This window comes from Pseudomonas fluorescens, from assembly GCF_000730425.1.
GTDB lineage: Bacteria > Pseudomonadota > Gammaproteobacteria > Pseudomonadales > Pseudomonadaceae > Aquipseudomonas > Aquipseudomonas fluorescens_X.
In genome coordinates, this window is the sequence record NZ_CP008896.1 from 3,321,709 (window position 1) to 3,436,574 (window position 114,866).

The window sequence follows — 114,866 nt, forward strand, 5'->3', positions numbered from 1 at the left end:
ACAGAATTTCAACGGGAGATAAATGTAGGAGTCAGCGATCGCAGTGTGTAAGGCACATCGCAATCGCCGGCAAGCCGGCGCTTACAGGAGAGCGGGGGGGTCAGGCGTAGGTGTCGATCAGCGTGCCGAGCACTTCATCGGAAGCCTTGGCAACTTTCGCCCCCAGCTCCACCTGAAATTTGCCTTCGGCCAGTTCCACCATGTTGCTGGCAGAGTTGGTCGGCTGGCCGCGATTGACCGCCTGCAAGCGATCACTCTGCGCATCCGAGGGCTGGCTGGTGCCCGCACTGGCGATCTTGCCGGCGGCCTGGTCGACACGGTTCTGCCCGGCCTGAATAGTGCTCAGGCCTGAATAAAACGCACTGCTTCCAGAAATTTCCATGGCGTGAACCTGCCTTGCAATAAATCGTGAATTTTCATTGAAGCAGACAATCTGGAAAAAGGCCCGTCAATAACACTAATAGCATAATGCCTTATCACTAGGAAAAACTAATCAAGCAAGTCCAGTTGCAGATACTCGGCCACCGCCTCAGCCGTGGGCTGCTTGAGCCTCGGCACCCGGCCCAGGCACGGTGCCGGCAGGCGTTCGGCCAATGTGGAGAGGTTTTCTTCCAGACGGGAGGTCTTCGGGTCGATGATATTGGCCACCCACCCCGCCAACGGCAAACCGTCCCGGGCGATCGCCTCGGCGCTCAACAGCGCATGACTGATACACCCCAGGCGCACACCCACCACCAGAATCACTGGTAGCTGCAAGGCCTTGGCCAAATCCGACAGGTTGTCCTCGCCAGCCAACGGCACGCGCCAGCCACCGGCACCTTCGATCAAGGTGAAATCCGCCTGTTTGTCGAGGATGCGCTGCATCGGTTTGAGCAGGGCCTGCACAGTCAACGCCACACCCGCTTCACGGGCCGCCAGATGCGGTGCAATGGCGGGCTCAAAGGCCAGTGGATTGACGTCGGCATAGGCAAGGGGCAATGAACACTCGGCCAGCAAGGCCAGGGCATCGGCGTTGCGCAAGCCCTTGCTTGTCACCTCACAACCCGAGGCCACCGGTTTGCCAGCGGCGGTACTCCTGCCTGCTTGCCGGGCGGCATGCAGCAGGCCTGCGGCGACGGTGGTCTTGCCGACATCGGTGTCGGTGCCGGTGATGAAATAGGCGGCGCTCATCGTGGCTTCTCCAATACGGCGTACACGACTTGATAGGTTGCCGGCAGGCCCCTGGCCTGGCGGAACTGCTCGTAAGCCTGCACCAGTGCAACAATCCGCGCCCGACCCGTCAACCCCCCCGGACGCCCAGGGTTCAGATTGTGTGCCCCCAATGCTTTCAATTCGTGGGTCAGGCTGCGTACATCCGGGTAATGCAGTACATGGGGACGCTGTTCCAGGCTCAACACACGCAGGCCACTGGCCGCACACAGCTGTTGATAAGTACTGAACGGGCGAAAGCGATTGACGTGCACCATGCCGTCCGCTGCCCGCCAACTTTCGCGCAACTCATCCAATGTACCGACGCACAGGCTGGAAAACGCCAACACCCCACCGGGCTGCAACACACGCCAGGCTTCGTTGAGCACCGCCGTGAAGTCGGCACACCACTGCACCGCCAGGCTGGAAAAGATCAACCCACAACTGCTGTCCTGCAGGGGCAAACGCTCGGCATCCCCGGCGATAAAATGCGCCGCGCCGCCCAAGGGCCGCGCGTGATGAAGCATACCTTCGGCGATATCCAGCGCCAGGCCTTGGCCCTGGGGATACGCCTCGTTCAAGGCACGGCTGAAGAACCCGGTGCCGCAGCCCAGATCAAGCCAGCGCCGTGGCTGCAACGCCGACGGCAAGCGCCTGAGCAACTCGCTGCCCACGTCTCGCTGCAACGCGGCAACACTGTCGTAACTGGCCGCCGCCCTGGAAAACGACGCCGCGACCTGGCGCTTGTCAGGCAAGGCGCCCGGTAGCGGAGGATGGGACAAATCAGTCATCACCGCACTCATGCAAAAAAGCCTGGATCGCCCCCGCCACGCCGTGGGGGTTATCCAGTAGGAAAGCGTGGCCGGCCTGTTCAATCAAACCGATCTCGACATCAGGTAATAGCTTCAATAACTCGGTTGCTGCCTCACAAGGCACCAACTCATCCAGACCGGCAAACAAATGCAACTGCGGGCCACGGAAAGCCTGCAAGGCCTCGCGGGTGTCCAGTTGCGCGAGCAGCTCAAGGCCGCTCATCAGCACACTGGAGGGGGTCGTCGGCGCACTGCTGACCAGCAAGCGCGCCAGGCCTCGCGGGTCTTGCGTGCCCTTGGCACACAGCAGGCCGAAGCGTTTGAGGGTGACTTGCGAGTCGGCATGACACCCGGCCAGGAACGCATCGAACGCCTCAGCCGGCATCGCACTGGGCCAGCCCTCATGCGCCACAAAACACGGATTGCTGGCCAGGGTCAGCAGGCCACAGCAGCGCTCGCCCCGTCGCGCCGCCAACTCGGACGCGAGCATCCCGCCCAGGGACCAACCGCCCAGCCAGACGTTGTCTGGCAAGGTGGCGTCGAGTTCGTCGAGCCATTCGTCGAGGTCGCTGCCCGCCAGCGCGGGCAACGGTTCGATATCCACCCGCAGGCGCCCGTCCAGACCGCACAAGGCGGCGGCCAAGGGCTCCAGTGGCGACACCCCCAGGCCCCAGCCGGGAAGCAATATCAGTCGATCACGCATGGTCGGACTCCCGGCCTGACAAGCGCAAACACTCGTCCAACGCCTCTAGCAATAGTCCCACCTGCGCCTCGCTGTGGGCGGCCGTCAATGTCACACGCAAGCGCGCACTGCCGGCCGGCACGGTGGGCGGGCGGATGGCCGTGACCATGATCCCGCGCTCACGCAGCATCTGTGACAGGCGCATTGCCCGGCCACTGTCGCCAATCATGATCGGCTGGATCGGTGTGAAGCTGTCCATCAACACCAGGCCGATCTGCTCGGCACCCTGGCGGAATTGACGGATCAGCGTGTGCACATGCTCACGTCGCCAGTGCTCGCTGCGCAGCAGTTCCAGGCTTTTGAGGGTGGCACAGGCCAGCGCCGGCGGTTGGCTGGTGGTGTAGATATACGGGCGGGCGAACTGGATCAGGCTTTCTATCAGTTCCTCGCTGCCGGCGACAAACGCCCCGGCGGTACCAAAAGCCTTGCCCAGGGTGCCGACCAATACCGGAACATCCTCCTGGCTCAGGCCGAAATGTTCGACGATCCCACCGCCGTTGGCGCCCAACGGCCCGAAGCCATGGGCGTCATCCACCATTAGCCAGGCTCCCCTGGCCCGGGTTTCGCGGGCTAGGGCTGGCAGGTTCGCAAGGTCACCGTCCATGCTGAACACACCGTCGGTGACCACCAGGGTATTGCCGCAGGCTTTTTCCAGGCGCTTGGCCAGGCTGACCGCATCGTTGTGCAGGTAACGGTTGAAACGTGCGCCGCAGAGCAGGCCCGCATCCAGCAGGGAGGCGTGGTTGAGCCGGTCTTCGAGCACCGTATCGCCCTGCCCCACCAGCGCGGTGACGGTGCCGAGGTTGGCCATGTAGCCGGTGCTGAACAGCAGCGCACGCGGGCGCCCGGTGAACTCGGCCAGCGCCTCCTCCAACGCATGGTGCGGGGTACTGTGGCCGACCACCAGGTGCGAAGCGCCCCCACCCACGCCCCAGCGGGCAGCACCGGCCTGCCAGGCTTCGATGACTTGCGGGTGATTGGCCAGGCCCAGGTAGTCGTTGTTGCAAAAGGCCAATAGCGGCTTGCCGTCCACCACCACCTGCGGGCCCTGGGGGCTTTGCAGCAGCGGGCGCTGGCGATAGAGATGTTCGTTACGGCGGGCAGCGAGGCGCGCGGCGAGATCGAAAGACATGCTGGCCTCGGTAGATCAGATTGAACTCGACCCACTGTAGGAGCAGGCTTGCCAGCGATCGCGGCGACACATCCAACATCAATGTGCCTGACAGACCGCTATCGCCGGCAAGCCGGCTCCTACAGGTGGACTGTGGGGGATCAGACGGCAGCGTTGTAGAACTGCTCGCTGGTCGATTGCTCGACCAGTGCCTGCTCAATCGCCGCCTGGTGCACTTCATCGGCATGCTCCTGGCCGGCTTGCGGCAGGATGCCCAGGCGCGCGAACAGCTGCATGTCCTTGTCCGCCTGCGGGTTGGCGGTGGTCAGCAATTTATCGCCATAGAAAATCGAGTTGGCACCGGCAAAGAATGCCAGGGCCTGCATCTGCTCGTTCATCGCTTCGCGCCCGGCGGACAGGCGCACGTGGGATTGCGGCATCATGATGCGCGCTACGGCGAGCATGCGGATAAAGTCGAACGGGTCGATGTCCTCGGCGTTTTCCAAAGGCGTACCCGCTACCTTGACCAGCATGTTGATCGGCACCGACTCCGGATGCTCCGGCAGGTTGGCCAGCTGGATCAGCAGGTTGGCGCGATCGTCCAGGGATTCGCCCATGCCCAGGATGCCGCCCGAGCAGATCTTCATCCCCGAGTCGCGCACATACGCCAGGGTTTGCAGGCGCTCGCTATAGGTGCGGGTGGTGATGATCGAGCCGTAGAACTCCGGCGAGGTATCCAGGTTGTGGTTGTAGTAGTCCAGGCCAGCCTGGGCCAGGGCCTCGGTCTGCTCCTGGTCGAGACGGCCGAGGGTCATGCAGGTTTCCAGGCCCATGGCCTTCACCCCTTTGACCATCTGCAACACGTAGGGCATGTCTTTGGCCGACGGGTGCTTCCAGGCGGCACCCATGCAGAAACGGGTCGATCCGATGGCCTTGGCGCGGGCTGCCTCTTCAAGGACCTTCTGCACTTCCATCAGCTTTTCTTTTTCCAGGCCGGTGTTGTAGTGGCCCGACTGCGGACAATATTTGCAATCTTCCGGGCAAGCGCCGGTCTTGATCGACAACAAGGTGGACACCTGCACCCGATTGGCATCGAAATGCGCGCGATGCACGGTCTGCGCCTGGAACAACAGGTCATTGAACGGCTGGACGAACAGGGCTTTGACTTCGGCCAAAGACCAGTCGTGACGCAAGGTGGCAGTGAGGCTGGCGCTCATGGGCGATTCCTTGTTTATGCTTGGGCAAGCGCTGTGGGAAGGGCAATACCCACAGGCACGACACGGATGCTCGGCATATTTAAGGAAGATTCATGCACTGTCAACCTGAGCGCAAACGCAACGTTTACATCTGGTTAAAAAGCAATCAAATCTGTTTGCTTTGTGATGAAGCCACTGATTCCCCCGCTACCATCTGCAACGCCTGCGAACTAGACCTGCCCTGGCTGACGGACTGCTGCCAGGTGTGCGCCCTGCCCTTGCCGGCCAGCGGTCTGATCTGCGGCCAATGCCAGCGCTCACCCCCGGCATTCCAGCACGTGGTGGCACCCTGGACCTATGGCTTTCCGCTGGACAGCCTGATCAGCCGCTTCAAGCACCAGGGCAAATGGCCCCTGGGACAGATGCTGGCAAGCCTGCTGGGGCAATGCCTGCAAGACCGCTTCGACAATGCCGAACTGGCACGCCCCGACCGCCTGCTTCCCGTGCCGATGGCCACCAAGCGCTTGCGCCAGCGCGGTTACAACCAGGCAGCCATGCTCGCCCGCTGGCTGAGCCGGGGCCTCGACCTGCCCCTGGAGGAACGCCTGCTGCTGCGCCCCCATGACACCATCGCCCAGCAGCAACTGGACGCCAGGCAACGCCAGCGCAACCTGCTCAAGGCCTTTGCCCTGGCACCCGGTGTGCAGGTCCGGGGCCAGCACCTGGCATTGGTGGACGATGTGCTGACCACCGGCGCCACCGCCCACAGCCTGGCGCGCTTACTGATGGACGCCGGCGCGCGGCAGGTCGACGTGTATTGCCTGGCGCGCACGCCCAAGCCCGGTACATGACTTGACTCTGGCGGCGCCTGCCCGCAACGTCCTGTGCATTCCAAGCCAGTGTGCAGCCGTCCGCCATGCCTTTACCGTCTCTGTTGAGCCAACATATTGTCCGTCGCCCCCAGCGCATCGCATTGCTGCAACATATCGCCGAGCAGGGCTCCATCACCCGCGCCGCGAAAAGCGCCGGCTTGAGCTACAAGGCGGCGTGGGATGCCATCGATGAGTTGAACAATCTGGCGCAAAAGCCCCTGGTCGAACGCAGCGTCGGCGGCAAAGGCGGCGGTGGCGCACGGTTATCGGCAGAGGGCGAGCGGGTGTTGCGCCTGTATCAGCGCCTGCAGACCCTGCAGGCCCAGGTGCTGGAGGCGGCCGAAGACGCCAGCGACTTCAACCTGCTGGGCCGTCTGATGCTGCGCACCAGCGCGCGCAACCAGTTGCACGGCCAGGTGATTGCCATCGATAGCCATGGCCGCAATGATCGGGTACGCCTGGAACTGGCCGGTGGCTTGCCCCTTGATGCACAGATCACCCATGACAGCACCCTGCGCCTGGAACTGGAAGCCGGAACGCAAGTCGTGGCATTGATCAAGGCTGGCTGGCTGGAACTGATCGCGGCTGACCAGGTGCCGGCGCCTGGATTCAACTGCATGGGCGGTGTGGTCGAGGCCATTCTTGATGCCGATGATGGCCCCAGTGAGGTGCGCATCACCTTGCCCAATGGCCTGGTGCTGTGTGCACTGGCGGCACCCGAGCAGCTCAAGGCGCTGGCGGCGAGTGAAGGCACGCGGGTGCAGGTGCAGTTTGCGCCGAGCAATGTACTGTTGGGCACGCCGGTTTAGGTGATCTTTAGGGCCTCATCGCGGGCCAGCCCGCTCCCACATTTGAGCGGTGTACACAGAAACACTGTGGGAGCGGGCTGGCCCGCGAGGGCGATCGTACACACACCACCTATCTCTGGCCCGGTGCGCTACCATACCCGGCCGGACGCAGCGACCTGCTGCGCGCAGGAGTTCGCATGGCCCACCCGTTTGAAACATTGACCCCCGACCTGGTTCTCGATGCTGTCGAAAGCATCGGCTTTCTCAGCGACGCCCGCGTATTGGCGCTCAACAGCTACGAAAACCGCGTGTATCAGGTTGGCATCGAAGACGGCGAGCCACTGATCGCCAAGTTCTACCGGCCCCAACGCTGGACCCAGGAAGCGATTCTCGAAGAACACCGTTTCACCTTCGAACTGGCCGAGTGCGAAGTCCCGGTCGTGGCGCCGATGATCCATAACGGCGAAAGCCTGTTCGAACACGCGGGCTTCCGTTTCGCCCTGTTTCCCCGTCGGGGCGGCCGGGCGCCGGAGCCGGGCAATCTCGATCAGTTGTACCGCCTCGGGCAGTTGCTCGGCCGTTTGCATGCGGTCGGTGCCACCCGCCCCTTCGAACATCGCGAAGCCCTGGGGGTGAAGAACTTCGGCCATGACTCCCTGAACACGTTGCTTGAAGGCAACTTCATTCCCAAAAGCCTGTTGCCCGCCTACGAGTCCGTGGCCCGCGACCTGCTCAAGCGCGTGGAAGATGTGTACAACGCCACGCCGCATAAAAACATCCGCATGCATGGCGACTGCCACCCCGGCAACATGATGTGCCGCGATGAGATGTTCCATATCGTCGACCTCGACGACTGTCGCATGGGCCCGGCCGTGCAGGATGTGTGGATGATGCTTGCCGGTGATCGCCAGGAGTGCCTGGGGCAGTTGTCGGAGTTGATGGATGGCTACCAGGAATTCCACGACTTCGATCCTCGTGAGCTGGCGTTGATCGAACCCCTGCGCGCCCTGCGCCTGATGCACTACAGCGCCTGGCTGGCGCGACGCTGGGATGACCCGGCGTTCCCCCACAGCTTCCCGTGGTTCGGTAGCGAGCGGTATTGGGGCGACCAGGTGCTGGCGCTACGCGAGCAATTGGCGGCACTCAACGAAGAGCCCCTGAAACTCTTCTGACCCTGTAGGAGCCTGCTTGCCGGCAATGACGTCCTCAACGGCCCCACCCAACCCGAGGGGCCCCGCCGCCGGCAAGCCGGCGCCTACAAGTTTTGCGCTGATTGCGTTTTCAGCACACATTTCCTGACAAACATCCTTACAATTGCAGCATTGTTAGCTGCCTAAGCAAGGATTTTGCATGCAAGCCGCCAACCCGCGTCGCGGGTACATCCTGGGCCTGAGCGCCTACATCATCTGGGGCCTGTTCCCCCTCTACTTCAAAGCCATCGCCAGCGTGCCGGCCGCCGAAATCATCGTCCACCGCGTACTGTGGTCGGCGCTGTTCGGCGGTTTGCTGTTGCTGGTGTGGAAACACCCTGGCTGGTGGCGCGAACTGCGGGACAACCCCAAGCGCCTGGCGATCCTGGCCTTGAGCGGCTCGCTGATCGCGGGCAACTGGCTGACCTATGTGTGGTCGGTCAACAGTGGGCGCATGCTGGAAGCCAGCCTGGGTTACTACATCAACCCACTGGTCAACGTCCTGCTGGGCATGCTGATCCTCGGCGAACGCCTGCGGCGCCTGCAATGGGTGGCCGTGGCACTGGCTGCCGTGGGTGTGGCGCAACAGGTGTGGCAGGTAGGGAGTCTGCCGTGGGTATCCCTGGTGCTGGCGCTGACCTTTGGTTTCTATGGCTTGATCCGCAAGCAGGCGCCGGTGAAGGCGCTGCCCGGCCTGGTGGTGGAAACCTGGATGCTGGTGCCGATTGCCCTGGCGTGGCTGTTGCTCAACCCCACCGCCCATAGCGCCAATATGGCGTTCTGGAGCACATCCGAGGCCTGGTGGCTGGTGGCGGCGGGCCCGGTGACCTTGATCCCGCTGGTGTGTTTCAACGCGGCGGCGCGGCACTTGCCGTATACCACGCTCGGCTTCCTCCAGTACCTGGCGCCGACCCTGGTGCTGCTGCAGGCAGTGCTGCTGTTCGACGAACACATGACCCCCGCCAGCCTGGTGGCGTTCGTGTTTATCTGGGCTGGGCTGGCGGTCTATAGCATCGATGCGTGGCTCAGCCTGCGCAAGCGCTGATCAAATAACGAACAAACCTCTGCAAGCCACGGCGTGCGTGGCTTGCAGGGTTTCACCCCAAGGTTATCCACAACCTGATCCCCGGCGTTTGTGCACAAGCCGTTGAAATTGCTCGTTTTTTGCTCAGTTCACGGCAAAGCCCGGCCGGCGTGGCCTGGCGTCAGGTCTCTACAGGTTATCCACAGGCCCATGCAAGATTTCCATGAACAACCCTGTGGGCAGTCACTCCTCACTGCGCAGTTGCAATTCCACCATTAGATCGTCGGCCAGGGTCTCCAAGGCGGCTTGCAGCGTGTCCAGCGCCAGGCTGGCCGGAACTGCCAGCGCAGCTTCGGCGTGAAACAACGGGTCGCTGCTCATGGGTGCCGGGCGCACGTCGGTACTCAGGCGCTCCAGGTTGACCCCTTGCTTGCTCAACAGCGCGGTGATCTCGCGCACGATCCCCGGCCGGTCATTGCCCACCAGGGTCATCAGGATCGGCTTGCTTGCCGATGCCTGCGCGCCACCGCTTTCACCCACCAGTACACGGATACCCTGGGTGGACAGGTCCTCCAGGGCGCTGACCAGTTCACTGCGGTTTTCCATCGGCACGCTGACCCGCAGGATCCCGGCAAACTGTCCGGCCATATGGGCCATGCGACTTTCCAGCCAGTTACCACCGCGCTCGGCAATGCAGTGGGCAACACGTTCAACCACGCCGGGCTTGTCGGCAGCGATGACGGTGAGTACGAGATGGTCCATGGCAACAGCCCTCTTGTTGTGGATTAGCCAGTATAGGCAGACGAGCTCATGTAGGCGCCGGCTTGCCGGCGATGGGGCCCTCGGGTTCGGTGGCGTCGTTGAGGATGCCATCGCCGGCAAGCCGGCGCCTACATGGGCCGTGTGGCGGCGAAGAAAAACAAATCGTGTACCATTTTTATATTTATCTGGAACAATCTATTGGTTTTTTGAGAACATCCCATACCCCGCTGTGACCGTACAACCAAAGTGGGTCGCTAAACGACGTATTTAGTCTAATTTTCACAACCGCAACTCATCATGTAGTATGCCTCGACGCGCACTACATAACGTTAGGTCGATGTCTGCCCAGGCGCCGTCATAACCCCGAACACCCCGTCAGCAAGCCTTGCGCCGTTGATTGGAACCACCCAGCCGCCGTTGATGGCATGTACTGGTGCCTTGGGTTTGTGGTTTAAATGGCCAAAGGCTTCATTGGTAAATTGAAAAGCTGAAAAGCGAATTAGCTCCGCAGAGTGAGGCAAGCAATGACTGAACACGTTCAAGTCGGTGGCCTGCAGGTCGCCAAAGTCCTGTTCGACTTCGTGAACAACGAAGCCATTCCCGGTACCGGCCTGACCGCCGACCAGTTCTGGGCCGGCGCCGACAAGGTCATCCACGACCTGGCACCGAAGAACAAAGCCCTACTCGCCAAACGCGACGATTTCCAAGCGCGGATCGATGCCTGGCACCAGACCCACGCCGGCCAGGCCCACGACGCGGTGGCCTACAAAGCCTTCCTGCAAGACATTGGCTACCTGCTGCCAGAAACGGCTGATTTCCAGGCAACCACACAAAACGTCGATGACGAAATCGCCCGCATGGCCGGCCCTCAGCTGGTGGTGCCGGTGATGAATGCGCGGTTCGCCCTCAACGCCTCCAACGCCCGCTGGGGCTCGCTGTACGACGCGCTGTATGGCACCGACGCCATCAGCGAGGCCGACGGCGCCGAGAAAGGCCAGGGCTACAACAAAGTACGGGGTGACAAGGTGATCGCCTTCGCCCGCGCCTTCCTCGACGAAGCCGCACCGCTCACCGCCGGCAGCCATGTCGACGCCACCGGCTACAAGATCGTCGATGGCAAGTTGGTGGTCAGCCTCAAGGGCGGCAGCAACAGCGGCCTGCGCAGCGACGCCCAACTGATCGGCTACCAGGGTGATGCCACCCAGCCAATCGCCATCTTGTTGAAGCACAACGGCCTGCACTTCGAAATCCAGGTCGACGCCAGCACCCCGGTCGGCCAGACCGACGCGGCCGGCGTCAAAGACATCCTGATGGAAGCCGCACTGACCACCATCATGGACTGCGAAGACTCCGTCGCGGCCGTCGATGCCGATGACAAGGTGGTGATCTACCGCAACTGGCTCGGCCTGATGAAGGGCGACCTGGCCGAAGAAGTGGCCAAGGGCGGCAAGACCTTTACCCGTACCATGAACGCCGACCGTACCTACACCGGTGTCGACGGCAATGCGGTGACCCTGCATGGCCGCTCGCTGCTGTTCGTGCGTAACGTGGGCCACCTGATGACCATCGACGCCATCCTCGATGCCCAGGGCAATGAAGTACCCGAAGGCATCCTCGACGGCCTGATCACCAGCCTGGCGGCGATCCATAGCCTCAACGGCAACAACAGCCGCAAGAACAGCCGCACCGGCTCCGTGTACATCGTCAAGCCGAAGATGCACGGCCCGGAAGAGGCTGCCTTCACCAACGAACTGTTCGGCCGTATCGAAGACGTGCTGGCCCTGCCGCGCAATACCCTCAAGGTCGGGATCATGGACGAGGAGCGCCGCACCACGGTCAACCTCAAGGCCTGTATCAAGGCCGCCAGCGAGCGCGTGGTGTTTATCAACACCGGTTTCCTCGACCGTACCGGCGACGAAATCCACACCTCCATGGAAGCGGGCGCGATGGTGCGCAAAGCCGCCATGAAGGCCGAAAAATGGATCGGTGCCTACGAGAACTGGAACGTCGATATCGGCCTGAGTACCGGCTTGCAAGGCCGCGCACAGATCGGTAAAGGCATGTGGGCGATGCCCGACCTGATGGCCGCCATGCTGGAGCAGAAGATCGCTCACCCGCTGGCCGGGGCCAACACCGCATGGGTACCGTCGCCGACAGCGGCAGCGTTGCATGCGCTGCACTATCACAAGGTTGACGTGTTTGCCCGCCAGGCCGAACTGGCCAAGCGCGAGCGCGCTTCGGTGGACGATATCCTGACCATTCCCCTGGCGCAGAATACCGATTGGGCCGAGGAAGAAATCCGCAACGAACTGGACAACAACGCCCAGGGCATCCTCGGTTATGTCGTGCGCTGGATCGACCAGGGCGTGGGTTGTTCGAAAGTGCCGGATATCAACGATGTGGGCCTGATGGAAGACCGCGCCACCCTGCGTATCTCCAGCCAGCACATCGCCAACTGGCTGCGCCATGGCGTGGTCAGCGAAGCCCAGGTCATGGAAAGCCTCAAGCGCATGGCGCCGGTGGTGGATCGGCAGAATGCCGGGGACGCGCTGTACCGTCCTTTGGCCCCGGACTTCGACAGCAATATCGCGTTCCAGGCAGCGGTGGAGTTGGTGATTGAAGGAACCAAGCAACCTAACGGGTACACCGAGCCGGTGTTGCATCGTCGGCGTCGGGAGTTCAAGGCCAAGAATGGTCTGTGACTGAACCCTGAAACATAAAAAAGCCCCGGTCGTGAGACCGGGGCTTTTTCTTGGGGGGTTGCAACTGGACCGTGCTGGAGGCACCGCAGGCAAGCCAGCACCTGCATTTGACCGAGTTGCCGGCTGGGGCTGCAATCGAATGTGGGAGCTGGCTTGCCTGCGATAACGCCAGCCCAATCACCACAGGATTAAGAAGCCATCCCCAACTCGCGCTTGACCATCCTCGCCAACTTCACGCTATCAATGGGCTTGAGCAGAAAGTCCACCACGCTCAAATGCATGGCGTCGATCACATCCGGCGCTTCGGCATCCCCGGACATGACGATGATCGGCAAGGCCGCGCGGGTGGACTCACGCACCTGGCGAATCAATTCCAGGCCATTGCTGGGGGCCATGCGCAGGTCGGTGATCAACAGCCCGATGGAAGTGCTCGATTGCAATAACTCCCACGCTGCCTCACCACTGTCTGCCGTCATGCACCGAATGCCGTCCAGCCCGAGAATTTCTGCCAGCAGTTCCCGGGCGTCTTTATCATCATCGACGATCAGTACCCGCTGCGGCGGTAAGTCCGGCTCCAGCATCACGGCGCTCAGCGCCTCGCGCTCGGCATCACTCAAAATATCTTGGTCGGGCATAGGTTTCTCGGCAGTTCTTCGCTCAATCTCCCAGCACAGTAGTCAGACATCGCCGGAAGGGCGAACAATGTGCACTTCGTCGGATAGTTTTCCTAGTGGGCGTTCTACGGGTCTGGACGATATTCATGTAAGGTTTTTCCTTAGTCATCGACGGCCTTATAGCTACCTAGACTTACGTCCAATGGGCACCCGTCGCGTGGGGGTCGACCATGAGGGACGATAACGACAAAAACTGCGGTCATGGTTATGAGTAAAGCTGATGCTTTCACCCAGGCAGGAAAAACTGCGGTGTTGCAGAACATTCACGGCACCCTGCAATTTCTGCAACGGTTCCCTCCCTTCAACCAGATGGAAAACGCCCACCTGGCGTTTCTGGTGGAGCAGTGCCAATTACGCTTCTACGGCCCCGGCGAGAGTATTCTCAAGCCGTCGGCAGGCCCGGTGGAGCACTTCTATATCGTCAAGCAGGGGCGCGTGGTCGGCCAGCGCCCTGACTCGACCGAAACCACCTTCGAAATCGCCACCGGAGAATGCTTTCCCCTGGCCGCCTTGCTGGGGGAGCGGGCGACCCGTACCGAGCACAAGGCCGCCGAAGACACCTTCTGCCTGCAATTGAACAAACCGGCGTTTATCAAACTGTTTGCCCTGTCCGGGCCGTTCCGCGATTTTGCCTTGCGCGGGGTCAGCAGCCTGTTGGATCAGGTCAACCAGCAAGTCCAGCAGAAAGCCGTGGAGAACCTTGGCACCCAGTATTCGCTCAATACTCGCCTGGGCGAGTTGGCCATGCGGCACCCGGTGACGTGCAGCCCACTGACGCCACTGCGTGAGGCGGTCACGCTGATGCATGAACAGCAGGTTGGCAGCATCGTAGTGGTCAATGAACACAAGGCGCCCCTGGGGATTTTCACCTTGCGTGACCTGCGCCATGTCGTGGCCGACGGCATCAGCGACTTCACCCAGGCCATCGAACGCCATATGACCCAGGCGCCATTTTTTCTCAGCCCGGATCACAGCGCCTTTGACGCGGCGATTGCCATGACCGAACGGCACATCGCCCATGTGTGCCTGGTCAAGGATCGGCGCCTGTGTGGCGTGGTGTCCGAGCGTGATCTGTTTTCCCTGCAACGGGTGGACCTGGTGCACCTGGCCCGCACCATTCGCAATGCGCCGCGGGTGGAAAACCTGGTGGCGATCCGTGGCGAGATCGGCCAACTGGTGGAGCGCATGCTGGCCCACGGCGCATCCTCGACCCAGATCACCCATATCATCACCCTGCTTAACGATCACACGGTGTGCCGGGTCATCGAACTGAGCATCGCCGACAAGGGCGACCCCGGCGTGCCCTTCAGTTGGCTGTGTTTCGGCAGCGAAGGCCGCCGCGAGCAGACGCTGCATACCGACCAGGACAACGGCATCCTGTTCGACGCCCGGGACGCCGCCCAGGCCGCCGAAATTCGCGGCCTGCTGCTGCCGCTGGCACAGCAGATCAACCAGAGCCTGGCGCTGTGCGGCTTTACCCTGTGCAAGGGCAATATCATGGCCGGCAACCCCGAGCTGTGCCTGTCCCGCGCCGAATGGGCCCGGCGCTTTGCCGCGTTTATCCGCGAGGCTACGCCGCAGAACCTGCTCAAATCCAGCATCTACTTCGATCTGCGAGTGGTGTGGGGCGATGAACAGGGCTGCGAGCAACTGCGCCAGGGCATGCTTGCACAGGTCGAGGACAATCGCCTGTTCCAACGGATGATGGCCGAGAACGCCTTGCGCCAGCGCCCACCCGTGGGGCGTTTCCGTGACTTCGTGCTCACACGCAACGGCTCGGACAAGGCCACCCTGGACCTCAAGGTACAGGGCCTGACGCCGTTCGTAGACGGTGCACGCCTGCTGGCCCTGGCCAATGGGATCGCTGCCAACAACACCCTGGAGCGCCTGCGCCAACTGGTGGACAAAGAGGTGATCGAGCGCCTGGACGGCGCGGCCTATGAAGAGGCCTACCACTTTATCCAGCAAACCCGTATGCAGCAGCATCAGTTACAGACCCGCGAGAACCAGCCGTACTCCAACCGGGTCGACCCCGACAGCCTCAACCACCTGGACCGGCGCATCCTGCGCGAATCCCTGCGCCAGGCGCAGCGCCTGCAAAGCAGCCTGGCCCTGAGGTATCAACTGTGAGCCTGTTCAGTTGGCTGCGCCCTCCCCGGCCGGGGCTGGATGAGCATCAACAAGCGCGGCGGCAACAACTGCCAGCGCCCGGCGTGCTCGGCGACACTACCCTGCGCGACCAGCGCTGGGTGGTCCTGGACCTGGAAACCAGCGGCCTGAACCTCAATCGCGACCAGGTGCTGTCGATTGGCGCGGTGGTGATCGAAGACGGTGCCATCGACTTCTCCCAGCAATTTGAACGCACCCTGCTGCGGGCGCAAACCAAACTCAGCCCCAGCGTATTGATCCACGGCCTCGGCCCCAGCGCGATCGCCGCCGGTTGCGATCCAGCCGAGGCGTTGCTGGACTTCATGGACTTTGTCGGCGACAGCCCGCTGCTCGCGTTCCATGCGCCGTTCGACCAGCACATGCTCGGCCGGGCGCTCAAGGACAGCCTGGGTTACCGCCTGGCCCATCCGTTCCTTGATGTGGCGGACCTGGCGCCGCTGCTGTGCCCTCAAGCGCATATTCGCGAAGCGGGACTGGATGACTGGATCGCCCACTTCAACCTGCAAGTCGGTGAACGCCATCACGCCAGCGCCGATGCCCTGGCCACCGCTGAGTTGATGTTGATTCTGTTCAGCCGCGCCCGCCAGCAAGGGCTCGACAGCCCCGCAGCGTTGCAACAGCGCCTGAGCCAGTGGAAACGTCGCCAGCAAGCCCCGTCCTTCTAACCCCCCCTTGTAGGAGCCAGCTTGCCGGCGATGAGGCCCTTGAGTCTTACTCTGACATAAACCGGTGCCATCGCCGGCAGGGTTGTGGTGCCATCATCCGACCAACGCCAATTGCGCAGCCTCATCGCCTCTGCCACAATCGCGAATAATTCTCGTTATTTTAAACTTGCCGATTGGTGATGCCTTGTCGTCAGCCCAAAGTCCCCACCGTGAGCTTGTTGGCACGTTGTACCGTGACCATCGCGGCTGGCTGCTGGCATGGCTGCGACGCAACGTGGCCTGCCCAAGCCGGGCCGAGGACCTGAGCCAGGACACCTTCATGCGCCTGCTGGGCCGTGAAGAACTGCGCGAACCCCGCGAGCCCCGGGCGTTTCTGGTAGCCATCGCCAAGGGCCTGCTGTTCGACTATTTTCGCCGCGCCGCCCTGGAACAGGCCTACCTCACCGAATTGATGCTGATCCCGGAAAGCGAACACCCTTCCCCGCAAGAACAACACCTGATCCTCGAAGACCTCAAGGCCATCGACCGCCTGCTGGGCAAACTCTCCAGCAAGGCCCGCGCCGCCTTCCTCTACAACCGTCTCGATGGCCTGGGCCACGCCGAAATCGCCCAGCGCCTGGGGGTTTCCGTGCCCCGCGTGCGGCAGTACCTGGCCCAGGGCATTCGCCAGTGCTACATCGCACTGTATGGCGAGCCCCTGTGACTCAGGCCAGTTCCAAACCGGTTTCGGCACGAGTGCTGGATGCTGCGATTGCCTGGCAACTGTCCCTGGATTCCGGGGATCGCAGCGCCGTGGAGCAGGAAGAATTCAATAAATGGCTGGCCAGCAGCGATGAGCACGCCCGCGCCTGGCGCCAACTGGGCATGCTCGACCAGCGCTTCAGCGTGGCCAGCGGCCCGGCACGGGCAGCGCTCCTGCAATCGCGGGAAAGTATCCGCCGGCGGGTGCGCAAGCTCGGCAGCGGGCTGGCCAGTGTGGTGCTGGTCTGCGGCCTGGCGCTGTTCGCCGGCCAGCGCTACGTGCCCATCAACTATTGGCTGGCCGACCAACGCACCGCCACCGGCGAACAGCGCACGCTGAAACTGGCGGATGGCACGCTGATCAACCTCAATACCCACAGTGCCATTGACGTGCGCTTTGACGAAAAACGCCGGGTGATTGTGTTGCAGGACGGCGAGATCCTCGTAGAGACCGGCCATAACGATGCCCGCCCCTTTATCGTCGAGACCCGCGACGGCAGCCTGCGCGCCCTGGGCACACGGTTTATCGTCAAGCGCGAGGACGACGGTACGCGGCTCAGCGTATTGCAGTCGGCCGTTGCAGCGCAGCCCGAGGCGTTGCATCAGGAGCAGGTGTTCAAGGAAGGCCAGCAGGTGTTGATGCGCCATGACGGCCTCGGCCCATTGCTGGCCGTTGCCCCCGGCACCGACGCCTGGACCCGCGGCATGCTGGTGGTGGACAACGCGCGGCTGGGGGACGTGGTCGAAGAACTCGGTCGCTACCGCACCGGCTACCTGGGTGTGGATAAAAACGTGGCAGACCTGCGGATTACCGGCAGTTTTCCGTTGCAGGACACCGACCTGGCCTTGAATGCCCTGCTGCCAACGTTGCCCGTCCAGATCCAGCAACGTACACCGTGGTGGGTGACGGTGGTACCAAAGGTCGCGGGTAACCCTTAGGGCCCTATCGCCGGCAATGAGGCCCTTAAAGCCCCCTATTTCCCCAGACAAAAAATATTTTCACCTCGCCCTATCACTTTTTGATTCTCGCTCGGCACACAGGCAATTGAGAAATATTTCCATTCAGGAGCCGCCCTATGTCCCGCACGCTAGACACCTTGTTGCGCCCCAGCCTGTTGGCCGTGGCCATCGCCCTCACTGCCCCGCTGGCCAGCACTGCGCTGATCGCCGCCGAGCAGGCGTCCAGCGTACGGGCCTACAACCTGCCTGCCGCGCCCCTGGCCAGCACCCTGAACCAGATCGCCAGCCAGGCCGGCCTGGCACTGACCCTCAACCCAGCACTGGCAGCCGGCAAGACCTCGGCCCCGGTCAAGGGCCAGTTCGATGCCCAGGGTGCATTGCGCGAAGCCTTGCGCGGCAGTGGCTTGCAGCTGGAGCAAAGCAGCGCCGGGACCTTCACCCTGGTGGCCATTCCGGAGGGGGTTGTAGCGCTGCCGGAGACCAACATCACCGGGCAGGGCGATTTTGAAAGTGCATGGGGCCCGGTGGAAGGTTATGTCGCTACGCGCACGGCGGCTGGCACCAAGACCGATACAGCCCTGGTAGAAGCACCGCGCTCGATTTCCGTTGCCACCCGCCAGCAAATGCAGGACCGCAACGTCCAGAACCTGGATGACGCGGTCAAATACATGCCCGGCATTGTTTCCGCCAGCTACGGTAGCGACACCCGCTATGACTGGATGCGTGTACGTGGCTTTGAACCCACGCACTTCCTCGACGGCCTGCCATTGCCGCGCGGCGTGTACGCCAACCCGAAAGCCGAAACCTGGAACCTTGACCGCCTCGCCCTGCTGCGCGGCCCGGCCTCATCGGTCTACGGCCAGACCCCGCCGGGCGGCCTGCTGGATATGGTCAGCCGGCGTCCCAGCGCAGAGTCGAGCAATGCCATCCAGGTGCAGTACGGCAGCGACAACTACCGCCAGATCAACTTCGCCAGCACCGGCAAGATCGATGATGACGGTCAGTTTCTTTACGGCCTCAGCGGCGTGGTGCGCGACGCCGGCACCCAGGTCGATCACATCGACAACAAACGCTACAACATCGCGCCGAGCCTGACCTGGAACATCGATACCGACACCAAGCTGACCCTGCTCTCGCAATTCACCCGTGACGATACCGGCGCTACCAGCCAGTTCCTGCCGATCGTGGGCACCAAGATCAGATCGCCTCTGGGCAAGGTGTCGCACCACAAGAACCTGGGCGACCCGGACTACGAGTTCTACGACCGCACTTACTATGCAATGGGCTACGCCTTCGAGCACCGTTTCAACGATACCTGGCAGTTCAAGCAAAACCTGCGCTACACCAAGTCGGAGCTGTCGTTCCAACAACTGACCGTGGGTGCCTATGCCTGGTCCCCGGTAGATGCGGCTGGCAACATCAGCCGCTCCTCAACCAATGTGGACGAGGACATCGCTCAGTTTGCAGTGGACAACAATTTCCAGGCTGACTTCGCTACCGGCAACATCAACCACACGGTGCTGATCGGCCTGGATCACCAGCGTACCGACTCCTCCTATCTGTCTATTTTCGGCACTGCGGGGACCGTTAACATTTACAAACCGGTTTATGGGCAGCCCATTGAGCGTCCGGCGCGCAAGGACGCGTTCTATGACTACGACCAGAAAACCGTACAGACCGGCCTCTATGTGCAGGACCAGATGGCCCTGGACAAGTGGCGCCTGACCCTCGGTGGCCGTGAAGACTGGGTGCACCAAGGCACCACGTACCTCAACAAGAGCGACGCGACCAACACCGACCGCAGCAAGAACTTCAGTGGCAACGCGGCGCTGAGCTATGTGTTCGACTCAGGTTTTGTACCGTACCTTTCCTATGCCGAGTCATTCCAGCCAGCGAGTAACGCCAGCGTCGACCCGGTCAAGTCGTACAAACCTACCGAAGGCAAGCAATGGGAACTGGGGATCAAGTACCAGCCACCCGGCAGCAACACTCTCCTTAGCGCAGCGGTTTACGACCTGACCCAGAAAAACGTACTGGTTACCCGGTTCGGCTCGGCTGGCGAGTCGATCACCGACCAGGCCGGCGAAGTGAAGGTCAAGGGTCTGGAGCTGGAAGCGGTGTCTGACGTGACCGAGAACCTCAAGGTCATCGCCGCCTACACCCTGGCCAAATCCGAGGTGCAGACCGGTATCTACAAAGGCAACCGCCTGCAACTGATGCCTAACCAACAAGCCTCCCTGTGGACCGACTACACCTGGCACGACGGTGTGCTCGACGGTTTCGGCATTGGCGCGGGTGCCCGCTATACCGGCAATACCTATGGTGACCAAGGCAACACCTGGCTGGGCAAGGCCGATGCCTACACCGTGTTCGATGCCTCCGTGCATTACGACCTTGGCCGCCTCGACAACAGCCTCAAGGGCGCTTCGGTGAAGTTGAACGCCACCAACCTGTTCGACAAGCAGTACATCTCCACCTGCGATGCCTCTTATTGCTACTACGGCGATCAGCGCAGTGTCGTCGCCAGTGCCACCTATCAGTGGTAATGCACTGAGTTAACCTGCTCCACAGCCAGGCCGCCCCGATGGGCGGCTTTGGCTTGCCTGAAGGCTATGAAATGAAAAGCACAACCATCCGCCGCTGGTCCTTCATCCATACCTGGACCAGCCTGATCTGCACCGTGTTCCTGCTAATGCTGGCGCTGACCGGCCTGCCGTTGATCTTTCACCACGAGATCGATCACCTGCTGGGCAACGAGCCCGAGCTCAAGCAGATGCCGGCCGATACGCCGCAGCTCAACCTTGAGCAACTGGTGGCCAAGGCCCAGGCCCATCGCCCTGGCGAAGCCATGCAGTACCTGGCCTGGGATGAAGACGACAAGAACGGCGTGATTGCAATCATGGCCGCCACCGCCGGCACCGAGCCGAACGCGTCCCATACCTTCATGCTCGACGCGCGCACCGGCGAAAGTGTGGAGATGCCCTCGGCCAATGGTGGCTTGACGATGTTCCTGCTGCGCCTGCACGTGGATATGTTCGCCGGCCTGCCGGGCAAGTGGCTGCTGGCGTTCATGGGGGTGCTGTTTGTACTGGCGATTGTTTCCGGCACGGTGTTGTACCTGCCATTCATGCGCCGTTTGAAGTTCGCCACGGTGCGCCAGGACAAGTCCACGCGCCTGCGCTGGCTGGACCTGCATAACCTGATTGGCGTCGTGACCCTGACCTGGGCGCTGGTGGTTGGCGTCACGGGGGTGATTAGCGCCTGTGCCGACCTGATCATCGCCGCCTGGCGCAATGACAGCCTCACCGCGATGATCGAGCCCTACAAAAACGCGCCGCCGCTGACCTTGCGTGCGCCGGCCACCGACCTGCTGAAAATCGCCGAACAGGTCGCGCCGGGCATGACACCCGATTTTATTGCGTTCCCCGGTACGCGCTTTTCCAGCGAGCACCATTACGCGGTGTTCATGAAAGGCAGCACGCACCTGACTTCGCACCTGCTGACGCCGGTGCTGATCGACGCCAGCGACCTGAGCGTCACCGCCGTGGCCGAACGGCCGTGGTACATGGACGCCATGGGCATGTCCCAGCCCCTGCACTTTGGCGACTACGGCGGCATGCCGATGAAAATCCTCTGGGCCGTGCTGGATGTGCTGACCATCATCGTGCTGGGCAGCGGCGTCTACCTGTGGCTGGTACGGCGCAAGGCGGCCCAGTCATGAGGCCACGGCAGTCGAATTTCTGGAAAGTGTTCGGGATTCCGCTGGGGATCGGCTTGCTCAGTGCTGCGGGGTTGTTTGCGGCGCTGTTGGGGGATGGGGTTTGGGATTCCCTTAGCTGGCTGGGGCTTGGGATACCTGCTGTCATCGGCGTCCGGGGCTTGATGCGGCGGTCGTGAGGACGCCATCGCAGGCAAGCCAGCGCCCACAATTTGATGTGTGAACACCGTCAAATGCAGGCGCTGGCCTGCCAGCGATGAGGCCCGCAAAAACAACCAGATCCCCCTCGCCAGTCACCTCGCAACTGTCTAGGCTATGGTCGACCTTTTCCGAGGATTACCCATGTCCGCGCCCAGCATGACGCTGTTCCAGCACCCCGCTTCGCCGTTTGTCCGCAAAGTCCTGGTTCTGCTCCACGAAACCGGCCAGCAAGACCGGGTCGCCCTGGAGACCGTGTTGGTCACGCCGGTCAACCCGGTCCCCACGCTGAACGAAGGTAACCCGGTCGGCAAGATCCCGGCCCTGCGCCTGGCCGATGGCAATGTGTTGCACGACAGCCGCGTGATCCTCGATTACTTCGACCACCAGCACGTCGGCAACCCGCTGATCCCGCGTGACGGCTCGGCCCGCTGGCGGCGCCTGACCCTGGCCTCGATCGCCGACGCGGTCATGGATGCGGCCGTCCTGATACGCTACGAAACCGCCCTGCGCCCGGCGCAGAAGCAGTGGGAAAGTTGGCTGCAAGAACAGCGCAACAAGATCCGCCGTGCCCTGGCCGAGCTGGAACGGGACGCTATCGCCGAGTTGGCCTGCCATTTCGACATCGCGTCTATCAGCGTCGCCTGCGCCTTGGGTTACGTGGATTTCCGCCACCCCGGCCTGCAGTGGCGCTCAAGCAATCCCAAGCTGGCGGCCTGGTACGCCGAGGTCAGCCAGCGGCCTTCGATGCTGGCGACTCAACCTGCGGCCTGATCCGTACCCTCCCTGCAGGAGCGAGCAGGCTCGCGAAGGTATTCCGAGGGGGATGCACTTTTTTCGCGAGTACGCTTGCTCCTTCGGGGGGCGGGGAGACAGGCCACGATCATCGCCAGCAACTCGCCCCTCTCCCGCCGATCTTCCCGTAACCCGATCATTGCACCGCCTCCAGCTCAAATGCCAATGGCTCGGCTGCCTTGCGCTTGCCTACGCCATACCAGTCCAGTTTGCGCGTCAACACCATCACCGTGCCCAGCAGCCCGAACACCAACAGCGAGCCCATCAGCAGCGCGTAATCCTCGGCACTCAACAGCCCGTACAACAAGCCATACAGCGCTGCCAATCCTGCCGAAAACCCCAGGCCGTGGGCCACGTTGCGCAGCACATGGCACACATAAAAGCCGATCAGCAACACACAGGCACTGGCCGAGATCAGGTACGCCAGGGCAAAGCCGATATGCTCAGACAGCGACAACAACAGCAGGTAGAAAAACGCCAGGGCCATCCCCACCAACGCGTACTGGATCGGGTGCACCGCCAGGCTCTTGAGCACTTCGAACAGGAAGAAGCCGGCGAACGTCAGGGCGATAAACAGCAGCGCATATTTGATCGCGCGATCGCTCTTGAGGTACTGGTCCACTGGGTCGATGAAGTTCACGCCAAAGCTGCGCTCGTTGAAGTCATCGCAGCGGCTGCCGACTACGCAGCCGTACAGCGACTCTTCAAGGTTGGTGGAGAAAAACGACGTCTGCCAGTTGGCGGTAAAGCCTTGATCAGTGATATCGCGCTGCACCGGCAGGAAGTTGCCGACAAAGCTGGGATGAGGCCAGTTGGAGGCCAGCGTGACCACACTGGTCTTGCCCACCGGCAGCACTTGCAGTTGTTCGGTACCTTGCAGGCGCAGGTCGAACGCGAAGTCCAGCGGTGCAGGGTTCTTGCTGTCCTGGGCGGGCAGCGGGACATGCACCCCGGCGCCAAGAAAACTCACTTGGGTGCCCGGGGCAAACTCCAGGCGCTGGCTGCCCAGCTCCAGCTTCAGGGCGTTTTCAATCCCGCGGATGTCGCTGATACCCACCGCGAGGAACGCCTGCTCGAACGTATAATCGGCAAAATTTTCCTTGATCCCCATCTGCGCCGGCAGCACAAAACGGCCACTGATGCGGTTGTCAGCATGGAACAGCCGCGCCTGATAAATCCCCCGCGCCCGCAGTTCGGTCTGCACCTTGCCGTCGAGTTCGAAATGCTCCGGCAGGAAGTACAGGCGGCCTTGCTCTTCGCTGAGCACTTCATAGCGTTTGTTCAGTTTTTCATTGAGCTTCCACTCACGCACAATCTTGCGATACGGCACCACCATCAACGGCCCACTCACCTGCTGGCTGTAGCTGGAGCTGCGGGCAATGTCCATCAGCACGCCGTCGCGCAGGGCCTGGCGGTCGTTGATGATGCCGTTGATCATCAACAACGGAATCAGCAATAGCAGGATCAGCAGCGCGATGGCGCCCAGTTTGAATAGCAGGCTGCGGTTCATGGGTCTCTCCCGGTTTTGATGGGGAGAGTCTGGCCACGGCCTGTGGGCGATTTATGAGGGTAATGTGGAGACTGTGTGGAGATGCAGCACCACTTGCACCCCACCCGGCACGTTGCCGATCTGCAATGAGCCGCCGTGCAACTTCACCACTTCTTCGACAAAGTTCAGGCCCAGGCCCGTACTTTTTCGCCCGCTGGCCGGGCGTGGCAACGAATAGAAGCGCTCGCTCAGGCGTGGCAGGGCGTATTCGGGGATCGGCTCGGCCTGGTTGAACAGGCGCACCTCGACATCCTGATCCCGCCGCTGGGCGCTGAAGCGCAGGGTGCCGCCGTACGGCGTAAAGTCCAAGGCGTTTTCCAGCAGATTGCCCAGGGCCTGGCGCAGCAGAAACGGCTCGCCATAGAGCTTTACGTCAGCCTCGATCAGCCGCTCGACCTGCAACCCGGCCTGCTCGATCCGTGCGCATTGCGCCTTGAGGACTTCATCCACCAAGGCGGCCAAAGGCACCGGGGTCTGCTGCTCAAGCCCCTGGCGTTGCTCGACCTGGGCCAGGTTCAACAGACGCTCGATCAACTGCTGCAGGCGCGCGCTTTCGCTGGCGATATTGCCGACAAACCGTTGCTGCTGGGCAGGCGTCATCTCCCCCTGCAACAACTCCGCCGCACCACGAATCGCAGCCAACGGGCTTTTCAGTTCGTGGGTCAGGGTATGTACATAACGCTCGACATAAGCCTTGCCTTCCAGTTGCGTGCGCATGTGCTCCACCGCGGTGGACAATTGCGCCAGCTCGCCACCGCGATAGTGTGGCAACTCGGCACGCCGGCCTTCGCTGACGGCTTGGGCATAGAGGGTCAGGCGCCGCAGTGCAGCACTCAGCCACCACGACAACAGCGCCCCCAGCAACAGGCCCAGCGCCACCAGGCCAGCCCCGTACCACAGCAGACGGCGCTCGGTACGGTCGACATAGGGTTGCAGCGAACTGTTGGGCTTGGCCACGGTGACCGCGCCGATGATCTGCCCGTTATCACGGATCGGCGCGCCAACGTGCATCACCGACGAGGCCGGGTCATTGGCATCGCTGCGGGTCGAGCGGGCGCCATACTCGCCGCGCAGGGTCAGGTACACATCGTTCCATTTCGAATAGTCCTGGCCCACCGCTTCACCCGTGGAATCCAGCAGCACAATGCCCTTGGCGTCAGTGACATAGATACGGTGATTGACCTGATTCTTCGCCAGCCCCCAGATCGTTGCGCCGGGCTGGCGGTCGCCATAGGCCTTGAGCACGGTCGGCCAGTGGCTTTGGCCGAGGGTGCCGTTCTTCACCTCGTCACGCAGGATTTCCGCCAGCAGGTTGGCGGTGTCCACCAGGGTTTCCTCGGTGGATTGACGCACGCCGGGGCGGATTTCCTTCATCACCGTGTTAAGCACAAAGTAGCCGGTGAGGCCGATAAACAGCGCATACACCAGGAAAATCCGCAGCCCCATGCGCATCAGGCGTGGCTCGGGCTGTAGCTGTAGCCCAGGCCCCGATGGGTCTGGATCGGCTCGGCATCGACGGCCACGCCCCGCAGTTTGCTGCGCAGGCTTTTGATATGGGTGTCGATATTGCGCTCGTAGCCGGCATCGGCGGCCACGCCGACCGCATCCAGCAGTTGCTCGCGACTGAAGACCCGTTCGGGCTGCTCCAACAGGCAGTTGAGCAAGCGGAACTCATGCCGCGTCAGGCCCAACAGTTGGCCGCGATACTGGATCTGCACCCGCTCATGGTCCACCTGGAACAGCCCGCCGCTGGCCGGCGCTGCAACCGGCGCGACACGCTTGAGGATCGCCTTGACCCGCGCCGCCACTTCCCGTGGGCTGAAGGGCTTGACCACATAATCATCCGCGCCGATTTCCAGGCCCACCACGCGGTCGATTTCACCGTCGCGGGCACTGAGGAACATTACCGGCACTTCACTGAAGCGGCGCAGTTGCTTGCAGGTTTCAAAGCCGCTGATGTCTGGCAGGCCGATGTCGAGGATCAGCAAATCCGCCGGGGTTTGCCGCTGATGCTCCAGCGCCGCCTGGCCGAGGGTCAGCCAGGTGGTGGTGAAACCCTCGCCTTGCAGGGCAAAAATCAGCGTATCGGCTATCGCCGCTTCGTCTTCGACAATCAGGATATGGGGCATGGCGTCCGGGCACAGGGGAGCTAAAGGTGAACGGTGCCCCATGCCTTATGCCGCGTCAATCAGCAGTCGGGCTTGTCGGCGGTGTAGCGGCGGGCCGGGTTCACCGCGGCGCCAAACTCGCGCAGGGCCTTGGCGCCGATCAGCAGCGGGTAGTTGAAGCTGCTGCGATCGGTAAGGTTGACCTCCACCGTGCGCTTGACGTTGCCCAGGCACATTTGCAGCTCCACCACCGGACGCTTGGCCACGCTGGTTTCTTCGCCGTCGTCATCTTCGTCGGCGCGGTTCTTGATCTTGCTGATGCGTGCCACTTTATGTTCGTAGACCTTGTTGCCCGCATCCTTGGCGCTGAGACGGAAGCGCACCCAGTCCTCGCCATCGCGGGTGAAGGTCTCTATGTCGCGGGCCGACAGCGAAGCCGTCAGCGCGCCGGTGTCCATCTTGGCCTTGAAGGTCTCGCCGATTTCCGGCAACTGGATGTATTCGTAGCGCCCGTAGAGGGTCGGCTCGGCGGCCATGACTGGCAGCGCAACAACGGCGAGCAGGGCAAGGAGGGATTTCACGAGAGAGGTTTCCTTGAAGTAGGTAGGCCAATACTAGACTGCAAACACGGGCCAAAGTTGGATCGGGCCGAGCATACTCAACACAAAGTGAAACATTCGTCAGGCGATTTGCAATTTGGCCTCTAGACTCAAGCTGCTTATCATGGCCCGTCCACCCGCTTGCAAGAGTTCCTTATGCGCCGCCTGCTCACCGGCTGTTTCGTCACACTGCTGCTGTTACTCAACACGCTGATCCTGATCGGCCCCCTGCTGGTCTTCGCCCTGCTCAAGCTGGTGGCGCCCGGACGTTCGCGCGACTATGCCTCCCGGGCCGTGATGTGGATCGCCGAAACCTGGGCCGAGATCGACAAGTTGATCTTCGCCCTGTGCATTCCCACCCAATGGGATATTCGCGGCGACACCGGGTTGCAGCGCGACACGTCGTATCTGGTGATCAGCAATCATCAATCCTGGGTCGATATCCCGGCGCTGATCCAGACCCTCAACCGGCGCACGCCATTCTTCAAGTTCTTCCTGAAAAAGGAACTGATCTGGGTCCCGTTCCTGGGCCTTGCCTGGTGGGCCCTGGATTACCCGTTCATGAAGCGCTACAGCAAGGCGTTCCTGGCCAAGCACCCGGAGCTGGCGGGCCAGGATTTGAAGATCACCAAGGAGGCCTGCGAGTTGTTCAAGCGCCAGCCGGTGACGGTGGTCAACTACCTGGAAGGTACGCGCTTCAGCGAGGCCAAACGTGCCCTGCAAGGCTCACCGTTCACCCGACTGCTCAAGCCCAAGGCCGGTGGCGTGGCGTTTGTACTGGCGGCGATGGGCGAACAGCTGGATGCGATCCTCGACGTGACCGTGGTGTACCCACAGGAGAAGATTCCAGGGTTCTGGGATTTGATCAGCGGCGCGGTGCCCCGCGTGATTGTCGATATCCGCACCCGCGAGCTGGATCCAGCGCTGTGGCAGGGGGATTACGAGAATGATCCGGCGTTTCGCCAGACCGTCCAGAACTGGGTCAACCAGCTCTGGATGGAGAAGGATGCGCGCATAGCCCAACTGCGCGCCGAACGCTCTTAGCTGCCGGTGCCCCAGGCCTGGGCCAGCTTGCCCAGCAGCGAGCTGTTGGCGCCCTGGCCACCCAGGTACTGCAGGATCACCGGGGCAAACTGGCCGATCATGCCGCTGTCCATGCCCAGGGCGCTGAACGCGGTGTTCAGGTCGTTGGTGTCCTTGACGTTACCCAGAAGGCCATCGAGGCCACTGGTCTTGCTGCCGCCGGTCTGGCCGAGCATGCCGCTCAGGGCCCCGAGGCTGCCCAATGCGTTGCTGCCAGACAGCTTGTCCAGGCCCGGTACGCTTTTGCCCAGTTGCGAATAGTCGCTGCTGCTGAGCTGATTCTTGGCCAGCCCCAACATCGCCCCCGTGCCGCCTACCGCCTGCTCTGGCGTGACATTCAACTGTTTGGTCAGTGCGCCCAGCAAGCCGGCGGTTTCTGTCGTCGGCGCAGCAGCGGCGGCCTTGTTGGTGCCCTGGGCACCGGCCACGGCGTTGGCCACATCGCCCAGGCTGAAGCCTGCTGCAAATACCGGGCTGGCGGCCACGGCCAGGAGGCAGGACAGGGCAAAACCGCGTGAAATCTTCATGGGGACAACCTCTAGAATTAGGAGCTAAAGCAGTCGTTGGACTCAGCATCCAACCGGTTGTTCCACGTCACAGATTTGTTCAGAAAAGCCCAAAAAGCCGGAGCCATCAAACCGCCACTAGGAACCCATCGACCGCTACAGGGTCAATCAACACACTACAAAACTTGTCAGGAAGAGCCTTATGACTGCGTCCCAACCTCCAGTGATCGAGCACAAGCCTTCATTCTGGACACGCCCGCGCCTGTTCATCGGCGCCTGTGTGGTGGTGGTTGCCGGTATCGGCGGCGCGCTCTACACCCAGGACAGCGTCAAGTCCGCTGCGACCCTGGTCAGCACCACCCAACAACCGGCGGCGCAAATCGTGGCGCACAAGGATTACCTGGAAGTCCAACCGATCGCCAACACCGCACCGGAACCGGACCGCAGCCTCGAACTGTGGGCCCTGCCTGCTGGCGGTACACCGGTGTCCCTGGGCCTGTTGCCGGAGGATGGCAAAGGCATCATCGGCCTGAATCCACGCCAGCAGGAAAGCATCAGCCAGCCGGTGGAATTGATGGTCAGTTCGGAAACCAAAGGTGGCTCGGTGAGCAAGCAGCCTACCGGCCCGACGGTGTACCAGGGCGCACTGGCCATTCGCTAACGCTCAAACACCATAAACCCCATGTGGGAGCGGGCTTGCTCGCGAAAGCGGTGTATCAGTCGCCATATTCGCTGACTGACACTGCGCTTTCGCGAGCAAGCCCGCTCCCACATGGGCTATCGGTGGCTGTGCTTACGCCGCGCTGAACAGCTTGTGCGGATCGATCACAAACTTCTTCGGCACACCGGCATCGAACTCGCCGTACCCACGCGGCGCGTCATCCAGGCTGATCACCTGCACACCCACGATCTCGGCGATGTTGATGCGGTCCCACATGATTGCCTGCATCAGTTGACGGTTGTACTTCATCACCGGGGTCTGGCCGGTGTGGAAGCTGTGGGACTTGGCCCAGCCCAGGCCAAAACGGATGCTCAGGCTGCCCATTTTCGCGGCGGCATCCACCGCACCTGGATCTTCGGTGACGTACAGGCCAGGGATACCGATCTTGCCTGCGACGCGCACCACCCCCATCAGTGAGTTGAGCACCGTGGCCGGCGCCTCGTGCTTGACGCCGTCATGCCCGTGACCACGGGCTTCGAAGCCCACGCAATCCACCGCGCAGTCCACTTCCGGTTCGCCCAGCAGCGCGGCGATCTGTTCGTGCAGGGGCGTGTCCTTGGACAAATCGGCAATTTCAAAACCCTGGGCCTTGGCGTGCGCCAGGCGGATCGGGTTGACGTCGCCGATAATGACCACCGCCGCGCCCAACAGGCGCGCCGAAGCGGCAGCGGCCAGGCCCACGGGACCCGCCCCGGCGATGTACACGGTACTGCCTGGGCCAACGCCCGCAGTGACTGCGCCATGGTAGCCGGTGGGCAGAATGTCGGAGAGGCAGGTCAGGTCGCGGATTTTCTCCATGGCCTTGTCGCGATCCGGCAGTTTGAGCAGGTTGAAGTCGGCATACGGCACCAGCACGTACTCGGCCTGGCCGCCGGTCCAGTCGCCCATGTCCACATAACCGTAGGCACCACCGGCACGCGCCGGGTTGACGGTCAGGCATACGCCGGTGTGCTGCTCCTTGCAGGAACGGCAACGGCCGCACGCAACGTTGAACGGCACCGAGACCAGGTCACCGAGCTTCAGGTTCTCGACGTCGCTGCCCTTCTCGATCACCTCGCCGGTGATTTCATGACCCAGTACAAGGCCGGTCTGGGCAGTGGTACGGCCGCGCACCATGTGTTGGTCGGAGCCGCAGATATTGGTGGAAACCACGCGCAGGATGACGCCGTGCTCGATCTTCCTGCCACGGGGGTCCTGCATTTTGGGATAGTCGATTTTCTGTACTTCGACCTGACCGTTGCCGAGATACACGACACCACGATTACCAGACATGCTTTCACCTCGCTGTTGTTTTTATGGAACTGCGCTATCCCTTTAGGTGGGCAGCGCGTTTAAGTGCTCGGGTTACAGATGCTGTTTGTTGCGTTGTTAATGCGGGCCTCTTCGCGAGCAAGCCCGCTCCCACATTCGAAGTTGGAATGCAGTCGAATGTGGGAGCGGGCTTGCTCGCGAAGGCGTCCATCAGAGCACCACAGTTCTATTGGCGTTCAAAAACACCCGCCGCTCAATGTGATACCCCACCGCCCGGGCCAGGGTCAGCCCCTCGATATCCCGCCCCTTGGCAATCAAATCCTCTGGGTAATGACTGTGGTCCACCACCTCCACGCCCTGGGCGATGATCGGGCCTTCGTCCAGGTCGTTGTTGATGTAGTGCGCGGTGGCGCCGACCAGCTTCACCCCCTTGTTGTACGCCTGGTGATACGGCTTGGCGCCCTTGAACCCCGGCAGCAACGAGTGATGGATATTGATCGCCTTGCCATCGAGCTTGCGGCACAGCTCCGGCGACAGCACTTGCATGTAGCGTGCAAGGATCACCAGTTCAGCCCCCGCGTCTTCAATCACTTGCCACACCTGACGTTCCTGGGACGGCTTGTCGTTGGGGTCGAGGGGGAAATGGTAGTAGGGAATCTGGTGCCAGTCGGCCAATGGCTTGAGATCAGGGTGGTTGGACACCACCGCGACCACGTCCATCGACAGTTGGCCAATGCGCTGGCGGTACAGCAGGTCGTTCAGGCAGTGATCGGCCTTGGAGACCATGATCACCACTTTTGGCCGGTAGTTCGGCGCCGTCAGCTCGAAGATCATCCCAAACGCCTGGCCACGCGTGGCCAGGCCATTGCGAAAACCCTGTTCATCAAAGCCATCGGGTTGACGGAATTCCACACGGATAAAAAAACGGCCCGAGAGGCGGTCATCGAACGAATGGTGCTCGGTGACGTAACAACCCTGCTCGAACAGATAGCGGGTGACCGCGTCCACCGTGCCGAGCACGCTGGGGCAGTCGGCGGTCAAAATCCATGTGTCAGGTGCGCGGCTCATGGGGTATTCCTCAGGCTTGGACGCTCAGGCCAAATTCGGCGGATGCATCCTGTAACCACAACCACCAGTAATCCGAGAAGCTGCGGCGAATCAGTAGTTCCCAAGTGTCTTCAGCCGTGTGACGGATCACCAGTTGCGACTTGGCGAACACCGTGCCCACCGCCTTGCCCACCGGGAAGTTGTTGGGGTGCACGTCGTAGCTGGTGGACTTCATCAGCACATCGCGCACATTCGGGCCGCTGAGTTCGAGGATCTGCTGGCCGCCGCTGACGTTGACGACCTGGATGTGCAACTCACCCAACGCGGCACGCAGGTTCTGCTCGGCGGCGAATTCTTCACCGCTTGGCACGATCAGCAACCACTCATCCGGGCCGAGCCATTGCAGGCTGGTTTCACCCTTGACGATCACTTGCAGGGCGCCGGGCAACTCGATGCCCAGGGCCTTGTGCACGCCGGCGGCGAACGCCGCGTCATGGCCATCGCCACGGATGGTCAGGTGGCCGAGGAGCTTCTTTTCACGCACAGTCACGCCGGCGTTCTTGCGGCCCTTGCCCACCTGGCTGGCGAGGTCGGCATGGTGCAGCGACGACTCGGCCTTGGCCCCGGTGGTTGGGCGTTGTTGGTACACATTGGCTGCGGTCATAAAGCACCTTTCTTGAATTCTGTTGTGCGGCTACTGCCGCCATCGCGAGCAAGCCCGCTCCCACAGGGGAACTGCATTCCAAAATGTGGGAGCGGGCTTGCTCGCGAAGGCCGCGCCTCGGTCTATCAGATGTTTTGGCGATCGCCTTTGGGGTCGAAGAACACCGACGACACAATCTCTGCCTCGATCACGCTGCCATCGGCCTGGGGTGAGAACACCCGCTCGCCGATGCGCTTCAAGCCACCCTTGACCACCGCCATCGCAAACGAATAGCCAAGGGAGTTGTGCGCATAGCTGGAAGTGACATGGCCGACCATCTTCATCGGGATGCTCTGCTTCGCATCGAACACCAGTTGCGCACCTTCCGGCAGCCACACCTTCGGATCGATCGGCTTCAGGCCCACCAGTTGCTTGCGCTCTTCACGCACGCAATCTTCACGGTTCATGCCACGCCAGCCGATCCACGAGAACGGCTTGGTACGGCCTACACACCAACCCATGTTCAGGTCGTCCGGGGTCATCGAGCCGTCAGTATCCTGGCCGACGATGATGAAGCCTTTCTCCGCGCGCAGTACGTGCATGGTCTCGGTGCCGTACGGGGTCAGGTTGTACTGTTTGCCGGCCTCGACAATCTGCTCCAGCACGCCCATGGCGTAGTCGGCCTGCACGTTGACTTCGTACGACAGCTCGCCGGTAAACGAGATACGGAACACCCGCGCCGGTACGCCGCCCACCAAACCTTCTTTCCAGGTCATGAACGGGAAACCGTCCTTGTCCAGATCGATATCAGTCACTTCGGCCAGCAGCTTGCGGCTGTTGGGGCCGGACAGGGTCATGGTTGCCCAGTGGTCGGTGACCGAGGTGAAGTACACCTTCAGGTCCGGCCATTCGGTCTGCTGGTAGATTTCCAGCCACTGCAATACGCGGGCGGCACCGCCGGTGGTGGTGGTCATCAGGAAGTGATTGTCCGCCAGGCAGGCCGTGACGCCGTCATCGAAGACCATGCCGTCTTCCTTGCACATCAGGCCGTAGCGCGCCTTGCCCACGTCGAGCTTGGTCCAGGCGTTGCTGTAGATGCGGTTGAGGAACTCACGGGCATCCGGACCCTGGATATCGATCTTGCCCAGGGTCGAGGCGTCCAACAGGCCGACGCTGTCGCGCACGGCCAGGCATTCACGCTTGACGGCGGCATGCAGGTCTTCACCGCTGCGCGGGAAGTACCAGGGGCGTTTCCACTGGCCGACATCTTCAAACTCGGCGCCGTTTTTCACGTGCCAGGCTTGCAGCGCGGTGTAGCGCACCGGCTCGAAGATATGCCCACAGTGCCGGCCCGCGACAGCGCCGAAGGTCACCGGCGTGTAGTTGGGCCGGAACATGGTGGTGCCCATCTGCGGGATGGTTACGTTCAGCGAGCGGGCGGCAATCGCCAGGCCGTTGACGTTGCCCAGCTTGCCCTGGTCGGTGCCGAAGCCCAGTGCGGTGTAGCGTTTGACGTGCTCCACCGACTCGAAGCCTTCGCGGGTCGCCAATTCGATGGCGGCAGCCGTGACGTCGTTTTGCAGGTCGACAAATTGCTTGGGCGCCCGTGCGGTGGCTTTTTCATGGGGCACCTGGAACAACGCCAGGGTCGGCTCTTCCAGGCGAGTCAGGACCTTGGGCAGCGTACCTTCCACCGGGGCAAACCCGGCTTCGCTGGCGGCGCGCACGCCCCCTTCAAAGCCATCGGCCAGGGAATCGCCGAGGCCGTAGACACCGTTGATGCCACCCACGCACACGCGTTTCTGCGGCGCCTCGCCCGGTACAAAACCGAGGATATCTTCACGCCAGGTCGGCTTGCCGCCCAGGTGCGAGGCCAAGTGAACCACGGGGCTGTAGCCGCCGGAGCTGGCCACCAGATCACAGTCCAGCCACTCGCCGGGGCTGGTGACTTTATGGGCCTTGACGTCGATGGCCGCCACCCGCGCACCGGTCACGTGCTTACTGCCACGGGCTTCGATCACGGCGCTGCCGGTGAGGATGCGGATGCCTTTGGCGCGGGCTTCTTCCACCAGCGCACCGCGCGGGTTGTGGCGCGCATCGGCCACAGCCACCACTGCAAGGCCAGCGTCGAACCAGTCGAGGGCCACGCGGTAGGCGTGGTCGTTGTTGGTCGACAGCACCAGTTTTTTACCCGGTGCCACGCCGTAGCGGCGCACGTAGGTGGACACGGCGCCCGCAAGCATATTGCCCGGCACATCGTTATTGCCATACACCAGCGGACGCTCGCACGCGCCGGTCGCCAGTACGACACGCTTGGCCCGCACACGATGAATACGCTGGCGTACCTGGCCAATCGGCGCACGGTCACCGAGGTGATCGGTCAGGCGCTCGTGGATGGTCAGGAAATTATGGTCGTGATAGCCGTTGACGGTGGCGCGAGGCAGCAGCACCACATCCGGCAGGGCCTCGAGCTCGGCAATCACGCTGGCGACCCACTCGGCGGCCGGCTTGCCGTCGAGGCTTTCGCGCGAGTCCAGCAACGACCCGCCGAATTCTTCCTGCTCATCGGCGATGATCACCCGCGCCCCGCTGCGCGCAGCGGCCAGGGCCGCCGACAGGCCTGCCGGCCCGGCGCCGACGATCAGCACATCGCAATGGCGGTTCATGTAGTCGTAAGTGTCCGGATCGTTCTCGGTCGGCGAGCGGCCAAGCCCTGCGGCCTTGCGGATGTACTTCTCGTAGGTCATCCAGAACGATTGCGGGTACATGAAGGTTTTGTAGTAGAACCCCGGCGGCATCAGCTTGCCGCCGACCTTGCCGAGGATGCCCATCATGTCGTTGTTCACGCTCGGCCAGCCGTTGGTGCTGGTGGCAACCAGGCCTTGGTACAGCGCCTGCTGCGTGGCGCGCACGTTGGGAATCTGCGTGGCTTCGGTGGCACCGATCTGCAGCACCGCGTTCGGCTCTTCGGCACCCGCGGCAAAAATGCCGCGCGGGCGCGAGTACTTGAAGCTGCGGCCAATGATGTCGACGCCGTTGGCCAGCAAGGCGGCGGCCAGGGTGTCACCTTCAAAGCCTTTGTAGCTCTGGCCATTGAAGCTGAAGGTCAGGGCTTTATTACGGTCGATGCGACCACCGTTGGACAGGCGATTGATCTGGCTCATACCTTCTCTCCAGAAGCCTTGGCGGTGAATTGCGGCGAGGTACCGATCTTGTAGGTTTCAAGAATTTCGTAGGTCAGGGTGTCGCGGGTGGCGTTGAAGTACTGGCGGCAACCGGCGGCATGGATCCACAGCTCGTGGTGCAGGCCACGGGGGTTGTCGCGAAAGAACATGTAGTCGCCCCACTCTTGATCGGTGCAGGCATTCGGGTCCAGCGGGCGCGGGATGTGCGCTTGGCCGGAGGCGTGGAATTCCTCTTCGGAGCGCAGTTCGCCACAGTGAGGACAGAAGATATGCAACATAGGGAATTTCTCCTGTTAGTGGGCGACGGCCGCAGCGCCGTGTTCGTCGATCAGCGCACCGTTGTGGAAACGGTCGATGGAGAAAGGGGCGGCCAACGGGTGCATTTCACCCTTGGCCAGGCTCGCGGCAAAGACGTTGCCTGAGCCGGGCGTGGCCTTGAAGCCACCGGTGCCCCAACCGCAGTTGAAGAACATGTTCGGCACCGGGGTCTTGGAGATGATCGGGCAGGCGTCCGGCGTGGTGTCGACGATGCCGCCCCACTGGCGGTTCATGCGCACCCGCGAGAGCACCGGGAACATCTCGACGATGGCCTGGATGGTGTGTTCGATCACCGGGTACGAGCCGCGCTGGCCGTAGCCGTTGTAGCCGTCGATACCGGCGCCGATCACCAGGTCGCCCTTGTCGGACTGGCTGATATAGCCGTGCACGGCGTTGGACATGATCACGCTGTCGATAATCGGTTTGATCGGCTCCGACACCAACGCTTGCAGCGGGTGGGATTCGATCGGCAAGCGGAAACCTGCCAGCGAAGCCATGTGCCCGGAGTTACCTGCGGTGACCACACCGACGCGCTTGGCGCCGATAAAGCCCTTGTTGGTTTCCACACCGATGCACACGCCGTTTTCCTTGCGAAAGCCGATCACTTCGGTCTGCTGGATCAGGTCTACGCCCAGTGCGTCAGCGGCACGGGCAAAGCCCCAGGCCACGGCATCGTGGCGGGCCACGCCGCCACGCCGTTGCACGGTGGCGCCGAGTACCGGGTAGCGGGTGTTTTTCGAGCAGTCCAGGTACGGAATCTCGTCCTCGACCTGTTTGGCATTGAGTAATTCGCCATCCACGCCATTGAGGCGGTTGGCACTCACGCGGCGCTCGGAATCACGGACGTCCTGCAGGGTGTGGCACAGGTTGTACACCCCGCGCTGGGAGAACATCACGTTGTAGTTCAAGTCCTGGGACAGCCCTTCCCACAGTTTCATCGCGTGTTCGTACAGGTGCGCCGACTCATCCCACAGGTAGTTGGAACGCACGATGGTGGTGTTGCGCGCGGTGTTACCGCCGCCCAGCCAGCCTTTCTCGACCACGGCCACGTTGGTGATGCCGTGTTCCTTGGCCAGGTAATAGGCGGTCGCCAGACCATGCCCGCCGCCGCCGACAATAACCACGTCGTAGACCTTTTTCGGGGTCGGCGTGCGCCACATCTTCTGCCAGTTTTCGTGGTGGCTGAGGGAGTGTTTGAAGAGGCCGAAGCCCGAGTAGCGTTGCATAGTCATTACTCCAAAACCGCGCTCAGCGATAAACCGGGAAATCAGCGCACAGGGCAGACACGTGCTTGGCCACGTTGGCCTCGACATCGGCGTCGCCGAGGTTGTCGAGGATGTCGCAGATCCAGCCGGCCAACTCGATGCACTGCGCCACTTTGAAACCGCGCGTGGTCACCGCCGGGGTGCCAATGCGCAGGCCCGAGGTGACGAACGGCGACTGCGGGTCATTGGGCACGGCGTTCTTGTTGACGGTGATATGGGCGCGACCGAGGGCGGCGTCTGCGTCCTTGCCGGTGAGCCCCTGGCGGATCAGGCTCACCAGGAACAGGTGGTTGTCGGTGCCGCCGGACACCACATCGTAGCCGCGCTTGATAAACACGCTGGCCATGGCCTGGGCATTGTCGATCACCTGTTGCTGGTAGGCCTTGAAGCCAGGCTCCTGGGCTTCCTTGAAGCACACCGCCTTGCCGGCGATCACATGCATCAGCGGGCCGCCCTGGGCGCCGGGGAATACCGCGGCGTTGAGTTTCTTTTCAATCGTTTCGTTGGCACGGGCCAAAATCAGGCCGCCACGGGGACCGCGCAAGGTCTTGTGGGTGGTGGTGGTGACCACATCGGCGTAGGGCAGCGGGTTGGGGTACAGACCCGCCGCCACCAGGCCGGCGACGTGGGCCATGTCGACGAACAGCAGCGCGCCGACCTTGTCGGCGATCGCGCGAAAACGTGGGAAGTCCAGGGTCTTGGAGTAGGCAGAAAAACCCGCGACGACCATCTTCGGCTGGTGTTCCACCGCCAGGCGCTCGACTTCGTCGTAGTCGATCAGGCCGGTGTCGGTGTTGATGCCGTACTGCACGGCGTTATACAGCTTGCCCGAGGACGACACCTTGGCGCCGTGGGTCAGGTGGCCGCCATGGGCCAGGCTCATGCCGAGGATGGTATCGCCGGCATTGAGCAGCGCCAGGTACACCGCGCTGTTGGCGGAGGAACCCGAGTGCGGCTGCACGTTGGCGTAATCGGCGCCGAACAGTTGCTTGGCGCGCTCGATGGCCAGGGCCTCGACCTTGTCCACATGCTCGCAGCCGCCGTAGTAGCGCTTGCCAGGGTAGCCTTCGGCGTACTTGTTGGTCAGGCCGCTGCCCTGGGCCTGCATCACGCGCTTGCTGGTGTAGTTCTCCGACGCGATCAGCTCGATATGATCTTCCTGGCGCTGCTCCTCGGCATTCATGGCCGCCAGCAGTGCGTCGTCATATCCCTGGATCTGGTCTTGTTTGCTGAACATCGCGTCTCTCCCAGCCTTTCGTATTGTTGAGGCCCGTGCAGGGCCCTTTGATGCGATGGTAGGGCTGGCGTCAGCAGGTCAAATGCCTACGCACGCCACGCAAAGGTGCGTTTACGACATGGCCAGAACAACACCGAACAAATGTGGGAGCGGGCTTGCTCGCGAATGCGGTGTGTCAGGCAGCACATGCATTGGCTGGTCCACCGCATTCGCGAGCAAGCCCGCTCCCACAGGGACTATGTGATGACCTTTCGAAGGAGTAGCAGCAGTAAGAAATGCGCGGGATAAAGTGCATACGCCCAGCGCCGCATAGCCGGCGGTGAGACATGTGTGACCTGTCGCAACAAGACCAATCCGGCCAATGGCGCAATCAGGCATGTGGCCAACCCGAGCATCGCGACGAGATTGCCGCTATTGAGTAAGACCTGCCATTGATTGGCAGCTACACACACCAACCCCGGCAACACGCTGAAATACCAGGGGCGACTGAACACCAACAGCATCGCCAACGGCAGCAATACACCAAAAAAACCGAACATCATGCTAGACGAAAATACCGCCGCCAATAACAAGGCGATCAGCGCCAATCCTCGATCAAATAGCGTCTTCTGCTGCCATCCCCGGGCAACCAACAAACCCAGCGCCAGGGTCGGCAGCACATTCAACGTATCGGCATCCTCGATAAACATCCGATACGGCACCTCGCTGATCACGCTGAACAGCAGCAGCCAGCCCAGGTAGCGCCATTGAAAGATCGCAGGCCCATCCTTGACCCGGTGCAGGTTCGCCGCAATCGCCAGGCAAAACCACGGGAACGCCAGGCGACCCGGCACGTACAGGCCATCGAGGCTCAAGCCGACATAGCGCAGGTGATCCAATACCATGCACAGCAGCGCCAGCCATTTGAGCAAATCAAGGGCGCCGTCACGGACGCGCCTTACAGGAAACGTTTCAGTACCGTGCATAATTCCCCAGAGACTTTGCATTAACAGTGCGTGCGCCCGCCGGATGTTCTTGGTTAAAGTGCGCACCAACATCGACCACAGGAACGGGCCATGACCGACAAGAGCCAACAATTTGCCAGCGACAACTATTCCGGTATCTGCCCGCAAGCCTGGGCCGCCATGGAACTCGCCAACCAGGGCCATCAACGCGCCTATGGCGATGATGAATGGACCCACCGCGCCGCCGACGGTTTCCGCAAACTGTTCGAAACCGACTGTGAAGTGTTCTTCGCCTTCAACGGTACCGCGGCCAACTCCCTGGCCCTGTCTTCGCTGTGCCAGAGCTACCATAGCGTGATTTGCTCGGAAACCGCCCACGTCGAGACCGACGAATGCGGCGCGCCGGAGTTTTTCTCCAACGGCTCCAAGCTGCTCACCGCCCGCACCGAAAACGGCAAGCTGACCCCGGAGTCGATCCGCGAGATCGCCCTCAAGCGCCAGGACATCCACTACCCCAAGCCCCGCGTCGTGACCCTGACCCAGGCCACCGAAGTGGGCAGCGTGTACACCCCGCAAGAAATCCGCGCCATCAGCATCACCTGCAAGGAGCTGGGGTTGAACCTGCATATGGACGGTGCGCGCTTCTCCAACGCCTGCGCTTTCCTCGGCTGCTCACCTGCCGACCTGACCTGGAAAGCCGGCGTGGATGTGCTGTGCTTTGGCGGCACCAAGAACGGCATGGCGGTGGGTGAGGCAATCCTGTTCTTCAACCATAAGCTGGCCGAAGACTTCGACTACCGCTGCAAACAGGCCGGCCAGCTGGCGTCGAAGATGCGCTTTCTGTCAGCGCCGTGGGTCGGCCTGCTGGAAAACGACGCCTGGCTCAAACATGCACGCCACGCCAACCACTGTGCGCAACTGCTCAGCAGCCTGGTGGCGGATATTCCAGGGGTGGAATTGATGTTCCCGGTGCAGGCCAATGGCGTGTTCCTGCAACTCTCGGAACCGGCCATCGCCGCGCTGACGGCCAAGGGCTGGCGCTTCTATACCTTTATCGGCAAAGGCGGCGCACGCTTCATGTGTGCGTGGGACACCGAGGAAGAACGGGTGCGTGAACTGGCGGCGGATATTCGTGAAGTGATGGGCGCCTGATTCCATACCGGTGGGCACCGGTTTGGCGACGGTGGCGCCCTCACAATCGCCATCGCCGGCAAGCCGGCTCCTACCGCTCAAGTCTAGAACTCGATGCGCACATCGCCCTTCGGCACGCTGCAGCACGACAGGATGTAGCCTTCGGCTTCGTCTTCCTCGGTAATCCCGCCGTTGTGCTCCATCTCGACCTCCCCGCCCAGTTTCATCACTTTGCATGTACCGCAGATCCCCATGCCGCAGGCTTTGGGGATCAGCAGGCCAAGCTTGGCCGCCGCGGCGTGGACCGTCTCGCCCGGTGCCACACGGATACTCTTGCCCGAGGCAATGAATTCGACCTGATGCAAATCCGCCAGGTCGATTTCCGGCGCATCCGCCGCTTGTTCGGCTTGCTCCACCGCGTCGGCACGGGCTTCGGGAGGCGTGGCACCGAAGGACTCTTCGTGGTAGCGCGCCATGTCGAAACCGGCGACTTCCAGCAAACGTTTCACCGCATTCATATACGGCGTCGGCCCACAGCAGAATACTTCCCGTTCGAGGAAGTCCGGCACCATCAATTCCAGCATCTTGTGGTTCAGGTAACCGCGATAACCGGCCCAGGGCTCGCCCAGGCCATGCTTCTCGCAGATCAGGTGCAGGCTGAAGTTGTCGATGCGCGAGGCCATGTGCTCCAGCTCGCGGTGGTAGATGATGTCTTTGGGCGAGCGGGCGCTGTGGATAAAGGTCATGTCGACATTGGCGTTGGTGTCGTAGAACCAACGGGCCATGGACATCACCGGGGTGATGCCGACGCCGCCGCTCAGGTACAGCACCTTCGGGCTTGGAAAGTCGATGGCATTGAACAGCCCGACCGGCCCGTGAACCGCCAGCTCTTGCCCTTCATGCAGAGTGTCATGCAGCCAGTTGGAGACCTTGCCGCCGGGTACCCGCTTGATGGTGACCGAGAAACTGTAGGGCACCGATGGCGAGCTGGAAATGGTGTACGAACGCATGATCGGCTGGCCTTCGATTTCCAGCTCCAGGGTGACGAACTGCCCCGGCTTGAAAAAGAACAGGATCGGCTGGTCCGCCATGAAGCAGAAGGTGCGCACATCCCAGGTTTCCTGGATGACTTTGACGCAACGGACGATGTGCCGACCATTGGCCCAGGTCTGGGTGGTGACAGGATTCAGGAAACTGTTGGACATGCTGTTCTCCACGGCCGTAGTTCGGCTTGATGCTGGCGATTCTGCGTAAGGCCGCGACCGTCCATTTACCTATCTGCGACATTCGCATACTTATCGCGACCAGCCCCCATACCACTGGGGTTGCGCGTCGGGAACAGAGTGGGCCATGTCGTTAATGGATAAGGTTACGGGCCGCGCCGGGCCCACACTCGCAGCCAACAACCACGCTTTCTTTACGCCTTGCTGCAAACCTGATTAGCCACTTATCGCGGCCACACAGAATGGCCTTGAGGACACACACGATGGACGTCACCGCAACCTTGAGCTTGGGCGATCCGCTGGAACCCGCACGCAAGGCCACCGCGCAAATGCTGCAAGAGCGCGAGCGCACTTTTTCGCTGCCCCAGCCGTTTTACTCTGACCAGCGGCTGTTCGATATCGACATGCAGGAGATCTTCCAGAAGGAATGGTTGATCGCCGGCATGACCTGCGAAATCCCCACCAAGGGCAACTACCTGACCCTGCAGATCGGCAAGAACCCGATCATCGTGATCCGCGGCGCCGAAGGCGTGGTGCATGCCTTCCACAACGTCTGCCGCCATCGCGGTTCGCGCTTGTGCACCAGCGACAAGGGCAAGGTCGCCAAACTGGTCTGCCATTACCACCAGTGGACCTACGAACTGGATGGGCGCCTGCTGTTCGCCGGTACCGAGATGGGCGCCGACTTCGACATGAAGCAGTACGGCCTCAAACCGGTGAACGTCAAGACCGCCGGCGGCTACATCTTCATCAGCCTGGCGCAGAACCCGCCGGCCATCGATGACTTTTTGTCGACGCTCAACCACTACATGGAACCCTACGACATGGAGAACACCAAGGTGGCGATCCAGACCACCTTGTTTGAAAAAGCCAACTGGAAACTGGTGCTGGAAAACAACCGCGAGTGCTACCACTGCAATGCCTCGCACCCCGAGCTGTTGAAAACCCTGCTGGAATGGGATGACGTCACCGACCCACGGGCCGACCAGGCCTTCAAAGACCACGTCGCCGCGTCCGCCGCGGCCTGGGACGCCGAGAAAATCCCTTACGCCCACGCCAGCTTCGGCCTGCGCAACCGCATCGTGCGCATGCCGCTGCTCAAGGGCACCGTGTCCATGACCCTGGATGGCAAGCAGGGCTGCAAGAAACTGATGGGCCGGATCAAGAACCCCGACCTGGGCTCGATGCGCATCCTGCACCTGCCCCATTCGTGGAACCACTGCATGGGCGACCACATTATTGTGTTTACCGTGTGGCCGATCAGCGCCCAGGAAACCATGGTCACCACCAAGTGGCTGGTACACAAGGACGCGGTGGAAGGTGAGGACTACGATGTCGAACGCATGCGCCAGGTGTGGGACGCCACCAACGACCAGGACCGCCGCCTGGCCGAAGAGAACCAGCGCGGGATCAACTCCACCGCTTACCAGCCAGGGCCGTACTCCAAGACCTATGAGTTTGGCGTGGTGAACTTTGTGGACTGGTACAGCGAACGCATGCTCAACAACCTGGGAGCAGCCCCGGCCCCGTACCTCAAGGGAATTGCCGCACACGAGTAACTGACACAACAGAGATCAAACTGTGGGAGCGGCGGTGCGACTTGCTCGATGGCGGTGGATCAGCCACCGAATACATCGACTGACATGCCGCCATCGCGAGCAAGCCCGCTCCCACATTGGGGTCCTCATCTGGTCAAAAATTGAGCACAGGGCTGCCAGCCCCCTGGAACCCTGCCCTGCAGCCATCCCCCAACAACTTATCCACAAACCCACCCACAGCAATTGTGGGCAACTGCCCTCTTCCCTCGAAATAAAACCAAGAAAATCCGTGACTTATTCAAAGCAACGGGTTTTATCCAGAACTGATCATTTTTTGATCGAAAGCGCGTAAGCCACGTTCTATAAGGCCTGTAGCGGAACGCAAACACCTTATCCACAGAAGCGCCAACAGACTTTGGGGGCAACTTTGGCCTATCTGTGGAAAACCGTCTGTAACCGAGCAAAATCGAGGCTTTGCGTGGCGATTCAAGCGGAAACGGCCATATTGATCATATTTCAACCAACCCACTGCACACCTTTATTTATAAGGCCTGTAGCGGGTAGCGAACATCTTATCCACAGAAGCACCAACAGACTTTGGGGGCAACTCGGGGCCGGAGTTTTTCCTTATCCACAGAAAAAGCCCATTAAAAACCGTCGCTTAGGTTGGTTGTTTTTCATACAGAAGGCTACAACGCCTGATTTACATGGGGTGTGGACAGCCGCAAACAGGTTATCCACAGGCGGCACCACAGGCATTGTGAGTAAAACAGCAGGCACCGGCTTGCCGGCGTCCTACAGGGTTAGCGCATCACACCTTCTTCGATTAGCAGTTTGAGAATGGCTTCGGCGCCCGCCTCGGGGCTGAGGCCCTTGAGCACCTGGCCACCGCCGCCGCTGGCCTTGGCCGTGGCGGCTTTCATGCGGTCGGCGCCGCTCTTGGCCTTGATCACTTTGAGGCGCTTGGGCCGGGGCTTGGCCGGTTGCAGCACGGCGCCTGTGTATAACTGATCGTCCACCACCTGCACGTCGTGCGCCTGCAATACGCCACGCTGGGCCGGGCCGTAGGCGCTTTGCCGAGGCTTCGGCCCGGCGTTATCCACCGTGGCCAGGAACGGCAGGCGCACCTTCAGGCGCCGCCGCTGACCACGGGGCAAGGCTTGCAGCACATGGGCCACGCCGCTGTCGATGGACTCTACCTGGGCCAGGCCGACAACCAGCGGCCAGCCCAGTTGCTCGGCCAGCAGGAAGGGCAACATGCCCGAGCCTTCGCCGGTTTCTGCCTGGCTGCCGGTGAGCACCACCTGGACGCCGGCGTCCCGCAGGTAGTCACCCAGCACCGGCAACGCATCGGCGCCGGCCGGCTGCTCCAGTACGTGCAACTGCGCCAACCCCATGCCCAGGTAGGCGCGCAGGGTCGGTTCGGCGATGTCGCCGGCATGCAGCACTTGCAGGCTATCCCCAGCCAGTTGCAGCCCCAGCTCGACGGCGCGGGCATCCTGTTCGGCACGGCGTGGCCGGCCAGAGGTCGGGTGGGCGCCTATGGAGACCAGGCTGATTACATGGGTCGTCATGGCCATATCCTTTGCTTAAGCCGCATCGCGCTTGGCGCCACTGCGGTGGGCCTGGACCGCAACGATCAAGGCCCGGAGAATGTCGCCGCTGTCGCCGATTACCGACAGGTCGGCGCGCTTGATCATGTCGCAACCCGGGTCCAGGTTGATCGCCACCACCTTGTCGCAGGCACCGATGCCTTGCAGGTGCTGGATCGCTCCCGAGATCCCGACCGCCACATACACCCGTGCGGTGACCCAGATACCACTGGCGCCCACCTGCCGGTCACGGGCCATGAAGCCATCGTCCACGGCCACCCGCGACGCACCCTCGGTGGCGCCCAGGGCGGCGGCAGTCTGGTGAAACAGGTCCCAGTCCTTGACCCCGTTGCCGCCAGAGAAAATAAACTCCGCTTCGGCCATGGGAATTGCCCCAGGATCCACCGCCACGGCGCCCAGATCCTCGATACGCGGCAAGCTGCGCGCCAGGGCTGTGGATAACTCCATCGGCAACACTTCATGACGCGTCTCGCTGACGGGATCGGCGCATTCCACCGCAGCCAGGATCAGCCGTGGCAACGCTCGCACCAGGTCTTCCTGGCCTGCACCGGCACGGCCAATGCATTCGTTGCCCTTGATCTGCCACACCCGGGTTGCCGGGCGCTCCTTGAGGCTTGCGGCAAAGCGGCGCCCCAGTTCACCACCGCCGCTGCGGCTGTCGGGCAACAGCCAATGACGCGGGTTGAACTGGTTATCCACAGCCCGCAGGCCATGGACCCGTTGTTCCGGCGAGTAGCCGTCGAATTCATGGCCGTCCAGCACCAGCAGGCGGTCGACGCCGGCCGTGTCGAAGGCGCTTTCCTTATGCTCGCCAAACACCACCGCCAGCACCGCACCGTCGCTGCCGGCCAGTTGCCGCGCCAGGCCCAGCAGGTCGCGGTCGTGGCTGCTCAGGCGACCGCCGACCATATCCGGCACCACGTTGATGTAGAACGCAGGCGCAGGCACCTGATACAGCGGCAACTGCACCTGCACCGCTGCCGTGCGCTTGGTGGCACCACCCTGCTGGGCGCCGCTGCGGTCGATACGCTTGATGCCGTTGGGGCCGATAAAACCAATGCCATGCACATTCTTACGAATGATGCCGTTAGGCCCCATCCAACTGTGCTGCTCCGGTTGCATCGCCGCGTGCAGCGGGTGCAGGCGGTTGCGGGCAATCCATTCGGCCCGTGGGTCGCGGCGGATAATGTCGCTCATCAGTGCACCTCCGCAGGTTCACGGGAATTCGGGGTCTTGGCCGGTGCAGGCTCTTCGAGCAAGGCATCCGCCACCAGCTCGGCAATGTCCTTGATCAACGGGCGTGGCTCGACCACCCCTTCGAGCATCGCCGTGCACTGTGGACAACCCACGGCCACCAGCTCGGCGCCGGTCTCGCGGATGTCTTCCATGCGCATGTCGGGAATGCGCTGCTTGCCGGGAATATCGGTGATCGGCGCGCCGCCACCGCCGCCGCAGCAACGGGAGCGAAAACCCGAACGCTGCATTTCCTTGACCTCGATCCCCAGCGCCCGCAGTACTTGGCGCGGGGCCTCGTACTCGCCGTTGTAACGGCCCAGGTAACACGGGTCGTGGTAGGTCACGCTGTTGCCTTTGTGCTGGCCCAGGTTCAGCGCGCCGGCGTCGATCAACTCGGCCATGTAGGTACTGTGGTGCTGCACCGGGTAGTTGCCGCCGAAGGCGCCGTATTCGTTTTTCAGCACATGGAAGCTATGGGGATCGCAGGTGACGATGCGCCTGAAACTGTACTTGGCCAGGGTCTGGATATTGCGCGCGGCCAGCACCTGGAAAGTCGCCTCATCGCCCAGGCGCCGGGCCACGTCGCCGCTGTCGCGCTCCTCCAGGCCCAGCACGGCGAAGTCGACCTTGGCCGCCTTCAGCACTTTGACGAAGGCGCGCAAGGTGCGCTGGTTGCGCATGTCGAAAGCGCCGTCGCCGACCCAGAACAGCACATCGGTGGTTTGCTTGTCGCCGAGCAACGGCAGGTTCAAGTCCGCCGCCCAGTTCATCCGCCCGCCCGGGGCAAACCCGCCGGGGTTGTCGGTGGCGATCAGGTTCTCCAGGACTTGCGCCCCGTTGTTCGGCGTCGCGCCTTTTTCCAGGGTCAGGTGGCGGCGCATATCGACGATGGCGTCCACGTGCTCGATCATCATCGGGCACTCTTCGACACAGGCGCGGCAGGTGGTGCACGACCACAAGGTCTCGGCGTCCACCAGACCGTTGACGATCGGTTGATGCGGGTTGCCGCTGTGCTCGCCAATGGCCTTGCCCGGATACGGGCTGCCGGCAAACTTGGCATCGGTGCCGCCGGCCAGGCCGACCACCATGTCCTGGATCAGCTTTTTCGGGTTCAGCGGCTGGCCGGCGGCGAATGCCGGGCACGCCGCCTCGCACTTGCCGCACTGCACGCAGGCGTCGAAACCGAGCAACTGGTTCCAGGTGAAGTCCTTGGGTTTCTCCACGCCCAGGGGCGCGCTTTTATCGCTCAGGTCCAACGGTTTCAAGCCGGTAGAACGCCCCCCGCCAAAGCGTTCGGCACGGCGGTGCCAGGCCAGGTGCAGGGCACCGGCAAAGGCGTGTTTCATCGGCCCGCCCCAGGCCATGCCAAAGAACATCTCCGACACGCCCCACAGCACGCCCACCCCCAGCAGTGCAGCCAGCAACCAGCCACCGAAGTCGGCGGGCAGGATCCCGGCCACCGGCAAAGTCAGCACAAAGAAGCTCACCGAGAACGCCATCAGGCTTTTCGGCAGGCGCATCCACGGGCCTTTGGACAGGCGCGAGGGTGGGTTGCGCCGGCGCAGATAGACAAAAATGGCGCCGACAAACATCAGCACCGAAGCCAGCAGCAAGGCGTAGCCGAGGAGACGGTGATGCAGGCCGAAACCGTGCACCAGGATCGCCAGCAACGCCGACAGCACAAAGCCCAGGGCAGTGGCGACGTGGGTGTTGGCGATGTATTTGTCGCGGGCGACCACATGGTGCAGGTCGACCATATAGCGCTTGGGCATGGCCAGCAGGCCGCCCAGCAGGTCGACCTTGGCCGCACGCCCACGGCGCCACATGTTCACCCGGCGCAAAGCGCCGAGGACAGCGAGGCCCAGGGCTGCAAACAGGAGAATCGGAAGAAGGGTGTTCAACATGGTGAAGCTCCCAAAGACCACACAGCTCTAATGTGGGAGCGGGCTTGCTCGCGAAGGCGGTGCATCAGCCACTGGATGTATCGACTGACACACCGCTTTCGCGAGCAAGCCCGCTCCCACATTTTTGACCGAGTCCACATTGGTTCGGTGTTGGGTCAGAAATCCTTGCACAAGCGCAGGGCGTCATAGATCGCAGCGTGGGTATTGCGCTGGGCCACACAGTCACCAATGCGAAACAGCAAGTACCCTTCCCCCAGCTCGCTCAGGCAGGGTTGTGGCTTGATTGCGAACAGCGCTTCCACATCCATCTGGCCCTTGTTGCGCGCCCCTGGCTTGAGGGCGTAGTAGATTGCTTCATCCGGGCGCACGCCGTTCTCCACCACCACCTGGTCCACCACCCGCTCTTCCTTGGCGCCGGTGTATTCGTTCTCCAGCACCGCCACCAACTTGTCGCCCTCGCGGTAGACCTTTTCCAGCATCATGTCGCCGGTCATGATCACTTCCTTGGGGTACATGCTGCGGTAGTAGGTCGGGAACGAGGTACCGCCGATGGCCACGCCTGGCTTGATGTCGTCGGTGACGATTTCCACCTGGCTGCCTTTGTCGGCCAGGAAGTCGGCCACTGACATGCCGGTGAATTCGCAGATGGTGTCGTACACCAGCACGTTCTTGCCAGGCGCCACCTTGCCGTCGAGCACATCCCAGCTGCTGACCACCAGGCCTTCTGCCGCGCCCCAGTGTTCGTTCTGCTCAAGGAACGGATGCCCCCCCACCGCCAGCACCACCACATCGGGACGCAGGTCGAGAATGGTCTCGGCATCCGCCGCCACGCCCAGGCGCAGATCGACGTTGAGCCGCGCCAGTTCCAGCTGGAACCAACGGGTGATGCCGGCGATCTGGTCGCGCTGCGGGGCCTTGGACGCCGTGGTGATCTGCCCGCCGATAAAGTCTTTTTTCTCGAACAGGGTCACGTCGTGGCCGCGCTCGGCGGCCACCCGCGCCGCTTCCATGCCGGCAGGCCCTGCGCCGACCACCACCACCTTGCGCTTGGGCCCGGTGGATTTTTCGATGATGTGCGGCACGCCCATGTATTCCCGGGAGGTCGCGGCGTTCTGGATGCACAGTACATCCAGGCCCTGGTACTGGCGGTCGATGCAATAGTTGGCGCCGACGCACTGCTTGATCTGGTCGATCTGGCCCATTTTGATCTTGGCGATCAGGTGCGGGTCGGCCATGTGCGCGCGGGTCATGCCGACCATGTCCACATAGCCGCCTTCGAGAATGCGCGTGGCCTGGTTCGGGTCCTTGATGTTCTGCGCATGCAGCACCGGGGACTTGACCACTTCCTTGATCCCGGCCGCCAGGTGCAGGAACGGCTCCGGTGGATAACTCATGTTGGGGATCACGTTGGCCAGGGTGTTGTGGGTGTCGCACCCCGAGCCGACCACGCCGATAAAGTCGAGCATGCCGGTATCGTCGTAGTACTTGGCGATCTGTTTCATGTCCTCGTGGGACAGGCCGTCCGGGTGGAACTCATCCCCGCACAAACGGATACCCACGCAAAAATCCGGACCGACTTCTGCACGCACGGCTTTGAGCACTTCCAGGCCGAAACGCATGCGGTTTTCAAAGCTGCCGCCCCACTCATCGGTGCGCTTGTTGACTCGCGGGCTCCAGAACTGATCGATCATGTGCTGGTGCACTGCCGACAGTTCCACGCCATCCAGGCCACCGGCCTTGGCCCGGCCTGCGGCGCTGGCGTAGTTGCCGATCACCCGCCAGATTTCTTCCGGCTCGATGGTCTTGCAGGTGGCGCGGTGTACCGGTTCACGCACGCCGGAGGGCGACATCAGGGTCGGCCAGTTGAAGCCGTCCCAACGCGAGCGCCGGCCCATGTGGGTAATCTGGATCATGATCTTGGCACCATGTTTGTGCATGGCATCGGCCAGGTTCTGGAAGTGCGGGATGATGCGGTCGGTGGACAGGTTGACCGAACTCCACCACTCCTGCGGACTGTCGATCGCCACCACCGAAGAACCGCCACAGATCGCCAGGCCAATACCGCCCTTGGCTTTCTCTTCGTAGTACTTCACATAACGCTCGGTGGTCATCCCGCCGTCGGTGGCATACACCTCGGCGTGGGCGGTACTGAGCACGCGGTTGCGAATGGTCAGTTTGCCGATCTGGATCGGCGCAAACATTGCTTCGAAAGCCATGGCACGGTCCTCGGCTTACAACGGCTTGACGGTGAACAAGCCGTCGTCGTGGCCCTCTTCGGAGCCTCCGTAGACTTGTTCGGCCACCGTGCGCAGCTGGCTGCCACGGGCTTGCAGAATCTGGTCCATGGCACCGGCAAACCAGCCGGTGAACATGTAGTCCACCTTGCGCCCGACCTTGCCGTACACATAGACAAAGGCCGAGTGTTCGAGCTTGACGCTGGCGGTGCCCTTGTCGAGGTCGATGTCCTGGATCTTGAACAGGCCCCAACCGCGCTGCGACAACCGTTTCATGTAGTGCTCGAATACCGCGACGCCTTCCAGGCCGTGGCATTCGGCTTCTTTCTCACACCAGTGCCAGGCGGATTTGTAGCCGGCTTTGTAGAGGATTTGGGCATAGGCGTCAGCGCCCAGGACTTCTTCGATGCCCATGTGGTTGTTGACGAAGAAATGGCGCGGTACGTACAGCATCGGCAAGGCGTCGGAGGTCCAGACACCGGTTTCGCTGTCGACTTCGATAGGCAATTGCGGGGCGATCTTGGCCATGGAAACTCAACTCCGGAAAATTCTTGGTAATGACCCGGCACGAATGGCCGGGGAGAGAAAACGGTGGCTTATTCGCCCCAGACGTCTTTCAACACGTTGACCCAGTTCTCGCCCATGATCTTGCGCACCACGCGTTCGCTGTGGCCGCGCTTGAGCAGGGTTTCGGTCAGGTTGGGAAACTCGCCCACGGTGCGGATGCCCAGCGGGTTGATGATCTTGCCGAAACTGGTCAGGCGACGGGCGTAGCCCTTGTCATGGGTCAGCATCTCGAAGAAATCCTGGCCATGGCCCTGGGTAAAGTCGGTGCCGATGCCGATGGCGTCTTCGCCGACGATATTCATGGTGTACTCGATCGCTTCGGCGTAGTCGTCGATGGTCGAGTCGATGCCCTTGGCCAGGAACGGCGCAAACATGGTCACGCCGACAAAGCCGCCGTGGTCGGCAATGAATTTGAGTTCTTCATCGGACTTGTTGCGCGGGTGCTCTTTGAGGCCAGACGGCAGGCAGTGGGAGTAGCACACCGGTTTCTTCGATTCGAGGATGACTTCTTCGCTGGTCTTGGAGCCAACGTGGGACAGGTCGCACATGATGCCGACGCGGTTCATCTCGCCCACGATCTCGCGCCCGAAGCCCGACAACCCGCCGTCGCGCTCGTAGCAGCCGGTGCCGACCAGGTTCTGGGTGTTGTAGCACATCTGCACCACGCCCACGCCGAGCTGCTTGAAGATCTCGACATAGCCGAGCTGGTCTTCAAAGGCATGGGCATTCTGGAAGCCGAAGATAATGCCGGTCTTGCCCTGCTCCTTGGCGCGGAGGATGTCGGCGGTGGTTTTCACCGGGATCACCAGGTCGCTGTTCTCACGGATCAAGGTCTGGCTGGCCACAATGTTATTGATGGTGGCCTGGAAGCCTTCCCACACCGACACCGTGCAGTTGGCGGCCGTCAGGCCACCCTTGCGCATGTCCTCGAACAGGTCGCGGTTCCACTTGGCAATGATCAGCCCGTCGATAACGATGCTATCGGCGTGCAGTTCGGCTGGGCTCATCAGGCGTCCCCTTATTGGTGATTCATGCGCCGAATCGTCTGCCGGCGCTTTGGGGCCAGCATATGCCCAGGGGCCGACGGAGCCGGGTGCAAAAACGACAGGGGAATTGCCGAAAGCGTCAATCCACGACAAAGGGTGCAGGGACACGTCTGTCCTGCATCTGTTCTTTGGCCTACGCTTGAGCCAGAATTCGACCCATCCACTGATATGAGAAGGCGCAATGAAACCGATTTTCCTGGCGTTGGCACTCCTCGCCACCGGCGTCCACGCCGCCGAAGACACCGACAGCACCCCGTGTGATGGCATCGAAAACGACAAACAGACCCTGGAATGCGCCTCCTACAACAAAACCACCGCCGAAGAGCTGCTCAAGGATAACTACCAGGGCCTGCTGGAACGCATGGCCACTACCTACGCCAGCAACAAGGCGCAGTTGGCGGACATCACCGCTCGCCTGAAGGATGCCCAGCAGAAGTGGGAAAAACTGCGCGATGCCGACTGTGCGGTGGACACCTTCCCGGCGGTGACCGGCACCAAGGCCTACGCCATTGCGCAGAATGACTGCCTGGCGCGGATGAGTGATGAGCGATCGGAGTTTTTGGAGTCGATTGGCCAGGAATAAGCGAGAATCGCGCCCACCCTCTCCCCAGAAACAAGGCCACCCATGACTATCTGCGGTATCGAAATCAAAGGCAGCGAAGCCATCATCGCCGTTGCCGCCCTGGACCTGGCCCACGTTGCCCTGGCCACCAAGAAAATCGCCCTTGAAGACGACGACGACGCGGCCAATGTCAAAGCCTTCGCTGCTCAGGTGAGCAGCTTTGTGCGCGACAACGGCATCACCCGTATCGCGATCAAGAAGCGCAGCAAGAAAGGCGAATTCGCCGGCGGCCCGACCACGTTCAAGATTGAAGGCGTACTGCAGTTGTTGGACGGCGTTGAAGTGACGCTGCTGTCGCCGCAGACCATCAATGCCCAGCACAAGAAGCACAACTTCGAACTGCCGGCGACGCTGAACAAGTACCAGCATGAAGCCTTCAAGGCAGCATGTTCGGCCCTGCTGAAAAAGTAAGCCACACAAAAATCCAATGTGGGAGCGGGCTTGCTCGCGAATGCGGTGTATCAGTCAACATCTTAATTGACTGACCCACCGCATTCGCGAGCAAGCCCGCTCCCACATTTTGTGTCGGCGTATGCCTCACCGTCGCCGATCCTCCCGCGGGCACTTGGCAAACCGTGCCCTGTAGCTCCTGGTGAAATACGACGGTGACTCGAACCCGCAGGCAATGCTCACTTCCAGCACGCTCATGCCGCTCTGGCGCAGCAGTTTGCGGGCTTTTTCCAGGCGCAGGCCGAGGTAGAAGGTGCTCGGGGTGTCGTTCAGGTGCAGGCGGAACAGGCGCTCCAGCTGGCGTCGTGTGACCTTGATCATCTGCGCCAGCACCAGGGTGCTCAAGGGCGGCTCGGTGTGGAGTTCCATCTCGCCAATCACCCGCACCAGCTTCGGGTTGTTGATGCCATAGCGCGTGGCGATCTGCATGCGCTGGTGGTCTTTGCGCGGGCGGATGCGGCCCAGCACGAATTGTTCGGAGACCTGGATCGCCAGTTCCGGGCCGTGGGCCTGGCTGATCAGGTCGAGCATCAGGTCAATGGAGGCGGTGCCGCCGGCGCAGGTGATGCGCCGACGGTCGATCTCGAACAGCTCCTGGGTCACGGCCAGTGCGGGATAGGACTCCTTGAAGGCATCGATGGCTTCCCAGTGCAGGGTCAGGCGGTAACCGTCGAGCAGGCCGGCCTGGGCCAGGACGAAGCTGCCGGTGTCGATGGCGCCGAGGGTCACGCCGTCATGATCGAGGCGACGCAGCCAGTGCTCCAGGGCCGGCGTGGCAAACTCCAGTGGCTCGAAGCCGGCCACCACCAGCAGGGTCGCATCTTTTTCCAGAGGTTCCAGCCCCGCGTCGGCGTTCACCGACATACCATTGCTCGCCAGCACCGCACCGCCGTCCGCGCTCAGTACGTGCCAGCGATACAACTCGCCGCGAAAACGGTTGGCCACGCGCAGTGGTTCGATGGCCGAGATAAAGCCGATGGCCGAGAACCCTGGCATCAGCAAAAAGTAGAAATCCTGGGACATGGTGCGCACTCGTGGGACGGGTAGCGTGGTCACTGTGATACGCCAGTTCAATCGCCCATTCAAGGGTCCAGGTCGCTGCAGTGCAAGAGCGGGTCGCCGCCGTGCGTTTTATCGCCCGGCAAGCTGCGTAACGTGGCTGCACGGTGCACAAAGACACCGGCCTCCACAATAACGACCTGCCGAGGGATCCATCATGAACCGACTGATCAGCCGCTGCGTGCTCGCCGTCAGCGCCGTCTTGAGCACCAGCCTGTGGGCCGCCGATGCCCCTTCCTGTAAAAACGTGCGCATGGGCGTGGTGAACTGGACCGACGTGATCGCCACCAGCGCCATGGCCCAGGTGCTGCTCGACGGTCTCGGCTACAGCACCAAACAAACCAGCGCCTCCCAGCAAATCATCTTCTCCGGCATTCGCGACCAGCGCCTGGACTTGTTCCTCGGCTACTGGAACCCGCTGATGACCCAGACCATCACCCCGTTTGTCGAGGCCGGGCAAGTGAAAGTCCTCGACACACCCAGCCTCCAGGACGCCCGTGCGACCCTCGCGGTGCCGACCTACCTGGCTGACAAGGGCCTGAAAACCTTCGCCGACATTGCCAAGTTCCAGAAAGAGCTGGGCGGCAAGATCTACGGCATCGAACCCGGTTCGGGGGCCAATATCCAGATCAAGGCGATGATCACCAAGAACCAGTTCGGCCTGGGCAAGTTCCAACTGGTGGAGTCCAGCGAGGCCGGCATGCTCGCCGCCGTGGACCGCGCCGTGCGGCGCAAGGAAGCCGTGGTGTTCTTCGGCTGGGCCCCGCACCCGATGAACGTCAATGTGCAGATGACCTACTTGTCCGGCAGCGAGGATGCCCTGGGCCCCAACGAAGGCATGGCCACCGTCTGGACCGTCACCACACCGACCTACGCCGAGCAATGCCCGAATGTGCATAAGCTGCTGACCAACCTGACCTTCACCGCCGCCGACGAGAGCCGGATGATGCAGCCGCTGCTGGAGCACAAGGATGCGCTCGAGTCAGCCAGGCAATGGCTCAAGGATCACCCCCAGGACCAGCAGCGCTGGCTGGAAGGCGTGACCACGTTCGACGGCAAGCCGGCTGCCGCCCATCTGCAATTGACCCGCAAATAACCTGTCCCGAATCACCGTTTCGCGGCCAACAAAGACCGCGAACGGCACTACCACGCCTGTGAGGAACCTGCCCCATGAACCACGACGTCATCATCACCTGCGCACTCACCGGTGCTGGCGACACGACCGCCAGAAGCCCGCACGTGCCGGTCACCCCCAAGCAAATCGCCGCGGCGGCGGTAGAAGCCGCCAAAGCCGGCGCCACCGTGGTGCATTGCCATGTGCGCGACCCCCACACCGGCAAGTTCAGCCGCGACGTGGCGCTGTACCGCGAAGTGATGGAGCGCATCCGCGAAGCGGATATCGACATCATCGTCAACCTCACCGCCGGCATGGGCGGCGACCTGGAAATCGGCGGCGGCGAGCACCCCATGGCGTTCGGCCCCAACACCGACCTGGTCGGCCCGCTGACCCGCCTGGCCCACGTCGAAGCGCTGCTGCCGGAAATCTGCACCCTGGACTGCGGCACCCTGAACTTCGGCGATGGCGACACCATTTACGTCTCCACCCCGGCCCAGTTGCGGGCGGGTGCCAAGCGCATCCAGGAGCTGGGTGTAAAGGCCGAGCTGGAGATTTTCGATACCGGCCACCTGTGGTTCGCCAAGCAGATGATCAAGGAAGGCCTGCTCGACAACCCGCTGTTCCAACTGTGCCTGGGTATCCCCTGGGGCGCGCCGGCCGACACCACCACCATGAAAGCCATGGTCGACAACCTGCCTGCTGATGTGGTGTGGGCCGGCTTTGGGATTGGGCGCATGCAAATGCCGATGGCGGCGCAAGCGGTGCTGCTGGGCGGCAATGTGCGGGTCGGCCTGGAAGACAATTTGTGGTTGGACAAGGGCGTGCTGGCGACCAATGGGCAGTTGGTGGAACGGGCCGGAGAAATCCTCAGCCGCCTGGGTGCCCGGGTTCTGACCCCGGCAGAAGGCCGCATAAAAATGGGCCTGACCAAACGCGGCTGACCGACTCAACCCTGTAGGAGCTGGCTTGCCAGCTCCCACAATGAGCCCTTTTAGCACTGAGAATTACCGAACTTCTTTAGGACACCATCATGCGCTTTATCACCGAAATCAAAACCTTCGCCGCCCTGGGCAGCGGTGTCATCGGCAGTGGCTGGGTGGCCCGCGCCCTCGCCCACGGTCTGGATGTGGTGGCCTGGGACCCCGCGCCCGGCGCCGAAGCCGCCCTGCGCAAACGCGTCGCCAACGCCTGGGCCGCCCTGGAAAAACAGGGCCTGGCGCCAGGCGCCTCCCAGGAGCGCCTGCGGTTTGTCGCGACCATCGAAGAATGTGTGCAAGACGCCGATTTCATCCAGGAAAGCGCCCCCGAACGCCTGGAGCTGAAGCTGGCGCTGCACAGCAAAATCAGCGCGGCGGCCAAGCCCGATGCGCTGATCGGCTCCAGCACTTCAGGGCTCTTGCCCAGTGAATTTTATGAAGGCTCCACGCACCCGGAACGCTGCGTGGTTGGCCACCCATTCAACCCGGTGTACCTGCTGCCGCTAGTGGAAGTCGTGGGCGGCAAACACAGCGCACCCGAAGCGATCCAGGCGGCCATCAAAGTCTACGAGTCCCTCGGCATGCGGCCGCTGCATGTGCGCAAGGAAGTGCCGGGGTTTATCGCCGACCGCTTGCTCGAAGCGCTGTGGCGCGAGGCGTTGCACCTGGTCAACGATGGTGTCGCGACCACCGGTGAGATCGACGATGCGATCCGCTTTGGCGCCGGCCTGCGCTGGTCGTTCATGGGCACGTTCCTCACCTACACCCTGGCCGGCGGCGATGCCGGGATGCGGCATTTCATGGCGCAATTCGGCCCGGCACTGCAACTGCCCTGGACCTACCTGCCGGCACCGGAACTGACGGACAAACTGATTGACGATGTGGTCGATGGCACCCGAGAGCAGTTGGGCAGCCATAGCATTTCGGCGCTGGAGCGCTATCGTGATGATTGCCTGCTGGCGGTGCTGGAGGCGGTGAAAACCACCAAGGCCAAACACGGCATGAGCTTCACCGAATAACCTGTAGGAGCGGCTTGCCGGCGATGACGGTGTTGGATTCACCATCGCTATCGCCGGCAAGCCGGCTCCTACAGTTGGCTGAGTACAGATGTGGAATTTATGAAATGCCTACGCTGACCACCTACACCACGAAAATCATCCCCGACTGGGTCGATTACAACGGCCACCTGCGCGATGCGTTCTACCTGCTGATTTTCAGCTACGCCACCGATGCCTTGATGGACACCCTGGGCCTGGACAGCGACCACCGCGAAGCCAGCGGCCATTCGCTGTTCACCCTGGAGCTGCATCTCAATTACCTGCACGAAGTAAAACTGGGCGCCGAGGTCGAAGTGCACACCCAGTTGATCGCCCATGACACCAAGCGCCTGCATCTCTATCACAGCCTGCACCTGGTCGGCGAAGCACGGGAACTGGCGGGCAATGAGCAGATGCTGCTGCATGTCGACCTCGCCGGGCCACGCTCGGCACCGTTCAGCGAGGCGGTTGCCCAGCGCCTGGCAACACTCAGCACCGGGCAGGCAGACCTGCCCAGGCCGGCCTTGCTCGGTCGCGTCATCGGCCTGCCGGTCAAATAAAAAAAGCCCCGATCAAGCCGTGACAGGATCGGGGCAGAGTGCTTTGTGTGAGCGGGCGGGCCGAGGGTGACCAAACCTTCAGGCTGCTTGCTTGAACCTAAGTGTGCCTGCAACCCCCTTCGGTAACTGGCTCGAAAACGACCTGTTCATAGTCGTTCCAGCCATTGCGGCATTCAGCCCTTGCCGACCCGCTGATGGCCCACCAGAATCGAACCTGATCGAACGCTCCCCTAACCAGGATGAACATCATGATGCACGCGGATTTGATTGATCAGGATGACCTGCTGAGCCAACTGCGCTCCCTGGGTTTCGAGGTGTCCAGCGGCGCCACCGCCGAGCAGGCTTGTGAGTGCGCGGTACGCGGTTTGAGTGACGCACGGGCCAAGGCGCTCAAGGGCATGGTCGAGCAGATGTACACCAGCAGCGCAACGATTCTGCCGGCGGTGCGCCAGGCGATCGATAAGCAGTTGTTGCCGGCCCTGGTGCAGTTCAAGCAGAACTCCGGCGCCTGATACACCGCATTCGCGAGCAAGCCCGCTCCCACATTTGACTGCATTTCAAAGGTGGAACTCGGTCAAATGTGGGAGCGGGCTTGCTCGCGAATACAGACGCCTCGGTCTACAGCCTTACACTGGCAAACGTCGACTCGTTGCGCGCCTGGCTCAACGCCGACATCGGCCCGGCCAACGGTGACAACACCAGCGCCTGCGGAATCGGCATCATCGCCACCTGCTGGGTGGTGTTGGAGCCTACGCGCTCATCCCGCGGCGGGATGCCGAAGTATTCGCGGTAGCACTTGGAGAAATGCGGCGTGGACACAAACCCGCACACCGAGGCCACTTCGATGATCGACATCGGCGTTTGCTTGAGCAACTGCCGGGCGCGGATCAGGCGCAGCTTGAGGTAGTAGCGCGACGGCGAACAGTGCAGGTATTTCTGGAACAGCCGCTCCAACTGGCGCCGCGACACCGCCACATACACCGCCAGCTCATCGAGGTCGATCGGCTCTTCGAGGTTGGCCTCCATCAGCGCGACGATTTCCTGCAGCTTCGGCTGGTTGGTGCCCAGCATATGCTTGAGCGGCACGCGCTGGTGATCCTGTTCATTGCGGATACGTTCGTACACAAACATCTCGGAAATCGCCGCCGACAGTTCACGGCCGTGGTCGCGGCTGATCAGGTGCAACATCATGTCCAGCGGCGCGGTGCCACCGGAACTGGTGAAGCGATTGCGGTCGAGGGTGAACAGGCGCGTGCTCATCGACACCCGCGGGAAGGCTTCCTGCATCGATGCCAGGCATTCCCAGTGCACGCTGCAATCAAACCCGTCGAGCAGGCCGGCGCAGGCCAGGGCCCAACTGCCGGTGCACACCGCGCCGAGACGGCGCGACTGGCGCGCCTGGCTTTGCAGCCACGACACATGTTCGCGAGTCACGGTGCGCTGGATACCCACGCCGCCGCAGACAATCACAGTGTCCAGGGCCGGGGCTTTGTGCATGGAGCAGTCGGGGGTGATCTGCAGGCCATCACTGGCCCATACCTGGTTGCCGTCGACGCTCAGGGTGGTCCAGCGATACAGCTCACGACCGGACAGCTGGTTGGCCATGCGCAGCGGCTCCACGGCGGACGCCAGGGAAATCAGTGTGAAATTGTCCAGCAGCAAAAAGCCGATGGATTGAGGCGCACGGTTCTGGGGCTGGGCCCCGGAGTTGAACGACGTCATCGCGGTATCTCCTCACACAAAGCGGGTGATGGCCTCAGGCGAGGCTCTTGTTATTGCACTCTTCGTCCGTCAGGAGAGAGGCTTTGGATTGATAGAGCAAATGCCATGCCTAAAGTTGAATAGGCATTCAATAACTCCTGAAAACGACCTGCTGAGGTGTCTATATAAGCCCGCGCCCGACATAAGGATATGACCCGGCAAAAGCCTGCGCCCAGGGTCTGTGAGCAGATCGGTAGCACTTGTGGGAAGGCGCTTTCCGGGCGTAGGAAAAGTGTGTCACCACACGCACAGGTGACGGGTAACAGGAGGGAATATCGTTCGGACGCTACTTATCTGTTTGCGACGCGCTAAAAGGTGGCGTTTTTGGTGTGGGTGTTCACTTTATGAGCAGCGGTGTTTGAACTACCGCCATCGCGGGCGAGCCCGCTCCCACATTTTGATCTGCCAATACATTCAAATGTGGGCACTGGCTTGCCTGCGATAGCGCTATCACCGGTTCAACACTCGACAGCGCTCACCGCCAGCCCACCCCGCGATGTCTCTTTGTACTTGTCATGCATATCCGCACCCGTATCGCGCATGGTGCGGATCACCCGGTCCAGGGAGATAAAGTGCTGGCCATCACCGCGCAAGGCCATCTGCGCCGCATTGATCGCCTTGACCGCCGCAATCGCGTTGCGCTCGATGCATGGCACTTGCACCAGGCCGCCTACCGGGTCGCAGGTCAGGCCAAGGTTATGCTCCAGGCCGATTTCGGCCGCGTTGCACACCTGCTCGGGGCTGGCGCCAAGAATCTCCGCCAACCCTGCTGCCGCCATGGCGCACGCCGAACCGACTTCGCCCTGGCATCCCACCTCGGCACCGGAGATCGAAGCGTTCTTCTTGCACAGGATGCCGATGGCCGCCGCGCCGAGGAAGTAATCCACCACATTGGCTTCGGTGACTTGCTCGCTGAACTTCATAAAGTAGTGCAACACCGCCGGGATGATCCCCGCTGCGCCATTGGTCGGGGCCGTGACCATACGCCCACCGGCCGCGTTTTCTTCGTTGACGGCCAGGGCGAACAGGTTGACCCACTCCATGGCGCTCAAGGTCGAGCCGATCACATTGGGTTTGCCCAACTCCTGCAGGCTGCGGTGCAACTTGGCGGCGCGACGACGCACATTCAGGCCGCCGGGCAGGATGCCTTCGTGCTTGAGGCCCTGCTCGACACAGTCCTGCATGGCGCGCCAGAGTTTCATCAGGCCGCTGCGGATTTCTTCATCGGAGCGCCAGACCTTTTCGTTGGCCAGCATCAATTGCGCGACGCGCAGGTTATGGGTCTTGCACAACTGCAATAACTCCACTGCGCTGGAAAAATCATAGGGCAGTTCGGTGCGATCCATATCGGCCACGCCGCTGCGCGCCTGGGCTTCATCCACCACAAAGCCGCCACCCACCGAATAGTAGGTATCGCGATGCAACTCGGTCTGGGCGCCGTAGACCACCAGGGTCATGGCATTGGGATGGAACGGCAGGTTTTCGTCGATCAGGCGCATGTCCCGCGACCATACAAATGGCACCGGCACGCGGTTGTCCAGCAGCAGGGTCTGCGTCTCGCGCAGGGCCTCGATGCGCGGGCCGATCTGCGACGGGTCAATCGCATCTGGCCACTCGCCCATCAGCCCCATGATCACCGCGTTGTCGCTGCCATGGCCGATACCGGTGGCCGACAACGAGCCATAGAGCTGCACTTCGACGCGCCGCACCTGTTCCACAAGAGCACGTTCACGCAAGCCCTGGACGAACAACGCCGCAGCGCGCATGGGGCCGACGGTGTGGGAGCTGGACGGCCCGATGCCAATCTTGAACAGGTCGAAAACACTGATAGCCATTGCCGCGAAACTCCTCGATGAGCACAGGTCAGGCGCGTCACAGCTGCTACGCTCAAATCGCCCAGATGGCCGCATCATCAAGCTTTCGTTGCGCCGTCCGGCGTCTCACACCGACATACCCATGCTCACCAGCGTCGTCCCCGTGCAATGGGGTGTAATCGCCGTTTTCTGCGGTGCAGATCGAGAAAAAGTGCAGTTTTGCCTATGGAAAAACCTGTAAGCGACCTCACCGACACTGGATACGACCATCCCTGTACTGGATACGACCCACCCTGTAGGCGTCAGATTTTCACTGGTACATGATCAGTCTCGACTCGTTTGCAAGGCACCAAGGCTGCACGTCGCTCGCACGTCCCAACTGCAACACCTAATAAGCGCGGTCAAGCACCGCCGGAAAAACACCAGGAGTCCAAACCCATGAAAGGTTCCCCCCCGTTGTTGTTGGCCGCCATGCTGAGTCTTCCCTTTGCGGCCCATGCTGCTGATCCGCAGCAGTGCAGCACCGTCAACTTCTCCGATGTCGGCTGGACCGACATCACCGTCACGACCGCCACCACCAGCGAAATCCTCAAGGGCCTGGGCTACAAGCCCCGCACCACGATGATTTCCGTGCCCGTGACCTACAAGTCCCTGGCTGACGGCAAGAACATGGATATCTTCCTCGGCAACTGGATGCCGACCATGGAAAACGACATCAAGCAGTACCGTGATGCCGGCACCGTGGAAACCGTGCGCGCCAACCTGGAAAACGCCAAGTACACCCTGGCGGTGCCACAAGCGCTGTATGACAAGGGCCTGAAGGACTTCGCCGACATCGTCAAATTCAAGAACGAGCTGGGCGGCAAGATTTATGGCATCGAACCGGGCAACGACGGCAACCGCACTATCCAGAGCGTGATCGACAAGAATCAGTTCGGCTTGAAGGACGCCGGCTTCAAGGTGGTCGAGTCCAGCGAAGCCGGGATGCTCTCGCAGGTGGAGCGCGCCACCAAGCGCGGGCAGGCCATTGTGTTCCTCGGCTGGGAACCGCACCCGATGAACACTCGCTTCAAGCTCAAGTACCTGACCGGCGGTGACGATTCATTCGGCCCCAACTACGGCCAGGCCACCATCTACACCAACACCCGCAAGGGCTACGTGCAGGAATGCAGCAACGTTGGCCAACTGTTGAAAAACCTGTCGTTCACCCTGGACATGGAAAGCACCCTGATGGGTAACGTCCTCGACGACAAGATGAAACCCGATGCCGCGGCCAAGGCCTGGCTGAAGAAGAACCCGCAAGTACTCGACACCTGGCTCGCCGGTGTCACCACCCTTGATGGCAAGCCAGGACTGGAGGCTGTGAAAGCCTACCTCGACAAGTAACCGCTGACCCTGGGCCGGCGTGCCGGCCCGGGATGTTTTCCCTCTTCGCATGTGGACATTCACTACCATGCTGACTGAACAGAAAATCCCCCTAGGCCAGTACATCGCTGCCTTCGTCGAATGGTTGACGCAGAACGGCGCCGATTATTTCGACGCGATCGCATCGACACTGGAAACGATGATCCACGGCGTGACGTTTGCGCTGACCTGGTTCAATCCGCTGGCATTGATCGGTCTGATTGCGCTGCTTGCTCACTACATCCAACGTAAATGGGGACTGACTGTCTTTGTCATCGCTTCTTTCCTGCTGATCCTCAACCTGGGGTACTGGCAGGAAACCATGGAAACCCTGGCCCAGGTGCTGTTCGCCACCCTGGTCTGCGTGGTGATCGGCGTGCCGCTGGGCATTGTTGCCGCGCACAAACCGATGTTCTACACGATGATGCGGCCGGTGCTCGATCTGATGCAGACCGTGCCAACCTTCGTCTACCTCATCCCGACCCTGACCCTCTTCGGGCTGGGTGTGGTACCCGGCCTGATCTCCACGGTGGTGTTCGCGATTGCCGCGCCGATCCGCCTGACCTACCTGGGCATCCGCGATGTACCGCAAGAGCTGATGGACGCCGGCAAGGCCTTTGGCTGCTCGCGCCGCCAGTTGCTCTCGCGCATCGAACTGCCCCACGCCATGCCGAGCATTGCTGCCGGTATTACCCAATGCATCATGCTGTCGTTGTCGATGGTGGTGATCGCAGCCCTGGTGGGCGCCGACGGCCTCGGCAAACCCGTGGTCAACGCGCTGAACACCGCCGACATTGCCCTGGGCTTTGAAGCGGGCCTGGCAATTGTGCTGCTGGCCATCATGCTCGACCGTATCTGCAAACAACCCGACGCCAAAGTAGGGGGTGATGCATGAGCATTATCCGATTCGACAATGTTGATGTGATCTTCTCCAAAGACCCACGCGCAGCCCTCAAGCTGCTGGACGAGGGGATGCACCGCAACGAAATCCTGAAAAAGACCGGGCAGATTGTCGGTGTGGAAAAGGCCAGCCTGGATATCGAGAAAGGCGAGATCTGCGTGCTGATGGGCCTGTCCGGTTCCGGCAAATCGAGCCTGCTGCGCTGTATCAACGGCCTTAATACCGTGAGCCGTGGCCAGTTGTTTGTGGAGCATGAGGGGCGCCAGATCGACATCGCGTCCTGCACCCCGGCAGAGCTGAAAATGATGCGCACCAAGCGCATCGCCATGGTGTTCCAGAAGTTCGCCTTGATGCCTTGGCTGACCGTGCGCGAAAACATCAGCTTTGGCCTGGAGATGCAGGGCCGCCCCGAGAAAGAGCGGCGCAAGCTGGTGGACGAAAAGCTTGAGCTGGTGGGCCTGACCCAATGGCGCAACAAGAAGCCCGACGAGCTCTCGGGCGGCATGCAACAGCGCGTCGGCCTGGCCCGCGCCCTGGCGATGGACGCCGATATCCTGCTGATGGACGAACCTTTTTCCGCCCTCGACCCGCTGATCCGCCAGGGCCTGCAGGATGAGCTGCTGGAACTGCAACGCAAGCTGAGCAAGACCATCGTGTTCGTCAGCCACGACCTCGATGAGGCGCTCAAACTCGGCAGCCGTATCGCGATCATGAAAGACGGCAAGATCATCCAGTACAGCGTGCCGGAAGAAATTGTGCTGAACCCGGCGGATGACTATGTGCGCACCTTCGTCGCCCATACCAACCCGCTGAACGTGTTGTGCGGCCGCAGCCTGATGCGCACCCTGGACAACTGCAAGCGGGTCAACGGCTCGGTGTGCCTGGATCCGGGCGGCGACTCGTGGCTGGACCTGGCCGAAGGCAACACGATCCAGGGCGCACGACAAAATGGCGTGGCAATGAACCTGCAGAATTGGGCGCCGGGGCAAGCCGTGGAAGACCTGGGGCGGGTACCGACCTTGGTGGACTCCAATATCGGCATGCGCGATGCGTTGCAGATTCGCTACCAGACCGGCAACAAGCTGGTGCTGCACGACAACAACAAGGTGGTGGGGATCCTGGGGGACAGCGAGCTGTACCACGCCCTGCTGGGCAAGAACCTGGGCTAAAGACCCAACTGAAGAAACGGGGTCATTGTAGGAGCTGGCTTGCCAGCGATAGCGATGTTGGATTCACCACCGCTATCGCTGGCAAGCCAGCTCCTACATTTGACCGCATTGCCAGGTTTGAACAGGCGGTGTCAGTGACGACACCGCTGGCCTTTATCAGCTATAGACACGGCCAAGGAGTTGGCGATGGCTTTCAAACTGATCGAGCACATCCCGGGTGATCTGCTCCTGGGTGAAGCCCATCAGGTCGTATTCCTGGCCGCCGTTGTGCAGGTAGACCTCGGCGCGGTAGTAGCGCGCACGCTCCTCGTCTGCCTCGATCGACTCACTCGGCGCGGCCAGGTAACCATCCAGGCTCACCTCGTAGACAAACGGGTTGCCTTCCATCTCGATCCGCACGCCGATGCAACGCTTGGATTTACCCAGCAGCGTCTGCACATCCAGCCCTTGGGCGCGCAACGCCACGGCCGCTTCTTCCAGCGCCGGGGTGACTTTCTTGTCCATGAAACGTTGCACCACGGCCTGGCTCGGTTGCAGGTCCTGAGCCGTCAGGCGCTCGCTGAAACCACGACGACCGCGTTCGGCCAGTTGCGCCTGCTCCTGTTCGATCGCCACGTCCTGGCGCATGGCCTTGTGCAAACCGAACATAAAGAAGATCAGCACCACCGAGAACGGCAGGCCTGCCAGCACCACCATGGTCTGCATGGCTTCAAAGTTGCCGGCAAACAGCAAGCCGATGGTCACCAGGGTGATCACCGCCGACCAGAAGATCCGCAGCCAGTGCGGCGCATCCTCATCCACATTGCCGCCCTTGCAGGAAAGGTTGGCCATCATCACCGCGCCGGAATCCGCCGGCGTCAGGAACAGCACAAAGCCGACAAAGATCGACACGCCGATCACCACTTTCGACGCCGGGTAGTACTCCAACAACTGGTAGATCGCCATGGATGGCTGCTCCAGTGCGGTCTTGCCCAGTTCCACGGCACCATGGTTGAGCACCAGGTCCAGGGCCGAGTTACCGAAGATCGACAGCCACGCCAGGGTAAAGCCCAGCGGGATCAGCAGCACGCCCGCCACCAGTTCACGCACGGTACGGCCACGGGAAATACGCGCGATAAACATGCCCACGAACGGTGCCCAGGAAATCCACCAGGCCCAGTAGAACAGGGTCCACAGACCCATCCAGCGCTCGGATTTATCGCCGTCGCCTTCGTACACGTACAGGTCGAAGGTCTTGAGCACCAGGCCGTTCATGTAGTCGCCGATGTTCTGCACAAAGCCGTTGAGCAGGTGCAGGGTCGGGCCAAACAGCAGCACGAAAATCAGCAAGCCACTGAACAGCACGATGTTCAGGTTGGACAGGCGGCGAATGCCGTTCTCCACACCCGACACGGCGGCGATGGTCGCCACGGTGCTCATCACGATGATCACGATCAGCAGGTTGGTGTTGCTGTGTTCCATGCCGAACAGGTTTTCCAACCCCGACGACACCTGCATCGAACCAATCCCCAGGTTCGTCACCAGGCCCAGCAGGGTCACGAACATACCGAAGCCATCCACCGCGTGGCCGGCCGCGCCTTTTACCCAGCGCTCGCCCATCAAGGGGTACAACGCCGAACGCAGGGCCAGCGGCTGGTTATGCCGGTAGGCGAAGTACGCCACCGCCAGGCCGACCAGCGCATAGATCGCCCAGCCATGCAGGCCCCAGTGCAGGAAGGTCAACTGCAACGCCTGGCGCGCAGCCATATGGGTAGCGGGGGCGCCTTCAGGCGGGTTGAAGTAGTGATCCAGCGGCTCGGACGCGCCGAAGTACAGCAGCGAGATGCCGATGCCCGAGGAGAACAACATGCCGGCCCAGGCACCGTAGCTGAAGTCTGGCGTGTCGGCCTTGCTGCCCAGCTTCAATTTGCCGTAGGAGGAAAACGCCAGGCCCACCACAAACACCAGGTAGGCGGCGATGACCACCATGTAGTACCAGCCAAAGCTCTTCGAGAGCCAGGTCTGGGCGACTCCCAGCATTCTGCCGGCCTCTTGCGGGGCGATGATCAGAACGGCGGTCAACAACAGGATCAACGCGGTGGAGGTGTAGAACACCCAACCGTTGACCCGCACCTTTTCCGGTGGGGTCTTTATAAGAGAGGCAGAACTCATGGCACAGAGGCTCCGGGCAGTGCGAGAGAGGACACAAGGCAACGCGTGACCCGCGCCATCGATTTTTCGGCAGTCGACGGACGGGTGTTATAAAGACATCCCGAAAAACCCCGAACCCCAGCGACCCAGGGTCATGGGCGGTTTCAAGGGTTTTCGTGGATGTCAGATGCGCCTGTCTACATGTAGGAAACACCTGTAGGCAGCGACCATTTGTCGCAGATCTTATTCTTTGTTGATTGAACGTTCAATCAAAACAAAATAGACTGGCCCTCAAGCCGACGAACGTTTACGCCCGTCGGCAGGCCTAAGGAGAGGTGCTACATGCCCAAGGTCGGTATGCAACCCATACGCCGCCAGCAGTTGATCGAAGCCACATTGACGGCCATCGATCAGGTCGGGATGGGAGACGCCAGCATTGCGCTGATCGCCCGTCTGGCCGGCGTCTCGAACGGCATCATCAGTCACTACTTTCAGGACAAGAATGGCCTGATCGCGGCAACGATGCGGTACCTGATGAATGTGCTGATCGAGAACGTCCACGAACGTCGGCAGGCATTGAAGGAAGACAGCCCCCGGGCGCACCTTCAAGTGATTATTGGCGGCAACTTCGACGCCAGCCAGGTCAATGGCCCGGCAATGAAAACCTGGCTGGCCTTCTGGGCCACCAGCATGCACCACCCGTCTTTGCACAGGTTGCAGCGGATCAACGATCACCGCCTGTATTCCAACCTGTGCTGCCAGTTCCGCCGTGTGCTGCCGCTTGCCGAAGCACGCAGCGCAGCCCGAGGCCTGGCGGCCCTGATCGACGGTTTGTGGTTGCGCGGCGCCCTGTCGGGAGACGCTTTCGACACGGAGCAGGCGCAACGGATCGCTTACGAATACATGGATTTCCAATTGGCCAAGCAGGTGAGTTAGAGCACACATAAACGCTCAACCCCTGAACGGCTACTGAGCGGGCTGCGCCCCTCAGTGGTTAACGCCAACCACTTATGCACTTGCGAGGACTTTATGGCCCGTTTCGAACTGCAAAAACTCTACATTGACGGCGGCTACTCCGACGCTGGCAGCGACGCCACCTTCGAAGCCATCAACCCGGCTAACGGTGAAGTTCTCGCCAACGTGCAACGCGCTACTTTCGAGGACGTCGAGCGCGCGGTGGTCAGCGCCGAAAAGGGCCAGAAAATCTGGGCCGCCATGACCGCCATGGAGCGTTCGCGCATCCTGCGTCGCGCCGTGGAAATCCTGCGCGAGCGCAACGATGAACTGGCCGCCCTGGAAACCCTGGACACCGGTAAGGCCTTCTCCGAAACCAAGTATGTCGACATCGTCACCGGCGCCGACGTGCTGGAATACTACGCAGGCCTGGTGCCCGCCATCGAAGGCGAGCAGATCCCGCTGCGCACCACCTCGTTCGTCTACACCCGCCGCGAGCCACTGGGCGTGGTCGCCGGTATCGGCGCGTGGAACTACCCGATCCAGATCGCTCTGTGGAAATCCGCGCCAGCCCTGGCTGCCGGCAACGCAATGATCTTCAAGCCAAGCGAAGTGACGTCGCTGACCACCCTGAAACTGGCCGAGATCTACACCGAAGCCGGCGTTCCGGATGGCGTGTTCAACGTCCTGACCGGCAGCGGTCGTGAAGTCGGCACCTGGCTGACCGAGCACCCGCGCATCGAAAAGATCTCCTTCACCGGCGGCACCGACACCGGCAAGAAAGTCATGGCCAGCGCTTCGAGTTCCTCGCTCAAAGACGTGACCATGGAACTGGGCGGCAAATCCCCGCTGATCATTTTCGACGACGCCGACCTGGATCGCGCCGCCGACACCGCGATGATGGCCAACTTCTACAGCTCCGGCCAGGTCTGCACCAACGGCACACGCGTGTTTGTTCCAAAGCACCTGCAAGCGGCCTTTGAAGCCAAGATCGTCGAGCGTGTTGCGCGCATCCGCGTCGGCAACCCAGAAGACGAAAACACCAACTTCGGCCCGCTGGTCAGCTTCGCTCACATGGAAAGCGTGCTGGGCTACATCACCAAGGGTAAAGAAGAAGGCGCACGCCTGCTGTGCGGCGGCGAGCGCCTGACCGATGGCGCCTTCGCCAAGGGCGCGTTCGTGGCACCGACGGTGTTCACTGACTGCACCGACGAAATGACCATCGTGCGTGAAGAAATCTTTGGCCCGGTGATGAGCATCCTCACCTTTGATACCGAAGAAGAAGTGATCCGCCGCGCCAACGACACCGACTTCGGCCTGGCTGCCGGCCTGGTCACCAAGGACTTGAACCGCGCCCACCGCGTGATTCACCAGTTGGAAGCCGGTATCTGCTGGATCAACGCCTGGGGCGAGTCCGACGCCAAGATGCCGGTTGGCGGCTACAAGCAGTCGGGTGTTGGCCGTGAGAACGGCATCAGCTCGCTGAACAACTTCACCCGCATCAAATCGGTACAGGTTGAGCTGGGCGACTACGCCTCGGTGTTCTAACCCGGCTACCGCCAATCGCCCGCAAGCGGGCTCCTACAAGGATTGCGCACGACCTGTAGGAGCCGGCTTGCCGGCGATCGAGGGCAACGCCCTCGCCTGACCTGACCATCTCCAAAGAGGGTGCATTCAATGTCCCAAGAATACGACTACATCATTGTGGGTGCCGGCTCCGCCGGTAACACCCTGGCGACCCGTCTGACCGAAGACGAAGGCGTCACCGTCCTGCTGCTGGAAGCCGGCGGCCCGGACTACCGTTTCGATTTCCGTACCCAGATGCCAGCCGCCCTGGCGTTCCCGCTGCAAGGCCGCCGCTACAACTGGGCCTACGAAACCGATCCAGAGCCACACATGGACGGCCGTCGCATGGAGTGCGGCCGCGGCAAGGGCCTGGGTGGCTCTTCGCTGATCAACGGCATGTGCTACATCCGTGGCAACGCCATGGACTACGACAACTGGGCGAAGCTGCCAGGCCTGGAAAACTGGAGCTACCTCGACTGCCTGCCTTACTTTCGCAAGGCCGAGACCCGCGACATCGGCCCCAACGACTACCACGGTGGCGACGGCCCGGTCAGCGTGACCACGCCCAAGGCCGGCAACAACCCGCTGTTCCACGCCATGGTTGAAGCCGGCGTGCAAGCCGGTTACCCGCGTACCGAAGACTTGAACGGCTACCAGCAGGAAGGCTTCGGCCCGATGGACCGTACCGTGACGCCTAAAGGCCGTCGCGCCAGTACCGCCCGTGGCTACCTGGACACCGCCAAGAAGCGCTCGACCCTGACCATCGTCACCCATGCCCTGACCGACAAAGTGTTGTTCGAAGGCAAGCGTGCGGTCGGCGTGCGTTACCTGATCGGTGCCGCCGAAGAACGTGTTGAAGCCCGCGCGCGCAAGGAAGTCCTGGTGTGCAGCGGCGCCATTGCTTCGCCGCAACTGCTGCAACGCTCCGGCGTAGGCCCGGCCAAACTGCTGGAAAGCCTCGACATCCCGGTGGTCCACGACCTGCCAGGCGTCGGTGAAAACCTGCAGGACCACCTGGAGCTGTATCTGCAATACGCCTGCACCCAGCCGGTCTCGCTGTACCCGTCGCTGCTCTGGTACAACCAGCCAGCCATCGGTGCCGAATGGCTGTTCAACGGCACCGGCATCGGCGCCAGCAACCAGTTCGAGGCGGGCGGTTTTATCCGTACCCGTGAAGAATTCGAATGGCCGAACATCCAGTACCACTTCCTGCCGGTGGCGATTAACTACAACGGCAGCAACGGTGTGAAAGAGCACGGTTTCCAGGCGCACATGGGCTCCATGCGCTCACCGAGCCGTGGCCGCATCCAATTGAAGTCGAAGAACCCACGGGACTACCCGAGCATCCTCTTCAACTACATGGCCACCGAGCAGGACTGGCAGGAATTTCGTGATGGCATCCGCCTGACCCGTGAAATCATGCAGCAGCCGGCACTGGACGCGTACCGTGGCCGCGAAATCAGCCCGGGCATCGACGTGCAAACCGACGAGCAACTGGACAAGTTCATCCGCGAACACGCCGAAACCGCGTTCCACCCGTCCTGCTCGTGCAAGATGGGCACCGACGAGATGGCCGTGGTCGATGGCGAAGGCCGTGTGCATGGCATGCAGGGCCTGCGGGTGATCGACGCATCGATCATGCCGATCATCACCACCGGCAACCTGAACGCGCCCACCATCATGATCGCCGAGAAAATCGCCGACAAGATCCGTGGCCGCCAGTTGCCGCGCAGCACCGCAGACTACTACGTAGCCGGCGATGCGCCAGTGCGTGGCAAGCCGTTGCGTGAAGTGGGTCCTAGCGCGCAGTAATCGTTACACCGCGGCGCCCCTTTCGCGGGCAAGCCCGCTCCCACATTTTGAGTTGTGAACACATTCAAATGCAGGAGCGGGCTTGCCCGCGATGAGGCCCGTCCAGCCTACACACACCTTCCCAGACTCTTCCTACACCGCCCCGCCCTTGATCCCACCCCCCGCGCCGGCCTAATCTAGTCCCTCGCGCAAACGTTTCACCTTCCTACCGACACGCCGGCTTCTGCCTGGCCACGAGGCTTTCTCATGTTTGATGTCGTTTCTTCGAGCAAATGGCCTACCGGCTTTCTGATCAATCCAAACGTTGAACCGCTGGACCCGAAGTGGCTGAAGGAATTCAGCAAGATCCCTGCCGCAGCCGTGAGTGACTGCCTGGGCCGCAACGTCGGTGGCCTGGGCCTCAAGGCGTTCCACGGCAATGCGCCGATGCTCGGCAGCGCCCTGACCGTGCGCGTACGCCCCGGCGACAACCTGATGATCCTCAAAGCCATGCAGATGGCCCGCCCGGGCGATGTGCTGGTGATTGACGGCAGCGCCGACCTGACCCGCGCCGTGTTTGGCGGCATCATGCGCGCCATGGCCCTGAAGGCCGGCATCGTCGGCGTGGTGATCAACGGCGCCCTGCGTGACCTCGACGAATGGCAGACCGGCGAACTGCCGGCCTATGCGATCGGCGGCGTACACCGTGGCCCGAGCACCGACGGCGGCGGTGAGATCAACGTACCGATCTCGTGTGCAGGCATGCTGGTAGCGCCAGGCGACCTGATGATCGGCGATGGCGACGGCGTGGTCGCCGCATCGCGCAGCGAACTGCCGGAATTGCTGGTGCGCTGCCATGACCTGCTGGCCCGCGAGAAAGCCACGCTGGCCGCGATCGAAGCCGGCACCCTGGACCCCGATCGCTTTGACGCCATCCTGCGCGCCAAGGGTTGCCCGGTCTAAAGTCAAAGCAAAAGCATCGCAGGCAAGCCAGCTCCCACATTTTGATTTGTGAACACATTCAACGGTGGCAACTGGCTTGCCTGCGATGGGGCCCTCAAGGCCAACAAGGAGGCCCCCATGTTCGACAAACACCCGCAACTCAAACAACATTTTGCCGCCCTGCGCACCCGCGCCGAATTTTTCTCCCTGCGCTACGTGCGCGAATCCGGCCAGTACCTGTCGGTACGCAAGAACGTCGCCGAGCCGCCGCACCTCGACCGCGACGAAGGTGCCATGCTCACCGTGCGCCTCAACGGCGTCGAAGCCTATGCGGCCACTAACGATATTTCCCTGGCCGGACTGCAAGCCGCGCTGGAGCGGGCCGAAGAGCAGGCCCGGCGGATCAGGCCCCATGCCCTGCTCGACCTGCGCGACCAACCGGTGTCCAGCGACATCGCCGACTATCTGTCCCCAGCGCTCGATCAACCTTTCCCGTCCCTGAGCGACTGCTACCAACTGCTCGGCGCCGAATCGGCCGCCGTGCCCAGGGACGAACGCCTGGTGAGCTGGGAAGTCAGCCTGGGCACCACCCACGTTGAGCAGATCTACCTCAACAGTGCCGGCGCCGAGTTACGCCAGGCCCAGCGTTTTGTGTTCCCCGGCGTCAATGTCACCGCCTACGACGGCAACGACAGCCAGACCCGCACCCTGGGCGGCAGCAACTTCGGCCAGCAAGGCGGCGTTGATGTGATCAACCGCTTCGGCCTGGCTGGCGCCGCCCCTCGGGTGGCCGACGAGGCCCTGCAACTGCTGCTGGCACCCAACACGCCCCAAGGTCCGCGCGACCTGCTGCTGATGCCCGACCAGATGATCCTGCAGATCCACGAATCCATCGGCCATCCGCTGGAACTGGACCGCATCCTCGGTGACGAACGCAATTACGCTGGCACCAGCTTCGTCAAGGCCAGCGACTTCGGGCATCTGCAATACGGCTCCAACCTGCTGAACGTGACCTTCGACCCGGACATTCCCGAACAACTGGCCAGTTACGCCCACGACGATGACGGCACGCCTGCCAATAAGCAGTTCCTGATCCGCAACGGCCTGCTGCTCAGGCCCCTGGGCGGGGCGCTGTCGCAATACCGCTCGGGCATGGGCGGCGTGGCCAACAGCCGCGCCAGCAGTTGGAACCGCGCGCCCATCGACCGCATGGCCAACCTCAACATCGAGCCCGGCGACCAGAGCCTGGCGCAACTGATCGGTGGCATCGAGCACGGCATTCTGATGTCGACCAACCGTTCGTGGTCCATCGACGATGCGCGCAACAAGTTCCAGTTCGGCTGCGAATGGGGCCAGTTGATCGAGAACGGCGAACTCAAGGGTGTGGTGAAGAACCCCAACTACCGGGCGATTTCCGCGCAGTTCTGGCGCAACCTCAGTGCCGTGGGCGATGCCAGCACCTTCAAGGTGCTGGGCACGCCCAACTGCGGTAAGGGCGAGCCGAACCAAGTGATCCGCGTCGGCCATGCATCGCCGGCGTGTGTATTTTGCGATGTGGATGTGTTTGGGGGAGACGCCTGATGAAGGCTTTCAAGGAACTGGTGGAGTGGCTCAAGCAGGCCATCACCGACGAAGAACAGTTTCATCTGGGCTATGGGGCAGAGTCGTCCGAATTCGTGCGTTTCAACCACGCCAAGGTACGCCAGGCCGGCCAGGTGCAGCAGGCCAGTCTCAACCTCAAGCTGATCAACGATGGCCGGCATGCCGACCTCGGCATCACCCTGGCCGGGGCACCTGAACTGGACCGCCAGCGCCTGGCGGAGGGTTTGCAGCAATTGCGCGAAACCTTGCCCTTGCTGCCCAAGGATCCTTACCTGCTGCTCAATCGCACTGCCTGGCAAAACAGCAGCGAGCAGGCTCAAGCGCTGCCGGACCTCGATCAGGTCCTGGCAGACATCAACCGTGGCGCCCAAGGTCTGGACCTGGTCGGCATCTATGCTGCCGGGCCGATCAGTCGTGGGTTCGCCAGCTCGTCGGGGGCTTTTGGCTGGCACCAGGCCAATAGCTTCAACTTCGATTTCAGCCTGTTCCATGCCAACGGCGAGGCGGTAAAGGCCAGCTACGCCGGCGATGTCTGGGACAGCGTGGCCTTGGCCCAGCGCTTGCAGCAAGCCCGCGAGCAACTGGAGTTCCTTGGCCGACCGTTGCACACCCTGGCACCCGGTCAATACCGTGCTTACCTGGCACCGGCAGCGATGGAAGAAATCGTCGGCATGCTCGCCTGGGGTGGTTTTTCTGCGCAGGCCATCGCCAGCAAAGGCAGCCCGTTGCAGCGCCTGTATGCCGGTGATCAGGCCCTGAGCCCGCTGGTCGAAATGAGCGAGCAGATCAGCGGCTCCCTAAGCCCGGCGTTTTCCCGTGACGGCTACCCGCGCAGCGACGTGACGTTGATCGCCAAGGGTCAGGCGCAAGGGCAACTGGTCAATTCGCGCAGCGCTGCCGAATACGGCTTGAGCGCCAACGGTGCCAGCGGCGATGAGTCCCCCAGCGCCTTGCAGATGGCTGCAGGCGGCCTGATGCAGGCCGATATTCTCAAGCAACTGGGGACCGGCCTGTATATCAGCAACCTGTGGTATTTGAACTACTCCGACCAGCCGGCAGCGCGCCTGACAGGCATGACCCGCTTCGCCACGTTCTGGGTGCAAGACGGTGAGATCAAGGCACCGGTCAGCACCATGCGCTTTGACGACAGCGTCTACCAGTTGCTGGGTTCTCAGTTGGAGGCGCTGACCGCCGAGCGTGAACTGTTGCTGTCGGCCAGTACCTATGGCGGGCGCAACACCTCGTCCAACTTGCTGCCCGGCGCCCTGGTAAAACGCCTGACCCTGACCTTGTAGGTGTCCGGTTTGCCGGCGATGGCGGCCGCAAGGCTTAAGGACAAGCCGGTTCCTACAGGGGAATGTCCTGTGTTCGGATGATCCTTCTCTGGCAGCATGCCGTTGGTTGGCGGGCTGTTGTCGTCTCTCCAAAACCTCGTTATAACGGTTAGTGGCACCCCGCCACTCTCAACCCATTTGTTCGCAAATGATGCATGACCTCGCCCGGGACAGGGCGAGCCGGAGCGTTGACATGTACCAAGGAAGTTTTGTCATTGATAAGTTGTTCAAGCACTACAACGTTCACGTAGAGCAACTGGGTAACGATCCGCAACGCAAGACGGTGCTGCTGGTCAATGGCGCGCTGTCCACCACCCGTTCATTCGCCCGCACCAGCAAGTGCCTGGCCGAGCACTTCAATGTGTTGATGTTCGACTTGCCGTTTTCCGGCTATTCGCGCCCGCACAACACCGACCTCGACCTGGTGACCAAGGACGACGAAGTCGAGATCCTGCGGGCGCTGGTGGAGCGTTTCCAGGTCAACCACCTGGTGTCGGCCTCGTGGGGCGGCATCTCGACCCTGCTGACCCTGGCACGCAACCCGACGTCAATCGAAAGCTCGGTGGTGATGGCCCTGGCGCCCCATCTCAACCAGGCAATGCTCGATTATGTGGAGCGCGTGCGGGTGCTGATCGAGGCCGATGACAAGTCCGCCGTCGGCCACTTGCTCAATGAAACCGTCGGCAAATTTCTCTCCAGCCGGCTCAAGCGCAATAACCATCGGCACCTGTCGACCATGGCCACCACCGAATACCGCCAGGCGCGCTTTCATATTCATCAGGTGCTGGCCCTGGGCGATGGCAACTACCTGCCGCAATTGCGCCAGATCCAGACCCCGGTGCATTTCCTCAACGGCACCCTGGACGAATACACGCCGGCCGATGAAGCCCGACTGTTCAGGCAGTATGTGGGCCGCAGCAGCTTCGCCACTGCCGAGCACACCGGCCATCTGCTCGACCTGGAGTCGCGGGAGGCGGCGTTGGCGGTGCATCGCGCACTGATCGATTTCCTGGTGAGCCCAGACGTGGCGATCTCCGATATAGACGAACCGCCAATGGGAAAACCGACAGGGGTTGGCGCATAATCGGCAACACATAGCCTGCTAACAAAAGGGATCTCATGCCGAATCGTGTCGTGCTCGATGCCAAGACCGCCCGCTGGTTACCCTGGGTGGTAGCGATTGCCTTCTTCATGCAGTCGCTCGACGGCACGATTCTCAACACGGCATTGCCCGTCATGGCCGAGGACCTGGCGGAAAACCCACTGCGCATGCAGGGCGTGATCATCGCCTATATGCTCACCGTGGCCTTGCTGATCCCGGCTTCGGGCTGGATTGCCGACCGCTTCGGCACCAAGAAGATTTTCTTCGGCGCGATCATGCTGTTCAGCATTGGCTCGCTGCTGTGTGCCCTGTCCAGCAGCCTGACCATGCTGGTGGGCGCGCGGGTGATCCAGGGCCTGGGCGGTGCGCTGATGCTGCCGGTGGGCCGGCTGGTGGTGCTGCGCGCCTACCCGCGCTCGGAGCTGGTGCGGATCATGGGCTTTATTACCATTCCCGGCCTGCTCGGCCCCCTGCTTGGCCCGACCATGGGCGGCTGGATGGTGCAGTACCTGTCCTGGCACTGGATTTTCCTGATCAACCTGCCGGTGGGCATGCTCGGTTGCTACGCGGTATGGAAATTCATCCCCGACCTGCGCGGCAGCGAGCGTACACGCTTCGACAGCCTGGGCTTTTTGCTGTTTGGCGCGGCCATGGTGTTGATCACCATTGCCATGGAAGGCCTGGGCGAGTTGCACCTGCCGCACTTGCGCGTGATGTTGCTGCTGTTCGGCGGCATGGCGTGCCTGGCCGCCTACTGGTTGCGCGCCGGGCATATCGACAACCCATTGTTTTCGCCGGTGCTGTTCAAGACCCGGACCTTTGCCGTGGGCATTCTCGGCAACCTGTTCGCCCGCCTGGGCAGCGGCGCCCTGCCGTTCCTCGTGCCGTTGCTGTTGCAGATCGCCCTGGGCTATTCGCCGTCCCAGGCCGGGATGAGCATGTTGCCCCTGGCGGCGGCGGCCATGGTCGCCAAGTCCATCGCCCGGCCGCTGATCGAACGCCTGGGCTATCGCATCGTACTCACCGGCAATACGTTGCTACTGGGCATGATGCTGGCGAGCATGGGCCTGGTCAGCGAACAGACGCCGTACCCGCTGCTGCTGGCGATGCTCGCCGTACTGGGGGCGATCAACTCCCTGCAATTTACCGCGATGAACACCGTGACCCTGATCGACCTCGACGACGCCCAGGCCAGCAGTGGCAACAGTTTGCTGTCGGTGGTGGCGCAACTGGCCCTGAGCCTGGGGGTCGCGTGCGCCGGCGCCCTGCTCGGCGGGTTTACGGCCCAGGCCGGCAACGATGGGGTCAATACCGTGCTTGAGGCGTTCCAGCTGACGTTCCTCACCGTGGGCATCATGGCGATGCTGGCGGCGGCGATCTTCCTGCAATTGTCGCCAAAAGACGGCAAACGGGTGGTCAGCCGCGAGCACGACATTGAGCATTAAGCGGCGTCTCGTCTAGAACTTGCAGGGAAATTCCCACGGGGCTGGTACACTGCGCGACATTTTGTTTTTGCAGAGCCTGTCCCGTGACCACCATCGCCACCGCTTTTAATACTTTGCCGCTCTCCGCCGCCATGCTGGCTAACCTCGACTCGCTGGGTTATGCCGAGATGACGCAGATCCAGGCGCAAAGCTTGCCGGTGATCCTCAAGGGGCTGGACCTGATTGCCCAGGCCAAGACTGGCAGCGGCAAGACTGCCGCCTTCGGCATCGGCCTGTTGAACCCGATCAACCCGCGCTATTTCGGTTGCCAGGCCCTGGTGATGTGCCCGACCCGCGAGCTGGCTGACCAGGTGGCCAAGGAAATTCGCCGCCTGGCCCGTGCCGAAGACAACATCAAGGTGCTGACCCTGTGCGGCGGCGTGTCCCTCGGCCCGCAGATCGCTTCCCTGGAGCATGGCGCCCACGTCATCGTCGGCACCCCGGGCCGCATCCAGCAACACCTGCGCAAGGGCTCGCTGGTGCTGGACGGCTTGAACACATTGATCCTCGACGAAGCCGACCGCATGCTCGACATGGGCTTCTACGACGCCATCGAAGACATCATCAGCAAGACCCCGGCCCGTCGCCAGACCCTGCTGTTCTCGGCCACCTACCCGGTGAGCATCAAGCAACTGGCCTCGAAATTCATGCGCGCGCCGCAGCAGGTCAAGGCCGAAGCGTTCCACTCCGATGAGCAGATCGAGCAGCGTTTCTACGAAATCTCCCCGGACGAGCGCATGGACGCAGTGACCAAGGTGCTGTCGCACTTTCGCCCGGCCTCGTGCGTAGCGTTTTGCTTTACCAAGCAGCAAGTGCAGGAAACCGTGGACCACCTGACCGCCAAGGGTATTTCTGCGGTCGGCCTGCATGGCGACCTGGAACAGCGCGACCGTGACCAAGTGCTGGCCATGTTCGCCAACCGCAGTACTTCGGTGCTGGTAGCCACTGACGTTGCGGCCCGTGGCCTGGACATCGACTCGCTGGACATGGTGATCAACGTCGAACTGGCACGCGACTCGGAAATCCACATTCACCGTGTAGGCCGTACCGGTCGCGCCGGTGAGACCGGGATCGCCATCAGCCTGGTAGCGCCGTCCGAAGCGCACCGCGCCCAGGCCATCGAGCTGCTGCAAAAAGCCCCGCTGAACTGGGACCAACTGAGCAACCTCAAGTCCCAGGGCGGCGCGCCGCTGCTGCCGGTGATGAGTACGTTGTGCATTGCTGCCGGCCGTAAAGACAAGGTTCGCCCTGGCGACATCCTCGGCGCACTGACCGGTGAAGCCGGGATCCCGGGCACCCAGGTGGGCAAGATTGCGATCTTCGACTTCCAGGCCTATGTGGCGGTGGAACGCAGCGTCGCCAAGCAGGCGTTGCAGCGCTTGAACGATGGCAAGATCAAGGGCCGTTCGTTGCGCGTGCGGATCCTGTAAAGCTCTTCGATTCAATGGAGATCCAATGTGGGAGCGGGCTTGCTCGCGAATGCGGTGTACCCGTCGCCCGATGGGTTGGCTGACAGTCCGCATTCGCGAGCAAGCCCGCTCCCACATTTTTGATTGCATTTCAGATCAATATTTTGTGAGGACACCGTTTTGCGCTCGACCGAAGTTGTGATCATTGGCGCTGGTGCCGCAGGCTTGATGTGCGCGCTGACCGCCGCCGGGCGTGGGCGCAAGGTGATGTTGATCGACCATGCGAACAAGGCCGGCAAGAAGATCCTGATGTCCGGCGGTGGCCGCTGCAACTTCACCAATATGTACACGGAGCCGGCCAACTTCCTCTCGCACAACGCGCACTTCTGCAAATCCGCCCTGGCCCGCTACACCCAGTGGGATTTCATCGGGTTGGTGGCCAAGCACGGTGTGCCGTATCACGAGAAAAAACTCGGCCAGCTGTTCTGCGATAACAAATCCAGCGACATCCTCGGCATGCTGCTCGACGAGTGCATCCAGACCGGCGTGAGCCTGCACCTGGACACCTCGATCCAGCAGATCGCCAGGCTCGACAGCGGTTACCAGTTGCAGACCACCCTCGGCGAGCTGCGCTGCGAGTCGTTGGTGATCGCCACCGGCGGCCTGTCGATTCCGACCCTGGGCGCCACCGGTTTTGGTTACCAGGTCGCCAGGCAGTTCGGCCACGAGCTGCTGCCGACCCGCGCGGGCCTGGTGCCGTTCACCATTACCGACCAGCTCAAGGACTTGTGCGGCGAGCTGTCCGGCACCTCGGTCGATTGCCTGGTCAGCTGTAACGAGCAGAGCTTTCGCGAAAATATCCTGTTTACCCATCGCGGCCTGAGCGGGCCGGCGATTTTGCAGATTTCCTCCTACTGGGAACCCGGTGACACAGTGGAAATCAACCTGTTGCCCGATCACGACGCCCACGCCTGGCTGCAACAGCAACAGGCCGAGCGCCCCAACAGCGAGCTCAAGACCCTGCTGGGCGAAATCTTCACCAAGAAGATGGCCAGCCTGCTGGCCGAGGTGTGGTTCGTGTCCAAACCGATGAAGCAGTACACCCACGCTGAACTTGCGGATATCGCCACCAAGCTGGGTAGCTGGCAATTCGTCCCGGCCGGCACCGAAGGCTACCGCACCGCCGAAGTCACCCTGGGTGGAGTGGATACGCGGGAAGTGTCGTCCAAGACCATGGAGTCGCTGAAAAGCCCCGGCCTGTATTTTATCGGCGAAGTGCTGGATGTGACCGGGCACCTGGGCGGGTTCAACTTCCAGTGGGCGTGGGCGTCGGGGTATGCGGCGGCGCAGTACGCCTGAACTGCATGTGACCACCTGTGGGAGCGGGCTTGCTCGCGAATGCGCAGTGTCAGTCAGCTCATTCAGCGACTGACACTGCGCATTCGCGAGCAAGCCCGCTCCCACATTTTGATTGGGGTGTGCCAAAACATTTTTTGCTTATGAATGTGATCGCCACGCTTGCCGTGGCGTCATTACTGGCTCAATTTAGCGGCATCGTCCCGGAAGACCCCAGACTTCATGTCCTCGACCTCGTTCAAGCAGTCCATGCGGCGCCTTTGGGCACTGGATAAGTTCAGTTACAGCGTACGGGTGTTTATCGCCCTCACCGGCAGCATGGCGCTGTGCTGGTATCAGGATGAAATGTCGCTGCTGATCCCGCTGTTCCTGGGGATTATCGCCAGCGCGCTGGCCGAGACTGACGACAGCTGGCAAGGCCGCCTCAACGCCCTGGCGGTGACGCTGGTGTGTTTCAGCGTGGCGGCGGTGTCGGTCGAGTTGCTGTTTCCCTACCCGTGGATTTTTGCCATCGCCATCGCCCTGGCAAGTTTCTGCCTGACCATGCTCGGCGCCCTGGGCGAGCGCTATGGGGCGATCGCCTCGGCGACCTTGATTCTGTCGGTCTACACCATGATCGGCGTGGATCAGCGCGGCGGCGCCGTCACCGATTTCTGGCACGAACCCTTGCTGCTGGTCGCCGGCGCCGCCTGGTATGGGGCGCTGTCGGTGCTGTGGCAGGCCATGTTTTCCAACCAACCGGTGCAACAGAGCCTGGCCCGGCTGTTTCGCGAGCTGGGGCGCTACCTCAAGCTCAAGTCATCGTTGTTCGAGCCTATTCGCCAACTGGACGTAGAAGCGCGGCGCCTGGAGCTGGCCCAACAAAATGGCCGGGTGGTAGCGGCGCTCAATGCCGCCAAGGAAATCATCCTGCATCGCGTGGGCAATGGCCGGCCGGGCTCCAAGGTCAGCCGCTACCTAAAACTGTACTTCCTGGCCCAGGACATCCACGAACGCGCCAGTTCCTCCCACTACCCCTACAACGCCCTGGCTGAAGCCTTCTTCCACAGCGACGTCCTGTTCCGCTGCCAACGCCTGCTGCGCCAGCAAGGCAAGGCCTGCCAGGCCCTCGCCGAGTCGATCCAGTTGCGCCAGCCGTTTGTCTATGACGACAGCTTCGCCGAAGCCCTGGGCGACCTGAATGCGTCCCTGGAACACCTGCGCATCCAGAGCAACCCAGCCTGGCGCGGCCTGCTGCGTTCGTTGCGAGCGCTGGCGGCCAACCTGTCGACCCTCGACCGCCTGCTCAGTGACGCCAGCAACCCCGACAGCCTGGCAGATGCCAGCGATAGCAGCCTGTTGGACCGTTCGCCGCGCAACCTCAAGGAAATGTGGACGCGCCTGCGCACCCAATTGACCCCGACCTCACTGCTGTTCCGCCACGCCCTGCGCCTGCCCCTGGCGCTGAGCGTCGGCTACGGCATGGTGCACTTGATCCACCCGTCCCAGGGCTACTGGATCATCCTCACCACCCTGTTCGTCTGCCAGCCCAACTACGGCGCCACGCGGCGCAAGCTCGGCCAGCGGATCGTCGGTACGGCCATCGGCCTGACGGTGGCCTGGGCGCTGTTCGATCTGTTCCCCAGCCCCCTGGTGCAGTCGATGTTCGCCATCGCCGCCGGGCTGGTGTTCTTTATCAATCGCACCACCCGCTACACCCTGGCCACCGCCGCCATTACCCTGATGGTGCTGTTCTGCTTCAACCAGGTGGGCGATGGCTACGGGCTGTTCCTGCCGCGCCTGTTCGATACCTTGCTGGGCAGCCTGATTGCCGGGCTGGCGGTATTCCTGTTCCTGCCGGACTGGCAAGGCCGGCGCCTGAACAAGGTGCTGGCCAACACCCTGACCTGCAACAGCATCTATTTGCGCCAGATCATGCAGCAATATGCGGCCGGCAAGAGCGACGACCTGGCCTACCGCCTGGCCCGGCGCAATGCCCACAACGCCGACGCCGCGCTGTCCACCACCCTGGCCAATATGCTGATGGAGCCGGGGCATTTCCGTAAGGAAGCCGACGTGGGCTTCCGCTTCCTGGTGCTGTCCCACACGTTACTCAGCTACCTCTCGGGGCTGGGCGCGCACCGCGACACCCAATTGCCGGCAGACGTACGTGAACAGCTGATCGAAGGCGCCGGCAAAACCCTCGCCACCAGCATCGACGAAATTGCCACGGGGCTGGCGAACAAACAGCCGATTGCGGTGCAGAGCGATACCGAGGAAGCGTTGGCGGTGGAGTTGGAGCAGATGCCGGATGAGATCGATGAGGCGCAGCGCCTGGTGCAGACACAGTTGGCCCTGATCTGCCGGCAGTTGGGGCCGTTGCGCACGTTGGCGGCGCATTTGATCAAGGAAACCAGTGCGGCTTAGGCCGCCATCGCAGCGATGGGGCCCTAAAGCGCCCCTACATCCCGTGCTGTTTCAGCAGTCGCGCATAACTGCCATCTGCCTTCATCCTGCTAATCTCCCGATCGAACCCGGCGACAATCTGCTCATGCCTGGGGTTTTTCAGGCTGACCAGAATATGCAGGCTGTTCTCACTCAAGGGCTTGGGCAGGAACTCCACCGCATTGCGCACCCTGGGTGACTCACGCCCCAAGTAATATCTGGCAACATATTCATCCTCCAGCGTCAGCCGCACGCGCCGGGCCGCGAGCATGCGCACGCCCATGGCGAAGTTATGCACCGGGACTTTTTGCAATTGGGGATCGGCATCGAAGCTCGCCGAATACGCGTAGCCACGTACGACGGCAATGGGATATGCGTGCAGTTGCTGCAGGTTCTGGAACTCGATGGGATCGTCGCGACGCTTGATAAACCGCACACGGTTGAGCAGGTATTCGGCGGAAAACTGCCCCAAGTGCGTGCGCGCTTCGTCATACCAGGCATTGATCAGCACGTCATAACGCCCGTCCCCCACGCCCATCAACGCCCGCGCCCAGGGCACCTGTTCGAAATCACTGGCAAAGCCGGCACGGGCCAGGGCGGTGCTGACGATATCGGTGGCCAGGCCGCCATTGATCAGGGTCGCATCGGTAAACGGCGGCCACGCGTCTGCCACCAGGCGCAAGCGTTCCGCCGCCGCCGTCGGGGCCAGCAACAGCAGTACAGGCAAAGCAACGGCACGAAACAATCGCAGCATGCTTGATGTCCTTGCGCAGCGGGCAGTTCCTTGCGGGCGATGACGCCTGGCAGGAATACTTCCAGGTTCTGACTGTAGCTTATCGCTCGCGATGTACCGCAGATTACACAAAGACGTCAGCCGCGAAAGCACTCAATGATAGCAAATTGACATTGCTCACAAAAAGGCGTGTTTCCGGCTGTTTACACCACCCCCCAAGACAGTCGGCGAGCATGGCATTACTATCCAAGGCTGGTCTTTATGCGAGATGGAATGATGACTGTCGATTGGGTTTGCAAGCACCACAATGATCTGGGCAAGGAGCAGCTCTACGCCATTTTGCGCCTGCGGGCCGAGGTGTTTGTGGTCGAGCAGAAATGCATTTACCAAGACATCGATGACCAGGACCTGGAGGGCGATACCCACCACCTGATGGCCTGGCAAGACAATCAACTGGTGGCCTACCTGCGCCTGCTGGATCCGGAGCTGCACGGCGGCGATGTGGTCATCGGCCGCGTGCTGGTGGCCGAGGTTGCCCGGGGCACCGGCCTGGGACACCAGATGTTGGAGGAAACCCTCAAGCAGATCGACGATCTCTGGCCGCAGACGCCGATCTTTCTCTCAGCCCAGGCGCATCTGCAGGGCTATTACGCACGATATGGGTTCAAGGTCGAGGGTGAGGAGTATCTGGAGGATGATATTCCACACATTGGTATGCGGCGCACTTGAGATCGCCATCGCGGGCAAGCCCGCGATGGCGTCAGACCCGCCAACCCAATTTCAGGGGTAGCCCAGCACCTGTTTGACCTGCACCAGGTTGCGCTCTATCCAGCCCCGATCAATCGCCCCCCAGTCGCGAATCCGATAGCGCCCGGCATGATTACGGGCGCCGTCTTCCTGCTCGAATTCGCAGACGATATCCAGGTCCGCCAACGCAGCGATGGTGTCCTGGGCCGTACGCCGGGGCATGCCGGTGACCTCGGTCAGGGCCGGGACACTGCTGGCCAACTGGCTATCAATCAGATACGCCACATACAGGCGGCGGTAGAAACTGCTCTTGGTCTTGCTCACATCCATGATCGATTGCCTTGTGATTAGGACTTGCCCTGCAAGTCCCGATAGGTCAGGTACACCCGCAGGTCAAACTCCACCTGGTGGTAGCCGGGCAACATGTATTCGCACAGTTTGTAGAACGCTTTGTTGTGGTCCGATTCCTTGAAGTGCGCCAGTTCGTGGACGACGATCATCTTCAGGAATTCCGGCGCCGCTTCCTTGAACAATGCCGCGATGCGGATCTCTTTCTTGGACTTGAGGTTGCCACCCTGCACCCGCGAGATGGTGGTGTGCAGCCCGAGGGCGCGGTGGGTCAGGTCCAGGCGGTTGTCGAACAGCACTTTGTCGATGGCCGGGGCATTACGCAGGTGCTCTTGTTTCAGGGCCAGGGCGTAGCTGTACAGCGCCTTGTCACTCTGCACCCCATGGCGCTCGGGGTAACGCTGGTGCAGGTAGTCGCCCAGTTGATCCTTGGCGATCAATTGGCGCACTTGCTCTTGCAGGGCGACAGGATAGGCCTGGAGGTATTTCAGTGCAGTCATGGGCTCGAACGGCAGGGGCGTGAGAGCGCCAGTGTAGCGAATTCAGCAAGGCCCTGCGCGCAGGGCAAACGGCTGTGGCCAGTGGGCAATGTCCTCGACCGTCAAGGGCTGGGCCACGAGCGGCCCCTGGATAAACTGGCAGCCATTGGCCTGTAGCCAGTGACATTGCTCAAGGGTTTCCACACCTTCGGCAATCACCAGCAAGCCGAAGTGCCCGCACAGTTCAATAATGCTGCGGGCCAGCGCCGCCTCCCGTGGCGAGCCAAGCACACGGGCAACCAGACCCGGGTCGAGTTTGAGCGTGTCGAATTCCAGGTCACGCAGATGCGCCAGGGAGCAACTGCCCGAGCCGAAGTCATCCAGGGCTATCCGCACACCCAGGCGCCGCAGCAGCTTGAGCTGCTTGGTGGACTCTTCAATATTGTGCATCAGGCTTTCTTCAGCGATTTCCACTTCCAGTTGCCGCCCCTGCAACCCATGTCGCTCCAGTGCCTGCTGCAGTTGAGCCACCAGGTTGGGCATATTGAACTGGCTGCTGCTCAGGCTCACGCTGAGCACCCAGTCGTCGCGCATGACCGGTGCCCAGGCCTGTCGCGCCAACGCCACCTGGTGGTAGATCCAACTGCTGAGCTGGCTGATCAGCCGCGCCTCTTCCAACAAGGGCAGGAACAGCCCAGGCGGCACATCGCCAACACTCGGATGCTGCCAGCGCAACAAGGCTTCGACCCCACGCAGGTGACCGTCCAGCAGGGACACCTGGGGCTGGTACACCAACGTCACCTGCTTGTTGTCGATGGCTTCGCGCACACTGCTTTCAAGCATCAGGCGCGAGCGGGCCCGGCCGTTCATTTCCTGATCGTAATAGCGATACTGCTGACGCCCTGCCCGCTTGGCTTCGTACATGGCGATATCGGCCGCGCGCAGCAGGCCGCTCAGGTCACGGCCGCAATCGGGGAAGGTGGCAATGCCGATACTGACCCCCAGCATCACCTCCAGGCCGTCCACCTGCTGGCAGATCGACACACGTTCGATCAACTGCTCGGCGAGCTTGGCAGCCTGCTCCGGGTACTCCAGTTCCAGCAATGCGACAAACTCATCGCCCCCCAAACGGCCAAGAATGTCACCACTGCGCAGGCACAGTTCCAATTGCTCCGAGACCCAGCGCAGCACCCGGTCACCGGCGTCGTGCCCCACCCAATCATTGACCCGCTTGAAGCCGTCCAGATCCATGTACAACAACACCGTGGCATGCTCGCTGCGCTCGTTGCGCAGCAGGGCCGTCTCCACGGTCTGGTAGAAGCCACGCCGGTTGAGCAAGCCGGTGAGCGGGTCGGTGACCGCCTGGAACTCCAGTTGCTGATGCAGGTGACGTACTTGCGACATGTCCTGCACGGTCACCACCATGGCCTTCTGCTCACGGGGCAAGGGCGCACAAGACATCGCCACCGGCAGTTGCTGGCCGGGCGCGGTGCGCAGGATCGCGTCATGCAGGCGCCAGGTCTCGCCACGACAGTATCCGGCGTACAGATCACAACTGGACCAGTCAGGCATATGGGGTTTTTGCAGGAAGCCCAGGAACCCCTGGCCTTGCAACTCGTCCACGGTGGCATTGAGCAGTCGCGAAATGGCCGGGTTGGCGTAGCTGATCACGCCGTCTTCGCCAACCACCAGGATGCCCTCGGCAGCGTTGTCGAGCACCGAGGCATTAAAGGCCCGGGCCAGTTCCAGGTCATGGCTCAAACGCTGCAACGCGCGCCGGTTGCGCTGATGCTCCAGCAAAGCCTGGACCTTGGGCTTGAGAATATGCGGGTCGAAGGGTTTGAACAGGTAGTCGATAGCGCCGCTGGCATACCCTTCCAGCACGGCAGCAGGTGATTGCTCATTGGCACTCAGGAAGATGATCGGGGTCATGCAGGTGCGCTGGCTGCCGCGCATCAACCGCGCTACCTCAAAGCCGTCCATGCCCGGCATCCGCACATCCAGCAGCACCAGGTCCACGTCACGTTCGAGCAACACCCCAAGGGCCTCCTCTCCGGAGGTCGCCGTCACCACCTGCCAGTCCTCGCGCTGCAGGAGCGCGCGCATGCTGATCAGGTTCTCCGGGTAGTCATCGACCACCAGGAGCACTGAACAGCCATCGGCCGGGGTTGGAGCACATTCCATGCTGCATCTCTTCCTTGAGGATTCGCTCCGGTCATTTTTGATATAAACCGGACGTTTAATGGGGAGTCACTCTAGCCTTGGATCCCATAAAGCAGAAGTCGCGGCAGCGCCATCATTTCCTCAAAGGCCACACAACCGACTAACGGTCAGCCCCTACAGCCCCCGGATTACGGGAAAGATGGCTTTTTGACAGACTATTGGCGCCAATAAAACACCTCAAAACCATTAACAAACAGTTACCAGCCGCTTATAAAGAACGCGCCAACCCTCGGGCCAAAGCCTTTTGACCCTTCTTTCGTACAGTAAAGGCGCACTCCATGATTGATCTGTCCACCTGGAACCTGAGCATCCCTGTTGGCACCCCGCCTGCCACCATCGACACTCCCAGACTGCTCAGTGGTTTCAATGGCAAATACTTCCAGGCCGAAGGCAGCAGCGTACAATTCTGGTCCCCCGTCACCGGCACCCGTACCGAAAACGCCATCTACCCGCGCAGCGAACTGCGCGAAACCTATGCCGATGGCCGGCTACGCAACTGGACTTACCCCGAAGCCGACAACTACCTGCGCGCCACCCTGGCCATCAACCAGGTGCCCTCTTCGGGCAAGATCGTGGTTGGCCAGATTCACGCATACGACAGCCAGAAACCGCTGGTCAAAGTCGAATACCAGTACAAGGAAAAAACCCAGACCGGCAACATCGTCGCCAAAGTGCGCATGCGTCCGGATGACAGCCAAAGCCGGGTGATTATCGTGGCCGAGAATGTGCCGCTGGAGAAAAACTTCACCTACGTCGTCCACCTGAACAAGGCCGGCCTGCTGCGCGTCGAAGCGGCCAGCGGGCAATGGAATGAACGCATCGGTGCCGCCTGGGGCAAAAAGCCGTTGTACTTCAAGGCCGGCGTGTATGTGCAGGACAACAGCGGCGACAGCAGGGAAGGCGGCAAAGTGACATTTGCCAAGCTGGATATCGACCACAACTGACAGTCTGATCATTCTCACGACGCTTTAGGACAGAACCGCGACCCTGGGTCTCGACTTTCCTGTAGGACAATTCGAGTATGGCGCCGCGCACACGCAATGCTTACCTATAAGAAAGTCATGGAGACCCACCGATGCCCTTCACTCGCACCCTCCTCGCCCTGTCCATGGGCATGGTCATGTTGCAAAACCCGGCCTTCGCTGCCCCGCCGTTGTCGATGACCGACGGGGTAGCCCAGGTCAATATCCAGGACAGCAACGCCTGGGTTGAGATCAGCAAAGCCGCGTTCGAACACAACATCCGCACCCTGCAAACCAGCCTCGCCGACAAATCGAAAATCTGCGCCGTGCTCAAGGCCGACGCCTACGGCCACGGCATTGGCCTGCTGATGCCATCGGTGATCAAGTTGGGCGTGCCTTGCGTGGGCGTGGCCAGCAATGAAGAAGCCCGCGTCGTGCGCGAAAGCGGCTTCAAGGGCCAACTGATCCGCGTACGCACTGCCGCCCTGAGCGAGTTGGAAGCGGCACTGCCGTACAACGTCGAAGAACTGGTGGGCAACCTCGACTTCGCCGTGCGCGCCAGCCTGATCGCCGAACATCATGGCCGCCCGCTGGTGGTACACCTGGGCCTGAACTCCAGCGGCATGAGCCGCAACGGCGTAGAGATGACCACCACCCAAGGTCGGCGCGATGCCGTGGCCATCACCCAGGTGCCGAACCTGCAAGTGAAGGCGATCATGACCCACTTCGCCGTCGAAGACGCCGCCGATGTGCGCGCCGGCCTCAAGGCCTTCAACGAACAGGCCAACTGGTTGATCAATGTCGCCCAACTGGATCGCAGCAAAATCACTCTGCACGCCGCCAACTCCTTCGCCACCCTGGAAGTGCCGGAGTCGCGCCTGGACATGGTACGCCCCGGCGGCCTGCTGTTTGGCGACACCGTGCCGTCGTTTACCGAATACAAGCGGGTGATGCAGTTCAAATCCCACGTGGCCTCGGTCAACAGCTACCCCAAGGGCAACACCGTCGGCTACGACCGCACCTACACCCTGGCGCGGGACTCGAAACTGGCCAACATCACCGTGGGTTACTCCGATGGTTATCGCCGGGCATTCACCAACAAAGGCATCGTGCTGATCAATGGGCATCGCGTGCCGGTGGTGGGCAAGGTGTCGATGAACACGCTGATGGTCGATGTGACCGACGTGCCGACCGTCAAAAGCGGGGATGAGGTGGTGTTGTTTGGCAAGCAGGGCAATGTGCAAACGACCCAGGCGGAGGTAGAGGATATCAATGGGGCGTTGTTGGCGGATTTGTATACGGTTTGGGGGAATTCAAACCCAAAAATACTGGTCGATAAATAAACCGAACACCCTCCAAATGTGGGAGCGGGCAAGCCCGCTCCCACATGAATGTATTTTCAAATCCCAGCCACAAAAAACCCGCATCGCTGCGGGTTTTTTATGAACGCCTGGGCTTAGTTCACCTTGGCGTTCAACTCACCTTTCAGATACCGCTGGTACATCGCTTCCAGCGACACCGGCTTGATCTTCGACGCATTGCCGGCAGTGCCGAACGCTTCGTAACGCGCGATACACACATCACGCATCGCCGTCACAGTAGCGCCGAAGAACTTACGCGGGTCGAACTCGCTCGGGTTGGTGGCCATCAGGCGACGCATCGCACCGGTGGAAGCCAGGCGCAGGTCGGTGTCGATGTTGACCTTGCGCACGCCGTGCTTGATGCCTTCGACGATTTCTTCAACCGGGACGCCGTAGGTTTCCTTGATGTCGCCGCCGTACTGGTTGATGATCGCCAGCCACTCTTGCGGTACCGAGGAAGAACCGTGCATCACCAGGTGGGTGTTGGGGATGCGCTTGTGGATTTCCTTGATGCGGTCGATAGCCAGCACGTCGCCGGTAGGCGGCTTGGTGAACTTGTAGGCGCCGTGGCTGGTACCGATGGCGATGGCCAGGGCATCGACCTGGGTACGCTTGACGAAATCCGCGGCTTCTTCAGGGTCGGTCAACATCTGGCTGTGATCCAGCACGCCTTCGGCGCCGATGCCGTCTTCTTCACCGGCCATGCCGGTTTCCAGGGAGCCCAGGCAACCCAGCTCGCCTTCTACCGAAACGCCGCAGGCGTGGGCCAGGGCAACCGTTTGTTGGGTGACGCGCACGTTGTAGTCGTAGTCGGTCGGGGTCTTGCCGTCTTCGCCCAGGGAGCCGTCCATCATCACCGAGCTGAAGCCCAGCTGGATCGAGCGCTGGCACACGTCAGGGCTGGTGCCGTGGTCCTGGTGCATGCACACCGGGATGTGCGGGAACTCTTCGATTGCCGCGAGGATCAGGTGACGCAGGAACGGCGCGCCGGCGTATTTGCGCGCACCGGCCGAAGCCTGGACGATCACTGGGGAGTCGGTCTTGTCAGCGGCTTCCATGATGGCGCGCATCTGCTCAAGGTTGTTGACGTTAAAGGCTGGAACGCCGTAGCCGAACTCGGCTGCGTGGTCCAGCATTTGACGCATGCTGATAAGTGCCATTGTCTCTCTCTCCCGGTCGAGGGTCGTTAATCGTGCAAGCCTGCCGTAGCGGCAGCTGCTATTCAAGTTATTGCAGATCAAGGGGTTGAGCCTTGCCTGCTGAATCGTTATTGCAGCGTACAGTTGGAACCGGACCGCATGTAGGAGCTGGCTTGCCTGCGATAGCTGTGGGTCAGTCAATATCTGTCTTGCTGACCCACCGCTTTCGCGGGCAAGCCCGCTCCTACATGAGATCTTCAGTGTTCTGTATTACTGGACCTTGCAGCCCCGGCCAATCAAATCGTCGGTGGCAACCCAATAAATCAGGCCTTCTTCACCTTTTGTGTGAAACGCCAACTGGTCATTGCTATACAGCGTACCGGAGGCCGCCACGTCTTCCTTGAGGCGATACACCTGATCGGAGCCGCCGAGGCGGACATCCACCTGCTTGCGGTCGCGGCCCACAAATCGCCAGTTCACCTGGGCCTGGCTGTCGCACACCCAGGTGGTCCAGGCGTCTTGCTGCGGCTCTGCCTTGTTGAACATGTTCAGGTTGGCACAACCGGCCAGTAGAGCCAGTGCTGCCAGGGCGATAACGCCTTTCATTGCCAATCCTCGAACGGCGGCCCGGGGCCGCCACTGCTGTCGGTTAGTGAATCAGACCCGTCAAGGGCAACCCTGTTCCTTGCCTTTGGGCGGGGAGTCATACTTCTCCAGCCCGTCGGGCCCTATGCGCTTGCTGATCACCGGCATGGTTTCAGCCTGCCAGTCGGCCTGGTAGCAGCCCGTGTTCGGCGCTGCCCCTGGGGCCTCTGACGGCGCCTTGGGCGCGCTGCCGCAGCCGGCCAACAGGCCTGCTGCAATCACCAGCGCGAATGGCTTGATCATGGGAATGCTCCTTTTCCAGGCCACAGGCCTCAGCCCTTGGCTCGACTTTCCAGCACTTCAACGGCTGGCAGCACCTTGCCTTCGACAAACTCAAGGAACGCGCCACCACCGGTAGAAATGTAGGAGATCTGCTCAGCGACGCCATATTTATCGATGGCCGCCAGGGTGTCGCCACCGCCGGCGATGGAGAACGCCGAGCTTTCGGCAATCGCCTTGGCCAGCACTTGGGTGCCGTTGCCGAACTGGTCGAACTCGAACACACCCACCGGGCCGTTCCACAGGATGGTCTGGGAGGCTTTCAGCAGTTCGGCGAAGTTCGCCGCAGTTTGCGGGCCGATATCCAGGATCATGTCGTCAGCCGCCACGTCGGCAATCAGCTTGACGGTCGCTTCAGCGCTTTCGGCGAATTCCTTGGCCACCACGACGTCCACCGGCAAGGGCACGCTGACCTTGGCCGCGATGGCGCGGGCGGTGTCCAGCAGGTCCGGTTCGTACAGCGACTTGCCTACCGGATGGCCAGCCGCCGCCAGGAAGGTGTTGGCAATGCCGCCGCCGACGATCAGTTGGTTGCAGATCTGGCTCAGGCTGTTGAGCACATCCAGCTTGGTCGACACTTTGGAGCCCGCCACGATGGCGGCCATTGGCTGGGCCGGTGCGCCCAGGGCCTTGCCCAGTGCCTCCAGCTCGGCAGCCAGCAACGGGCCAGCAGCGGCAACCTTGGCGAACTTGGCGACGCCATGGGTCGAACCCTCGGCGCGGTGTGCAGTACCGAACGCATCCATCACGAACACGTCGCATAGCGCCGCATATTGCTGGGCCAGTTCGTCGCTGTTCTTTTTCTCGCCCTTGTTGAAGCGCACGTTTTCAAACAGCACGATATCGCCGGCCTTGACGTCGACACCGCCCAGGTAATCCGCCACCAGCGGCACTTCACGGCCCAGGGCCTTGCTCAGGTAATCGGCTACAGGCTTAAGGCTGTTTTCGGCGGAGAACTCACCCTCGGTCGGACGACCCAGGTGGGAGCAGACCATCACGGCCGCACCTTTTTCCAGGGCCAGCTTGATGGTCGGCAGCGAAGCAAGGATTCGCGCATCGCTGGTGACTACACCGTCCTTGACTGGAACGTTGAGGTCTTCGCGGATCAGTACGCGCTTACCTTGCAGATCGAGGTCGGTCATCTTCAACACGGTCATGGGTTGCAGTTCCTGAATTACTGTTGAGGTTGTTTAGTGGCAATGTGCAGATAGTGCTCTGCTACGTCGAGCATGCGGTTGGCAAAGCCCCATTCGTTATCGAACCAGGCCAGGATATTCACCAGCCTTGGCCCGGAAACACGGGTCTGGCTGGCATCCACGATGGCCGAATGCGGGTCGTGGTTGAAATCACAACTGGCGTGCGGCAACTCGGTGTAGGCCAACAGACCTTTGAGCGGGCCACGGGTGGCGGCCTCGCGCAGGATCCGGTTGACCTCGCCTGCGTCGGTATCGCTGACGGTCTGCATCGTGATATCCAGGCACGACACGTTCACCGTCGGCACGCGCACTGCTTTGGCCTGGATTCGCCCGGCAAGTTCCGGCAGCAGGCGCTCAATACCGCGGGCCAGGCCAGTGGACACCGGGATCACCGACTGGAACGCCGAACGGGTGCGGCGCAAGTCTTCATGGTGGTAGGCGTCGATCACCGGCTGGTCATTCATCGCCGAATGGATGGTGGTGATCGACACATATTCCAGGCCAATCGCCTGGTCCAGCAGGCGCAACAGCGGCACGCCGCAGTTGGTGGTGCAGGAGGCGTTGGACACCAGCAACTCGTCACCGCTCAGGCAGTCCTGATTGACGCCGTAGACAATGGTAGCGTCGACATCCGCCTCGCTGGCCATCGGCTGGGAAAACAGCACGCGCGGCGCGCCGGCGTCGAGGAACCGCTGGCCATCGGCACGGGTGTGATAAGCGCCGGAGCATTCCAACACCAGGTCGACGCCCAGCGCCGCCCAGTCGATGCCCTCGGGCGTGGCACTGCGCAAAACCTTCACGCAGTTGCCATTGATATGCAGACAATCGCCGTCGACCCGCACTTCGCCGGGGAACCGGCCGTGGGTGGAGTCGAAGCGAGTCAGGTATTCGATGCTGGCCATGTCTGCCAGATCGTTGATTGCCACAATTTCAAACCCGGCCGCCGCCCCTCGCTCGAACAGCGCACGCAAGACGCAACGACCAATGCGGCCGTAGCCGTTGAGTGCAACTTTGTAGGGACGGGGTTGAGGCATGGGGTTCTCGATTACCTTGGGTAATAGGGTGAATGTGCCGCCGCCTTCGCGAGCAAGCCCGCACCCACAGTTGAAATGCATTCCAAATGTGGGAGCGGGCTTGTTCGCGAAGGCGTCAGTACAGCTACCCCAATCTACAGCCTTAGTCTTCCAACAGCTCTTCAGCCTGACCCAGGATGTTTTCCAGGGTGAAGCCGAACTCTTCGAACAACGCTGGCGCCGGTGCCGACTCACCATAGGTGGTCATGCCGATCACGCGGCCTTCCAGGCCCACGTATTTGTACCAGTAGTCAGCGTGAGCCGCTTCGATGGCGATACGCGCACTGACCTGCAACGGCAACACCGATTGCTTGTAGTCCGCGTCCTGGGCTTCGAACACACTGGTGCATGGCATGGACACAACACGCACATTGCGGCCCTGGGCAGTCAGCTTGTCGTAGGCCTGAACGGTCAGGCCCACTTCGGAACCGGTGGAGATCAGGATCAGCTCCGGCTCGCCGATGCAGTCCTTGAGCACGTAGCCACCACGGCTGATAGCCGCGATCTGCGCGTCAGTACGCACCTGGTGCTGCAGGTTCTGACGCGAGAAGATCAACGCCGTAGGGCCGTCCTTGCGCTCGATCGCATGCTTCCAGGCCACGGCCGATTCGACCGCATCCGATGGACGCCAGGTGTCCAGGTTCGGCGTGGTGCGCAGGCTGGTCAGTTGTTCGACCGGCTGGTGCGTCGGGCCGTCTTCGCCCAGGCCGATGGAGTCGTGGGTGTAGACATGGATCACGCGTTTTTTCATCAGCGCCGCCATGCGTACCGCATTGCGTGCGTATTCCATGAACATCAGGAAGGTCGCGCCGTAAGGCACCAGGCCGCCGTGCAGGGCAACGCCGTTCATGATGGCGCTCATGCCAAACTCGCGCACGCCGTAGTACATGTAGTTGCCGCTGGCGTCCTCTGCCGAGACACCTTTGCAGCCTTTCCACAGGGTCAGGTTGGAGCCGGCCAGGTCAGCGGAGCCTCCGAGCACTTCCGGCAACAGCGGGCCGAACGCATTGAGGGCGTTCTGGCTGGCTTTACGGCTGGCGATGGTCTCGCCCTTGGCCGCGACTTCGGCAATGTAGGCCGAGGCTTTTTCCGAGAAGTCGGCAGGCAGGTCGCCGGCCAGGCGGCGTACCAGTTCGTTGGCCAGTTCAGGGAACTCGGCGGAGTAGGCCGCAAAACGCTGGTCCCACTCGGCTTCAACGGCACGGCCGGCGTCCTTGGCGTCCCACTCGGCGTAGATATCAGCCGGGATTTCGAACGGGCCGTGGTTCCACTTCAGCGCTTCGCGGGTCAGGGCGATTTCCGCGTCCCCCAGTGGGGCGCCGTGGCTATCTTCCTTGCCTTGCTTGTTCGGCGAGCCGAAGCCGATGGTGGTCTTGCAGCAGATCAGGGTCGGCTGCTCGCTTTTGCGCGCGGTCTCGATGGCGGTCTTGATCTCTTCCGGATCGTGGCCATCAACGTTGCGGATCACCTGCCAGTTGTAGGCTTCGAAGCGCTTTGGCGTGTCATCGGTGAACCAGCCTTCGACTTCGCCGTCGATGGAGATGCCGTTGTCATCGTAGAAGGCAATCAGCTTGCCCAGGCCCAGGGTGCCGGCCAGGGAGCTGACTTCATGGGAAATGCCTTCCATCATGCAGCCATCGCCCAGGAACACATAGGTGTGGTGATCGACAACATTATGGCCCGGACGGTTGAACTGCGCCGCCAGGACTTTTTCCGCCAGGGCAAAACCCACGGCGTTGGCCAGGCCTTGGCCCAGGGGACCGGTGGTGGTTTCCACGCCTGGGGTGTAGCCGAATTCCGGGTGGCCCGGGGTGCGGCTGTGCAGTTGGCGGAACTGCTTGAGGTCGTCGATGGACAGGTCATAGCCGGTCAGGTGCAGCAACGAATAGATCAGCATCGAGCCATGGCCGTTGGACAGCACGAAGCGGTCACGATCGGCAAACGATGGATTGCTCGGGTTGTGCTTCAGGTAGTCACGCCAAAGTACCTCGGCGATATCCGCCATGCCCATCGGGGCACCGGGATGGCCGCTGTTGGCTTTTTGCACGGCATCCATGCTGAGGGCACGAATGGCGTTGGCACGCTCACGACGGCTGGGCATCGCTGATCTCCTGGGGGTTGAATAAAAGAAACGGAAAAAAGGACCGGCATTTTCCCTCAGCCAAGGCCTCAGGGGCAATGACAGATACCGACTTATGCAGGTTTTTCCTGTGGTTTGGACTGCATTGACGGCAAGAACACTTCCCGCCGTTCGTCTAAAGGTTATAGCGCTCACTTATAACCCCCCATTCTCGACCAATATCAAAACTTTTTGATATTGGCCTTGCGGGGATTTGACCTCAACACTAGACTGCTGGCCTTATGAACTTACCTGCGCCTTCCATTCGCCTCGACGACTGCGATGAACTGGCGGCCCTGTGCAAGGCCGGCGGTGATCCGCTGCGCCTGAATGTACTGCGCGCCCTGGCCAACGACTCGTTTGGCGTGCTGGAACTGGCGCGGATCTTTGCCATTGGCCAGTCCGGCATGAGCCACCATTTGAAGGTGCTGGCCCAGGCCGACCTGGTGGCCACCCGCCGTGAAGGCAATGCGATTTTTTACCGTCGCGCCCTGCCCCACACCGATTTGCTGGGAGGCAAGCTGCACGCTGCATTGCTCGAAGAAGTGGACAACCTGACGCTGCCGGCTGACGTGCAGTCGCGGATCGCTCAAGTCCACGGGCAACGTGCCGCTGCCAGCCAGGACTTTTTCTCACGGGTGGCGGACAAGTTCCGCGCCCAGCAGGACCTGATTGCCGGGTTGGCGCAATACCGCGAAAGCGTGCTGGCACTGCTCGACAAACTGGGCTTCGACCCAGGCGCCACGGCGCTGGAAGTCGGCCCGGGCGATGGCGGGTTCCTGCCGGACCTGGCACGACGCTTCCATCAAGTGACGGCGCTGGACAACAGCCCGGCCATGCTGGAACTGGCGCGCCAGCTCTGCGCGCGCGAGCACTTGGGCAACGTCAGCCTACGGCTGGCCGATGCCTTGGACGATGCAGGGCTGCAGGCCGACTGCGTGGTGCTGAACATGGTCTTGCACCATTTCGCCGCCCCGGCCGATGCCCTCAAGCAAATGGCCGGTTTGCTGCAACCGGGCGGCAGTCTGTTGGTAACCGATTTATGCAGCCACAACCAGAGTTGGGCCAGGGAGGCCTGCGGTGATCTATGGTTGGGGTTTGAACAGGACGATCTGGCCCGTTGGGCCACCGCTGCGGGACTCGTTCCCGGGGAAAGCCTCTATGTAGGCTTACGTAATGGTTTCCAGATTCAGGTCCGCCACTTTCAGCGGCCATCTGGCGACACTCACCATCGGTAAATATCAGGAAAACATCGAGATGAGCGAATATTCCCTTTTCACCTCCGAGTCCGTGTCTGAAGGGCATCCGGACAAAATCGCCGACCAGATTTCTGATGCGGTGCTGGACGCCATCATTGCTGAAGACAAGTTCGCCCGCGTAGCGTGCGAGACGCTGGTGAAAACGGGCGTGGCGATCATCGCCGGTGAAGTCACCACCTCGGCCTGGGTCGACCTGGAGCAGATCGTCCGTGATGTGATCACCGACATCGGCTACACCAGCTCCGACGTCGGCTTCGACGGCGCGACCTGCGGCGTGATGAACATCATTGGCAAGCAGTCGCCCGACATCAACCAGGGTGTCGACCGTGCCAAGCCGGAAGACCAGGGCGCCGGCGACCAGGGCCTGATGTTCGGCTACGCCAGCAACGAAACCGCCGTGCTGATGCCCGCGCCGATCACCTTCTCCCACCAGTTGGTCAAGCGCCAGGCCGAAGCCCGCAAATCCGGCCTGCTGCCCTGGTTGCGCCCGGATGCCAAGTCCCAGGTGACCTGCCGTTACGAAGGCGGCAAAGTCGTGGGCATCGACGCCGTGGTGCTGTCGACCCAGCACAATCCGGAAGTCTCCTACAAAGACCTGCGCGAAGGCGTGATGGAACTGATCGTCAAGCACGTGTTGCCTGCCGAACTGCTGACCAAGGACACCCAGTTCCACATCAACCCTACCGGCCAGTTCATCATTGGCGGCCCTGTGGGCGACTGCGGCCTGACCGGGCGCAAGATCATCGTCGATAGCTACGGCGGCATGGCCCGTCACGGCGGCGGCGCGTTCTCCGGCAAGGATCCCTCCAAGGTTGACCGCTCGGCAGCCTATGCCGGTCGTTATGTGGCCAAGAACATCGTCGCTGCCGGCCTGGCCGAACGCTGTGAGATTCAGGTGTCCTACGCCATTGGCGTGGCCCAGCCTACCTCGATCTCGCTGAATACCTTCGGTACCGGCAAGATCAGCGACGACAAGATCGTCAAGCTGGTGCGTGAGATCTTCGACCTGCGCCCGTACGCAATCACCACCATGCTCGACCTGCTGCACCCGATGTACCAGGAAACGGCGGCCTACGGCCACTTCGGCCGCACCCCAGAACAGAAGACTGTCGGCGACGACACCTTCACCACGTTCACCTGGGAAAAAACCGACCGCGCCGACGACCTGCGTACCGCCGCCGGCCTGTAAGCACTGCCTGTAGTCCCCAAGGCCCCGCCGGGTTTTCCCGGCGGGGCTTTTTATCGCCTGCTCTGTAGGAGCGAGCTTGCTCGCGAAAACCGCCAGACCCCCGCGAAGCACCAGGTTTCCCGCGTTATCGTTGACGCCTATGCGGACAAGCTATTGGCTACACGTTTAAATTTATTGGATCCAAACCTTGCAGGCAAAATGATGGCCCACTAGAATCCGCGCCCTCCCGAGCGTTCAACCCCATTGGATATTGCATTGCGCCAGCTCGGGACAGCCAAGTGCGCAGGCAATCGAACATTGAGGTTTTTCATGCGTATTTCCACCTTCGCCCCTGCCGCCGTCCTGTTCAGCCTGTTCGCCCTGCCAGTGCAAGCCGCTGACCTGAGCGGCCTGACGGGCGCCCTGACCTCCCAACTGGGCGGCGCTTCGGGCAACTGCGAAAAACAGAGCCAGGAACTGCAAGCCAAGGTAGATGCCGCCAAAGCCAACGGCGAAGACCTGAAAGTGAAGGCCATGCAGGCTGCACTGGACCAAGTTAACAAAGGTTGCAAAAAAGTCGGCGAGTCCCAAGGCAAACTCGACGACGCCTCGCAAAAGCAGCAGGCCAAGGCAGACAGCAACGATACCGTGAAAGCCCTGGGCGGTCTGTTCAAGTAAGCAGAAACACCCGGTAAAAAGCCTCGCGCCTGCGGGGCTTTTTTATGGGCGTTTGCTTGCTTTAGGCTGGGCGCCCCTTCAGAGCAAGGATGCTCATGATGACGCCACGCCTGCTGACCTACCTGTTATCGATGTTCTTCCCTCTCGTCGCCTGGGCGCAGGGCTGTCCGGACTGGCCAGCCGACAAGGCCCAGGACGAAATCACTGCCCTGCAACGGCAAATCGGGCTGTGGGACGACAGCTACCATCGGCTCGGCCAATCCCTGATCAGCGACGAGCTCTACGACCAGGCCCGCATGCGCCTGGAGCAATGGCGGGGTTGTTTTGCACAAACAGCGCCCATTGTCGACAACCCACTGTCCAGTGCACGGGGCACCGTCGCCCACCCAGTTGCGCACACTGGCCTTGAGAAACTGATTAACGACCGCCTCGTGGAAGACTGGATCCGTACACGTAGCGACCTGTGGATACAACCCAAGGTCGATGGTGTGGCCGTGACCCTGGTCTATCGCGGGGGCCGCCTGGCCCAGGTCATCAGTCGCGGCGACGGCCTGTTCGGCCAGGACTGGACGGCCTCGGCCCGCAGGATCCCCGGCATCGTGCAACAGCTGCCCGAGGCGATCGACCTGCTCTTGCAGGGCGAGCTGTACTGGCGTCTGGACGCCCATATACAAGGGGAAACAGGCGGCATGAATGCCCGCAGCAAAGTCTCCGGGCTGATGAACCGTCAACAACTGAGTGACGCTGACGCAGCAGGTATCGGCCTGTTTGTCTGGGCCTGGCCCCAAGGCCCGGCGGACCTCAAGCAACAGTTGGACAACCTAGCACGCTGGGGCTTTGGCGACAGCCAGCGCTACAGCCAGCCCATCGACAACTTCGAGCAGGCGCGGCACTGGCGCATGTTCTGGCACAGGCACCCATTGCCCTTCGCCACCGATGGCGTGGTGCTGCATCAAAGCCAGCGCGCACCGGCCCAACGCTGGCAGGCCAGTACGCCGTACTGGGCTGTTGCCTGGAAGTACCCGGTCGTCAAGGCCCTGGCCCATGTACGCCAGGTGCAGTTCAAGATCGGCCGCACCGGCCGCATCACCCCGATCCTGGAACTGGACCCGGTGCTGCTCGATGACCGCCAGATCAAGCGAGTCAGCATCGGCTCCTTGAAGCGCTGGCAGGAACTGGATGTCCGCCCCGGCGACCAGGTGTCGATCAGCCTCGCCGGCCAGGTGATTCCACAGCTCGACCAGGTCATCCTGCGTAGCCACCCACGGGTCGATGTCGAGGTGCCGCAAGCGAGCAATTTCCACCACCTGAGCTGCTGGCAACTGGCCCCGGCCTGCGAGGAGCAACTGCTGGCCCGGCTGACGTGGCTCAGTGGCAAGCAAGGGCTGGACCTGCCACACATTGGGCGCGAGACCTGGAACAGCTTGATCCAGGCCGGTCAAATCAGCGGTTTGGTGGATTGGTTGAACCTTGATGAGGCAGAGCTTGCTACCATTGACGGATTCGGCGAGCGCAGCAGTGCACGCCTTTTGGCGGGCCTGCGAACCGCGCGCCAACGACCGTTCGCTCAATGGTTGATGGCGCTGGGTGTTCCACCTACGGCCCGCAATGACCTCACGGGCGGCTGGCCTGCCCTGGCCGCCCGTGACACACAAGCCTGGCAGGCCGAAGCAGGAATCGGCCCGGGACGCGCAGCGCAGTTGAGCGCCTTTTTTCGCGACCCCCAAGTGGTGGCCATCAGTGAAACCCTACGGGCCGCCGGGATAGACGGCTTTTAGACCCGGGCCAGTTACATTAACCGGTGTCGGCAGAAATCATCCTGCCCACCTGACAGCGATCTTGTTTACTTTGGAGTTTCCATGAAATTTCTTGCACCGCTTGCCCTGTTGACCGTCACCAGCTTCTTCACCACACCCTTGCTGGCTGCCGACACAGCACCGCAACTGACCGGCTGCGCCGCCAAGCGCCAGGCCATCAGCCAGCAGATCGAACAAGCCAAGGCCCACGGCAACAGTGAGCAACAAGCCGGCCTGGAAAAAGCCTTGAGCGAAGTCACTGCCCACTGCACCGACGCCTCCCTGAAAAAGGAACGCGAAAACAAGGTGCTGGATGCCAAGCACGAGGTCAGCCGCCGTCAGGCCGACCTCGACAAGGCCATGAAAAAGGGCGATTCCGAGAAGATCAACAAACGTAAAGACAAGCTCGCCGAGTCCCGCAAAGAACTGCAACAAGCCCTGGACGAGCTGGATAAGTAAGGCGCGCGCGCCCTTGCCCACTCAGGCTCAATGATCGCGAAACTGCTTATGACAGGCGCTGCAGGCATCTTCGACTTTCTGTACGGCCGGCCCCAGGTTACTGGCCCTGTATGGCTGAACCTGGCTGGCGATCACCAATTCACCGGTGGCCGCCTCAAGGTTGCGCGCCATTTCCTGGAACTGGGCCTGTTTCTGCCATACATCGTCCTTGGCGCTGGTGTGGTCTTCTTCGCGCACCGTTGGAAAGTGCTTCCACGGCTCATGGGACAGGGTGTCGAGCTTGACCGCACCCTCGGCAAATTTCGCCCCGTCGAACGGGATACGACCACGCAGCATGCCGCCCAGGTCTTCACCGGTCTTGAGCATCTGCTTGAAGATGGCCTTGCGCTGGCCCAATGGCGAGTTCGGATCAACACCGCCGCAGGCGGTCAGCGTCAGACAGGCCAGCAATACAACAGTCAGTTTTTTAAAAGTCATGGTGGCTCAGGGTCACGGGAAACGGCGGCCAGTATCCTCGCCCCGCCCGCAAAGACCAATAGCCCTATTAATAATATGGATGCTTGCGCCGCAACCTGCGCGGGCAATCGCCTTGGGAATTACCTGCATGAATAAGCTATTGAACCCCTGGAACCGCCGACTGGCGTGGGCCCTGCCAATGATCGCGCTGCTCGCCGGATGCGACGGCGGTAACGCCCCTGCCCCTAAGCCGGAGCCCGAAAAACCCCACGCCGTGGCGACCTATGTCAGCGCCACCTGGGAAGCCCTGCCAGCGGTTTCGGACAACGACCTGCAAGCAGGCTTCGAATCCTGGCGCAGTGCCTGCCAACGCCTGAAGAATGATCCCGTGTGGGGCACCACCTGCGCAGCAGCGGCCAATGTACCGGGCAATGCCGGTGATATCCGTGGCTTCCTCAAGCAGCAGTTGGACGTCTATGGCTTGCGCTCGGCGGACAACACACCCAACGGCCTGATCACCGGCTACTACGAGCCGGTCTATCCAGGCAGCCTCACCGAAACCAAGACCGCCCATGTGCCCGTGTTTGGCGTGCCGGACGACCTGATCATCGTCAACCTGGAAAGCATCTACCCCGAACTCAAGGGCAAGCGCCTGCGCGGGCGCCTGGAAGGCCGAGTCCTCAAGCCCTATGACGATGCTGGCACTATCAACCAGCAAGGCTCCAGTGCCAAGCCTATTGCCTGGCTGACCCAGCCGATGGACCTGCAATTCCTGCAAATCCAGGGCTCGGGCCGCATCCAACTGGCTGATGGTCGCCAATTGCGTGTGGGCTATGCCGACCAGAACGGCTTCCCTTATCGCCCTATCGGCCGCTGGCTGGTGGAACAAGGCGAGTTGAAGAAAGAAGAGGTCAGCATGGGCGCGATCAGTACCTGGGCCAAGGCGCACCCAGAACGGATCCCGGAATTGTTGGCGAGCAACCCCAGCTACGTCTTCTTCAGCACCCGGCCCGACAGCAATGAAGGCCCGCGCGGCTCGCTGAACGTGCCGCTGACCGCAGGCTACAGCGTGGCAGTGGACCGCAAGGTGATCCCACTGGGCAGCCTGTTGTGGCTGTCGACGACCCGGCCCGATGGCTCGCCCGTCGTACGACCGGTAGCGGCCCAGGATACGGGAGGGGCGATTGTCGGCGAGGTGCGCGCAGACCTGTTCTGGGGCACGGGTGATGCCGCCGGCGAGTTGGCCGGGAACATGAAACAGCAGGGCCAGATATGGATGTTGTGGCCCAAGGGTGCAGCGCTGCCCAAAGTGCCGGATGCCCCTTTGTAGAAACTGGCTTGCCAGCGGTGACGCCAGCACCTGCGCCAGAGATGCTGGATGTGACACCGCTATCGCCGGCAAGCCGGCTCCTACAAAGGCTGGCTGCGTGCCTTAGATCGAGACGAAGAAGAAGCTCGCAATCAACGCCATGCCCACGAACCACACCAGTGAGCGCAAGATCGCCCAGTCCGCCAGGTAGCAGATGATGTACAGCAGGCGGCTGGTGATAAACAGCACCGCCAGTACGTTGATGGTCACCAGTTCCGCGTTGCCCGCCAGGTGGGCAACGATCACCGCCGCTGCAAACGCCGGGGTCACTTCAAAACTGTTGAGTTGCGCGTTATGGGCCCGCTTGGCAAAGCCTTCCAGGGTTTCCAGGAAGGCCCGGGGATCATGGTTGTGCCGCAGCCCGAATTTGCCGCTACTGAACTTGGCCACGCAGGTACACAGGTAAGGCAGAAAAATTGCGATCAACACACACCAGAAAGCGACAGTCATCACTCATTCCTTTTTTAGTTTTATCCGCTGGTTAGAGTTTCATCACGAGCATGCCGATCAGCACCAACCCACAGGCTAAGAGCCGAGACCGGCCGAAAGGTTCTTTCAGGTAACGCATGCCGAACAACACCACCAGAATCACGCTGACTTCCCGCAACGCGGCAGCCTCGGCAATCGAGCCCAACTGCATGGCCCAAAGCACCAGAGCGTAGCTCAACAATACGCACAGCCCCACGCTCAGGCCCAATCGCCATTGCGTGCGCCAGAACAGGCTGAACGCTGCACGCTTGCGCACCATGGCCAACAATGGAAAGGGCCAGGCGCTAAGCAGTGTCAGCCAGACCAGGTAGTCCAACGGATGCGACCAACGCCGCAGCGCCTGACCATCGAGGAAGGTGTAGCAGCCGATGCACAGCCCGATCAGTGCCACCACCGGCAGCATCGACCAGGGCAGCCGATCCCCACCGCCGCCCTGCCACAACAGGCACAGCATGCCGAACGGGATCAGCAGGATGCCGACAATCTGCTGGGTACTGAGCACTTCCCCGGCAAACACCAGGGTCAACGCCAGCACCACCAGCGGGGACAAACCGCGCATCAGCGGATACACCAGCCCCAGGTCACCGACGCGATAGGCCTGGATCAGCAGATAGCGATAGAGCAACTCGAACAATGCCGAAGCAATGATCCACGGCCAGATTTCCAGGGGCGGCAGCGACACAAATCCCAATGCCAATAGAACAAACAACAGCGCAACGCTGTCCATGCAGGCGATCACCAACAGGCGTTCGCCGCTGAATTTGATCAAGGTGTTCCACGTCGCATGCAACAGTGCCGCTACCAGAACCAACGCTGTCGCAACCACGGGGAGCCCCTTGTCAGAATGGCCAAATTTGATTCGCCATGTGTCAGCACCTGTTTATACTAAAAATCACCCTGCTGCACCCACCCGCCTTCATTTGCCTCACCCCCCTGCTCACCTATGTGAACTTCCGGTTTATCCGCCTGCCTCCCACCATCGGTGTAGGGGTCACGGCGCTGATGTTTCCCCTGTTGCCCCAGGGCTTGAGCTTTATCCGTTATCCCGGTTTTGAAGAGCCTATCCAGCACTGATCGGCCAGATCGATTTTGGTGATTGGCTGATGAACTGGATGCTGTCGTTCCTGCTGGCAACCTTTGGCGTGGTGTTTGGCGGGCTGATCGGCTACTTGGTATACCTGATGATCAAGAGCATCGAGCAGCGCCAGATCGAAGTGATGCTGACCCAGGGCGAGCCTCAGGCCACACCTGAACATCACTGATCCTTGTCGATCGGCTGCGGATGCCTCGGGTCCGCAGCTTGCTTGTCCGGCAGGCTGCCTTCACTACGAATCTGCGCATGGCTGATCAATGCAAAAATAAAGCTGCCACCGATGATATTGCCCGCCAGGGTCGGTCCGGCGAACACCAGCCAGAAGTCTTTCCAAGGCAGCTCACCGGCAAAAACCAGGTAGGACACTTCCGCCGAGCCGACGACAATGTGGGTGAAGTCGCCCAGGGCCATCAGGTAGGTGATCAGGATAATGATCCACATCTTGGCGCTTTCCATGGACGGGATCATCCACACCATGGTGGCAATCATCCAGCCGGAGACGATGCCCTTGGCGAACATCTGGCCCGTGTCGTTCTCCATGACCTTGCGCCCGATGTCGAGGAAGGCCAGGTCGGTCTTGGTGTCGAAAATCGGCAGGTGCAACATCACGTAGGCCACCAGCAAAGTGCCGCAGAGGTTGCCCACCAGCACCACCGTCCACAGCCGCAACAGGCGCCCGGCATTGCCCAGGGTCGGCTTGCTCATGACCGGCAGCACGGCGGTCAGGGTGTTTTCGGTGAACAGTTGCTGGCGCGCGAGAATTACCGCAAGAAAGCCTGCGCAGTAGCCAAAACTGGCAATCACCTTGAAACCTTCGCCGTCCGGCAAGCGGGAGTTGAGCAACCCCATGGCCATCAATGACAGGCCCATGGTCAGGCCGGCGGCCAGCGCCGACCACCACAACGCCGCGACGCTGCGCTCCAGCTCCTGATCGCCCTGGGTGCGGATGATTTCATGCAGCACCGCCGCCCGGGGTGGCTGGTTCTTGTCCACGTCCTGTTGTTCTTCCTGCGACAGGTTGGGAGTCTTGCCGTCTTTTTGGGTAGCCATGATGTTCTAGCGTCCAAGGGTGCCTGTAGCTACGACACGCTGGCGCTATGGCTGTTCAGTGGCCCGGCAACTAAACCGGTATCCGCCAGGCCTTGGCCATTTCCACGGTTGTCGAATTGAGGGGCGAAGACCAGGGTTTGTTGCGCGCACCATAGTGCCGGATGATGTCGTCCAACGACCGATTGAACTCGGCCGGCGTGGTCGCATTGGCCAGGTCGCGAGCGGCCCGGTGCAACAGCTCGACGTTGGCCGCCGGTTGGCCCGGTCGGTACAGGGATGGGTAGATGACCTCGCGGATAAAGTTATCGGCCTTTACCGAGATATCCCGCCGTCGCATTTCTGCTACCGCACTCGCCATGACCTTGGACGTTGCCGCGCCAGCACCCTGCATCTGCCTGGCGGCCACTTGCAGCAATTGCTGAAAGTTACGCTGCCCTGGGGCATTGAGCCGCCGGCCCAGCCACTCGATGTGCTGGGGCCGGGTAGCAAGCGCATCCAGGTTGCGCAATGCCACGAGCAGTCTAGGCGTGAAGACCAGTGCGGTGCCGGCCTTGTTGGCCTCGATGATCGCTGCGTCCAGGGCGTGCAATGCCTGCTGTGCACTTTTGCGAAACAACAGCACATTCGCAGCCGTGGGCTCCTTCTGTAATGCGGTTTGCACGCTGAGGAGCATGTCATCGTCCATCGCCAGCACGGCATCGTCCAACGAACCGAACGCATACTGATCACGCACCTTGGCGCGTGCATCCTGGTGCTGCGTCACCGCTTGCCGAGCCTGGGCCTGCAGATGCTGCTTCTGCTGCGCCGTCATGGTGAAGTTGACCGTGCCACTCAATAAGCCTCGGAAATCACCTTTGTCGGATTTGAGCGGCAGCACCACGGTCTGCTCGTTAAATTCCTCAAGTCGCAGCTCCTGATAGGCACTTGCCGCCGCATGGGAGGCCCCCGTTGCCTTATCGGCCACACTGCTCATGACGCCGCCGCTCTTTTTCGCCGCTGCAGCAGGCGCCTCGGATTCAAACTTGACGATCAACGACTCACTCTTGCTCAGCGGGCTCTCGGGAAACGAACGCTCGATCACCCCGGGGGCTGGGGTATTGAGGAGCAAACCTCCATCCTGGAACGAAGTGATTTCGCCCCCGGCCTGGAACCCATGGCCTTGTTCGGCGGGGCTGCTGAACAGCACCGGCAATGAACCCGATATGTGCGCGGCGCGGGCAATGTCCATGTCCGGGGTCAGGCTGGCGTTGAACACCACCAACTGCGGGCGGCCGTCGAACATGCCTGTGCCGGTGATGTTGAGTTGCTTGATCGCCGGAATATGCCGACTCAATACCTCTAAATCACCAAAGGTAGGGGCCCCTCCCGCACTCAGCTTATCGGCGATTTTCACGACGTCGGCGGGCCGGTTTGCCTTCGGCGTCTCTGCGATACGAGCCAGGATCGACTGGCGAGACTCACTGCGTATCATCTCTTCCAACGGGCTCGCCTCGGTTTGCAGGCGCGGCATCATGGTCAGCAGCAACTGGGATACATTGCCCGCCGGCCCCGGCAAACGCCCAGCCAGCTTGCCGAGTTTAGAGCTGGCATTCTGCAACCAACTGGTCACTGGGTCTTTGCTGTTAAGCAGGCTGGGAAGGTCGATGTTGTTTGAGAGCGTGCCGAAAGCCTTGGCTCCCATGCCACTGGCAAGCAGCGTCGCGGAAATAGCGCCGGCTGACGACCCCGAAATGGCTTTGACGCCTTGTAGTTGCCCGGTTTCTTCAAGCGCCTGCACCACCCCCGGAAAAGCGATGCCCTTGGCACCGCCGCCACTAAGCACCAGATGGCTGACCGCAGGAGGTGACAACACCACTTCAACCTGGCCCTTATCGTCTCGAAACAGGCTCAGCTTGCGCGCGCCCACTCCCTCGACCAAGGGCGTCTTTGTGCCCTGGACGAGGGGCACGACTGGTTTAAACGACGGGGGCTGAATATTGCCAGCCGAACTAGCGGTTACTTTCATCACAGGCTCTCTCTACAGGATGTAGCCCTGAGTGCTGAGAAAGCCTGGGAAAGATCCCTGCGGAAAAACCTGGTAAAGCAAACCAGGCCAGAGCGCAGTTATTCGGAGAGGTTGTCGTCCTGGAACTGATCTTTCACGTACTTGATCTCGGTACGGCCATGGGGTGCCGGCAGGCCGTCTTCGCCGAGGTTGACGAAGACCATTTTTTCTACAGTGAGGATGCTCTTGCGCGTGATCTTGTTGCGCACTTCACAGGTCAGGGTAATGGAGGTGCGGCCAAACTCGGTGGCGGTGATGCCCAGTTCGATGATGTCGCCCTGGCGTGAAGCACTGACAAAATTGATCTCGGAGATGTACTTGGTCACCACCCGCTGGTTGCCCAGTTGAACGATGGCGTAGATCGCAGCCTCTTCGTCGATCCAGCGCAGCAGGCTGCCACCGAACAGGGTGCCGTTGGGGTTGAGGTCTTCGGGTTTTACCCATTTGCGGGTGTGGAAGTTCATATTCACTCCAGAGCGTCTTGCCGAATGATGGGCGACATCATGGCAGAGCGCCGGCCCAAGCTCTATGAGCCATTGCCTATCACCGCCATGAGCGATCTTCATGAGCCTGACATAAAGGCTTGGGAAGTCGGGCGCAGGCGGCTATAATCGCCACCGTTTCAAAACGGTCATCTGTGATTGATACCGTTCTCCCGCCACCTGTCCGAGGGGCGCTGCAGCAGGCCCAGGCCTGTCAGGCTCGGATGGGGCGTTGCCCAGCCGGGTTGTCCTGGCCGGATACCAAACGCACAACGGCGCCCATTCGCACACTACGAATGGAGGCTCTACATGAGCGCTGTAATCACGCCTGCAGGTTTTACCGACTACAAAGTCGCCGACATGTCCCTCGCTGCCTGGGGCCGTCGCGAAACCTTTATCGCCGAATCCGAAATGCCTGCCCTGATGGGCCTGCGCCGCAAGTACGCCGCTGAACAGCCGCTCAAGGGTGCCAAGATCCTCGGCTGCATCCACATGACCATCCAGACTGCCGTGCTGATCGAAACCCTGGTTGCCCTGGGTGCCGAAGTGCGTTGGTCGTCCTGCAATATTTTCTCGACCCAGGACCAGGCCGCTGCGGCCATCGCCGCTGCCGGTATCCCGGTATTCGCCTGGAAAGGCGAGACCGAAGAAGAATACGAGTGGTGCCTGGAGCAAACCATCCTCAAGGATGGCGCGCCTTGGGATGCCAACATGATCCTCGACGACGGCGGCGACCTGACCGAGCTGCTGCACAAGAAATACCCGGCCATCCTGGACCGTGTCCACGGCGTGACCGAAGAAACCACCACCGGCGTACACCGCCTGCTGGACATGCTGGCCAAGGGCGAGCTGAAAATCCCGGCCATCAACGTCAACGACTCGGTGACCAAGAGCAAGAACGACAACAAATACGGCTGCCGTCACAGCCTCAACGATGCCATCAAGCGCGGCACCGACCACCTGCTGTCGGGCAAGCAAGCCCTGGTGATCGGCTACGGTGACGTGGGCAAGGGTTCGTCCCAGTCCCTGCGCCAGGAAGGCATGATCGTCAAGGTCTCCGAAGTCGACCCGATCTGCGCCATGCAAGCCTGCATGGACGGTTTCGAAGTGGTCTCGCCGTTCATCGACGGCCAGAACGACGGTACCGAAGCCAGCATCGACAAGGCCCTGCTGGGCAAGATCGACCTGATCGTGACCACCACCGGTAACGTGAACGTGTGCGATGCCAACATGCTCAAGGCCCTGAAAAAACGCGCCGTGGTCTGCAACATCGGTCACTTCGACAACGAAATCGACACGGCTTTCATGCGCAAAAACTGGGCCTGGGAAGAAGTGAAGCCACAGGTGCACAAGGTTCACCGTACCGGCGCTGGCGATTTCGACCCGCAGAACGATGACTACCTGATCCTGCTGGCCGAAGGCCGCCTGGTTAACCTGGGCAACGCCACTGGCCACCCAAGCCGCATCATGGATGGCTCGTTCGCCAACCAGGTCCTGGCGCAGATCTTCCTGTTCGGCCAGAAATACGCCGACCTGTCGCCAGCCCAGAAAGCCGAGCGCCTGACCGTGGAAGTGCTGCCCAAGAAACTCGACGAAGAAGTGGCCCTGGAAATGGTCCGCGGCTTCGGCGGCGTCGTGACGCAACTGACCAAGACCCAGGCCGACTACATCGGCGTGACCGTCGAAGGTCCGTTCAAGCCACACGCTTACCGCTACTGATAGACCTGTTGCCTGCTCTCCATGTGGAGGGCAGGCTTCTGTGGGAGCGGGCTTGCTCGCGAAAGCGATGTTTCAGTATCAGGTATGTTGACTGAAACTCCGCTTTCGCGAGCAAGCCCGCTCCCACATTGACGGTGTATGTCTTCCGGTTTTATGAGTTTTCAAGGGTATTACCATGTCCCAAGACCGTCGCTACAGCTTCGAGTTCTTCCCGACCAAGACCGATGCTGGGCATGAAAAACTAATGGCGACTGCCAAGCAGTTGGCCAGCTACAACCCCGATTTCTTCTCCTGCACCTACGGCGCAGGCGGCTCGACCCGTGACCGTACGATCAACACCGTATTGCAGCTGGAAAGCGAGGCCAAGGTGCCCGCCGCTCCGCACTTGTCGTGCGTGGGCGACAGCAAGGATGACCTGCGCGGCCTGCTGACCCAATACAAGGCTGCCGGCATCAAGCGTATCGTCGCCTTGCGCGGCGACCTGCCGTCGGGCATGGGCATGGCCAGCGGCGAGCTGCGCTACGCCAATGACCTGGTGAGCTTCATTCGTGAAGAAACCGCTGATCACTTCCATATCGAAGTGGCTGCCTACCCGGAAATGCACCCACAGGCACGTAATTTCGAAGACGATCTCAACAACTTCGTCCGTAAGGCCAATGCCGGCGCCAACAGTGCAATCACCCAATACTTCTTCAACGCCGACAGCTACTTCTACTTCGTCGAGCGTGTGCAGGCCCTGGGTGTGAATATCCCGATCGTGCCGGGCATCATGCCGATCACCAACTACAGCAAGCTGGCGCGCTTCTCTGACGCCTGCGGTGCAGAGATCCCACGCTGGGTACGCAAACAACTGGAAGCCTATGGCGATGACGTCAAGAGCATCCAGGCCTTCGGCGAGCAAGTCATCAGTGAGATGTGCGAGACCTTGCTGCAAGGTGGCGCGCCAGGGCTGCACTTCTACACCCTGAACCAGGCTGACCCGAGCCTGGCAATCTGGAATAACCTCAAGCTGCCACGCTGAGGCTGCCCGCCTGTACCGCCAGCCCGGATTTCGTCCTGGCTCGGCGGCACAATAAAAGTTCAGGTTTGCGACCTGAAGATCCCCGATCCAGAGCTTCTCTTTAACCTGAGACAGTCGTAACCTCAGGGTATGCCCGTCATTCTCCAGCTGTTGACCGCCGTTCTTTTCACTTGCCTGAGCCTGACCGCCCACGGCGAGAAACTGCGTATTGTCACCGAGCCCTGGGCACCTTACGTCTATGAAGAAAACGGCCAGATGCGCGGGCTCGACTACGAGACCACTGTCATCGTGTTCCAGCGCCTGGGCATCGAGGTGCAATGGCAGTTCCTGCCCTGGAAGCGCTGCCTGGCGATGCTCGACCAGGGCCTGGCCGATGGCGCGCTGGATATTTTTCACAGCCACGAACGGGACGCAGCGCTGCTTTACCCCAGCGAACCGCTATCCCAGGTTGAGTTTGTAATGTTCTACGCCAACGCAAACCCACATCCCTTCAAGACCCTGCAAGAGCTGCGGGGCCTGACCATCGGCACCTCGCCAGGCTACCTGTACAGCACCGAGTTCAGCGACTCCACACTGTTTACCCGCGAGCCGGCCCCCAGCCACGAAGCCAACTTCGGCAAACTGGCCCGTGGTCGGATTGATCTTGTGATCACCGACCGCCGGGTCGGCCAGCATGTGCTCAAGCAGTTAGGCCTGGAAAACCAGATTACCCAGGCGGCGCCGGTGATCAGCAGCCAGAAGCAATTCCTTGCCGTACGCCGGGGCGCGGGCATGGACCTGCTGGTGCAGCGCTTTGCCGCCGAACTCAAGCGTTTCAAGCAAGAGCCCGCCTATGCAGCCCTGCGGGCAAGATATGCCAGCGCCAGTGCGCAAAAAGCCCCGGCGCTACAGCTTCACGACACCGTTGAGCAGCAGGAAAGCAGCGCGCAGTGATTGCTCTGTTATACTCCGGCCTTTCCGCCAGGCTTACGCCCGGCCGCTGTGGTCGTATCACAGGCATCCAACCCCGCTACTGCGCAGCTTTGCAGCCCGCGCGAGCTGTTGGAGTGCCTGCCAGGCGCAGCAGGACCGGACGGGATTGCGTTCCTCTAAGCGCCATTCGCGCCCGGCAAGATTATCCCTTTGGGCCAAGCCCTAACTACAAACAGGATTACTCATGTCCTTTGCTTCCCTCGGTCTCTCCGAGGCTTTAGTCCGCGCCATCGAGGCAGCGGGCTATACCGAGCCTACTCCGGTGCAACAGCGGGCCATTCCCGCCGTGTTGCAAGGTCGCGACCTGATGGTCGCGGCTCAGACAGGTACTGGTAAAACCGGCGGTTTCGCCCTCCCGATTCTGGAGCGGTTGTTCCCCAACGGTCACCCGGACAAATCCCAGCGTCACGGCCCGCGCCAACCGCGCGTGCTGGTCCTGACCCCAACCCGCGAACTCGCCGCACAAGTGCATGACAGCTTCAAGTTGTATGCCCGCGACCTGAAGTTCGTCAGCGCCTGCATCTTCGGCGGCGTCGGCATGAACCCACAGGTTCAGGCCATGTCCCGCGGGGTAGACGTGCTGGTCGCCTGCCCGGGTCGCCTGCTCGACCTGTGCGGCCAAGGCAGCGTCGATTTGTCCCACGTGGAAATCCTCGTGCTGGACGAAGCCGACCGCATGCTCGACATGGGCTTTGTCCATGACGTGAAGAAAGTCCTCGCACGCCTGCCGGCCAAGCGTCAGAACCTGCTGTTCTCGGCAACGTTCTCCAACGACATCACCGCCCTGGCCGGCAAGCTGCTGCACAACCCGGAGCGCATCGAAGTCACGCCGCCCAACACCACGGTCGAGCGTATCGAGCAACGAGTGTTCCGCCTGCCAGCCAGCCACAAACGCTCGCTGTTGGCCCACCTGATCACCGCCGGCGCCTGGGAACAGGTGCTGGTGTTCACCCGCACCAAGCACGGCGCCAACCGCCTGGCCGAGTACCTGGACAAGCACGGCCTGACCGCCGTCGCCATCCACGGCAACAAGAGCCAGAACGCACGGACCAAGGCCCTGGCCGACTTCAAGGCCGGCACCGTACGGATCCTGGTCGCCACCGATATCGCCGCCCGCGGCCTGGATATCGACCAACTGCCACACGTGGTCAACTTCGAGCTGCCAAACGTCGATGAAGACTACGTGCACCGTATCGGCCGTACTGGCCGTGCCGGTCGTTCGGGCGAGGCCATTTCCCTGGTTGCCCCGGATGAAGAAAAACTGCTGAAAAGCATCGAGCGCATGACCAAGCAGAAAATCGCCGACGGCGACCTGATGGGCTTCGATGCCAGCACCGTGGAAGCCGAAAAGCCGGAAGTGCGTGAACGTCCGGACGTGCGTAACCCGCGCAACCCACGGGGTCCGAAGGGCGATGGCCCGAACGGCGGCGGCGGTGGTGGCGGTGGTCGTCGCGACAAAGGCAAGGACAAGGGCGGCAAGGACAAGGCGCCGACCAACGGCCGTGGCGAACGCCCAGCCCGTGAGCAAAAGCCCCGCGAAGGCACCCCGGCCCGCGAACAGCGCCAGCCGAGCCAGCCGCCACGCGCCGCTGCTGACCGCGCACCGGACGAGTTCCTCGACGATGACGTGGATAACTTCGGTAACCGCGTAGACTACGTGCCCCAGGCCAAACCGGCCCAGGGCCGTGGTCGTCGCCCTGGTGCCCCTGCCCAGGGCGCAGGCGCTCCGCGCACCGGCGGCCAGCCACAGGGTCGCCAGAACGGTCCGCGCAGCAGCAACGGCGCCACCACGGGCACCCCACCGGCCAAGCGCAATGGTCCGCGTAACGGCGCTCCACGTGATGGCCAGGCCCGTCGCGAAGAGTCGCGCAACCGCCGCCCTGCGCGTGACGAGCAGCCCCGCGCCTCCGAGCCTGCCGTGCAGAACCCGCGCAGCGGCACGACGCCGAAGATCATCCACAAGGAGTCGAAAAGCGATCGCTTCCCGACACCTGAGCAGTTGGACCAACTGCCAGGCCGCCCTCGTGGTGAGAAACCTGCGTTGCTGACCCGCAACCGCTAGGTTCCAGGCATAAAAAACGCCCCGTATCTTGCGATACGGGGCGTTTTTTTATGTCCTCAAACCTGTAGGAGCCGGCTTGCCGGCGATGGTGGCCTTGAAGCCATCTCAAAACTTGAAGGCCTCATCGCCGGCGAGCCGGCTGGCTCCTACGGGCGAAGCATTACTTCGCTTTCACACCTTCAAAAGTGATGTACAGATCAACTTTGTCGGACTGTGGACCAACGTCCATGCCTTTGTCGTGGAACGCTTTACGGCTGATGCTAGTGGTGCCTTCAAAGCCGGCACGGTAGCCGCCCCAAGGATCCTTGCCTTCGCCCAGGAAGGTCGCCTTGACCACGATTGGCTTGGTGACACCGTGGAACGTCAGGTCACCGGTCACATCGGCGGTCAGCTTGCCGTCAGCATTCTTGCCGGTTGGCTTGACGCTGGTGGAGACAAACTTGGCATCAGGGAATTTGCCCGACTCCAGGAAATCCTTGCTGTTAACGTGCTTGTCGCGCTCGGCATGGTTGCTGAAGACACTGGCAGTGCGCACATTCACTTCGATCTTGGCCTCTTCAGGCTTAGCTGCATCGAAGCTGAACTTGCCGTCCAGATCCTTGAAAGTACCGGTAATGAAGCTATAGCCCAAGTGACTGACTTTGAAATCGACAAAGGCGTGCTGGCCTTCCTTGTCGATCACGTAGTCAGCAGCCATCACCGAACCGGCAGACAGCAGAGCAGAACCGATTGCCAGAGCGGCGAGAGTTTTTTTCAACATACTTTCTATTCCTTGTGAGTCGAGGTTGAACATCAGGCTTTGCGCCCCAGCATACGAACCAGGGTCACATCACGATCTATAAAGTGGTGTTTCAAGGCGACTATGCCATGCAGGCCGGCGAAGACCACCAACACCCAGGCCAGGTACAAATGCACCAGGCCGGCTACGTCTGCCTGGTCCGGTAGACCGGAAACCACGGCAGGAATTTCAAACAAACCAAACACCGGGATCCCGACACCGTCTGCGGTGGAAATCAGGTAGCCGGCAATCATCACGGCAAACAGCCCCAGATACAGGAACCCGTGGCCAAACGCCGCGCCAATCCGGGTCATGCGGCTATAACTGGCCAGTGGTGGCGGCGGTGGGCTGAGCAGACGCCAGACGATACGCAGCAGCATCACCGCAAACAGCGTAATGCCAATGCTTTTGTGCAAGTCCGGCGCGTCTTTGCGCCACAGGCTGTAG

The 114,866-nt window shown here is 61.6% G+C and carries 101 protein-coding genes, 1 pseudogene and 1 riboswitch (1 of these 103 running past the window's edge); of the genes and pseudogenes, 52 read left to right on the forward strand and 50 right to left on the reverse strand.

Features of this window, described 5'->3' with window-relative positions; genetic code table 11:
* Positions 1–100: 100 nt before the first annotated feature.
* The 6 genes from HZ99_RS14850 to bioB form a co-directional block, all read right to left on the reverse strand.
* The gene (locus HZ99_RS14850; protein WP_038443901.1) at positions 101–382 is read right to left on the reverse strand and encodes a hypothetical protein; all 282 of its coding nucleotides are present in this window, start codon (positions 380–382) and stop codon (positions 101–103) included.
* 107 nt (positions 383–489) lie between these two features.
* Positions 490–1,170: a dethiobiotin synthase gene (gene bioD, locus HZ99_RS14855; protein WP_038443903.1), complete on the reverse strand. Its 681-nt coding sequence runs from the start codon at positions 1,168–1,170 to the stop codon at positions 490–492.
* Positions 1,167–1,979, reverse strand: a complete 813-nt coding sequence (bioC, locus tag HZ99_RS14860; RefSeq protein ID WP_038443904.1) for a malonyl-ACP O-methyltransferase BioC — start codon at positions 1,977–1,979, stop codon at positions 1,167–1,169. The genes bioD and bioC overlap by 4 nt, the downstream gene beginning before the upstream one ends.
* The gene (locus HZ99_RS14865) at positions 1,972–2,703 is read right to left on the reverse strand and encodes an alpha/beta fold hydrolase (protein ID WP_038443906.1); all 732 of its coding nucleotides are present in this window, start codon (positions 2,701–2,703) and stop codon (positions 1,972–1,974) included. Before HZ99_RS14865 ends, bioC begins: the two co-directional genes overlap by 8 nt.
* The gene (gene bioF / locus HZ99_RS14870) at positions 2,696–3,874 is read right to left on the reverse strand and encodes an 8-amino-7-oxononanoate synthase (RefSeq protein ID WP_038443907.1); all 1,179 of its coding nucleotides are present in this window, start codon (positions 3,872–3,874) and stop codon (positions 2,696–2,698) included. The genes HZ99_RS14865 and bioF overlap by 8 nt, the downstream gene beginning before the upstream one ends.
* Before the next feature lie 140 nt (positions 3,875–4,014).
* Positions 4,015–5,070, reverse strand: coding sequence for a biotin synthase BioB (gene bioB, locus HZ99_RS14875; protein ID WP_038443908.1), 1,056 nt, complete (start codon positions 5,068–5,070; stop codon positions 4,015–4,017).
* Between the two features lie 92 nt (positions 5,071–5,162).
* Here bioB and HZ99_RS14880 point away from each other — a divergent pair, with 92 nt between their 5' ends.
* The 4 genes from HZ99_RS14880 to rarD all read left to right on the forward strand — a co-directional run bounded on the left by HZ99_RS14880 (position 5,163) and on the right by rarD (position 8,944).
* The gene (locus HZ99_RS14880; protein ID WP_038443910.1) at positions 5,163–5,900 is read left to right on the forward strand and encodes a ComF family protein; all 738 of its coding nucleotides are present in this window, start codon (positions 5,163–5,165) and stop codon (positions 5,898–5,900) included.
* A gap of 65 nt (positions 5,901–5,965) precedes the next feature.
* A complete protein-coding gene (locus tag HZ99_RS14885) occupies positions 5,966–6,730 on the forward strand; it encodes a TOBE domain-containing protein (protein WP_038443912.1) in 765 nt (254 codons plus the stop codon).
* 176 nt (positions 6,731–6,906) lie between these two features.
* Entirely contained in the window at positions 6,907–7,881 is a 975-nt protein-coding gene (locus HZ99_RS14890; protein WP_038443914.1) for a serine/threonine protein kinase, read from the forward strand.
* A gap of 178 nt (positions 7,882–8,059) precedes the next feature.
* On the forward strand, positions 8,060–8,944 hold the full coding sequence (gene rarD / locus HZ99_RS14895) for an EamA family transporter RarD (protein ID WP_038443916.1): 885 nt from the start codon (positions 8,060–8,062) through the stop codon (positions 8,942–8,944).
* 222 nt (positions 8,945–9,166) lie between these two features.
* On the opposite strand, the gene HZ99_RS14900 is transcribed toward rarD, so the two are convergent.
* A complete protein-coding gene (locus HZ99_RS14900; RefSeq protein WP_038443918.1) occupies positions 9,167–9,685 on the reverse strand; it encodes a glycine cleavage system protein R in 519 nt (172 codons plus the stop codon).
* Positions 9,686–10,209: 524 nt separating this feature from the next.
* On the opposite strand from HZ99_RS14900, the gene HZ99_RS14905 reads away from it, so the two are divergent.
* Positions 10,210–12,387, forward strand: a complete 2,178-nt coding sequence (locus HZ99_RS14905; RefSeq protein ID WP_038443920.1) for a malate synthase G — start codon at positions 10,210–10,212, stop codon at positions 12,385–12,387.
* Positions 12,388–12,575: 188 nt separating this feature from the next.
* Here HZ99_RS14905 and HZ99_RS14910 read toward each other — a convergent pair whose 3' ends face one another.
* The gene (locus HZ99_RS14910; protein WP_038443922.1) at positions 12,576–13,022 is read right to left on the reverse strand and encodes a response regulator; all 447 of its coding nucleotides are present in this window, start codon (positions 13,020–13,022) and stop codon (positions 12,576–12,578) included.
* A gap of 246 nt (positions 13,023–13,268) precedes the next feature.
* Here HZ99_RS14910 and HZ99_RS14915 point away from each other — a divergent pair, with 246 nt between their 5' ends.
* The 8 genes from HZ99_RS14915 to HZ99_RS14950 all read left to right on the forward strand — a co-directional run bounded on the left by HZ99_RS14915 (position 13,269) and on the right by HZ99_RS14950 (position 22,286).
* Entirely contained in the window at positions 13,269–15,191 is a 1,923-nt protein-coding gene (locus HZ99_RS14915) for a putative nucleotidyltransferase substrate binding domain-containing protein (protein ID WP_038443924.1), read from the forward strand.
* Positions 15,188–15,895, forward strand: a complete 708-nt coding sequence (locus tag HZ99_RS14920) for a PolC-type DNA polymerase III (RefSeq protein WP_038443927.1) — start codon at positions 15,188–15,190, stop codon at positions 15,893–15,895. The genes HZ99_RS14915 and HZ99_RS14920 overlap by 4 nt, the downstream gene beginning before the upstream one ends.
* A gap of 184 nt (positions 15,896–16,079) precedes the next feature.
* Entirely contained in the window at positions 16,080–16,598 is a 519-nt protein-coding gene (locus HZ99_RS14925) for an RNA polymerase sigma factor (protein WP_038443929.1), read from the forward strand.
* Positions 16,595–17,575, forward strand: a complete 981-nt coding sequence (locus HZ99_RS14930) for a FecR domain-containing protein (protein WP_038443931.1) — start codon at positions 16,595–16,597, stop codon at positions 17,573–17,575. Before HZ99_RS14925 ends, HZ99_RS14930 begins: the two co-directional genes overlap by 4 nt.
* A 137-nt stretch (positions 17,576–17,712) precedes the next feature.
* Entirely contained in the window at positions 17,713–20,142 is a 2,430-nt protein-coding gene (locus tag HZ99_RS14935; protein ID WP_038443933.1) for a TonB-dependent siderophore receptor, read from the forward strand.
* A gap of 71 nt (positions 20,143–20,213) precedes the next feature.
* The gene (locus HZ99_RS14940; RefSeq protein WP_038448084.1) at positions 20,214–21,317 is read left to right on the forward strand and encodes a PepSY-associated TM helix domain-containing protein; all 1,104 of its coding nucleotides are present in this window, start codon (positions 20,214–20,216) and stop codon (positions 21,315–21,317) included.
* Entirely contained in the window at positions 21,314–21,493 is a 180-nt protein-coding gene (locus HZ99_RS29250; RefSeq protein WP_038443935.1) for a hypothetical protein, read from the forward strand. Before HZ99_RS14940 ends, HZ99_RS29250 begins: the two co-directional genes overlap by 4 nt.
* Before the next feature lie 163 nt (positions 21,494–21,656).
* Positions 21,657–22,286, forward strand: a complete 630-nt coding sequence (locus HZ99_RS14950; RefSeq protein WP_038443937.1) for a glutathione S-transferase family protein — start codon at positions 21,657–21,659, stop codon at positions 22,284–22,286.
* A gap of 157 nt (positions 22,287–22,443) precedes the next feature.
* On the opposite strand, the gene creD is transcribed toward HZ99_RS14950, so the two are convergent.
* The 4 genes from creD to HZ99_RS14970 are packed head-to-tail and all read right to left on the reverse strand — an operon-like array spanning position 22,444 to position 26,545.
* On the reverse strand, positions 22,444–23,817 hold the full coding sequence (gene creD, locus HZ99_RS14955) for a cell envelope integrity protein CreD (RefSeq protein ID WP_038443938.1): 1,374 nt from the start codon (positions 23,815–23,817) through the stop codon (positions 22,444–22,446).
* Positions 23,818–23,868: 51 nt separating this feature from the next.
* The gene (gene creC / locus HZ99_RS14960) at positions 23,869–25,308 is read right to left on the reverse strand and encodes a two-component system sensor histidine kinase CreC (protein WP_038443939.1); all 1,440 of its coding nucleotides are present in this window, start codon (positions 25,306–25,308) and stop codon (positions 23,869–23,871) included.
* Complete coding sequence (gene creB, locus HZ99_RS14965) at positions 25,308–25,985, reverse strand: two-component system response regulator CreB (protein WP_038443940.1); 678 nt, start codon at positions 25,983–25,985, stop codon at positions 25,308–25,310. The genes creC and creB overlap by 1 nt, the downstream gene beginning before the upstream one ends.
* Positions 25,986–26,044: 59 nt before the next feature.
* Positions 26,045–26,545, reverse strand: coding sequence for an ATP-dependent zinc protease (locus HZ99_RS14970; RefSeq protein WP_038443942.1), 501 nt, complete (start codon positions 26,543–26,545; stop codon positions 26,045–26,047).
* 174 nt (positions 26,546–26,719) lie between these two features.
* Here HZ99_RS14970 and HZ99_RS14975 point away from each other — a divergent pair, with 174 nt between their 5' ends.
* Positions 26,720–27,607 carry an acyltransferase gene (locus tag HZ99_RS14975; protein WP_038443944.1) on the forward strand — a complete coding sequence of 296 codons (888 nt, stop codon included), beginning with the start codon at positions 26,720–26,722 and terminating at the stop codon, positions 27,605–27,607.
* Here the strand turns inward: HZ99_RS14975 and HZ99_RS14980 are convergent.
* Complete coding sequence (locus tag HZ99_RS14980) at positions 27,604–28,173, reverse strand: DUF2780 domain-containing protein (RefSeq protein WP_038443946.1); 570 nt, start codon at positions 28,171–28,173, stop codon at positions 27,604–27,606. The two genes, HZ99_RS14975 and HZ99_RS14980, sit on opposite strands and share 4 nt — an antisense overlap.
* Before the next feature lie 181 nt (positions 28,174–28,354).
* On the opposite strand from HZ99_RS14980, the gene HZ99_RS14985 reads away from it, so the two are divergent.
* Positions 28,355–28,813, forward strand: coding sequence for an anti-sigma factor domain-containing protein (locus tag HZ99_RS14985; RefSeq protein ID WP_038443948.1), 459 nt, complete (start codon positions 28,355–28,357; stop codon positions 28,811–28,813).
* A 132-nt stretch (positions 28,814–28,945) separates the two neighbouring features.
* Here the strand turns inward: HZ99_RS14985 and fdhA are convergent, their stop codons facing one another.
* The 8 genes from fdhA to HZ99_RS15025 all read right to left on the reverse strand — a co-directional run bounded on the left by fdhA (position 28,946) and on the right by HZ99_RS15025 (position 38,784).
* Positions 28,946–30,145, reverse strand: a complete 1,200-nt coding sequence (gene fdhA, locus HZ99_RS14990) for a formaldehyde dehydrogenase, glutathione-independent (protein ID WP_038443950.1) — start codon at positions 30,143–30,145, stop codon at positions 28,946–28,948.
* Positions 30,146–30,334: 189 nt separating this feature from the next.
* Positions 30,335–31,192 carry a formyltetrahydrofolate deformylase gene (gene purU, locus HZ99_RS14995; RefSeq protein ID WP_038443951.1) on the reverse strand — a complete coding sequence of 286 codons (858 nt, stop codon included), beginning with the start codon at positions 31,190–31,192 and terminating at the stop codon, positions 30,335–30,337.
* Positions 31,193–31,202: 10 nt separating this feature from the next.
* Positions 31,203–31,835 carry a sarcosine oxidase subunit gamma gene (locus HZ99_RS15000; protein WP_038443953.1) on the reverse strand — a complete coding sequence of 211 codons (633 nt, stop codon included), beginning with the start codon at positions 31,833–31,835 and terminating at the stop codon, positions 31,203–31,205.
* Between the two features lie 125 nt (positions 31,836–31,960).
* A complete protein-coding gene (locus HZ99_RS15005) occupies positions 31,961–34,978 on the reverse strand; it encodes a sarcosine oxidase subunit alpha (protein ID WP_038443954.1) in 3,018 nt (1,005 codons plus the stop codon).
* A complete protein-coding gene (locus HZ99_RS15010) occupies positions 34,975–35,277 on the reverse strand; it encodes a sarcosine oxidase subunit delta (RefSeq protein ID WP_038443955.1) in 303 nt (100 codons plus the stop codon). The genes HZ99_RS15005 and HZ99_RS15010 overlap by 4 nt, the downstream gene beginning before the upstream one ends.
* A 15-nt stretch (positions 35,278–35,292) precedes the next feature.
* On the reverse strand, positions 35,293–36,543 hold the full coding sequence (locus HZ99_RS15015; protein WP_038443956.1) for a sarcosine oxidase subunit beta: 1,251 nt from the start codon (positions 36,541–36,543) through the stop codon (positions 35,293–35,295).
* 22 nt (positions 36,544–36,565) lie between these two features.
* Complete coding sequence (locus HZ99_RS15020) at positions 36,566–37,819, reverse strand: serine hydroxymethyltransferase (protein WP_038443958.1); 1,254 nt, start codon at positions 37,817–37,819, stop codon at positions 36,566–36,568.
* A 236-nt stretch (positions 37,820–38,055) separates the two neighbouring features.
* Complete coding sequence (locus HZ99_RS15025) at positions 38,056–38,784, reverse strand: TraX family protein (protein ID WP_038443960.1); 729 nt, start codon at positions 38,782–38,784, stop codon at positions 38,056–38,058.
* 90 nt (positions 38,785–38,874) lie between these two features.
* Here HZ99_RS15025 and HZ99_RS15030 point away from each other — a divergent pair, with 90 nt between their 5' ends.
* Complete coding sequence (locus tag HZ99_RS15030) at positions 38,875–39,915, forward strand: threonine aldolase family protein (protein ID WP_038443962.1); 1,041 nt, start codon at positions 38,875–38,877, stop codon at positions 39,913–39,915.
* 83 nt (positions 39,916–39,998) lie between these two features.
* On the opposite strand, the gene gbcB is transcribed toward HZ99_RS15030, so the two are convergent.
* Positions 39,999–41,099 (reverse strand): glycine-betaine demethylase subunit GbcB, encoded by a 1,101-nt coding sequence (gene gbcB, locus HZ99_RS15035; protein WP_038443963.1) that lies wholly within the window; start codon positions 41,097–41,099, stop codon positions 39,999–40,001.
* 281 nt (positions 41,100–41,380) lie between these two features.
* On the opposite strand from gbcB, the gene gbcA reads away from it, so the two are divergent.
* The gene (gene gbcA / locus HZ99_RS15040) at positions 41,381–42,676 is read left to right on the forward strand and encodes a glycine-betaine demethylase subunit GbcA (RefSeq protein ID WP_038443966.1); all 1,296 of its coding nucleotides are present in this window, start codon (positions 41,381–41,383) and stop codon (positions 42,674–42,676) included.
* A gap of 782 nt (positions 42,677–43,458) precedes the next feature.
* Here gbcA and HZ99_RS15045 read toward each other — a convergent pair.
* The 6 genes from HZ99_RS15045 to HZ99_RS15070 form a co-directional block, all read right to left on the reverse strand.
* Positions 43,459–44,229: an electron transfer flavoprotein subunit beta gene (locus tag HZ99_RS15045; RefSeq protein WP_038443968.1), complete on the reverse strand. Its 771-nt coding sequence runs from the start codon at positions 44,227–44,229 to the stop codon at positions 43,459–43,461.
* Positions 44,230–44,244: 15 nt separating this feature from the next.
* A complete protein-coding gene (locus HZ99_RS15050; protein WP_038443970.1) occupies positions 44,245–45,465 on the reverse strand; it encodes an electron transfer flavoprotein subunit alpha/FixB family protein in 1,221 nt (406 codons plus the stop codon).
* On the reverse strand, positions 45,465–47,408 hold the full coding sequence (dgcB, locus tag HZ99_RS15055; RefSeq protein WP_038443971.1) for a dimethylglycine demethylation protein DgcB: 1,944 nt from the start codon (positions 47,406–47,408) through the stop codon (positions 45,465–45,467). The genes HZ99_RS15050 and dgcB overlap by 1 nt, the downstream gene beginning before the upstream one ends.
* Positions 47,409–47,563: 155 nt before the next feature.
* Positions 47,564–49,624: a dimethylglycine demethylation protein DgcA gene (gene dgcA / locus HZ99_RS15060; RefSeq protein WP_038443972.1), complete on the reverse strand. Its 2,061-nt coding sequence runs from the start codon at positions 49,622–49,624 to the stop codon at positions 47,564–47,566.
* A gap of 15 nt (positions 49,625–49,639) precedes the next feature.
* Positions 49,640–50,170, reverse strand: a complete 531-nt coding sequence (locus HZ99_RS15065; RefSeq protein WP_038443974.1) for a DUF5943 domain-containing protein — start codon at positions 50,168–50,170, stop codon at positions 49,640–49,642.
* Between the two features lie 68 nt (positions 50,171–50,238).
* Positions 50,239–51,216, reverse strand: a complete 978-nt coding sequence (locus HZ99_RS15070; protein WP_038443982.1) for a dipeptidase — start codon at positions 51,214–51,216, stop codon at positions 50,239–50,241.
* A 220-nt stretch (positions 51,217–51,436) separates the two neighbouring features.
* Here HZ99_RS15070 and HZ99_RS15075 point away from each other — a divergent pair, with 220 nt between their 5' ends.
* Positions 51,437–51,838, forward strand: coding sequence for a lysozyme inhibitor LprI family protein (locus tag HZ99_RS15075; protein WP_038443984.1), 402 nt, complete (start codon positions 51,437–51,439; stop codon positions 51,836–51,838).
* Positions 51,839–51,880: 42 nt separating this feature from the next.
* Entirely contained in the window at positions 51,881–52,288 is a 408-nt protein-coding gene (locus tag HZ99_RS15080; protein ID WP_038443986.1) for a DUF3010 family protein, read from the forward strand.
* A 126-nt stretch (positions 52,289–52,414) separates the two neighbouring features.
* On the opposite strand, the gene HZ99_RS15085 is transcribed toward HZ99_RS15080, so the two are convergent.
* Complete coding sequence (locus HZ99_RS15085) at positions 52,415–53,350, reverse strand: GlxA family transcriptional regulator (protein WP_038443988.1); 936 nt, start codon at positions 53,348–53,350, stop codon at positions 52,415–52,417.
* Between the two features lie 193 nt (positions 53,351–53,543).
* Between HZ99_RS15085 and HZ99_RS15090 the strand changes: the two genes are divergently transcribed.
* The 5 genes from HZ99_RS15090 to HZ99_RS15110 all read left to right on the forward strand — a co-directional run bounded on the left by HZ99_RS15090 (position 53,544) and on the right by HZ99_RS15110 (position 57,589).
* Positions 53,544–54,482: a choline ABC transporter substrate-binding protein gene (locus tag HZ99_RS15090; RefSeq protein ID WP_038443990.1), complete on the forward strand. Its 939-nt coding sequence runs from the start codon at positions 53,544–53,546 to the stop codon at positions 54,480–54,482.
* A gap of 74 nt (positions 54,483–54,556) precedes the next feature.
* The gene (locus tag HZ99_RS15095; protein WP_038443992.1) at positions 54,557–55,444 is read left to right on the forward strand and encodes a 3-keto-5-aminohexanoate cleavage protein; all 888 of its coding nucleotides are present in this window, start codon (positions 54,557–54,559) and stop codon (positions 55,442–55,444) included.
* An 89-nt stretch (positions 55,445–55,533) separates the two neighbouring features.
* The gene (locus HZ99_RS15100; RefSeq protein WP_038443994.1) at positions 55,534–56,499 is read left to right on the forward strand and encodes an L-carnitine dehydrogenase; all 966 of its coding nucleotides are present in this window, start codon (positions 55,534–55,536) and stop codon (positions 56,497–56,499) included.
* 104 nt (positions 56,500–56,603) lie between these two features.
* A complete protein-coding gene (locus HZ99_RS15105) occupies positions 56,604–57,077 on the forward strand; it encodes a thioesterase family protein (RefSeq protein WP_038443996.1) in 474 nt (157 codons plus the stop codon).
* Between the two features lie 248 nt (positions 57,078–57,325).
* Complete coding sequence (locus HZ99_RS15110) at positions 57,326–57,589, forward strand: hypothetical protein (RefSeq protein ID WP_038443997.1); 264 nt, start codon at positions 57,326–57,328, stop codon at positions 57,587–57,589.
* A gap of 106 nt (positions 57,590–57,695) precedes the next feature.
* On the opposite strand, the gene HZ99_RS15115 is transcribed toward HZ99_RS15110, so the two are convergent.
* Entirely contained in the window at positions 57,696–58,799 is a 1,104-nt protein-coding gene (locus tag HZ99_RS15115) for a GlxA family transcriptional regulator (RefSeq protein ID WP_029300670.1), read from the reverse strand.
* Positions 58,800–59,296: 497 nt separating this feature from the next.
* Entirely contained in the window at positions 59,297–60,673 is a 1,377-nt protein-coding gene (locus HZ99_RS15120) for an L-serine ammonia-lyase (protein ID WP_038443999.1), read from the reverse strand.
* 417 nt (positions 60,674–61,090) lie between these two features.
* On the opposite strand from HZ99_RS15120, the gene HZ99_RS15125 reads away from it, so the two are divergent.
* The 3 genes from HZ99_RS15125 to choV all read left to right on the forward strand — a co-directional run bounded on the left by HZ99_RS15125 (position 61,091) and on the right by choV (position 64,126).
* A complete protein-coding gene (locus HZ99_RS15125; protein WP_038444000.1) occupies positions 61,091–62,038 on the forward strand; it encodes a choline ABC transporter substrate-binding protein in 948 nt (315 codons plus the stop codon).
* A gap of 67 nt (positions 62,039–62,105) precedes the next feature.
* Positions 62,106–62,951: a choline ABC transporter permease subunit gene (gene choW / locus HZ99_RS15130; protein ID WP_032858679.1), complete on the forward strand. Its 846-nt coding sequence runs from the start codon at positions 62,106–62,108 to the stop codon at positions 62,949–62,951.
* Positions 62,948–64,126: a choline ABC transporter ATP-binding protein gene (choV, locus tag HZ99_RS15135; protein WP_038444003.1), complete on the forward strand. Its 1,179-nt coding sequence runs from the start codon at positions 62,948–62,950 to the stop codon at positions 64,124–64,126. The genes choW and choV overlap by 4 nt, the downstream gene beginning before the upstream one ends.
* Positions 64,127–64,282: 156 nt before the next feature.
* On the opposite strand, the gene HZ99_RS15140 is transcribed toward choV, so the two are convergent.
* Complete coding sequence (locus HZ99_RS15140; protein ID WP_235205600.1) at positions 64,283–66,220, reverse strand: BCCT family transporter; 1,938 nt, start codon at positions 66,218–66,220, stop codon at positions 64,283–64,285.
* 378 nt (positions 66,221–66,598) lie between these two features.
* Between HZ99_RS15140 and betI the strand changes: the two genes are divergently transcribed.
* From betI to yccS, 11 genes are all read left to right on the forward strand, one after another.
* On the forward strand, positions 66,599–67,192 hold the full coding sequence (betI, locus tag HZ99_RS15145) for a transcriptional regulator BetI (RefSeq protein WP_038444007.1): 594 nt from the start codon (positions 66,599–66,601) through the stop codon (positions 67,190–67,192).
* A 93-nt stretch (positions 67,193–67,285) separates the two neighbouring features.
* Complete coding sequence (gene betB / locus HZ99_RS15150; RefSeq protein WP_038444010.1) at positions 67,286–68,758, forward strand: betaine-aldehyde dehydrogenase; 1,473 nt, start codon at positions 67,286–67,288, stop codon at positions 68,756–68,758.
* A gap of 129 nt (positions 68,759–68,887) precedes the next feature.
* The gene (gene betA / locus HZ99_RS15155) at positions 68,888–70,588 is read left to right on the forward strand and encodes a choline dehydrogenase (protein WP_038444013.1); all 1,701 of its coding nucleotides are present in this window, start codon (positions 68,888–68,890) and stop codon (positions 70,586–70,588) included.
* 246 nt (positions 70,589–70,834) lie between these two features.
* Positions 70,835–71,530, forward strand: a complete 696-nt coding sequence (locus HZ99_RS15160) for an RraA family protein (RefSeq protein ID WP_029297314.1) — start codon at positions 70,835–70,837, stop codon at positions 71,528–71,530.
* Positions 71,531–71,647: 117 nt separating this feature from the next.
* Positions 71,648–73,090, forward strand: coding sequence for a TldD/PmbA family protein (locus tag HZ99_RS15165; RefSeq protein ID WP_038448085.1), 1,443 nt, complete (start codon positions 71,648–71,650; stop codon positions 73,088–73,090).
* Positions 73,090–74,406, forward strand: coding sequence for a TldD/PmbA family protein (locus tag HZ99_RS15170; RefSeq protein WP_038444015.1), 1,317 nt, complete (start codon positions 73,090–73,092; stop codon positions 74,404–74,406). The genes HZ99_RS15165 and HZ99_RS15170 overlap by 1 nt, the downstream gene beginning before the upstream one ends.
* Positions 74,407–74,638: 232 nt before the next feature.
* A complete protein-coding gene (locus HZ99_RS15175; RefSeq protein ID WP_038444018.1) occupies positions 74,639–75,529 on the forward strand; it encodes an alpha/beta fold hydrolase in 891 nt (296 codons plus the stop codon).
* A gap of 35 nt (positions 75,530–75,564) precedes the next feature.
* Entirely contained in the window at positions 75,565–76,992 is a 1,428-nt protein-coding gene (gene mdtD / locus HZ99_RS15180) for a multidrug transporter subunit MdtD (protein WP_038444021.1), read from the forward strand.
* 131 nt (positions 76,993–77,123) lie between these two features.
* The gene (gene dbpA, locus HZ99_RS15185; protein WP_235205601.1) at positions 77,124–78,461 is read left to right on the forward strand and encodes an ATP-dependent RNA helicase DbpA; all 1,338 of its coding nucleotides are present in this window, start codon (positions 77,124–77,126) and stop codon (positions 78,459–78,461) included.
* Positions 78,462–78,620: 159 nt separating this feature from the next.
* Complete coding sequence (locus HZ99_RS15190) at positions 78,621–79,799, forward strand: NAD(P)/FAD-dependent oxidoreductase (RefSeq protein ID WP_038444025.1); 1,179 nt, start codon at positions 78,621–78,623, stop codon at positions 79,797–79,799.
* A 219-nt stretch (positions 79,800–80,018) separates the two neighbouring features.
* The gene (gene yccS / locus HZ99_RS15195; RefSeq protein WP_038444028.1) at positions 80,019–82,202 is read left to right on the forward strand and encodes a YccS family putative transporter; all 2,184 of its coding nucleotides are present in this window, start codon (positions 80,019–80,021) and stop codon (positions 82,200–82,202) included.
* A 34-nt stretch (positions 82,203–82,236) separates the two neighbouring features.
* Here yccS and HZ99_RS15200 read toward each other — a convergent pair whose 3' ends face one another.
* Positions 82,237–82,974, reverse strand: coding sequence for a substrate-binding periplasmic protein (locus HZ99_RS15200; RefSeq protein ID WP_038444030.1), 738 nt, complete (start codon positions 82,972–82,974; stop codon positions 82,237–82,239).
* A gap of 255 nt (positions 82,975–83,229) precedes the next feature.
* Here HZ99_RS15200 and HZ99_RS15205 point away from each other — a divergent pair, with 255 nt between their 5' ends.
* Complete coding sequence (locus HZ99_RS15205; protein ID WP_038448086.1) at positions 83,230–83,682, forward strand: GNAT family N-acetyltransferase; 453 nt, start codon at positions 83,230–83,232, stop codon at positions 83,680–83,682.
* Between the two features lie 51 nt (positions 83,683–83,733).
* Here HZ99_RS15205 and HZ99_RS15210 read toward each other — a convergent pair whose 3' ends face one another.
* Genes HZ99_RS15210 through HZ99_RS15220 form a run of 3 tightly spaced genes read right to left on the reverse strand, consistent with a single transcriptional unit; the run spans position 83,734 to position 86,711 of the window.
* Positions 83,734–84,030 carry a winged helix-turn-helix domain-containing protein gene (locus tag HZ99_RS15210; protein WP_038444032.1) on the reverse strand — a complete coding sequence of 99 codons (297 nt, stop codon included), beginning with the start codon at positions 84,028–84,030 and terminating at the stop codon, positions 83,734–83,736.
* Between the two features lie 17 nt (positions 84,031–84,047).
* Entirely contained in the window at positions 84,048–84,548 is a 501-nt protein-coding gene (locus tag HZ99_RS15215) for a M48 family metallopeptidase (protein WP_038444034.1), read from the reverse strand.
* 42 nt (positions 84,549–84,590) lie between these two features.
* Positions 84,591–86,711 (reverse strand): putative bifunctional diguanylate cyclase/phosphodiesterase, encoded by a 2,121-nt coding sequence (locus tag HZ99_RS15220; RefSeq protein WP_038444036.1) that lies wholly within the window; start codon positions 86,709–86,711, stop codon positions 84,591–84,593.
* 317 nt (positions 86,712–87,028) lie between these two features.
* On the opposite strand from HZ99_RS15220, the gene HZ99_RS15225 reads away from it, so the two are divergent.
* Together HZ99_RS15225 and alr are read left to right on the forward strand one after the other, a co-directional pair.
* The gene (locus tag HZ99_RS15225) at positions 87,029–87,694 is read left to right on the forward strand and encodes a polysaccharide lyase family 7 protein (RefSeq protein ID WP_038444038.1); all 666 of its coding nucleotides are present in this window, start codon (positions 87,029–87,031) and stop codon (positions 87,692–87,694) included.
* Between the two features lie 131 nt (positions 87,695–87,825).
* The gene (gene alr, locus HZ99_RS15230) at positions 87,826–89,055 is read left to right on the forward strand and encodes an alanine racemase (protein ID WP_038444039.1); all 1,230 of its coding nucleotides are present in this window, start codon (positions 87,826–87,828) and stop codon (positions 89,053–89,055) included.
* 113 nt (positions 89,056–89,168) lie between these two features.
* Here the strand turns inward: alr and fba are convergent, their stop codons facing one another.
* From fba to tkt, 6 genes are all read right to left on the reverse strand, one after another.
* On the reverse strand, positions 89,169–90,233 hold the full coding sequence (fba, locus tag HZ99_RS15235; RefSeq protein WP_029297347.1) for a class II fructose-bisphosphate aldolase: 1,065 nt from the start codon (positions 90,231–90,233) through the stop codon (positions 89,169–89,171).
* Positions 90,234–90,482: 249 nt separating this feature from the next.
* Positions 90,483–90,818 (reverse strand): MliC family protein, encoded by a 336-nt coding sequence (locus HZ99_RS15240; RefSeq protein ID WP_038444041.1) that lies wholly within the window; start codon positions 90,816–90,818, stop codon positions 90,483–90,485.
* Between the two features lie 60 nt (positions 90,819–90,878).
* Positions 90,879–91,100 carry a hypothetical protein gene (locus HZ99_RS15245; RefSeq protein WP_038444043.1) on the reverse strand — a complete coding sequence of 74 codons (222 nt, stop codon included), beginning with the start codon at positions 91,098–91,100 and terminating at the stop codon, positions 90,879–90,881.
* Positions 91,101–91,129: 29 nt separating this feature from the next.
* The gene (locus HZ99_RS15250) at positions 91,130–92,293 is read right to left on the reverse strand and encodes a phosphoglycerate kinase (protein ID WP_038444044.1); all 1,164 of its coding nucleotides are present in this window, start codon (positions 92,291–92,293) and stop codon (positions 91,130–91,132) included.
* A gap of 17 nt (positions 92,294–92,310) precedes the next feature.
* Positions 92,311–93,366 carry an erythrose-4-phosphate dehydrogenase gene (gene epd / locus HZ99_RS15255; protein ID WP_038444046.1) on the reverse strand — a complete coding sequence of 352 codons (1,056 nt, stop codon included), beginning with the start codon at positions 93,364–93,366 and terminating at the stop codon, positions 92,311–92,313.
* A gap of 142 nt (positions 93,367–93,508) precedes the next feature.
* Positions 93,509–95,506 (reverse strand): transketolase, encoded by a 1,998-nt coding sequence (gene tkt / locus HZ99_RS15260; protein ID WP_038444049.1) that lies wholly within the window; start codon positions 95,504–95,506, stop codon positions 93,509–93,511.
* 260 nt (positions 95,507–95,766) lie between these two features.
* On the opposite strand from tkt, the gene HZ99_RS15265 reads away from it, so the two are divergent.
* From HZ99_RS15265 to HZ99_RS15285, 5 genes are all read left to right on the forward strand, one after another.
* Positions 95,767–96,762: an ArsR/SmtB family transcription factor gene (locus HZ99_RS15265; RefSeq protein ID WP_038444050.1), complete on the forward strand. Its 996-nt coding sequence runs from the start codon at positions 95,767–95,769 to the stop codon at positions 96,760–96,762.
* A 19-nt stretch (positions 96,763–96,781) separates the two neighbouring features.
* Complete coding sequence (gene metK / locus HZ99_RS15270) at positions 96,782–97,972, forward strand: methionine adenosyltransferase (RefSeq protein WP_038444052.1); 1,191 nt, start codon at positions 96,782–96,784, stop codon at positions 97,970–97,972.
* 309 nt (positions 97,973–98,281) lie between these two features.
* Positions 98,282–98,629, forward strand: a complete 348-nt coding sequence (locus HZ99_RS15275) for a DUF1090 family protein (RefSeq protein ID WP_038444054.1) — start codon at positions 98,282–98,284, stop codon at positions 98,627–98,629.
* 98 nt (positions 98,630–98,727) lie between these two features.
* Positions 98,728–100,407 carry an NAD-dependent DNA ligase LigB gene (gene ligB, locus HZ99_RS15280; protein ID WP_404942436.1) on the forward strand — a complete coding sequence of 560 codons (1,680 nt, stop codon included), beginning with the start codon at positions 98,728–98,730 and terminating at the stop codon, positions 100,405–100,407.
* Positions 100,408–100,488: 81 nt separating this feature from the next.
* Entirely contained in the window at positions 100,489–100,884 is a 396-nt protein-coding gene (locus HZ99_RS15285) for a DUF1090 domain-containing protein (protein WP_038444058.1), read from the forward strand.
* 27 nt (positions 100,885–100,911) lie between these two features.
* Here HZ99_RS15285 and HZ99_RS15290 read toward each other — a convergent pair whose 3' ends face one another.
* Entirely contained in the window at positions 100,912–101,361 is a 450-nt protein-coding gene (locus HZ99_RS15290; RefSeq protein ID WP_038444060.1) for a c-type cytochrome, read from the reverse strand.
* Between the two features lie 127 nt (positions 101,362–101,488).
* Here HZ99_RS15290 and HZ99_RS15295 point away from each other — a divergent pair, with 127 nt between their 5' ends.
* Positions 101,489–102,670 (forward strand): murein transglycosylase A, encoded by a 1,182-nt coding sequence (locus tag HZ99_RS15295; protein WP_038444062.1) that lies wholly within the window; start codon positions 101,489–101,491, stop codon positions 102,668–102,670.
* Positions 102,671–102,772: 102 nt separating this feature from the next.
* Here the strand turns inward: HZ99_RS15295 and HZ99_RS15300 are convergent, their stop codons facing one another.
* On the reverse strand, positions 102,773–103,159 hold the full coding sequence (locus tag HZ99_RS15300) for an MAPEG family protein (RefSeq protein WP_038444064.1): 387 nt from the start codon (positions 103,157–103,159) through the stop codon (positions 102,773–102,775).
* A gap of 31 nt (positions 103,160–103,190) precedes the next feature.
* A complete protein-coding gene (locus tag HZ99_RS15305; protein ID WP_038444066.1) occupies positions 103,191–104,024 on the reverse strand; it encodes an EamA family transporter in 834 nt (277 codons plus the stop codon).
* 38 nt (positions 104,025–104,062) lie between these two features.
* On the opposite strand from HZ99_RS15305, the pseudogene HZ99_RS27870 reads away from it, so the two are divergent.
* Positions 104,063–104,424 (forward strand): annotated as a pseudogene (locus tag HZ99_RS27870) (hypothetical protein); the annotation flags it as partial.
* Between the two features lie 29 nt (positions 104,425–104,453).
* Here HZ99_RS27870 and HZ99_RS15315 read toward each other — a convergent pair.
* The 3 genes from HZ99_RS15315 to HZ99_RS15325 all read right to left on the reverse strand — a co-directional run bounded on the left by HZ99_RS15315 (position 104,454) and on the right by HZ99_RS15325 (position 107,849).
* Positions 104,454–105,341, reverse strand: coding sequence for a formate/nitrite transporter family protein (locus HZ99_RS15315; RefSeq protein ID WP_038444070.1), 888 nt, complete (start codon positions 105,339–105,341; stop codon positions 104,454–104,456).
* A gap of 70 nt (positions 105,342–105,411) precedes the next feature.
* Positions 105,412–107,346 carry a patatin-like phospholipase family protein gene (locus HZ99_RS15320; RefSeq protein WP_038444072.1) on the reverse strand — a complete coding sequence of 645 codons (1,935 nt, stop codon included), beginning with the start codon at positions 107,344–107,346 and terminating at the stop codon, positions 105,412–105,414.
* A 98-nt stretch (positions 107,347–107,444) separates the two neighbouring features.
* The gene (locus HZ99_RS15325; protein ID WP_038444074.1) at positions 107,445–107,849 is read right to left on the reverse strand and encodes an acyl-CoA thioesterase; all 405 of its coding nucleotides are present in this window, start codon (positions 107,847–107,849) and stop codon (positions 107,445–107,447) included.
* A 198-nt stretch (positions 107,850–108,047) separates the two neighbouring features.
* A riboswitch (S-adenosyl-L-homocysteine riboswitch) is annotated at positions 108,048–108,155 on the forward strand.
* A 21-nt stretch (positions 108,156–108,176) separates the two neighbouring features.
* Here HZ99_RS15325 and ahcY point away from each other — a divergent pair.
* From ahcY to HZ99_RS15345, 4 genes are all read left to right on the forward strand, one after another.
* A complete protein-coding gene (gene ahcY / locus HZ99_RS15330; RefSeq protein ID WP_038444076.1) occupies positions 108,177–109,586 on the forward strand; it encodes an adenosylhomocysteinase in 1,410 nt (469 codons plus the stop codon).
* 175 nt (positions 109,587–109,761) lie between these two features.
* Positions 109,762–110,607 (forward strand): methylenetetrahydrofolate reductase [NAD(P)H], encoded by an 846-nt coding sequence (metF, locus tag HZ99_RS15335; protein WP_038444077.1) that lies wholly within the window; start codon positions 109,762–109,764, stop codon positions 110,605–110,607.
* 129 nt (positions 110,608–110,736) lie between these two features.
* Positions 110,737–111,540 (forward strand): substrate-binding periplasmic protein, encoded by an 804-nt coding sequence (locus HZ99_RS15340; RefSeq protein ID WP_038444079.1) that lies wholly within the window; start codon positions 110,737–110,739, stop codon positions 111,538–111,540.
* A gap of 223 nt (positions 111,541–111,763) precedes the next feature.
* Complete coding sequence (locus tag HZ99_RS15345; protein ID WP_038444080.1) at positions 111,764–113,641, forward strand: DEAD/DEAH box helicase; 1,878 nt, start codon at positions 111,764–111,766, stop codon at positions 113,639–113,641.
* 160 nt (positions 113,642–113,801) lie between these two features.
* On the opposite strand, the gene HZ99_RS15350 is transcribed toward HZ99_RS15345, so the two are convergent.
* Positions 113,802–114,401: a YceI family protein gene (locus tag HZ99_RS15350; protein WP_038444081.1), complete on the reverse strand. Its 600-nt coding sequence runs from the start codon at positions 114,399–114,401 to the stop codon at positions 113,802–113,804.
* Between the two features lie 32 nt (positions 114,402–114,433).
* Positions 114,434–114,866, reverse strand: the 3' portion of a protein-coding gene (locus tag HZ99_RS15355) for a cytochrome b (protein ID WP_038444083.1). 119 nt of this gene lie beyond the right edge of the window; only the last 433 of its 552 coding nucleotides appear in the window; its start codon lies beyond the right edge, outside the window — the gene reads right to left on this strand; its stop codon occupies positions 114,434–114,436.

What these genes read in the sequence shown, in the direction of transcription:
- HZ99_RS14850 (WP_038443901.1), bottom strand. Translation starts at nt 382, where the DNA reads ATGGAAATTTCTGGAAGCAGTGCGTTTTATTCAGGCCTGAGCACTATT.
- bioD (WP_038443903.1), bottom strand. Translation starts at nt 1,170, where the DNA reads ATGAGCGCCGCCTATTTCATCACCGGCACCGACACCGATGTCGGCAAG.
- bioC (WP_038443904.1), bottom strand. Translation starts at nt 1,979, where the DNA reads ATGACTGATTTGTCCCATCCTCCGCTACCGGGCGCCTTGCCTGACAAG.
- HZ99_RS14865 (WP_038443906.1), bottom strand. Translation starts at nt 2,703, where the DNA reads ATGCGTGATCGACTGATATTGCTTCCCGGCTGGGGCCTGGGGGTGTCG.
- bioF (WP_038443907.1), bottom strand. Translation starts at nt 3,874, where the DNA reads ATGTCTTTCGATCTCGCCGCGCGCCTCGCTGCCCGCCGTAACGAACAT.
- bioB (WP_038443908.1), bottom strand. Translation starts at nt 5,070, where the DNA reads ATGAGCGCCAGCCTCACTGCCACCTTGCGTCACGACTGGTCTTTGGCC.
- HZ99_RS14880 (WP_038443910.1), top strand. Translation starts at nt 5,163, where the DNA reads ATGCACTGTCAACCTGAGCGCAAACGCAACGTTTACATCTGGTTAAAA.
- HZ99_RS14885 (WP_038443912.1), top strand. Translation starts at nt 5,966, where the DNA reads ATGCCTTTACCGTCTCTGTTGAGCCAACATATTGTCCGTCGCCCCCAG.
- HZ99_RS14890 (WP_038443914.1), top strand. Translation starts at nt 6,907, where the DNA reads ATGGCCCACCCGTTTGAAACATTGACCCCCGACCTGGTTCTCGATGCT.
- rarD (WP_038443916.1), top strand. Translation starts at nt 8,060, where the DNA reads ATGCAAGCCGCCAACCCGCGTCGCGGGTACATCCTGGGCCTGAGCGCC.
- HZ99_RS14900 (WP_038443918.1), bottom strand. Translation starts at nt 9,685, where the DNA reads ATGGACCATCTCGTACTCACCGTCATCGCTGCCGACAAGCCCGGCGTG.
- HZ99_RS14905 (WP_038443920.1), top strand. Translation starts at nt 10,210, where the DNA reads ATGACTGAACACGTTCAAGTCGGTGGCCTGCAGGTCGCCAAAGTCCTG.
- HZ99_RS14910 (WP_038443922.1), bottom strand. Translation starts at nt 13,022, where the DNA reads ATGCCCGACCAAGATATTTTGAGTGATGCCGAGCGCGAGGCGCTGAGC.
- HZ99_RS14915 (WP_038443924.1), top strand. Translation starts at nt 13,269, where the DNA reads ATGAGTAAAGCTGATGCTTTCACCCAGGCAGGAAAAACTGCGGTGTTG.
- HZ99_RS14935 (WP_038443933.1), top strand. Translation starts at nt 17,713, where the DNA reads ATGTCCCGCACGCTAGACACCTTGTTGCGCCCCAGCCTGTTGGCCGTG.
- HZ99_RS14940 (WP_038448084.1), top strand. Translation starts at nt 20,214, where the DNA reads ATGAAAAGCACAACCATCCGCCGCTGGTCCTTCATCCATACCTGGACC.
- HZ99_RS29250 (WP_038443935.1), top strand. Translation starts at nt 21,314, where the DNA reads ATGAGGCCACGGCAGTCGAATTTCTGGAAAGTGTTCGGGATTCCGCTG.
- HZ99_RS14950 (WP_038443937.1), top strand. Translation starts at nt 21,657, where the DNA reads ATGTCCGCGCCCAGCATGACGCTGTTCCAGCACCCCGCTTCGCCGTTT.
- creD (WP_038443938.1), bottom strand. Translation starts at nt 23,817, where the DNA reads ATGAACCGCAGCCTGCTATTCAAACTGGGCGCCATCGCGCTGCTGATC.
- creC (WP_038443939.1), bottom strand. Translation starts at nt 25,308, where the DNA reads ATGCGCATGGGGCTGCGGATTTTCCTGGTGTATGCGCTGTTTATCGGC.
- creB (WP_038443940.1), bottom strand. Translation starts at nt 25,985, where the DNA reads ATGCCCCATATCCTGATTGTCGAAGACGAAGCGGCGATAGCCGATACG.
- HZ99_RS14975 (WP_038443944.1), top strand. Translation starts at nt 26,720, where the DNA reads ATGCGCCGCCTGCTCACCGGCTGTTTCGTCACACTGCTGCTGTTACTC.
- HZ99_RS14980 (WP_038443946.1), bottom strand. Translation starts at nt 28,173, where the DNA reads ATGAAGATTTCACGCGGTTTTGCCCTGTCCTGCCTCCTGGCCGTGGCC.
- HZ99_RS14985 (WP_038443948.1), top strand. Translation starts at nt 28,355, where the DNA reads ATGACTGCGTCCCAACCTCCAGTGATCGAGCACAAGCCTTCATTCTGG.
- fdhA (WP_038443950.1), bottom strand. Translation starts at nt 30,145, where the DNA reads ATGTCTGGTAATCGTGGTGTCGTGTATCTCGGCAACGGTCAGGTCGAA.
- purU (WP_038443951.1), bottom strand. Translation starts at nt 31,192, where the DNA reads ATGAGCCGCGCACCTGACACATGGATTTTGACCGCCGACTGCCCCAGC.
- HZ99_RS15000 (WP_038443953.1), bottom strand. Translation starts at nt 31,835, where the DNA reads ATGACCGCAGCCAATGTGTACCAACAACGCCCAACCACCGGGGCCAAG.
- HZ99_RS15005 (WP_038443954.1), bottom strand. Translation starts at nt 34,978, where the DNA reads ATGAGCCAGATCAATCGCCTGTCCAACGGTGGTCGCATCGACCGTAAT.
- HZ99_RS15010 (WP_038443955.1), bottom strand. Translation starts at nt 35,277, where the DNA reads ATGTTGCATATCTTCTGTCCTCACTGTGGCGAACTGCGCTCCGAAGAG.
- HZ99_RS15015 (WP_038443956.1), bottom strand. Translation starts at nt 36,543, where the DNA reads ATGCAACGCTACTCGGGCTTCGGCCTCTTCAAACACTCCCTCAGCCAC.
- HZ99_RS15020 (WP_038443958.1), bottom strand. Translation starts at nt 37,819, where the DNA reads ATGTTCAGCAAACAAGACCAGATCCAGGGATATGACGACGCACTGCTG.
- HZ99_RS15025 (WP_038443960.1), bottom strand. Translation starts at nt 38,784, where the DNA reads ATGCACGGTACTGAAACGTTTCCTGTAAGGCGCGTCCGTGACGGCGCC.
- HZ99_RS15030 (WP_038443962.1), top strand. Translation starts at nt 38,875, where the DNA reads ATGACCGACAAGAGCCAACAATTTGCCAGCGACAACTATTCCGGTATC.
- gbcB (WP_038443963.1), bottom strand. Translation starts at nt 41,099, where the DNA reads ATGTCCAACAGTTTCCTGAATCCTGTCACCACCCAGACCTGGGCCAAT.
- gbcA (WP_038443966.1), top strand. Translation starts at nt 41,381, where the DNA reads ATGGACGTCACCGCAACCTTGAGCTTGGGCGATCCGCTGGAACCCGCA.
- HZ99_RS15045 (WP_038443968.1), bottom strand. Translation starts at nt 44,229, where the DNA reads ATGACGACCCATGTAATCAGCCTGGTCTCCATAGGCGCCCACCCGACC.
- HZ99_RS15050 (WP_038443970.1), bottom strand. Translation starts at nt 45,465, where the DNA reads ATGAGCGACATTATCCGCCGCGACCCACGGGCCGAATGGATTGCCCGC.
- dgcB (WP_038443971.1), bottom strand. Translation starts at nt 47,408, where the DNA reads ATGTTGAACACCCTTCTTCCGATTCTCCTGTTTGCAGCCCTGGGCCTC.
- dgcA (WP_038443972.1), bottom strand. Translation starts at nt 49,624, where the DNA reads ATGGCTTTCGAAGCAATGTTTGCGCCGATCCAGATCGGCAAACTGACC.
- HZ99_RS15065 (WP_038443974.1), bottom strand. Translation starts at nt 50,170, where the DNA reads ATGGCCAAGATCGCCCCGCAATTGCCTATCGAAGTCGACAGCGAAACC.
- HZ99_RS15070 (WP_038443982.1), bottom strand. Translation starts at nt 51,216, where the DNA reads ATGAGCCCAGCCGAACTGCACGCCGATAGCATCGTTATCGACGGGCTG.
- HZ99_RS15075 (WP_038443984.1), top strand. Translation starts at nt 51,437, where the DNA reads ATGAAACCGATTTTCCTGGCGTTGGCACTCCTCGCCACCGGCGTCCAC.
- HZ99_RS15080 (WP_038443986.1), top strand. Translation starts at nt 51,881, where the DNA reads ATGACTATCTGCGGTATCGAAATCAAAGGCAGCGAAGCCATCATCGCC.
- HZ99_RS15085 (WP_038443988.1), bottom strand. Translation starts at nt 53,350, where the DNA reads ATGTCCCAGGATTTCTACTTTTTGCTGATGCCAGGGTTCTCGGCCATC.
- HZ99_RS15090 (WP_038443990.1), top strand. Translation starts at nt 53,544, where the DNA reads ATGAACCGACTGATCAGCCGCTGCGTGCTCGCCGTCAGCGCCGTCTTG.
- HZ99_RS15095 (WP_038443992.1), top strand. Translation starts at nt 54,557, where the DNA reads ATGAACCACGACGTCATCATCACCTGCGCACTCACCGGTGCTGGCGAC.
- HZ99_RS15100 (WP_038443994.1), top strand. Translation starts at nt 55,534, where the DNA reads ATGCGCTTTATCACCGAAATCAAAACCTTCGCCGCCCTGGGCAGCGGT.
- HZ99_RS15105 (WP_038443996.1), top strand. Translation starts at nt 56,604, where the DNA reads ATGCCTACGCTGACCACCTACACCACGAAAATCATCCCCGACTGGGTC.
- HZ99_RS15110 (WP_038443997.1), top strand. Translation starts at nt 57,326, where the DNA reads ATGATGCACGCGGATTTGATTGATCAGGATGACCTGCTGAGCCAACTG.
- HZ99_RS15115 (WP_029300670.1), bottom strand. Translation starts at nt 58,799, where the DNA reads ATGACGTCGTTCAACTCCGGGGCCCAGCCCCAGAACCGTGCGCCTCAA.
- HZ99_RS15120 (WP_038443999.1), bottom strand. Translation starts at nt 60,673, where the DNA reads ATGGCTATCAGTGTTTTCGACCTGTTCAAGATTGGCATCGGGCCGTCC.
- HZ99_RS15125 (WP_038444000.1), top strand. Translation starts at nt 61,091, where the DNA reads ATGAAAGGTTCCCCCCCGTTGTTGTTGGCCGCCATGCTGAGTCTTCCC.
- choW (WP_032858679.1), top strand. Translation starts at nt 62,106, where the DNA reads ATGCTGACTGAACAGAAAATCCCCCTAGGCCAGTACATCGCTGCCTTC.
- choV (WP_038444003.1), top strand. Translation starts at nt 62,948, where the DNA reads ATGAGCATTATCCGATTCGACAATGTTGATGTGATCTTCTCCAAAGAC.
- betI (WP_038444007.1), top strand. Translation starts at nt 66,599, where the DNA reads ATGCCCAAGGTCGGTATGCAACCCATACGCCGCCAGCAGTTGATCGAA.
- betB (WP_038444010.1), top strand. Translation starts at nt 67,286, where the DNA reads ATGGCCCGTTTCGAACTGCAAAAACTCTACATTGACGGCGGCTACTCC.
- betA (WP_038444013.1), top strand. Translation starts at nt 68,888, where the DNA reads ATGTCCCAAGAATACGACTACATCATTGTGGGTGCCGGCTCCGCCGGT.
- HZ99_RS15160 (WP_029297314.1), top strand. Translation starts at nt 70,835, where the DNA reads ATGTTTGATGTCGTTTCTTCGAGCAAATGGCCTACCGGCTTTCTGATC.
- HZ99_RS15165 (WP_038448085.1), top strand. Translation starts at nt 71,648, where the DNA reads ATGTTCGACAAACACCCGCAACTCAAACAACATTTTGCCGCCCTGCGC.
- HZ99_RS15170 (WP_038444015.1), top strand. Translation starts at nt 73,090, where the DNA reads ATGAAGGCTTTCAAGGAACTGGTGGAGTGGCTCAAGCAGGCCATCACC.
- HZ99_RS15175 (WP_038444018.1), top strand. Translation starts at nt 74,639, where the DNA reads ATGTACCAAGGAAGTTTTGTCATTGATAAGTTGTTCAAGCACTACAAC.
- mdtD (WP_038444021.1), top strand. Translation starts at nt 75,565, where the DNA reads ATGCCGAATCGTGTCGTGCTCGATGCCAAGACCGCCCGCTGGTTACCC.
- dbpA (WP_235205601.1), top strand. Translation starts at nt 77,124, where the DNA reads ATGCTGGCTAACCTCGACTCGCTGGGTTATGCCGAGATGACGCAGATC.
- yccS (WP_038444028.1), top strand. Translation starts at nt 80,019, where the DNA reads ATGTCCTCGACCTCGTTCAAGCAGTCCATGCGGCGCCTTTGGGCACTG.
- HZ99_RS15200 (WP_038444030.1), bottom strand. Translation starts at nt 82,974, where the DNA reads ATGCTGCGATTGTTTCGTGCCGTTGCTTTGCCTGTACTGCTGTTGCTG.
- HZ99_RS15205 (WP_038448086.1), top strand. Translation starts at nt 83,230, where the DNA reads ATGACTGTCGATTGGGTTTGCAAGCACCACAATGATCTGGGCAAGGAG.
- HZ99_RS15210 (WP_038444032.1), bottom strand. Translation starts at nt 84,030, where the DNA reads ATGGATGTGAGCAAGACCAAGAGCAGTTTCTACCGCCGCCTGTATGTG.
- HZ99_RS15215 (WP_038444034.1), bottom strand. Translation starts at nt 84,548, where the DNA reads ATGACTGCACTGAAATACCTCCAGGCCTATCCTGTCGCCCTGCAAGAG.
- HZ99_RS15220 (WP_038444036.1), bottom strand. Translation starts at nt 86,711, where the DNA reads ATGGAATGTGCTCCAACCCCGGCCGATGGCTGTTCAGTGCTCCTGGTG.
- HZ99_RS15225 (WP_038444038.1), top strand. Translation starts at nt 87,029, where the DNA reads ATGATTGATCTGTCCACCTGGAACCTGAGCATCCCTGTTGGCACCCCG.
- alr (WP_038444039.1), top strand. Translation starts at nt 87,826, where the DNA reads ATGCCCTTCACTCGCACCCTCCTCGCCCTGTCCATGGGCATGGTCATG.
- fba (WP_029297347.1), bottom strand. Translation starts at nt 90,233, where the DNA reads ATGGCACTTATCAGCATGCGTCAAATGCTGGACCACGCAGCCGAGTTC.
- HZ99_RS15240 (WP_038444041.1), bottom strand. Translation starts at nt 90,818, where the DNA reads ATGAAAGGCGTTATCGCCCTGGCAGCACTGGCTCTACTGGCCGGTTGT.
- HZ99_RS15245 (WP_038444043.1), bottom strand. Translation starts at nt 91,100, where the DNA reads ATGATCAAGCCATTCGCGCTGGTGATTGCAGCAGGCCTGTTGGCCGGC.
- HZ99_RS15250 (WP_038444044.1), bottom strand. Translation starts at nt 92,293, where the DNA reads ATGACCGTGTTGAAGATGACCGACCTCGATCTGCAAGGTAAGCGCGTA.
- epd (WP_038444046.1), bottom strand. Translation starts at nt 93,366, where the DNA reads ATGCCTCAACCCCGTCCCTACAAAGTTGCACTCAACGGCTACGGCCGC.
- tkt (WP_038444049.1), bottom strand. Translation starts at nt 95,506, where the DNA reads ATGCCCAGCCGTCGTGAGCGTGCCAACGCCATTCGTGCCCTCAGCATG.
- HZ99_RS15265 (WP_038444050.1), top strand. Translation starts at nt 95,767, where the DNA reads ATGAACTTACCTGCGCCTTCCATTCGCCTCGACGACTGCGATGAACTG.
- metK (WP_038444052.1), top strand. Translation starts at nt 96,782, where the DNA reads ATGAGCGAATATTCCCTTTTCACCTCCGAGTCCGTGTCTGAAGGGCAT.
- HZ99_RS15275 (WP_038444054.1), top strand. Translation starts at nt 98,282, where the DNA reads ATGCGTATTTCCACCTTCGCCCCTGCCGCCGTCCTGTTCAGCCTGTTC.
- ligB (WP_404942436.1), top strand. Translation starts at nt 98,728, where the DNA reads ATGACGCCACGCCTGCTGACCTACCTGTTATCGATGTTCTTCCCTCTC.
- HZ99_RS15285 (WP_038444058.1), top strand. Translation starts at nt 100,489, where the DNA reads ATGAAATTTCTTGCACCGCTTGCCCTGTTGACCGTCACCAGCTTCTTC.
- HZ99_RS15290 (WP_038444060.1), bottom strand. Translation starts at nt 101,361, where the DNA reads ATGACTTTTAAAAAACTGACTGTTGTATTGCTGGCCTGTCTGACGCTG.
- HZ99_RS15295 (WP_038444062.1), top strand. Translation starts at nt 101,489, where the DNA reads ATGAATAAGCTATTGAACCCCTGGAACCGCCGACTGGCGTGGGCCCTG.
- HZ99_RS15300 (WP_038444064.1), bottom strand. Translation starts at nt 103,159, where the DNA reads ATGACTGTCGCTTTCTGGTGTGTGTTGATCGCAATTTTTCTGCCTTAC.
- HZ99_RS15315 (WP_038444070.1), bottom strand. Translation starts at nt 105,341, where the DNA reads ATGGCTACCCAAAAAGACGGCAAGACTCCCAACCTGTCGCAGGAAGAA.
- HZ99_RS15320 (WP_038444072.1), bottom strand. Translation starts at nt 107,346, where the DNA reads ATGAAAGTAACCGCTAGTTCGGCTGGCAATATTCAGCCCCCGTCGTTT.
- HZ99_RS15325 (WP_038444074.1), bottom strand. Translation starts at nt 107,849, where the DNA reads ATGAACTTCCACACCCGCAAATGGGTAAAACCCGAAGACCTCAACCCC.
- ahcY (WP_038444076.1), top strand. Translation starts at nt 108,177, where the DNA reads ATGAGCGCTGTAATCACGCCTGCAGGTTTTACCGACTACAAAGTCGCC.
- metF (WP_038444077.1), top strand. Translation starts at nt 109,762, where the DNA reads ATGTCCCAAGACCGTCGCTACAGCTTCGAGTTCTTCCCGACCAAGACC.
- HZ99_RS15340 (WP_038444079.1), top strand. Translation starts at nt 110,737, where the DNA reads ATGCCCGTCATTCTCCAGCTGTTGACCGCCGTTCTTTTCACTTGCCTG.
- HZ99_RS15345 (WP_038444080.1), top strand. Translation starts at nt 111,764, where the DNA reads ATGTCCTTTGCTTCCCTCGGTCTCTCCGAGGCTTTAGTCCGCGCCATC.
- HZ99_RS15350 (WP_038444081.1), bottom strand. Translation starts at nt 114,401, where the DNA reads ATGTTGAAAAAAACTCTCGCCGCTCTGGCAATCGGTTCTGCTCTGCTG.